The organism is Shewanella oneidensis MR-1, from assembly GCF_000146165.2.
In the GTDB taxonomy this organism is placed as follows: Bacteria; Pseudomonadota; Gammaproteobacteria; order Enterobacterales; family Shewanellaceae; genus Shewanella; species Shewanella oneidensis.
In genome coordinates this window covers 3,114,264-3,229,606 of sequence record NC_004347.2, presented here as the reverse complement: position 1 = coordinate 3,229,606, position 115,343 = coordinate 3,114,264, and the positions used below count along the sequence as shown (strand labels likewise).

Sequence of the window (115,343 nt, the reverse complement as noted above, 5' to 3'; positions counted from 1 at the left end):
TTCGCGCGTACCTGGGATACGTTTTATCTCTGTTTCTAAACCGAGAGCCACATGGGTGAGCTGCTCAGCAGATACCTGCTGGTCCTTTGACCCCCGATCTTTAGACCAGAGTGTCAGGCTAACAATGGGCACATCATCAATGCCCCGAGGTTTAATTAATGGCTCACCCACACCCGCGCCCTGCGGCAGTTTATCCATATTGGAATAAATCTGGTTGTAGAGACTCACAATGGCATCGTTGCGGCTCACGCCGACCTCAAAAATCACGATGATCATCGCGCCATCGGGTTGAGAGAAAGAGTAAAGCGTATCTATCCCTTTGATTTCGGATATAACTTGTTCAGCGGGTAGGGTGACTAAGTTTTCCACTTCTGTCGGTGTCGCGCCAGGAAAGGGAATAAAAACGTCGGCAAAGGTGACGTCAATCTGGGGTTCTTCTTCTTTTGGGGTGACTAAAATAGCAAACAAGCCAAGCAAGAGCCCCAAAAGTGCCAGTAGCGGTGTGATGGCACTATTTTGAAATGCGGCCGCAATTCGGCCTGAAATGCCCAGTGTCATCGGAGATTCAGTAGCGTGTTTCATTCAACAACCTCATCAAACAGGATATCGCGAGGGAAATTATTGCTTTTGCTCAAGCAATACTTGGTAAGCGTCCATGGCGACAATATCACCGGATTTCAGGCCCGCGAGCACTTCTACTTCGCCATCTAAAGGTTCAGTGACGCGAACTTGTGTGAGTACAAACTGGTCACCTTTTTTAAGGTACACACTGCTGAGTTCATTCATGGTGATTAGCGCTGAGGTCGGTAGTTGGATTTTTTCCCGCTCGCCATTCTTAAATAAGGCTTTTACCCATGTTCCGGGTTGCAGATTGGCTTCATCCTTTGGCAGATTTATCCGCACTTGATAACTATGGGTGACAGGATCGGCAAAGCTAAAAATGGTCAGATCCTGTGAGGTAAGTTCCCGGCCATCATTTAAGCGAACGATAAATTCGGGGGCGTTTTTTAACTGCGGAATGTAGCGCTGTGGTACTTGAGTAATCGCCCGCATTTGGCTCGGTGAAAACCCTGACAGTAGCGGTTGACCGACACTGACGGTTTCACCTAATTCAACTAAACGCTCGGTGACTATGCCGCTAAAAGGGGCTGATACGACAGTATATTTTAAGGATTCAGTGGCTTTAATGACCCGCGCTTTAGCCGCACTGACGGCTTGCTCAGCAGCTTTGGCATTGGCGGTGGCCTCATCCATTGCGCCCTTAGAAATAGCGCCTTGGGGAAAGAGTTCGGTATAGCGTTTAAATTGGGCCTGCGCCTCTACATTTAGCGCTGTCGCTTTGGCAAGATCCGCTTCATAGCTTGCTAGCTCAGCACCTTGTTCCTTGCTGGTGATTTCGAGTAATGCCGCCCCCTCGGGCACGACATCATTAACATCATAATTGAGTTTGACGATACGCCCAGAGGTTTGCGCCGACACAGTCGCGGCTTTTACCGCCTCAATACTGGCGTCCAAGGTGAGCCAATTGGCGTGCGGTTTGCTCATCACTTCAAGGGTTTCCAAAGACGCAGCCTGGGTAGTCAAGGTAGAAAATGCTAATAATGTGAATAGAGTACGTGAGATTGCAGTCATACCAAATCATCCCAAAAATAATTCATGAGTAAATTCTAATGGAGTTGGTTTCAATAGGCAATCAATATTTATTAGAAAAATATAATGCAATCGATTTAACTAATTTAGGGAAAAGGCGAGTGAATCTTCCCTTACATCAATCGCCAATGAACATAAAATTTCAGTAATAATCTTAATCAGTTAAAATTTTAGTCGTTTAAATAATAGGTCAGCGTCGACACAATGCGAATTTGTTTGATATATGGCGTGCTGCTATCGCGGTCTGAAATCGTGAACTGGCCTTGGCTGGCACTCTTAATTTTCCCTAGACGGGATTCTGAGTCTTTGGCGAACTTTTCCGCCACTTCACGCGCATTTTGAGTGGCTTCTTGCACCATAGTCGGTTTGACGTCATTGAGCTGAGTAAATAAAAACTCAGTGCGGTTTTCATAGTCTTGGCTGGCGATAGCAATGCCTTCTTTAACCAAATTAATCATTTGCTTACGTGAACTTAGCATTAAGTCAATCTGTGAGGTATAGACAGAGAGATTCACCTTTGCCGAATATCGATATTTTACATTGGGGTCGACATAACCTTGAGCCTGCCGGTCTTCAATTGATGGTAGCGAAATGGTAATTTCACTGTCGCTAAAGCCGCGCTCTTTAAGGAAAGCGACTACTTTGTCGGTTTTTAGTTGTACGGTTTCATAAAGCTTGGGTAGGTTGTTGTCGACTTCGGTAAAGTTAATCGGCCAGATGGCGATATTGGCTTTGACTTCTTTTTCCGCAAGGCCTTTCACTGTGACGGTGCGCTCAAGCGCTTTCATTTCCAATAACGCTGAGTTGGCGCTCTGTCCAACATAAACCATGCCTGCACATAAAAAACCACCGAGCACGATGGCGGAAAGTAGATAATTGCGTTGCATAACAGACTCTCTTGATAGAATTCCTTAAGCTACCTTACTTCAATTAGATGGCTTTGTGCATAGGTGAATGCGTAACACATTCAACTTTATACTTTATGCTCAGGTGCTATTCAGGATCCGCGTCGTGTTGTTGCAAAAGCAACTTACCATTTAACCACTTAGTTTGCGGGCGGAGTTGTGCTTGGTTGCCATAATTCGACTTTATTACCATCGGGGTCGATAAACCAGCCAAAACGGCCAAATTCAGAGTCTTCAATATCGCCGATTTGCTTACCGCCACCCTGCGTAACTTGAAGCAAGGCCTGCGCAAGGTTGTCCACGATAAAGTTCACCATAAAGCTTTTATCCGTCGGGGCAAAATAGGTGGTGTTGTGGTCAAACGGTGTCCATATATGGTAACCGGGAACGGGTTTATCGCGGTGATAAAACGCCGCGCCCCCCCAGTTTTCGATGGGGATTTCAAGGTGAGTTTTGTACCAAGTTGCTAAGGCTACAGGATCAGTACTTTTGAAAAAAATACCACCAAGTCCAATGACTTTTGCCATAAGAATTATAGTGTGAGTGAAAGATGGATTAACTTTAGGCAATAAATGCTTAAGACACAAAAAAGCCGCAAAAAATGCGGCTTTTTTGTGTTAAGCGTGTCGCTTAGAACTGGTAGCTGTACTGTACAGAGTAGTACATACCGCTTGATTCAGTTATCGCGTTTACAGGACCTGTAATGGCACTGTTTTCGATCAAGTGCACTTCTTCACCTTTGATAAAGGCGATACCAAAGTCAACGGTGTTTTGTGGGTTGATATGATAGCTCATACCTGCTGTGTACCAGTTGCGATCTGAGTCAGGGAATGAAATTGAGCTAATTTCGTCCACAACGCCTTGGTCATGCATATAACCTGCACGAACAGTAAATTGTTCGTTAATGGTGTAAGTGCCACCTAGGCTGAATAACCATGAATCTTTCCATTGGTATTCTTTAAGGGCGATATCACCTGCTGGAAGCTTGATACCAGCACCCGCTTGACCTGGGATAATCGTCGCTACGCCATCTTTAGCCGTGATTTGGTCGAATTTGCTCCACTGGGTGTATTGCGCAGTATAGTGCAGCGCAAACTTAGGCGTGATTTGATGGAAGCCTGCAACTTGGAAAATATCTGCAAGTGGTACATCTAAGCTGTCAAAGTTTGTTGCTAGGGCTGTTTTTGAACCTAAGCCAGCAGCAGATAAGTCTTTAGTGCTGATGGTGTTAATATCCCCTTCAACATTCACTGTCGGGCTGAAACGGTAGCTGATACCGAAGCGGTTATCTTTATCTAACTCAACTGTGGCACCCAAGATACCACCGAAGGCCCAGCCGTCAGCATCCACATCAACGAGAGGTGTAGTGCTTGCGTTACGGGTTAAACGACCTTCACCGTAGATGGCATCTACACCTGCACCGATGCTGAATATATCATTGATGCGATAAGACACGCTGGCGTTAAAGTTAACCGTGGTTACTTCTGTTTCGCCAAGCAGATCATAAGGTGCTGGTGAGCCTTTTGGTAAATTCTTAGACAGTGAGCTGGCATCGGTACCAGTTCCAAAGTTAGAGAAGGCTGCAAAACCGACGGCGAATTTATCGTCGATTGGGTGAATATAAAAAATATTAGGGATAACTTTAGAGCTACCCGCATCGTCGATGCTGCCTAAGTCAACGGCACCATTAGGTAAGTTAAAGTTAACGTCTTTAACATCAACGGTAATATCGGCATAGGTTAAGCCGAAAGAAATCGCATCTTTATCGAATAATGCCATTGCAGCAGGGTTACGTGACAAAACAGTGGCGTTATCGGCAATAACCGCATCCCCTGCAAAAGCACGACCCATACCCGTGGCGGATTGGCTGTTTAATTGGAAACCTGAAGCGAAAGTTTGTGAGCTAGCCAGTGCGATGGCAACAGTAAGCAGCGTCTTGTTGAATGATTTCATTATTATTCTCTCATTATTTTGATATTGGATTTTGTTCGGTCCTAGTTACCAGAACAACGCGCAAATCCTTTTATAGTCTGCGGCATGTTAGGGATTGTGTGTAACCTCAACAAGTCCGACCAGATTTTAAATTTGTTAAAATTCAGTTAATTAAAACATTATTGTACTTTAGCATGAACGAATGGTCTGGCCAGATGCTTGGTATCTTTGGCTTTTATTTAAAGGCAAGGTTTTAATTAAGGTTAATACTTTGTGATGACGCGAGGGTTAATTAAATTATACAAATTGTAAAAAGCGTACACCTGTACGCCTTTTACAATAGGAAGGGGTATTTGGGCTGTTACAATGAGAACTTAAATTGCTCAAATTCAGCAGTGATGTCTTCGTCGGGTTGAGAGTCTTTACTCACAATCACACCGGCGATAACGGCAAACACAAATCCGGGTAATATTTCGTACAACTCAAAAATACCGCCGGAGAGATGCTTCCAAAACACCACGGTTAAGGCACCAACAATAATGCTTGCGATAGCACCATTGCGGCTATATTGCTTCCAAAACAGCGATAAAAGTACGACTGGCCCGAAAGCGGCGCCAAATCCTGCCATGCATAACTCACTAGGTTTAATACACTGTTTTCTGGATTTAGGGCGATAATCCCAGCTATTACGGCAATAGCAAGCACACCCATACGGCCAACCATCATGAGTTCACGGTCGTCTGTAGGGCGTAACCATTTGCGGTAAAAGTCTTCGGTAATGACGCTTGAGCATACCAATAACTGTGAATCAATGGTGCTCATAATGGCCGATAAAATCGCAGCAATCAGTAAGCCTCCAATCCAAGGATTAAATGCCGCCTGTGCTAAGTGAAAAAAGACAGTTTCTGCATTTGCTAGTGGTTCATTGGCAAAATACACAGAACCCGCCAAGCCTGTTGCTAAAGCGCCAAGCAGGGATAAAATCATCCAGCTCATTGCAATACGGCGTGATGTGGGCAAGGCATCGACAGTGCCGATAGCCATAAAGCGCGACAAAATATGCGGTTGACCAAAATAACCCAGTCCCCAAGCTAAGAGTGATAACAACCCAATCATTGTGGTTTTATCGCTGATTAATGCCAGCATCGCAGGATCAATAGATTCAATTCCAGCATGACTTTCAGGGCGGGAGAATACCGCAAACGGGATGATCAGCAGGGCAATTAACATCAAACTGGCTTGGAAGAAATCGGTCCAACTCACGGCAAAAAACCGCCAATAAAGGTATAACCGACAATAATGGCTGAGCCTATCACCAAGGCTACGTTGTAATCTAAGCCAAAGACCTTTTCGAACAGTATGGCACCACCCACCATGCCAGAAGATGCATAAAAGGTAAAAAACACCAGAATAGTGACCGCTGAAACCAGCTTGAGATAGCCCTGTTTATCGTGAAACCGTTTCTCGAAAAAGTCGGGCAGGGTGAGTGCGTTATCTGCTAATTGGGTATAAATACGCAAGCGTTTTGCGACAAATAACCGATTCAGCCACGCACCTATCACTAAGCCAATACCAATCCAAGCTTCCTCTAAACCGCCCAAATACACGGCGCCGGGTAAGCCTAGCAGTACCAGCCTGACATATCAGAAGCGCCTACGCTGAGAGCGGTGACAGCGGGGCCCATCTTACGGCCACCCCAAATATAATTATCCACAGTATCGGTGGCACGGTAAGCCCAAAACCCTATGCCCATCATCAATACTAAATAGCCAACAAAAGTGATTAAAATCGGAGTTTCAATCGTAATATTGTCTTTATCCCATCTTGTTATTAAAAGTGGCAAGCATGCTACTAGATGTTTGAGCAAGAACCCGTTAGTAGATGGATATGTAATCGAAATCCGACCTCCGAGCGTGAGAAAATATCGGAGGCATATTTAAGAAAGAAAGGAATATTAGAGAGTTAAATAAAGGTATTCTTGATTTCGTCTTTTACAAAGCGAAGGTCCGCTTGATCCTCACCGATAAGCAAAATATAGGCATCGCGGGTCTCAAACCCCATTCCTTTATACTTGCCATCGGCAAAGGTATTATCGAGCACCATGCGTTTTTCGATAGGCACAATAAACAGCGTGACTTTGCCTTTTTCAGCTTGTAAAACTAAATGCAGACTCTTAACACCTTGAAAATCACAGTAAGAGGTGTAGTAAACCTTGCCGGGCTGCTCGATAAATTTTGCGTGTTCGAGGTTTTTCATCGCGGCGAGCTGCGCATTCACTTGGCTGAAATTAACATTCTGATCAACCTGTAATGCCACACCTTCATGGTAAACATGGGCTAACGCATGCTCGGCCAAATCCACTGGACCTAAACGTAACAGACTAAAACTGATGCCCACAATAAAGGCGACGGAAGCGGCCATTGCTACTAAAAAGCCTGTTTGACGGCGCTGTTTATGGTGTTGTTGCAGTTGTTGACGCAGGATCAGTTTATCAGCCAAGTCTTCCGGCACTGCTACTTTTAAGGCATGGCTGAGTTTAGCGTCTAAGCGTTTTAGCTCGGACACCAAAGCTTGATGCTCAGGTGTAGCCTGCATTTGCTCAAGAAATTCTGGGTCTTGATTACGAGGATCTTCATAAGCTTGACGTCTAAATTTAAGCTCATCCATTGGATTGACCTCTTACCGCTGTTTTCTCAAGTAGTTCTTTCAATTGGTTCCTCGCCCGAAATAATCGTGTCATTACGGTATTACGATTCAGCTCCAACAGCTCGGCGATTTCATCACCACTAAATCCACCAATTAACTGCAGTAGTAATGGCTCCCGATATTCGATATCTAGCTTGGCAATTTGCCTTCTCAGCCAATACTGCTCAGTTTGTTCTTCAGTGCCGGAGGCAAGGTGATCTTCTAAGCTCTCTTGCTCGACATCGGCGTAATCAAATTGTTTGCGCTCGAATCGACGGGCATTTTCACGTCTTAAAATCGTGATAAGCCAAGCCTTCGCCGCTTTATCATCCTGCAGGGAATCTAAAGCGCGCCACGCCCGCAAGAAGGTTTCTTGGGTGATGTCTTCTGCCACCTGCTTTTCGCCGCACAACCAAAAGGCATAGCGGAAAATGTCGGCGTGCAGCGCCTTGACGAGGCTGTTGTATCGTCGTTGTTTACTCAGCATGTCAGAAGAGACCGCAGGCTCAACGGATTTATTTCGCCAGTTAGCAAACATTTTTTTGATTTTTTCTTTTTATTTTATAATTCAAATCATTACTCCTTGCTCGCACGCTTGAACTACCTACTCACTAGGGTTAAGCGGACGTAATGGGGATGGTTGATGCGCCATCGCATTGAGATTGAGGTTCTTGACTGCGATTAATAGGGCTTTAACGGCCGTAGCTTGCAGTGGATCCGTGCTGGCATTTGATTTACCGCCATAAGCCAATGTTTGCAATTGGCTGATAGCTGCAGCTAATTCATCAGACTTAGCGGCAATTTTATCTAAGGTCATTGGACGAGCGTCCTGCTCACTCACATAGCGTTGTAACTGCTTTAATATCTTACTGGTATTGCCTTCGGCACAGGCTTGCTCTAATGCCTTCAATCCATTGCCAAGCAATTGAGGTTGAGGCGGTAGTGGAGCCATAGTCTGTACTTGGCGATTCACTGCGCGGCGCCAAGCAACAAAGGTCACTCCCCATGCAACCAGTGTGACTAGCCAAAGCAGGGCAAAGAGATTAGCGCTCCAACTGTCTTGGTTGCTGCTCACTGTACTACTTTGCGATGCGACTTGCGTTGGTGCATCAACTTCAGCGCCACCTTTAACGTTAATCGTGCGCGCGGGTAGGGTCGCGATTTCTTGGCGTTTGAGATGTGGATTCCACCAAGGGAGTTTTACCTCGGGTAAGGTAAACGTCCCGGCTTTACTGGGCACAATCGCCGAGGTAATGCTGTATTGGGACACAATCTGCGCATCGCGCACAAAGCTCTGGCGCTGAGGTTTTTCGGGATAGGATTTAAGCTCAGCGGGTAGATTTTGCGAAATATCCGGCAGACTATTTTCATCGGCATTGGATGCCAATACTATGATAGTACGGGTAATAGGGCTACCGACAGTAAATTCTTTTACATCTTCAGGAAAACTTTCTTTTAAGACCACTAAATCCGCTACAAGCCATTGGCCTTGGAAGCTGCTTGGCGCAGGTTCAACTTGAATGCTTAATGAGGGCGCGCCTGCTTGCATTGGGCGGCTCTCATTAAAACCAAACATGCCACCGCGGCGTTGGGATTCCACTAATACATCGCCAGAAAAGGTGGCACCCTTAATATTCACTTGGCCGGGTAAATCGGGAATGATGCCATAGGTGCGCTCAATGACGCGGTAACGGCGGCCATCGATGATCTCTGAGCCGTCTTTATCCTCACCAACTTGTTTAATTTGCGCGCCTTCAATGACTGGCGCGTTAAGCACGCCCCGTTGCAATTCTACGGCGAGGTAGAGCTTCACTTTATAAGTAATAAGCTGGCCGACATAGGCCTCATCGCTCGATACCTTTGCATCGATAAACAGATTTTTCGCTTGCTCAGGTTGCGCGCCAGCCTCGACCACATTTAGTGGGATTTCGGCAGAGCTCACACCATCGATACTAAAGGACGGAATGGTTAGCTGTCCCTTCTGCTTTGGCGCTAGCAGCACTTGCCAGCGAGTTTCTTTGACCGCATCGAAGTTCATGATCTGGGTACTACGGCTTACGCTGGTGCGGCCTACGATAAAATCCTGAAGTAGGATTGAGGTATCGAGTTTGCCGGTGTCAACCTCATCGTCGGCACTGACATTCAGTACAAAGTACTCTCCCTCCATCACCGGATTGCGATCGACCGAGGCCTCGAGTTTGCTCAGGGCAAAGGCGGGCTCAATGACCGCGATGCAAAGAATGAGGAGGATAAAAAATTGTCTGATCACCACTGTTCGTTATCCCTTGATATTTGGCCATTTTGACGGCGTTTTTGATATTCGAGTTGCATCTTGTTACGCAGCAATACTTGTGGATCCTCACTCACGCCGCGCAGTGCCCGTTGCATGTCAGCGGGTAACGGGTCGCTGTTGCTAGGCGGCGGTTCGAGAGATTCAACGGCGGCTTGCGGATCTTTCTCTGTCGGTGACTGTTTCTCTTTATCCGCATGTTGCGCTACGGCTTGTTGCTGTTCTTGTTTAGCTTTTGACTTATCATCTTCGACCTTTGCCTGCATTTTGGACTCATTACTAGCGGGTTCAGAGGACTCTGCAGTCGGGTTATTTTGTGCGTTTTGCTCCGATGCTTCTTGCTGTTGAGACTGCTGTTGTTGATTTCCGGCATTGGCATCTTGTTTTGCTGCATCATCACTGGCTTGCTGTTGGTCCTGCGCTTCCTGCTCAGGGTTATCTTGCTTATCTTTAGCGGAAGAGGTGTTGTCCTGCGTCTGCTTTTCGCCAGCTTGTTGCTCTTGAGATGGGTCGTTTGGCGAGGATTGCTGCTCTTTTTGCTGACCTTGCTGCTGGTTTTGACCCTGCTGTTGATCGTTTTGATCCTGTCCCTGTTGGTTTTGATCGCCCTGAGACGGCTTGTCTTGGTTGTTAGCATTTTGCTGCGATTGTTGTTGCTCCAGCAGTTTTTCCGCTAACTCAAGGTTAGCCTTTGCCTGCGGGAAATCGGGCTGCTTATCGAGCGCCGCCTGATAGCGTTCTTTAGCTTTATCGGGTTTGCCCATTTGCATCAGCGCGTTGCCTTGGTTGTAAAGCCCGTTAGCTGAATTATCTTGCTCAAAGCTTTTTAGCGCTTGTTCGAAATTGCCAGCCTTATATTGTGCAGCGCCTTGCCATTGGGGAGTTTCAAACTTTTGGGCGGCACTTGCATAGTCCTCGGCTTGGTAAGCCTGCATCGCTTGCTGCTCTTGAGTGTGCCAGAGTGAGTTCCAAGCATTAGCATGGGCATTTTGTGGCAGTGCGCCGAGTAGTAGGCTGGCAAATCCCATCAGCATCCAACTGGCGAGCATACCTTGCCTAAAGCTCAGCAGGGCAGGAATGAGTAAGAATAAGGCGAGGTAAGGGCCGAGATCTTGCCAGGTTTCGCCATCAAGATCCGTGGCTTTGGCATCGCCACTATCGCTTAACCAATGTTGAAGTTGGACAAGATCCTCACCATCGGCGCGATTGGGGATCATAATGCCATTATGGTTATCGGCTAATTTTTGCAGCAAGCCAAAGTCAGTTTTGGCGACTGCGACCTCATTGCTGCTATCCCTTTGCAATTGGCCATCGGGTAAGCGAATTGGTGCGCCTTGATTGCTGCCAAATCCCATTATTGCGAGGCGATATTGGCTGCCCGTCAATACCGAATTGGCTTCATCAAATTGTCTTGGGGTGATGCCATCGGTCATTACGATAATATCGCCGCGAAGATGTCCGCCCTGTGCCAGCAGGTTTTTGGCTTGGGTTAATGCGGCGGCTAAGTTTGACCCTAGCACGGGCATAATCTCAGGGCTTAAGGTCGGCAATAAATTGAGTAAAGTGCCAGTATCTCGGGTTAAGGGGCTGATCGTAAAGGCATCGCCCGCGAAGGCGATAAGTCCGGTTTCTCCTTCTTTTAAGCTGCGGAGTAAATCTGTCGCCCTAAATTTGGCTTGGGTTAAACGGTTAGGTGCCAAATCGGTGGCAAACATGGAGACGGACATATCCATCACCAGCACTCGGCCTTGCTCTGCGGCGAAAACGGGCAAAGATTGCTTATTGAGGGCCGGTCCAGCTAACGCTAAGGTGGCGATAAACCAAGAAAAGGCCAATATATGCAGCGGCCTGCGGGACTTTTGCGAACCTTCTGTGACTAATACTTTTGCCAAATGTGGCGCAATATAACGGTTCCAAGCACTGTTAGTTGCATGCTGGCGCCAAAGCATCCATAAAATAATCACCAATGGCAGTAGGGCGAGTAACCATTCTGGACGAATAAAATGCAGGCTCATTAACGGACATTCCCCCGCGGTGTGGCTGATAAAACAAGGTTTTTAGCGCGAGTAAAAAACGGTAACTGGCTTAGTGCAATCCAGAGACTGGTGAGCAGTGCCAACGCGAGCGGCCAGTAAAATAGTTCCGCTTGAGGGCGATAACTGAGTTGATCGCGGCTAACGGGTTCAAGTTTATCGATTTCTTGATAAATCTGTTCTAGCTCCTCACTATTACGGGCGCGGAAATAGCGGCCGTGGGTGGCATCGGCAATCTGCTGTAGTTGGTTTTCATCCAGATCCATTGACGGATTAACCCGTTCACGACCAAAGAGGGTGCGTCTTTCCATCACATCGGCGCCGACACCTACGGTATAAATGGTTACTTTGCGGTTTGCTGCGATTTGGGCCGCTTGCTGTGGCTCGATATTACCGGCGTTATTTGAACCATCGGTCAATAGAACTAAAACCCTGTTACTTTCATCCATTTTATCGAAGCGTTTTACCGCCAGTGCAATCGACTCGCCGATAGCCGTCTGTTTGCCGACGAGACCGATTTGGGCCTCCTTTAAAAACTGGGCCACGGAACGTCTATCTTGGGTGAGTGGTGCCTGTAAATAGGCATGATCGGCGAATAAAATCAAACCGATGCGGTCGCCTTTACGGCGTTCAATAAACTCACTGACCACGTGTTGGATGAGGGTAAAGCGGTCGACCACTTTGCCGTCGATCACCATATCTTCAATTTGCATACTGCCGGATAAATCCACCGCCAGCATGAGATCGCGCCCTTGGCTAGGGAGCTCAATTGGATCGCCAAGCCATTGCGGACGGGCGATAGCAAGTACTAACAAGCACCACATTAACCAATAGCGTTTACGGGTTTGACGAGTTTGGGTGGCTAAGGTTGCCTTGCTCGTTTGACTGATACCGGGCAGTTGCAGGCGCCCACCTTCGGCGTGCAGCGTTTGACGCCGCCAAAAAATTAAAGGTAAAGGCAGTAAAATCAATGCCAAGGGCCATACGACAGTTAACATTGTTCCTCCGCAGTCTTGGTGCTCGCTTGGGATAATGGCGCTGTCGCAAAGGATGTTTGGCTCGATGAGCTATTTACTTGCGGTGAGCTAAATTTGGCTTTTGAGGCAAACCAACGTTGGGCAAGATTGTGTAACTCTCGGGCTTCATCGGTGCTAAGCGGTGAAGCTTGGTGGCGTTTATCCAATAAGGGGCCAATGCGGCCACGATTTTGTTTGGGTAAATGGGTATCCAGCCAACTTGCCCAGGCATCACCATCAAGTTTTGCGATCACCTCCCTTGGCAAGTAACTCAGCGCGGTACGCTTTAATAGCTGATTGACCTCGGAAGGGTAATGGCTGGAATTTGGGTCTAAAGTTGCCAATAAACCTTGGGCGGTTTTTTTCGGCGCTAAGTAAGCGGCACGTTTTTTAAGCCAAAGAATTGCGCCGATGATAAGCACCAGCAGGATAGCAAGTACCAACCAATAGCCAACTGCCCATGGCCAAGCGCCAATGGGGTCGGGCAGAATAATATCCTGTAAATCCGCCAACGCGGGATTTGGCGTTACAGCCTTATCCGAGGCTGGCGGTAAAGTTTGTGGGTTCACGCTTTGGACTCACTTATTCTTTATGTTGCATTTTTTATGTTCAATAGTTTATTGAATCGTCTTTTAGCCATGTGGCTATTGCAGTAATGCTAATTGCTCTGCAAGGGGGCGGCCTGCATCGATAAATTGGGTGTGTACTCTTAGCTTTTGCATCATGGCGATAAAGTCATTCTGCTGCTGGTGTTGCAGCGCGAGCCATGCCTGATAGCTGTGGTGAGTCAACACTAAGTCTTGCTCTGCATCTCGGACAGGTAAACTGAACTGTTTAGGTAAGTTCAGGCTACCTTGCCTTAAAGGGTCAGTTATCAAATACGCGCCAATATCGCAATGGCGCTTGAGCTCTGTCAGCGGCGCGATACATTGCGGTGTAAAATGGCTGCCATCGGTGATAATCCAAATCAATGAGCCGGGCTTAGCGATACGTTGCAAACGCTGGCAGGCACGCAATATATGGTCTGGATCGCGCGGATGACTGCCAAGTTGATTGAGTTGCTGCTCGTGCACTCGGCATAGTCCTGAGATCAGCTGCAAAATACCTTGCCTTCGACTGCGGGGCTTTAATTCAAGATGCTCCGACTCACAGGCGATTAAGGCCCCGAGCCTATCGCCGTGATTGATAGCATTCCAACCAAGCGTGGTGGCGAGATGCCCAGCTTGAACTGACTGTAACAGCAAACTCGAGCCAAAATACAGACTCTGGCTTAAATCGAGCAGCAGCAGAATAGGGCGCTCGCGCTCTTCGATAAAGAGTTTGGTGTGGGTTTGCCCTGTGCGTGCGGTAACACGCCAATCAATTGTGCGGACATCGTCACCTTGCTGGTAATGGCGCACTTCGGCAAACTCCATGCCACGGCCCTTGATTAGACTGCTGCGATGACCCGCCAGATTGGCGCGTGCTCGGCTGTGACGCTCAGGAATGGCCCGCGCAATCGTCTGGCAGGCGAGCAGTTCCTTCTCGGTTAAATGCAACCCATCGGCAAACAAGGGCAAACCATTAAGAGGTAAGCCATGTTGTACAACATCATTATTTAGGGATGCGTTTAGCGCACTGTCATTCATTCAAAGTCACTCATTTAAAGCCATTTATTTAACTTAACGCCATTTATTTAACTTAACGTTAGTTTGTTCGCTACCGAAGCACATAGACTATGGGACTGATTTTTGGCTCTACTCTAAGGCACGGCCACTTGAGTCAAAATATGGTTGATCACTTGGTCGCGGCTGACACCTTCAGCTTGTGCCTGATAACTCAGCAGCAGTCTGTGCCTTAGTACATTGGGCGCAACGGCTTGAATGTCTTCCGGTGACACAAAATCTCGCTGGTGTAACCAGGCTCTGGCACGGGCGCAGCGTTCAAGCGAAATCGTCGCGCGGGGGCTAACACCATACTCTAACCATTTGGCTAAGTCGTCGCTGTAACGTATTGGCTGGCGGGTTGCCATAATGATTTCGACTATGTATTTCTCTAGCGGCTCAGCCAGATAGATTTCCATTGCTTCATCACGGGCGGCAAAAATATCCGCCTGAGCAATCGGCTCAGTGGTTGGCAACTCGTGAGTGAGTGCCTCCTTACGGGATTGACGCAGAATTTCGATTTCAGTGTCGCCACTGGGATAATCCAAATTCAGGTGCATTAAAAAACGGTCGAGCTGTGCTTCAGGCAGCGGATAAGTGCCTTCGTTTTCTAAGGGGTTTTGTGTTGCCATCACCAGGAATAGCGGCGGTAATTTATAACTGTTTTTGCCAACAGTCACTTGACCTTCAGCCATAGCTTCTAATAACGCCGACTGCACCTTAGCTGGCGCGCGGTTGATTTCGTCGGCGAGGATCAGGTTATGGAAAATAGGACCTGCCTCAAATTCAAAGGTACCGGTTTGGGAGCGATAGATATCCGTGCCCGTTAAATCGGCAGGCAACAGGTCGGGGGTAAATTGGATCCGGTGAAAATCGCCTTCAACTCCGTCGCAAAGGGCTTTAACTGCGCGGGTTTTGGCAAGTCCTGGTGGACCTTCTACTAATAAATGGCCATTGGCGATGAGGGCAATGAGCAGATTTTCGGTCAGTACTGGCTGCCCTAAAACAACCTTATTTAGGTAAGTGCGTAATGCATGGAAGCGACTCAAAGGCATGATGCTACTCGTTTTTAGGTTGAAAATATTAATTGAAAATACGTGTGTGGGCTTAAGACAACGAATATGGTAAAGAATTCCCTAAGGGTTTGGCTAGTGTTAAAAAAACAAACAGGTGTTTAAAACTTGCTGACAAGAAGTTAGAATCAGATCACACTTTAATGGTCAGACCTGTTATAAGCCATTTTAAGGCCACAACAGGGATACATGGAAATCGATAGCGCCGCCTGAAATCTCTCAGCGATAGCGCACATAAAGAGGGTGACAAATGAGTGATAGACAACAGGTAACTAACGCAAGGGGTGAGCGTATCGCCATTGTGGCAGGCTTAAGAACGCCATTTGCGAAACAGGCGACCGCATTCCACGGTATTTCGGCCCTTGATATGGGCAAAATGGTGGTTAACGAACTGCTTGTTCGTAGCGAACTGGATCCGAAATTGATTGAGCAACTGGTATATGGTCAAGTAGTGCAAATGCCTGCTGCGCCTAACATTGCCCGTGAAATCGTATTAGGAACGGGTATGGATGTATCAACCGATGCCTATAGCGTGACCCGCGCCTGTGCGACCAGTTTTCAATCTGCGGTGAATGTGGCTGAGTCAATCATGACGGGGAATATTGAGATCGGTATTGCCGGCGGCGCTGACTCCTCTTCTGTATTACCTATTGGTGTGTCTAAAAAACTTGCTCATGCTTTAGTCGATCTGAACAAAGCCCGTACTTTTGGTCAAAAATTACAGATTTTTCGCCGTTTAGGCATTAAAGATTTATTGCCTGTGCCGCCTGCCGTGGCCGAGTATTCAACGGGGTTGTCAATGGGACAAACCGCTGAACAAATGGCGAAGACTTACAACATCAGCCGCGCCGACCAAGATGCGCTGGCGCATCGCTCTCATACCTTAGCGAATGAAACCTGGGCTTCGGGCCATCTACGTGATGAAGTGATGGTGGCCCATGTCCCACCCTACAAACAGTTTATCGAGCGCGATAACAATATTCGTGAAAACTCCGATTTAGCCTCTTACGCCAAACTGCGTCCGGCTTTCGATAAAAAGCATGGTAGCGTGACTGCCGCGAACAGTACGCCGCTGACCGATGGCGCCTCGGCGATCATTCTGATGAGTGAAGGCCGCGCTAAAGCTCTTGGTTATCAACCAATTGGTTACATTAAGAGCTACGCATTTACCGCCATTGATGTTTGGCAAGATATGCTAATGGGCCCATCTTATGCGACGCCATTGGCATTAAAACGTGCTGGCATGGAATTAGAGGATTTAACCCTAATCGAAATGCACGAAGCTTTTGCAGCGCAAACCCTAGCCAATATGCAGATGTTTGCATCCAAAAAATTTGCCGAAGAAAAACTTGGCCGCAACCGCGCCATTGGCGACATCGATATGAGCAAATTCAACGTACTCGGCGGCTCTTTAGCCTATGGCCATCCTTTTGCAGCCACAGGTACGCGTTTAATCACTCAGGTTTGTCGTGAGCTTAAACGTCGTGGCGGCGGAACGGGTCTAGCAACGGCCTGTGCTGCGGGTGGTTTAGGGGCTGCAATGATTGTGGAAGTGGAGTAATGGCGGTGGGAAAAACATTTAATTTAACTCGCCGTGAAGACGGTATCGCCATTTTAACCATGGACGTACCTGGCGAAACCATGAATACCCTCAAGGCGGAGTTTGGCCCTGAGATCAGTGAGATCCTGTCTGAGATTAAACGCGATTCGAGTATCCGTGGCCTAGTGCTGATTTCGGGCAAAAAAGATTCATTTGTTGCCGGTGCCGATATCTCTATGCTCGATGCTTGCCAAACGGCGGGCGATGCCAAAGCGTTATCCCAGCAAGGGCATGTGGTGTTTAACGAGTTGGAAGCATTAAACATCCCTGTGGTCGCTGCAATTCATGGTGCTTGCTTGGGCGGCGGTTTAGAGCTAGCGCTTGCCTGCCATCAACGTGTGTGCAGTGATGATGGCAAGACCATGCTGGGCGTACCTGAAGTGCAGCTCGGTTTATTACCCGGTGGCGGTGGTACCCAGCGTTTGCCACGCTTGGTGGGGATTACCACTGCGCTGGATATGATGTTGACGGGTAAACAAATTCGCCCGAAACAAGCGTTAAAGATGGGCTTAGTTAACGATGTGGTGCCACAAACGATTTTGCTGCAAACCGCAGTGGAGATGGCGCTCGCGGGTAAACAAATAGCTAAGCCAGTTAAAAAATCGCTAGTAAACCAATTGCTTGAAGGTACTGGCTTTGGTCGCAACATTATTTTCGATCAAGCGGCTAAGCAAGTTGCTAAGAAAACCCAAGGTAACTACCCAGCGCCAGCAAAGATTATTGATTGTGTGCGCCAAGGTATTGCCAAAGGTATGCAGAAGGGACTGGAAGTCGAAGCCAGCCATTTTGCTGAGCTGGTGGTGTCGAAAGAATCTGAAGCGCTGCGCAGTATTTTCTTTGCAACTACAGAGATGAAGAAAGAAACCGGCGCCGAAGGTGCAACGCCACGTAAAGTCAAAAAAGCCGTGATCTTAGGTGGCGGTTTGATGGGAGGTGGTATTGCCTCTGTCACTACGACTAAGGCTAAAATTCCTGCGCGAGTAAAAGACATTAACGAAAAGGGCTTAAGCAACGCGCTTTCTTACGCCTATAAGTTATTGGATAAAGGCGTGAAACGTCGTCATATGACGCCAGCCGCTCGCGACAATTTAATGGCGCTGATGACAACGACGACCGAATATAAAGGTGTTAAGGATGCCGATATTGTTGTTGAAGCGGTATTTGAGGATTTAGCGCTTAAACATCAAATGGTTAAAGATATTGAGCGTGAATGCGGTGAGCACACGATTTTTGCGTCTAACACCTCATCGTTACCCATTGGTCAAATTGCACAAGCGGCAAGCCGTCCTGAAAATGTGATTGGCTTACATTACTTCTCACCGGTAGAAAAAATGCCGCTGGTGGAAGTGATTGCCCACGCTAAAACCTCACCAGAAACCATTGCCACCACAGTCGCCTTTGCCCGTAAACAGGGTAAAACGCCAATTGTGGTACAAGACGGTGCGGGGTTTTATGTTAACCGCATCCTCGCGCTTTATATGAACGAAGCCGCACAATTGCTGCTAGAAGGGCAAAGTGTTGAACATCTCGATAAAGCGTTAGTGAAGTTTGGTTTCCCCGTTGGCCCAATTACCTTACTCGATGAAGTCGGTATTGATGTGGGCGCTAAGATCTCTCCAATTCTTGAAAAAGAGCTTGGTGAACGCTTTAAAGCACCAGCAGCCTTCGACAAGCTATTAAGCGACGATAGAAAAGGTCGTAAAAATGGCAAAGGTTTCTATCAGTATGGCGCTGCCAGCAAGAAAAAAGCTGTGGATGAAACCGTGTATGGCGTATTAGGTATCAAGCCTGGTGTCGATAAAGAAATGAGCGCGGTAGCGGAACGCTGTGTAGTGCAAATGCTGAATGAAGCAGTGCGCTGCTTAGATGCAGGCATTATTGCCTCGCCGCGCGATGGTGATATTGGCGCTATCTTTGGCATCGGCTTCCCACCATTCTTGGGTGGACCATTCCATTATATCGATACTTTAGGCGCGGATAACTTAGTCAAAATACTTGAACGTTATCAAACACAATATGGCGATCGATTTGAGCCTTGCCAACGGCTTAAGGCTATGGCGGCAGAAAAAGCTCGCTTCTTCTAACACTTAGATATCCTTGGTCAAAAAAGCGGCAATTCAATGCCGCTTTTTTATTGCCCTCAGGCTAATTTTTGCCTAAAAAACACTCATATCTAGTCTAGATATCTTGTATTATTCGATCTCTTTTATGAAAGATTACCGCCTTGAGGCATTCGGACTGCACAAAAAAGCAGATAGGCTTAGCTGTTTTGTATTTATATTTGGCGAATAAAGAGGTTTGCGGTGGGATTGGTTGCTTATATGTTGGTTGCGCTATCGTTTTTCTGTGCATGGTGTTTTGGATATGCGGCTTTTAGGGCAGGGCTTTCAGTAAAATACTGGACGGTGCTTGGTTTTATCCTTGGCCCCATGGCTTTTCCCTTGTTTTCCACCCACAAACGTATTGCCTTAAGAAGGAGCCTCCATAGCCATGACTGCTACATTGCAGCTTGATTTTGATTGTTAGTCATAGGAGCTGTAAAAAACCAAAGGGAGCAGTAGCTCCCTTTGGTTTAGTCTGCGATATCGCTGCGCTAGTAAGATTATTTTAGGCGATACGAGCTTTTACCAATGGCTTATAAATTAATTCCACCACCCCTTGGCAGGGATTACTTCAAGATGGTTTAAGCCTTCTGGTAATTTTACTTTTTTACGAACAGGTTTTGCGAAACCAAGTGCTTTTTTGAGTGAGTTCATCATGATGCATTACCTCAATTTAAAGTTTAATTACGCTATTTCTGTATTAGCAAATTTCACATATGGGTGACCCGCGACTTCAAATGGCTTGAACTTCACATATGGGTGACCAGCTACTTCAAAAGGCTTGAACTTCACATATGGGTGACCAGCTACTTCAAAAGGCTTGAACTTCACATATGGGTGACCCGCGACTTCAAATGGCTTGAACTTCACATATGGGTGACCCGCGACTTCAAATGGCTTGAACTTCACATATGGGTGACCCGCGACTTCAAATGGCTTGAACTTCACATATGGGTGACCCGCGACTTCAAATGGCTTGAACTTCACATATGGGTGACCCGCGACTTCAAATGGCTTGAACTTCACATATGGGTGACCAGCTACTTCAAAAGGCTTGAACTTCACATACGGGTGACCGGCGACTTCAAACGGCTTGAACTTCACATATGGGTGACCTGCAATTTCTTGCTCGCTTACAGTGTTTTGTTCAGACGTCACAACTTGATTGGATGTTGTAATTTTTTGAGTTGTTTCAACTGCATTAGTATTTACAACAAAACCAATTGATGACACTAGTGCAACAGCAGTTAGGATTCCTTTCATTATGTTTCTCTCTCAGGGTAGTTGATAATATTTATTATTGACACTGATACAGTTGATGCAGATGTTGTGCCAATGTTTCAAGTTGCCCTGATGAGTAATATAATGATTACAATGTGTTGTTTATCGCGATGGATTTAGCCTGGTCCTCCTGTAGTAAAAGGGTAAACTCTGCTTCATTAATGGCCTTACTGAAGATGTAACCTTGTATTTCTTCACAATTTAGGGCTCGAAGGATATTTAGCTGTGCAGCTTGCTCAACTCCCTCACCAACGACGGATAGACCCATATTGTGGGCGATGGTAATAATGGAATCGACCATTTTTAAATCGCGGTCGGATTTATCAATATCGTCAACAAATGCTTTATCGATTTTCAGCGTATGAATCGGGAATCTTTTTAAGTAAGAAAGCGATGAATAACCCGTTCCAAAGTCATCTAAAGCAAGGCTCACACCCATTTTGGCTAATTGCTGCATAACAGTAATAGCCATTTCTGGTTGCTTAATAACAGTACCTTCAGTTATTTCTAGCTCTAAATGAGAGGCAGGTAATTGGGTGAGTCGTAAAATTGACTCTATCCGCTGTTGTAGATCGGGTAGGGCAAATTGTCGTGACGATAAATTGACGGCGACTCGGCCCTTAAATAGACCTTGCTCACGCCACTTCTGCGCGGCAAAACAGGCCTTTCTGAGTACAATTTCACCTATTTCAACAATCAGACCATTCTCTTCTGCAAGAGGGATAAAATCATTCGGTGGAATAAGTCCTAAGGTTGGATGATTTAATCTGACTAAAGCTTCCATTCCAGCAACATGACCATGTTTCAGATCGACTTTGGGTTGATAATAAACTTCAAATAAATCTTCTTTTAAGCCTTCACGGATAAGATTTTCGGTCTCAAGCTGTTTAATTGCATGTTCATTGAGTGATTCAGAGTAAAATTGGTAACAGTTACCGCCTGCAGATTTTGCATGGTACATGGCAATATCAGCTTTTCTGAGTAAGGCTTGCTCATTCTGCTCATCATCTGGATACAGTACAATTCCAACACTCACACCTAAGACAAGTTGTTCATTGTCTATTTCATATACAGTGTTAAAAGCATCAACAATTCGTCCCGCAATAGCGGCGGAGGCTAAAATATCCGACGTTTTATCGAGAACAATGGCAAACTCATCTCCTCCTAAACGATAGATGTTGGTGTTTTTAGGTACAGAAGATTTAATTCTGACTGATACAAGTTTTAGTAATTTATCACCAACTTGGTGACCTAATGAGTCATTGATACGCTTAAAATTATCTAAATCGAGTACCATTAATGCATGATTAATTTCTTTATTGACTAAGTTTCCTAATGTGACTTGTAGGTTTGACCGGTTGGGTAGGCCAGTCAATAAATCATTGTTGGTGAGTTTACGAAGTTCTTCTTCCTGCTGTTTACGTCTTGATATATCAGAGAAAACACCCACATAATGCGACAATTCACCTAATTCATCGTAGATAGCGTCAATCGTGAGCTCCATATGAAAATGGCTGTTATCGCCTCGATTTGCTTCGACTTCACTTGCCCATCGACCTTGCTGTTTCAGCATAGTACGAATCTGATTTGAGAAGGATTCAGGATATAATTCAAAGGTAAGTAAATTGCCAATAAAATCAGACCTATTTCGTTGTGATATTCTACAGCAAGCCTCGTTCACTTCTACGAAACGGTATTCACTGTCAAGAATAAACATACCTTCAGAAATATTTTCAATCGCTTTTTCGAAGAGTCTTAATTGTTCTTCTTTTTGTTTAAATTGACTGATATTTTTAATAGTGCCAGTCATTCGTAGAGCGTTGTCTTTATCATCTCGTTCTACAATTTTAGCCCTATCTAAAATCCATATCCAACTATCATCTTTGCCTTTAACTCTATATGCCGCTTCGAAATGATCTGTCTCACCATAGAAGTGTTTATTTAGTGCTTCTCTAACGCGTTCTTGATCCATGGGATGTATATTACTTTCTTCATCTCGATTACCCGAGCGATGTCCATCTCGTGGGAACTCTAATGCACCCCAAATATTCGAGCGGAAAATATTACCCGTTTCTATATCCCAGTCCCACATTTCATCACCGCTGCCCCATAGAGATAGCTTTAGTCGTTCTTCACTCAAAGCAATTTGACGCTGAATTTCTCTTTTACGAAGAATTGCTTTGAATATAAATAGGGACAAAAACATTGTTATTAAAAAATAAAATATTTTGGCTTGAGTAGATGACCACCAAGGAGGCGTAATTATTACGTTAACTTCTCTCTCAGATGATTTTTCGCCTGAAAGATTATTTATGGTGTAAACCTGAAATACGTATTCGCCAGGAGATAGGTTGGTATAGGTTGCGGAGTTTGTTCCATTAGAGTAAATCCAAGTATCAGACAACCCTAGCATTCTGTAGTAGTAGTTAGTAGATGATTCATCAGACATAGGAGATATGAAATCAAAAGAAAATGGATAGTCTGAATATTTAAGTGTTATTTCTTTTGTTACATCGATTGGTTTTTTTAAATACTTTCCATTTTTTTCTTGACTCATGTTGAAAACGGAAAATTTAGATATTTCTGTTTTGTTTGCTTTTTGACTTTTTATATAATCAGAAATTTCTTGTGGAGATACTAAGCTTACCCCGTTAATTCCTGCCAACAATATAAAATCATTAATTTTTATTGCGCTAGGTGAGTTGTATTCATATTGACTCCCATTTGATGTTCCCAGCGCATAAGAAGTTTTACTATTCTTATCAAAAATAATTACCTCTCCTAATGATGAAACAGTAATAAAGTTGGTATCACTTGCAATTGAGTAGATTTCTTTATTTTTTGAGAATAAGGTGTCTATTTTTTCATTAGTTATATCATAACGCATTAAGGCTTTTGATGTGCCGAATAATAAATAATTTCTATCTTTTTGAATACTATATGTCAGTTGCTCGCTTATAAGTGTTTCCTGACCGTTGTCATACTTTCTAAGTCCTCCCTGACTGGCTATATAAAACAAGTTTTCTGATATGGTTTCAATATCAAAAATAGGTTCCTTCCTTTCTGTGTTAAAAGTTTTTATTATTTCTGAGTTTTTTATTATTAAGATTTTACCATCGGGGGTTCCAGCTGATAAAATAGAATCATCTTCATTACTTGACAATGCTGATATGGTTTCATTGCTAAGTTTTTTTACAGAATTACTATTATCCAAAAACAATCCATTACTTGTTCCATATAAAAGCTGGTTTTTATGGAGTAATGCATATTTATATCCTGTGGTATATGTGTTGTAATCTCTAATTTTTTTGAATTCATTGTTGAATAAGGTTATTTTTTCAGCTTCTGATGAAACTAGAAAACCTTGAGAGTTTTTACTTAAATGCCAAGTGCTATTAGTTGTTAGAGAGGTTTTTTTGACTAAGTTATTTTGTTTTTTTATGATAAAAAAACCTTGATCTACACTTCCTAGTGTAAAAAAGTTATTGTTGGCATAAAAAACGGTGGTTTTATCTGGGTTGAATGCTGAAATTAGTCCTATCGTTTTTTTATTGTTGATGTCAATAATGTAGTTTTCAGAGATGCCATAGATGGTGTTATTGTTCTTTGCAAGCTGTGAAAAAGAACGGTTGTCAATTCTATTTATCAAAACGCCATCATATTCAAAAAGTCCATCTTTTGTGGATATAATTAGAGATTTATTGTTTTTTTGTTCAATGTCGATAATGTTTTCTTTTATTAAGATTGAACTTTCTTGATTTATTTTAAATAATTTTCCGGAGTAATCCTTTAAAAAATAATCATCACCAATTTTGATAGATTTTTTTATTTCACCAATCCCTTTAGACGATAGGTCTAGATGGTTCTCTTTTCCATGGATGTCAATGATTGCGTTGTTGGTGCCAACAATTAAGGTTTCAATAGTGGTATTTATACTCCAGATTGGAGTGTTGTCTAGTGGTGCTCCGTATTTAATGAAGGAATCGTTGTTCTTATCATATACAGCTAGGCCATTGTCAGTTCCTACATATAGAATGCCATTCTTATCAATTTGTAAACTTCGAATAAAAGAGCTAGGGAGTCCTGAATTTGTTCCATCAGCGAAAAAATATTTGAAGTTGCTTCCATCAAAGCGATTAAGACCATTAAATGTACCTATCCATAGGTATCCATCATTATCTTGAACAATCGAGGTTACTGTTCCTTGTGAAAGACCTTGCGGAACTCCAAATAGGTTTGAATTCAAAACTATGGATGAGTCGAGCTCCTTAGAATATATTGCAATAGAATCTGATGGATACAAGGTGCTTAGGCATAGGCAACTGTAGATGAAAATTTTTAAGAGTACTTTCGGCATAGTGTTGTTCTTAGTATTGTCCGAGGATGCCATGAAACAATTGTGTTACATCACTTTTCCAGAAATACCCGCTTTTGTCAAAAGTGAGAATGTAAAAATTCCTTTTAATTGCAGATAGATGGAGTCAGATCGTGCGTGGTTTTCCATCAGATAGGTGGGGTAGGCGTGTTTTACATTAATTTTCCATGCTTAGGCCATAGATAACACTACATAAATGCATTAAAGCAGCGGTTATGTTTGTTTACAACAAATGCTGGATTACTGAGCTTGCATCACGATTTTGATTAAAAATTAAACTTCTCAGTGTTTTGTTTAAACACTTTAAGGTCGGTAATCATATTATCGGATGTGAGTGCTGACTGAGCTGTATGAGCTGAACCTGTACTAAAAAGCACTAAGCGATCACTATGCTTAGTACGCATTTTTTGCATCATAAATTTGAGTAAATCAGGGCGAGTGAGTTTGCTGATTTCGGCGACTACCAATTCCCTTTGATTGAACTGGTAATCTCGATTACCTACACTAACCCAATAACGCTGGCCTCGGGTTTTAAGGTTGGCATCGTGTTCCATCACTTGATTGATGAGACCTTGTTTTGTACTTTCCCATTCTTCATTGGTGATTTGCATGACGGCATAGTTAAAATCAGCAATAAACTCATCTATTGCTTCCAGTAAAGACAGTGGTCCTGTGGTGGGAGATTGAATATAAAAAATGAGTCCAGGATGTCGATTTAGCGGCAAATATCCAGTGCCAACCATATAGCCTAACTGTTTTTCCGTGCGCAGTTCATGGAAGAAGGTTGAAGACATTGTGTGATTAAGTAAGCTAAAAAGCGCCATTTTTTCTGGCGTTGCAGTTGCTGATTGGTAATACACAATAATGGCGCTATCTTGATGATCTATTGCCAGTTCTCTTAAAAGTGTGCCTTGTCCGGTTAAATTAATTAATTCTCGGGTCGATTCGGCGCTTGGACTAGAGACAAGCGATAAAATATGTTCCAGACGTTTGCCAAGTGCCTGTGCCTCTGAGACTAACCAATCCCCGTATATTAACCCTTCAAGATAAATTTTCTCGTAAAATGCCCTTACATGGTTGTGTAGGTCATTTAAGGTTATATCTTCGAGTACTTGCGCCATTCTGGCTGGTTCGTAACTGCGCTTTTGTAATGTTGCCGTCAGGCTGGTAAACAGCTGAGAAATTGGCTTAGCTTGAGCCAAATTTTGCCAACTACGTAGCAACTGAGACTTGATTAAGGCAAACCGTTCTTCGGTAAAATTACGTTCTCTTGCTTTATGGATAAGCAAAGCTAATAGCGTTTCTTGATTACCAGTAAAACCGGATAAATGCAGTGTTATGCCCCCTTGATGTGGATAGATGTTATAACTCAATCCTGCGACTTCCGCTTGATAAGTAGGCTCGGTCAGATAATCGAGCAACATCTCGACATACAAGCGGGTGAGGGCGGCATGTTTTGGTGTTTTACTTGCTTGCTCTGAGTCGAGTGATAAATACATATGCCCTTTAGGAACATTAAATTCATCGTCTTTTTTATGCCAAATACGATATCCCGCTGATTCAGCAACGATGACTGGGACGGCAACTTCGCTTTTATCGGGGCGAGCAATAGAATCAGCCACAATGAAGGGATTCGCTGCAGGTAACTGGAGTTCAGGGCGAATATCTGTGACTTGCCAGCGGGCGAGGGACTCAGGCTTTATCGGCAAAACTTGGTAGGGTGTGTGATACCAGCTGGCTTTACGTTCAGTTGCCACTGATTGGGCGATAAGCTGCAACCGCATGTTTTGTGGTGTCATTAGTGCCAATAATTCGAGGGTTTCGGCTACGTCTAAGCCATCCATGCGATAATCACCAAACAACAGATCTTCCACTTCATAGTGGTGCATATTGATGCTTAAGTGGCTGGCCAAATCGAGAGATTTGACTTGTTCTTGATAGCGAAATGCCATTTTCAGCAGATTTGCTCGCTCCAAATAGCGCCAGTCTTCAAGTCCTTGAGTTTTAATCAGTTCAATGTACTCAAAACAGCTACAAACAATGTCGTCAATATTGCTCATGCCTTTGTCGGTGAGCTGCAGGCCAATACTATAGTCTTTGAAGTTATAACCATTGACTCCACCACCTGCCGATAAATTATTCACTAAACCTTGTTCTTTAAGGTACGACAGCAGGCTGCCTTTACTCTCATTGCCGAGAATATGGCTAATATAGGTGAGCGGTTTGCGTTTGTAATAGTGGTCAATGCCAGGAAAATTAAAACTGATGCTTAAGCGCTTTTGTTCCTTTAGAGGGACTATATTGATTTGCTTTAGTAGTTCATTTTCAGAAAACAGCGGCACCTGCGGGTACTGTTTTACGATGTTTAAATTACGGATCTCGCTGAAATATTGCATTGCAAGTGCTTGCAAAGCATCTAACGACATCGGAGCGACTAAACACAGAGTCATTAAATTAGCACTGTAGTGAGTCTGATAAAACGTCAATAATTCACTTCTAACCTGTGCCTGCTCACCACCTAAAGTGACTAAGTTACCCACGGAGAATTTTGAGAATGGATGCTGTTGGTTGACAGTTTCTTTAAGTACTTGATAGGTGCGGCGAATATCGTCTTTCAGCTTTAAACTAAATTCAGATTCAATGGCTTGGCGTTCTCTATCTACTAGTTCTAAGTCAAATTTGGGCGCGATAAAGAATTGGCTAAACCTATCTAAGGAGTCGGCAAATACATCGGCGTTGATGGTAAAAAAGAAGTTGGTATGCTCAGTGCCTGTCCAAGCATTATTGCTGCCACCATGCTGATTGATAAAGGCGTGATACTCGCCTGAATCGGGGAATTTTTCGGTGCCTAAAAAGAGCATATGCTCTAAAAAATGGGCCATACCCGGTCTATCCGCAGGATCATCAAAATGCCCCACTGCAACCGCCATGGAAGCGGCGGCTTGACTGGCATCCAAATCTTCCACCAATAATACCCGCAGCGCATTATCTAACTGGAGATAACGGTATTGGCGGTGATCGTTTGGACTTTTGTAAATAGACTGAGAGGCTTGCAAAGAGACACTCCGGTAACGATGGCTTGTTATATATTGATAGTCTTAATGGTTTTTGGCAAATATCTCTTGTGCTTATCGACTAAAGATTAACGCTTGCAAGGTTTGTCGAAATCCATTTTAGGGCTACAATTGGGATAAAACAAAAACAAGTGTGGGTAGCGAGAGACGTATGCAGCTATTTTTGATGCGACATGGTGAGGCTGGATTTAACGCTCAGTCGGATAGGGATAGAACACTAACCGATGTTGGAAGACTCCATACTGTCTTGATGAGCAACTGGTTAGCCCGAAGCGTCAGCGATTTTGATCTTGTTTTGGTCAGTCCTTACTTACGTGCTCAGCAAACTTGGCAAGAATTGAGTCAACATTTTTCTGAGCCGCGCAAATGGCTGGTTGCCGATGATCTCGTGCCTTCCGGTGATCCTGCTAATGTGGCCGCATTGATTTTAGCCTATGCCGAATTGTATAAGGCCGATAAAGTGTTGGTGATTTCCCATATGCCACTGTTAGGTTATTTGGTGAGTGAGCTGGTAGCGGGTGTTGAACCGCCCTTGTTTGCCACCTCTGGGATCACATTAATCGATAAACATGCCGAGCAAGCCTCTCTTATGTGGCAGCATGCTCCTCATAGTATAAGTTAATAAATTCAATATAAAACAAAGGGCCCACCAATGTGGGCCCTTTGTTTTAGTATGCTTTTTTAATAAAGTTGAATAACTTAACGTCTATGGGGCTGGTCGCCAATATCAATCAGTACCAGCAACGCGGCATCGCCACCCCATTCTTTAGGCGCTTGGTGAAAGGCCTTAACCATCGGATGTTGCACCAGCCACATAGGCACCTGCTGTTTAAGTATGCCGGTGCCATAACCGTGCATCACGCAGCAGCATTGGCTTTGCTGTTTTACACAGGCTTGAATGAGCGCAGCTAATTCGAGCTTGGCCTCTGATTGGCGGTAACCGTGTAAATCCAGCAATAAATCCGGCTGATAATCGCCACGTCTTAAGCGTTTAAGCTCTAAACTATCAACCCCTTCATCGAGCCAACGCATCGGCCCTTGAACGGGGAGTAGCGGTTGATAAGTATCTGAGAAATAACTGTTAGCATGCAATTGCTGCTCTTTTAGTTCAATTTCCTGTTTGGTTTTTAGGGGCGTGCGAAAATGCCGCTTATCTTGGGTGATAGGTTTTATCCCCTCGATTAGCGCCGAAAACATCGCCATGCCTTCTTTGTCATCGTCTTTATTCATGGCGGGTATTCTATTGAATCCTATGGTTTCTGAATAGAGTTCAGTTACAATGTTTGTGAACATACAAGCGGGAGAGCGTTTTGGATAAGATCTTTGTAGATGAAGCTGTGACAGAGTTACGCACCATTGGTGACATGTTGCGTTGGGCGGTGAGCCGCTTTAATGATGCCAATGTGTACTATGGCCATGGTACAGATAATGCGTGGGATGAGGCGATAGCCTTAGTGTTCCATGCGCTGCACTTGCCCGAAGAAATCGGCCAACAAGTGATTTTAAGTAACTTAACCAGCAGCGAAAAACACAAAATTGTCGAGCTTATCATTCGCCGCGTTCGTGAACGTTTGCCTGTGCCTTATTTAACCAATAAAGCGCGCTTTGCAGGGCTTGAGTTTTATGTCGATGAACGTGTACTTGTGCCTCGTTCACCTATTGCGGAGATGATCGCCAATCGCTTTGGCCCTTGGTTATACGGCAAACCCGTTAACCGTATTTTAGATTTATGCACTGGCAGTGGTTGTATCGCGATTGCCTGCGCCTACGAATTTGATGAAGCTGAAGTCGATGCGCTCGATATCAGTGAAGATGCCCTTGATGTGGCGCAGGTCAACGTCGAAACCTTAGGGGTGATGGACAGAGTTTTCCCGATGCAATCGGATCTGTTTTCAGCCATTCCTGAAGGTCCACAATACGATTTGATTGTTTCTAATCCACCCTATGTGGATGAAGAAGACATCGGCGATATGCCAGATGAATACCACCATGAGCCTGCCATTGGGTTAGCCTCGGGTCGTGATGGCCTTGACTTAACCAAACGTATTTTAGCGAATGCGGCTCAATACCTGACACCAACGGGTATTTTAGTGGTTGAAGTGGGTAACTCTATGGTGCATCTGATGGAGCAATTCCCTGAAGTGCCATTTACCTGGGTTAACTTTGAAAACGGCGGCGACGGTGTGTTTGTCCTGACTCGTGATCAATTGATCGAACATCAATCGCTTTTTGCTATTTATCGCGATGCGCAATAATCACAATAAGCACATAAATTAGGTTGAGTCTTTTCCCGCTGCCAGTTAGGCTTGCAGCGGGAAAAAGAATTGTCCAGCCATTGCTGGGCGCGGAGCGAGAAGCAAATCATTTAAGGTGTAAAAAGCGGATGTCTGGAAACAGTATTGGTCAAAATTTTGTGGTGACTACCTTTGGTGAAAGTCACGGTGTGGCACTCGGTTGTATTATTGATGGTTGCCCCCCAGGGCTCGAACTCACCGAAGCCGATATGCAACATGATTTAGACCGTCGTCGTCCTGGTACATCCCGTTATACCACCGCCCGCCGTGAGCCTGATGAAGTACGGATCTTATCCGGTGTGTTTGAAGGCAAAACTACGGGAACCTCCATTGGTTTGTTGATTGAAAATACCGATCAGCGCAGCCAAGATTATTCTAATATCAAAGATTTATTCCGCCCAGGCCACGCAGATTACACTTATCAGCAAAAGTATGGCTTGCGTGATTACCGTGGTGGCGGCCGCTCATCCGCCCGTGAAACCGCGATGCGCGTTGCTGCGGGTGCCGTGGCGAAAAAATATTTAAAACAAGTGCATGGCATTAGTATCCAAGGTTATATGTCGCAACTTGGGCCGATTTGCGCCGAGACCCTCGATTTTAGTCAAATCGAGCAGAACGCCTTTTTCTTCCCCGATGCGAGTAAGCTCGAGGCGCTGGATGAATATATGCGCGAGCTGAAAAAATCCGGTGATTCCATTGGCGCCAAAATTTCGGTGGTGGCGACTAATGTGCCAGTTGGACTGGGTGAACCCGTGTTCGATAGGCTCGATGCCGACATCGCCCATGCTTTAATGGGCATTAACGCCGTAAAAGGCGTGGAAATCGGTGATGGTTTTGGGGTTGTGACGCAAAAGGGCTCAGAAGGGCGCGATTTAATGTCGCCGCAGGGTTTTGAATCTAATCATGCGGGCGGCATCCTCGGCGGCATCTCATCGGGTCAACCGATTATTGCTCATATCGCATTAAAACCGACCTCGAGTATCAGTGTGCCGGGCCAAAGCATGACGGCCCAAGGAGAAATGGCGGAAGTGGTGACTAAAGGTCGTCACGATCCCTGTGTCGGGATCCGCGCCGTACCAATCGCCGAAGCGATGCTGGCGATTGTGTTGATGGATCATCTGTTAAGACATAGAGCGCAAAATCAGCATGTCCGTAGTCATACACCGATTCTTGGTATGAGATAGGCCGTATGAAACAGCCGGCATAAGACAACAGTAATACATAGCGGCTGTGATAACTGTGCAATAAATGGAATGCGTTAATGCTTACAATCTCTAGCACAAGCCAGCAATTACGCTGGCTATGTGCTTGTTATTTTTTCTTCTTTTCAATTCTCGGTACTATGATCCCCTACCTTGGGGTCTTCTTTGAAAACCGAGGATTTAATCCTCAAGAAATCGGTTTTTTACTCGCGATTTTAATGGCGACGCGTATCGTGGCACCCAATGTGTGGGCGAAGGTGGCCGATCGCACTGGCATGCGTTCCGAATTAATTAAGATGGGCGCGGGCGCCGCGATGCTCGCGTATTTAAGCTTTTTCTATCACGGTGGTTTTGTGTATATGGCGCTGAGCCTTGCGCTTTATACCTTTTTCTGGAACGCGATTTTGGCACAACTTGAGGTGATTACCCTCGAAACCCTAGGTGAAAATGCCAGTCGTTATGGGCAGATCCGCAGCTTTGGCAGCATCGGCTATATCTGCTTAGTCGTCGGTGCGGGTTTTGCCATTGGTCAATGGGGCACCGAGGTGTTGCCCTATATTGGTTTAGTTTTGTTTACGGGGATGCTGGTGTGTGCCTTGCCTCTGCCAGCCAATCGGGCTGTGCGCCCACAAGGACAAGAGCGCCAGCCTCTTAAATGGACTAAGCCGATTATCTGGTTCATGATCTCGGCAATGTTATTACAGATGAGTGCTGGGCCTTTTTACGGTTTCTTTGTGCTTTATCTAAAGCAGGCGGGTTACACCGAAGCGGCCGCGGGGATCTTTGTCGCCTTAGGGGCGATGGCCGAAATCGTGATGTTTATGTTTGCGCCTCGTTTGCTTGGGCGTTATGGCGTGAATACCTTGCTTGTCGTCAGTATTGCTATGACCGCCGTGCGTTGGTTATTGGTCGCGTTTGGCGTAGAGAGCATGTTATTGCTGGGTTTAAGCCAAGTGCTGCATGCATTCACCTTTGGTCTAACCCATGCGGCTTCGATTCAATTTGTGCACCGACATTTTGATGCAAGTCATCGCAGCCAAGGGCAAGCCCTGTATGCCAGCTTAAGCTTTGGCGTTGGTGGTGCACTCGGAACGTGGATTTGTGGGTATATCTGGGGCGATGGCAGCGGGGCGGTGTGGTCTTGGGTATTTGCGGCTACGTGCGCTTTTGCTGCCATGTTAGCAGTGTTTTTTATCCCAAAGGATAGGGCGCAAGCGGTTGCGCCATAAGCTGACATTGATTGTGAACAATAACTCATTGTAAAAAAGAATAATCAACAAGAGAGGTTAAGGTGATCCGGTTTCGTTTAGGCTTAGTCATCAATCCACTGGCGGGTTTAGGTGGAAGTGTGGGTCTTAAGGGCAGCGATGGTGTGGCAGAAGAAGCCCTTGCATTAGGCGCCGAGCCCAAGGCGATAAAGCGTATGATGCAAGCCTTAGAAGTCATTGCACCCTATGCCAATGATATCGAAATCATTACCGCCTCAGGCGTGATGGGGGAAGATGCCGCCAACGCCTTAGGTTTTAACACTCGCGTGGTGTATCAAACCCCAGATAAAACTCAGGCCATCGATACGCAAGCCGTTGTGCGTACCTTGCTGAACGAACCCCTCGATTTATTACTGTTTGCGGGGGGCGATGGCACGGCTCGCGATGTGTATAGCGTGTTTGAACAAGCGGTTATCGACGATAAATTACCCGTACTTGGTGTACCGGCTGGGGTGAAAATCCATTCCGGCGTTTACGGTATCACACCCCATGCTGCGGGCATGGTGGTGAAAATGCTGCTCGAGGGTGAGTTGGTTAGCCTAATGAGCGCCGATGTGATGGATATTGATGAAGTCGCGTTTCGCCAAGGTACGGTGCGCGCCAAACGTTTTGGTGAGCTATTAGTGCCCGCCGAACCCCGTTATGTGCAAGCGGTCAAGATGGGGGGCAAAGAGGTTGACGAGTTCGTGCTCGCCGATATTGCCGCCGATGTTATCCAGCAGATGGAAGATGAGCTGTACATTATGGGCTCGGGCAGTACAGTCGCCTTTGTGATGGAAGAACTTGGCCTTGATAATACCCTGCTGGGGGTTGACCTTATCCAAGATAAAGCCTTGGTGGCAAGTGATTTAACCGCCAAGCAGTTACTCGAACTTACCCAAGATAAGCCGACAAAACTGATTATTACCTTGATTGGCGGGCAGGGGCATATTCTCGGTCGTGGCAATCAACAGTTGTCGCCAGAGCTTATCCGCCGCCTCGGTAAGGACAATATTATTATCCTCGCCACAAAAACTAAGCTAAAAGCACTTGAAGGACGCCCCTTAATTGTGGATAGTGGCGACCCTCAATTAGATCGTGAGCTTTGTGGCTATTACAAAGTGACGACGGGTTACCATGATTATGTGATGTATCAGGTGGCCAACCCCGACTAATCAGATTTATTCTCCTCGGAGATTGCAAGCACCGAGGGGCCAGCGGCCATTTGGGCGAAATACGTTATTGGAGAGTTTGACCCGATGTTAGAGCAGTATGAAGAAGCACTAGAACAGTGGATTGAGTCCGTTGTGAGCCATGGTGATGACGATGCCTTATTTGCCTGTGGTTATCTGCAGGGCCATGTGGCGGTGGTGTTGTCGCAACTTGAAGACCAAGGCGAGAGCACGCTAGAAGCCTTACTTGAAAAAATGACTGAATGTTTAGCCCTTGCCCGCCAAGAATTAAATGATGCCGATTACGCGCTGGTAGAAGCTTCGTGGCCAGAGTTGCATGGCAAGATTGTTAGTCATTTAGCGGCCTGATTGATGAGTTCATCCACGACGACTTTGGTTGACGCAGTGGCATCACCACAAGCTCAGCAAGCGGTTTATATCGGTTTAGTGAATCCCAAAACGCCCACCAATGTGGGCGGCATTATGCGCGCTTCGGGCTGTTATGGTGTCGATGCCGTGTTCTACACGGGCAAACGCTATGAATATGCCGCCCGTGGGCCGCAGCAATATAATGCTGATACGCAGAGCGCCGCTGAGCGCATTCCGTTAACTGGAGTCACCTCGTTACTTGATGCGATTCCTGCTGGTACTCAACTGGTTTGCGTGGATTTAGTCTTGGGGGCGACGCCTTTGCCGGAGTTTGTCCATCCCGAAAGAGCCTTTTATGTGTTTGGGCCTGAGGATGGCACTATTGGCCAAGAGATTATCGATAGGGCTGATGCCGTTGTGTATGTGCCAACTGTTGGTTGCATGAATCTGGCTGCGTCGGTCAATGTACTGCTGTACGATAGATTAGCGAAAACCTATCGCAAACAGGCGACCAATGAAGCTGAGTTTGATGGAGATGCCTTGATCCGCACAAGTCGAGACAACAATAATCGTACCCGCGTTAAAACCACTAAGCGTGAGTCTTCGAAGTAGTCTTAAGGAGCAGCGTCTTATCCAAAAAGGATTAAGCAATGACTTAATCCTTTTTTGTTTTTGCACTTTTATCTTGAGAAAATCCCCGCATTGGAGTGCTTAGTTTTCTCTGAGCGATAACGCTTATTTGCTGCAATTAAGCTCATTAATACGGTCACCAATAAGAACCACTAAAATCACGACGCTCACTTCCACTAAAGTGCTTTGCCTTTGAGTAGTTTGCGTAACCACATTCGATTCGGGCTGAGTTTATTGAGTGTGGGCCAATCAAGCGGCAGCGGCTCGTCGGTTAATTGAGCGGCTAGGCATTCTGCCGCCAATGGCCCCGAACTTAACCCCCGCGAACCTAAGCCACCAAGGATATAAAGGCCATCGTGGATAGGGGCTGGCGTGGTTTGCCAATAATGGCGGATTTGTTCGGCTTGCTGCTGATTAATTTGGTGCTGCTCATATCGAGCCCAAATCTCATTTACATCGGGAGCACAGCCCATCATCGGGAAATGATCGCGCGTTACCATGCGCACGCCAACGCGGGCGCTATTGGCGCTAATATCAATATCTTCGACCCAATCTTGATTAGGATAGCTTTGTTGCATTTTACCAAGATTTTCCAACTGCTCCAGCGGGCAAAAATCGAGGTGCTCAGCCGCTTTTACATAGCTGGCGCCGAGGCAATGTAGCCCTTGATGGCTTGGCGTGAGGTAACCGTTTGCGCATAACACTGTGGCCAATTGGCTTAGCTGAAATTGTGACGGAATATGACTCACTTGGCCGCGAAACGGACTTATCTGCAAACGTTCACTGGCCGAAAACTGTGTCAGCTGTGCGCCATTGGCGAGCACGAGTTGACGGAACGGTCCAAAACGCTGGTCTTGGCTGAGAAGATACCAGCCCTTAGCATCGCGCTCAATTTCAGTGATTTCGGTATTGAAATGGCACTGCACATTGGCAAGCTGCGAGGCTTTATCCACCGCCGCCTTAGCGTATTCAAAAGGGCACACCCAGCCGCCGAGGGGATAATAAAATCCAGCCTTATCAATACCTATTTTTGCAATCTTGTTGGCTTCGCTCGCATCAACGGCATAGGCAATTTCCGCCGGCCAGTCTTGGCTTTGGATAATTTTATCGAGCCGTTGTTGACTGCGTTCATCATGGCCTGTTTGCAGCACACCACAAAAATCATGGGAAATTGGCATCACACCAGATGCGACGTCCGACCCCTTCATCGACGCAAGACTCAGCGCGGCGATGCGGCGGCGACTAAATAAAAACGCCTGTTGGAAAAAACGGCTGAGCTCATCATTCTCTGGCGTAAGTAGGGGATAAATCGCCCCTTGGCGATTACCGGACGCACCTTGTCCTAAGTCATTATCTTTGCAAAACAGTATGCTACTCTGCTCGCGTTCGGCTAAGGACAACATCAGATGCGCTGACGCCAGTCCGCCACCTATAATGGCTATCGGCTGCTTGGTTGAGGCTACTTGGGATGGCCTTGGTGTAAACGCTTGATGGTTATTGGCTTGCTGGCGCAGGAGCTTGCGTTCATGTAGCAGAATATCGTCTGTGACAATCTGGCTTGCAATTGAGTCAATCTGTTCGCCACAGAGCATGTCGGCAGTGATGGTAAGAGGGCTAAAGCCGCAGGTTTTGGCGAGATTCTGCGTTGTTTCAGCAAGTTCTACGCCGATAAAATGGGCATCATCGGCACTTAAGCGCGCCATTTGCCAGAGTATTTTACGACTCAGTTGCGGTGCTAAATGCGGCAAAATCAGCCATTGCTGAATGGGATAAGTGCCGCAGTGTGGCTGATTGACCAGCATGGTTTGCAGATCGCCAAAATCTAAATCGAGGCTGATGCGACCGTCATCAAAAATTAATCTCTGACACCCTATAATGCGCGCTGGCTTTGCCTCAATGATGGCGTTGGCAATGGGCTGTAAATGCGGATGTAAAATTAAGCTTTGCGATTGATCCCAAAGTAATTTAAGTTCGTAATAGTTAATCGGATTTGGTTCAAACACCTTCAGCAGTAAGCGCGGTAGATTTTGGGTTTTAGCCAGTGTTTGCCAGTAATGAATAAAAGAGAGCAGTTCGATTCCGTCGCCTAATCCCCATTGCCCCATCACACATAAGTGGGGGGATGGTTGCGTCAATAGCGCCGTTAAGCACTGATGTCGAAGACGGTTGAGATTGTCCAGAGAGTGTTGAGTCGCTATCGTGCATGTGGGATAAAGGTTGATCAATTGCGGGTAATCACGCTTAAATTGACAAGATATGTGGGGCTTTGCAGTCAAAGAAATATACTCTCGGTCTCATAATGGGCATTATTTTACTCGCCTTTATGGAAAGCTGACCACTTAATTGAAGCAAAACAGATACTATTGGCTCAGCAAAAAGTAGGTACTGACATGTACACAATGGATAGCAAAAAAATGAAAAGAGTCGTGATCACCGGAATGGGTGTTGTTTCAAGTATCGGTAATAACAAGCAAGAAGTGACAGAGTCACTTAAAGCGGGCCGTAGTGGTATTACACATTCCGCTCAGTTTGAAGAAATGCAACTACGTAGTCATGTATGGGGCAATATCAAATTAGATCCTTCCGAGCTGATTGACCGTAAAGCACTGCGTTTTATGGGTGATGCTGCGGCATATGCTTACATTGCTATGCAAGAAGCCATTAAGGATGCTCAGTTAACTGAAGAACAATATTCAAATCCTCGCGTAGGGTTGATTGTCGGCACAGGCGGCGCTTCGTCTTCTAACCAAGTGCAAGCGGCAGATATTTTGCGCGAAAAGGGTGTAAAACGTGTTGGTCCTTATATTGTGCCTCGTATTATGGCAAGTACCGCAAGCGCCTGTTTAGCCACTCCATTCAAAATTAAAGGCATGAACTACTCAATCAGTTCAGCCTGTGCGACCAGTGCTCACTGTATTGGCCATGCTGTAGAACTTATCCAAATGGGTAAGCAAGATATGGTATTTGCTGGTGGTGCAGAAGAGCTCGATTGGACCCTGACCATGGGCTTCGATGCGATGGGCGCCCTATCGACTAAATACAATGCCACTCCAGACAAAGCCTCTCGTACCTATGATGCCGACCGTGATGGTTTTGTGATCTCTGGCGGTGGCGGTATCTTAATCGTTGAAGAGTTAGAGCATGCGCTGGCTCGCGGCGCGAAGATTTACGCCGAAGTGATTGGTTATGGCGCATCGTCAGATGGTTATGACATGGTCGCTCCCTCTGGCGAAGGCGCTGTGCGTTGTATGCGACTTGCATTGGCCGATGTGGATACCCCCATTGACTACATTAATACCCACGGTACTTCGACGCCAGTCGGTGACGTGCGTGAGTTAGAAGCGCTGCGTGAAGTCTTTAAAGACAAATGCCCACCAGTTGCATCGACCAAATCGATGACAGGTCATGCCTTAGGCGCTGCTGGCGTACATGAAGCCATTTATAGCTTAATCATGATGGAAAACAGCTTCATCGCTCCAAGCATTAACATCGATAACCTAGATGAAGCCGCGAAAGACATGCCAATCGTGCGTGAATACCGTGATGCCGAACTAAATACTGTTATGAGCAACAGCTTTGGTTTTGGTGGTACTAACGCAACACTCGTCATGCGTAAATATAAGTAAGCCATTATTTTCGTTAAAAAAGGAAGCTTCGGCTTCCTTTTTTATTGGCTGAAATTGAGTAATGCGACTTAAGGGTTGGGATTTATCTCTAGAGTCTTGTTAGAATCCTGAATATCTTGATATTGCTGTTTATCAGAAAGGTCTCCATGAAGATTGTTGTCGATGAAAATATGCCCTATGTCGAACCCTTATTCGGGGATCTCGGCGAGATAATTCCAGTCAATGGCCGCACATTAACGCCTGAGCAGGTGCAAGATGCCGATGTGCTGCTGGTTCGTTCCGTTACCCGAGTCAATGCTGCACTGTTAGAGGCAAATCAAAAGCTTAAGTTTGTGGGTAGCGCGACCATTGGCACAGATCATGTGGATTTAGCTTACCTTGCCACTCGAGGCATTGTGTTTTCAAATGCGCCAGGTTGTAACGCAACAGCGGTGGGTGAATTTGCCTTTATTGCCATGCTAGAACTGGCGGCGCGGTTTAATTCGCCGCTCAGGGGTAAGGTCGTGGGGATTGTTGGTGCGGGCAATACTGGCAGTGCGACAGCCAAATGCCTTGAAGCCTTCGGTATTAAAGTATTGCTCAATGATCCCATCAAAGAGGCCGAGGGCGATCCGCGCGATTTTGTGAGCCTTGAAACCTTATTACAAGAGGCAGATATCATCAGCTTACATGTGCCAATCACCCGCACTGGCGAGCATAAAACGCTGCATTTATTTGATGAGGCGCGCCTAATGAGCCTCAAAGCGAATATCTGGCTAATTAATTGTTGTCGTGGTGACGTCATTGATAATCAAGCATTAATCAAAGTTAAGCAGCAAAGGGATGACCTTAAATTAGTGCTCGACGTATGGGAAGGGGAGCCGAATCCCATGCCGGAGTTAGTGCCTTTTGCTGAGTTTGCGACCCCGCATATCGCCGGTTACAGCTTAGAAGGTAAGGCCCGTGGCACTTTTATGCTGTACCAAAAGTTATGTGAATTGTTAGCTATTCCTGCCACTAAAGGCTTATCAGACTTATTGCCCCGTTTCAATATCAAAGCCGTTGAACTCGAACAGCTTCCCGATGAAAAAGCCTTATTACAGCTCGCAAGATTCGTCTACGACCTACGAGATGACGATGCTGTTTTCCGAAATTGCTTTGCAAAAGAAAATGGCTTCGACATTATGAGAAAAAATCATAAACATCGACGTGAATTTAGTGCATTGGCGCTGGCTTATCGCGGTCAATCTGAGGTAGATTGGTTGTCCAATTTAGGTTTTTCAGGAGTCGGTCGGTAATTATGTCGCAGGAATTTAATGTTGTCGTTTTAGGTGCATCGGGCGCAGTGGGTCAAACTATGATTGAGATCCTTGAAGAGCGTAATTTCCCGGTTGCGAACTTATACCCTTTAGCCAGTAGTCGTAGCGCCGGTGAAACGGTCAGCTTCCATGGCAAACAAATTACCATTTTGGACGTAGAAACCTTCGATTGGAGCCAAGCACAATTAGGTTTCTTCTCCGCCGGTGGCGATGTGTCAGCCAAGTGGGCACCGATTGCCGCTGAAGCCGGTTGTGTGGTTATCGACAATACCTCTCACTTCCGCTACGACATTGATATTCCATTGGTTGTGCCAGAGGTTAACCCGCATGCAATTGCTGATTTTCGCAACCGTAATATTATTGCCAACCCGAATTGCTCAACCATCCAAATGCTGGTGGCCTTAAAACCGATTTACGATACTTATGGTATTAGTCGTATTAATGTGGCGACCTATCAATCTGTCTCTGGTACGGGTAAAAAAGCAATTGAAGAACTGGCAAGACAATGCACTAAGTTGCTGCAAGGTTTACCCGCAGAGGCTGAAGTGTATCCTAAGCAAATTGCCTTTAACGTATTGCCGCAAATTGATAAGTTTATGGATAACGGCTATACCAAAGAGGAAATGAAAATGGTCTGGGAAACCCAGAAGATTTTCGGTGACGATGACATCCTCGTTAACGCGACTGCTGTACGTGTTCCAGTATTCTATGGCCATTCTGAAGCGGTCCACATCGAAACTCGACAACCTGCCGATGCAGAAGATATTAAAGCTTTACTGCGTAATGCCGAAGGAGTGGTATTGTTTGAGTCCGATGACGAATACCCTACCGCGGTAACCCATGCAGCGGGTACCGATCCTGTGTATGTTGGTCGTGTTCGTAAGGATATTTCCCATGCCCACGGTATTAACCTGTGGGTGGTGTCGGACAATATTCGTAAAGGCGCAGCCTTAAACAGTGTGCAAATTGCCGAGATCCTAGTGAGAGATTATTACTAGGCACTAAGTGTCAATGAATGCCCAATGAAAAAGCCTGCTGCCAGCAGGCTTTTTTTGTTTTACAATTGTGAACAGTAGCAGGGCTGGGATTTCTAGTTTATAGTAATCTCAATAAATACAATTGCCTAAAGCCTGTTATCAGCGAGATAACTTACATAGCGCTTCAAAGGGAAGGATTGATGAAATTTCGCACTTCGTATCTTCTTGGCCTAATGGCCACCATTTTGGCTGTTTCTTCCACGACCTCTTTTATTGATCCTGCGATTGCTGCCGATACTCCCAAAATAAAACCTTTAAAAATCATGGGCCCAGACGGACAAATCCGTCAAGTGAATCACCAATATGGCCCTACGACTTCAAAAGACACGTTTTGGAGTATTGCGCAAAAAGTGCGCCCTGATGCCAGCGTCAGTGTTTATCAAGTGATGGCTGCAGTATTTGATGCTAACCCCCATGCCTTTAACTCCGATAGTTATAACAGCCTAGAACGTGGGATGATTTTGCTGATCCCTTCGAAAGAAGTGATGCTATCCATTCCTAATAGTGTGGCCATTGCCCGCGCTGAACGCAGTGATAAGCAAGTCCGCAATACCGCTAAAGTAGCGACTAAGCCGGTAACTAAGCCGGTAACGAAGCCCGTCGTTGTCACTCCGGTGGTTGAAAATAAACCTAAGGTTGAAGTTAAACCTGAAGCGACTAAGACCGAAGTCGCTAAAACGGAGGTCGTGGCAACGCCACCCGCAACTCCCGTCGCGCCGAATATGGCGAGTTCCGATGTGAATACTCGCCTTGAGGCCGCGGAGAGCAAAAATTTATCTTTAACTGATGAGTTAGCCAGAGCACAAGATCAGCTCGCCGTGAGAAATGCCGATGTTGAAGCCCTTAAAGCCAAAATTGAGGATTTAAATCAACAAATTGCAGTATTAGAAGAAACTTTACAGGCGAGTAAAAAGCAAAATCTAGCACTGAAGGCCGAAGTAGAAGCCGCTCAAGCTCCATCAGAAACCGATGCGCAACCACAAATACCTGCTGAGCCTGAAGATGTGTGGCGTAACTTGATGAATAATCCGCTGCTTCTTGTTGCTGCGGCTGTGATCCCGGCATTATTGCTACTGCTGCTTGTGTTCTGGATGCTTCGTCGTAAGCGTAATAAAGAGCGCCGCGAGCTCGCAGCGCAGCAGGTTGCTATGACCGCAGGCGCTGCAGGCATGGCAACAGGCGCATCTGTGCTGGCTATGGATGACGATGACATTAACGACATGGCAGTGCATTTAGATGGCGACCATGCCGATTCCATCGATAGCCTATTAGATGTCGGTAGCGTGAGTCTGCAACCCGAGCAGGAAATGACTGATGGGCATGAGCAGATGGATATTGCCTCTGAAATGTTTATCGACTCTGGTGCTAGTACCGAGGCTGCGCCGCAATTTGCAGAGGACGAAGGCCAATCCTTGGATGATCTTTGGGCTGAGGCCATGGGCGATCAAGAGGAAACCTTTGCTGAAGAAAAAACTAAATCAGGAAACATTCTTGAAGAAGAGGATCTTGATGCTTTATTGGCAGGACTTGGCTCAGATGTTAGCAATGAGCCATCAACGAATGCGGCTTCTGACACTGAAAACTTTGATGAATTGGCGGATTTTGATATTCCATCAGAACCAGCTGCTGCAATTGACTCCACCGATGCCGATCTGGCAGCAGCGATTGCCGCAGAATTAGAGAGTGAACTTGAAAATAAACCGTCAGCTGAAACGGCTGACGATGATATTGATGCTTTGCTTGCAGGCTTTAACACCTCAGAAGCGACTGACTCAGTAACTGATTCTGAGGCAGACGACCTCGATGCTTTATTAGCGGATTTTGACAAGACGCCTGCTGAAGCGACGCCTGATCTTAGCGATGAAATTGCCGCAGAATTGGATGATGACTTAGCTGAATTAGGGGTTGAGCAAACCGATGATATCGATGCCTTACTGGCGGACTTTGATAAGCCAGTGGCACCGGAACCGGATCTGAGCGATGAAATTGCCGCAGAGCTAGATGTCGATTTAACTGACATTGGTGTTAGTGAATCCGATGATATTGATTCGCTGCTCGCAAGTTTGGATGCTCCAATACAGCATGATCCTGTGGTTGCTGCTGCCATTGCTGCCGAATTGGAAGAAGAATTAAACACCGAGCTGCCCGTTAGTGATGATGACCTTGACCAGTTGTTGGCGGGTTTCAATGCCCAAGATACTGCAGAAGTTCAAACACCAAGTGATATAAACAACGGCCATAGCGATGAGATTGCCGCTGAGCTAGAAGCGACATTACCCGAAGAGTTGACTGCTGCAGATGATGATCTTGACTCCCTTCTCGCCGAGTTTGATGTGCCAGAGCAGGCTGAAGCCGACGCTGATGAGTTTAATTTCGACCTTGAAACCACACACTTAGATACAGAGGATAAGGCTGAGGAGGAAGAAGACTTACTCAAAGGCATTGGTGCAGCCCATGCGATTGATGGTACGGATGATACCTTTGAGCTAAGCGACACGATTGCAGATCGTCGCGATGATGCTAACGAAGCGACAGATGAGCCAACCTTTACGGGTTTTGTTGATAATGAAGCGAATAACGTCGAGCTCGCGACTGCAACCTTAACGGCAGCGACTGCTGCCGCCGCTGCGGCTAAAGTCAAAGAAAAAGAGGCTTCATTCTTTAACGATTTAAAGGCGAACAAGAGCAAAGATCCCCATGTACTCGATTGGGATACTGAACTTAACTTTGCGCCGACGTCTAGTGCAAAAACCGAGATCCCTAAGCCTGAACCTGTGGCACCCGTGGAACCTGCGCCCGTCGATCCGCAAGCGGTTTCTGCGCGTCAACCTTTGGAGTTTGTATTAGACGAGCCTATTAAGAAGGTAGAACCTACATTTACGGTTAACACTGATAAAGATGATGACATCGTTGATGTGGATTTAGGCCATGAGTTTGATTTAAAAGCTGACCTAGATACTGATGATATTGATTTAACAGATGATAGTGTACTTGCCGCTTTCAGTGCTAATGTCGATATTGAGGATGAAGAGGTATTAACGCCTGAGGACAGCTTTGCCCTTGATGATGAGCACACTCTTACCGTTGATGAAGCATTAGCGGCACTTGATGCACAGGAATCTCGCAAGTCGAAGAAATTTGTGCCAGAGCACGATTTAACGCATTTCCAAAATGAGCATGGCTATATCGACATTGAAAAACTGCTCAATGATGCTGAGCAGGACAGCGTTGAGACAGATCTCTATCCTGAAATGGATGTTGAGATGAGTGATGTGGGTGCCCTGATTGGTGATGCCGCGATGATCGATGTGGACGATGAAGAAAACTCCGTCAATGCCAAGCTTGATTTAGCCCGCGCCTATATCGAAATCGATGACAGTGACAGTGCTAAAGCGTTGTTACGAGAAGTCCAAATCGACGGTAACGATCGTCAGCAAGAAGAAGCGGCCCGCTTACTCAAAGAAATGAGTTAGTTTTTAGGGGATCGATTTAAGACAAACGGCGCGCAGAGCGCCGTTTTTTTTATGGGCTGCTGTGATAAAATGCGCTGCTAAATTAATTGTGAGGATGTGTGGATGCGGATTGCATTAGGTATTGAATATGACGGGAGTGGTTATTTCGGTTGGCAGCGTCAGGCCGAAGTCGATTCAGTACAAGGGCAATTAGAACAAGCCTTATCTAAGGTGGCGAATGAACCCATTAGTTTGTTTTGTGCCGGAAGAACCGATGCTGGCGTCCATGCGACTGGGCAGGTGGTGCATTTCGATACCAACGCAGTGCGTAACGAAGGTGCTTGGACTTTAGGCGTGAATGCCAATTTGCCCGATAATATTGCAGTGCGCTGGGCAAAAGAGGTGGATGAGAGCTTTCATGCGCGCTTTTCGGCCACAGCCAGACGTTACCGTTATGTGATTTACAATCACAATCTTCGCCCGGGGATCCTGCGTCAAGGTGTCAGCCATTATCATGGCGATATCGATGCCGATAAAATGCATATCGCGGCACAGGCACTGCTCGGTGAGCAGGACTTTACCAGTTTTCGAGCCATTCAATGCCAGTCTAAAACGCCTTTTCGCAATGTGCACAGCGTTAAAGTGACTCGCCAAGGGATGTATGTCATTGTCGATATTTCGGCCAATGCTTTCCTACATCATATGGTGCGTAATATTGTCGGCTCACTGCTGGAGATTGGGCTTGGCAACCAGCCACTCACTTGGATGGCAGAGCTATTAGCATTAAAGGATAGAAACCAAGCCGCGGCAACGGCTAAACCGAACGGACTCTATCTTGTGGATGTGACTTATCCTGAGCCATATCAATTGCCCAAGTTAGCGTTAGGACCACTATTTATGCTGGATTAATCGTGCTAAGCCGTGTGAGCAAGACCGTGCGAGCAAGTAAGCGCGTTTCGAAGGAAGGAATGAACAGATGACCGTAGCCCCGAGTGAACAGGCTTCAAGTGTAACCGTACCCAGTGCAAATGCGCCCCTTGAACAGTGGCTAGCGTATTTATTATCTATTCACCCGACGGAAATCGACATGGGATTAACTCGGGTTTCTAAGGTGGCACAGCGCCTTAATGTATTGGATTTAGGGCCAAGTAAAGTTGTCACTGTGGGTGGCACCAATGGTAAAGGCACGACCTGCGCCATGCTGGAAAACATCCTGCGTTTATCCGGGCTGACAGTGGGCGTTTACAGCTCGCCCCATATGCTCAAATATAACGAAAGGGTACGTATTAACGGTCAAGACCAGAGTGACGAGGCCTTTGTCGCCGCCTTTGAACAGATAGAAGCGGCGCGCGGTAATATTTCGCTCACCTTCTTCGAATATGCCACCTTGGCGGGATTAATCCTGTTTAAAGCGGCTAAGCTGGATGTGGTGATCTTAGAAGTCGGTCTTGGTGGCCGTTTAGATGCCACTAACATGATTGATGCCGATATTAGTGCGGTGACGTCCGTCGATTTAGACCATGAGGCGTATTTGGGCAATACCCGCGAATTGGTTGGCCGCGAAAAGGCGGGGATTTTTCGCCAAGGTAAACCTGCGATTGTGGGCGAGCCAAACTTGCCCCATACCGTCAATGATGTCGCCCAGCAACTGGGGGCCAAGCTATATCGGGTAGGGACAGAATTCACCTATCAGCAAAATGGCCACACTTGGGATTACCAAGGGCAAGTGCTCAAACTTAAACAACTTAGCTTACCGACACTGCCCAATGCTGCGACAGTCATTGCCATTGTCGAGCATGGCTGGCCAGAAATTGCCGCCGATATCATTGCCAAAGGTATTAGCAGCGCGCGCTTAACCGGACGCTTGGAGCAAGTCAGTGAGCAGCCGCTCATTCTGCTCGATGTGGCACATAATCCCCATGCCGCAAGGTTTTTAGTCAAGCAACTCACGCCCATCGTCGCGGGTAAGCGAGTGTTTGCCCTGTGCGGCATGCTAAAGGATAAGGATATTGGTGGTGTGTTGCCAGTGGTCTCGCCCTTAATTGATACTTGGTACTTAGTGAGTTTACAGGGAGAGCGCGGCGCGCATGCTAGCCTGTTACGCCAAACCTTAACTCAAGAGACTAAGGCATGTGAGTTTGAGGATATCGCCACCGCCTGGACGGCATTAAAAGCGCAAATTCAGCCCGATGATGTGGTAATTGTGTTTGGCTCCTTTTACACTGTGGCAGGTTTTAAGTCTCTCTTTAAGCAGGATAACCGTTTTGTCTAGCCAGTTTCATAATCGATTAGTCGGCACTGTGGTGCTGGTCGCCCTCGGGGTGATTTTTCTGCCGGATATTTTAGATGGTAAGAAAGAGCGTCAAGAGGAGCAATTTGCTGAAATTCCCTTACGTCCTACGGCGGTAATGCAGAAAAACACCGATGAAATGTTTGAAGTGTTATCTGCGCAGGAAGTGGATGGTGAAGGGGCAGAACCTGATGAGGCATCCAGCAATGATGATACTGCGTTAGCGCAGGCGGTTGGTGCTGATCCTAAATCAGAATTGACGCCTGAATCTAAGCCTAAGCCTGAATCTAAAACTGAATTAGCGCAGGTTGTGGCCAAAGAGCAAGCTAAACCGCAGGTTGCAAAAGCTGAACCCAAGGCTGAGGTGAAAGAGGCGAAAACCGATACGGCAAAGGCTGAACCTAAAAAAGACAAGCCAAAGCCTGTGGTTGCGAAAACGGAACCGAAAAAGCCTGAGTCCAAGCCGACAACCGTCGCCAAAACCGAAAAGCCTAAAACCGAAACCGCGAAAACAGAATCTGCAAAACCAGCCAAGGATGATGGCATAAAAGTGGTCAGCCGTGATTCATTAAAGCCTGGACTCACCCTGCAATTGGGCGCCTTTAGTAATGCGGCGAACGTGAAGTCGTTGGTAGCACAACTGCGTAAAAGCGGGTATAAGGCCTACACCATTCCGGAGACACCAAAGGATGGCGTGTTGACGAAAGTGTTCGTTGGGCCGGATGTGTCTGAAGCTAAGTTGAAGAAAGTACAACAAGAGGTTGAAAATCTGACACGCTTAAAAGGCCGTATTGTGCCTTTTAATCCATTGGAATCTTAATCGCGAGTACTGAGACTGAAATAATTTATTTACCTCTCGAGGGGTGAGAATCGTTTCAGTCTCTGGTAGAATCGCGCCGTCTTAAAGCCTATGCTGGAAAGCCATCTCAATGGTTTGGATTGATTACGCTATTATTTTCGTTATCGGGTTATCGACTCTTATCAGTCTGATCCGTGGATTCGCCAAAGAAGCCATGTCGTTAGTGGTATGGTTCGCGGCTTTCTTTGTTGCCAGCCAATTTTACCAAGACCTCGCCATCCATCTGACACAAATGAACGATGAGATGCTGCGCAACGGCGTTTCTATTGCCATTCTTTTTATCACCACCTTAATTCTCGGCGCCCTTATTAATTACATCATTGGGCAATTAGTGGTTAAAACCGGATTATCAGGCACTGACAGACTGTTAGGTCTGTGTTTCGGTGCCATAAGGGGCGCGCTGATTGTCAGCGCGCTACTGTTTTTTATGGATGCTTTTACAGGCTCACCCAACGCCCAATGGTGGAAGGATTCTGTATTAGTGCCCGAATTTGGCGTTGTCATCCAATGGTTTTTTAACTATTTGGAAAACACCTCCAGCTTTGTACCCAAACTATAAAAAAGACAATAAATTTATCCTAAGTGATGGAAGATAAGTCAGTTTTGAACTCTGTAGCACCCTTGCGACAGACTCAAACCGAGGCGAAGGACACTAGCCGAATGGCTGGGGTTTTACTTCGTCTTTTACTTATATTTCAACATGAAAGGGCATAGAACATCTTACAATGAGGAAGCTTACCCATGTGTGGTATCGTCGGAATAGTTGGCCAATCATCGGTTAATCAGACCATTTATGATGCACTGACTGTGCTTCAACACAGAGGTCAGGATGCGGCAGGTATTGTCACCGTTGATCGTGGTGCTTTCAGACTACGTAAAGCCAATGGTCTAGTCAAAGACGTATTTGAAGTCAAACACATGCAGCGCCTACAGGGCAATGCGGGTATTGGCCATGTACGTTATCCTACTGCTGGCAGTTCCAGTGCGTCAGAAGCGCAGCCTTTCTATGTTAACTCGCCATTTGGGATTTCATTGGCCCATAACGGTAACTTAACCAACACACTTGAATTGGCCGAAGGCCTGATCAAAAAACGTCGCCATGTGAACACCACATCTGACTCAGAGGTGTTGTTAAACCTGCTTGCCGATGAACTGCAAAAAACCACGAGCCTCGATCTGACCGCTGACGAAGTGTTTGACACTATCGCTAAGGTTCATGAGCAGGCCCGTGGCGCCTATGCCGTAGTGGCCATGATCATTGGTCAAGGTTTAGTCGCATTTCGCGATCCTTTCGGCATTCGCCCTTTGGTACTAGGTAAACATGAAACGCCAACTGGCACTGAATACATGGTCGCCTCTGAGAGCGTGGCCCTCGATGCCGTAGGCTTTGAAGTCATGCGCGATGTGGCACCAGGTGAGGCGATTTATATTTCCCTTGATGGCAATCTTTACACCCGCCAATGTGCAAAAGAGCCAAGCTATTCACCTTGTATCTTCGAATTTGTATATTTCGCTCGCCCTGATTCCACCATCGATAATGTCTCTGTTTACGCTAGCCGCGTGAATATGGGGGCTAAGCTTGGTGAGAAGATTAAGAAAGAATGGTACGACCATGATATCGATGTGGTGATCCCTATTCCGGAAACCTCATGCGATATCGCGCTGGAAATCGCACGCTGCATGGATTTGCCTTATCGCCAAGGTTTTGTGAAGAACCGTTATATCGGCCGTACCTTTATTATGCCTGGCCAACAGGAACGTAAGAAATCAGTACGCCGTAAACTCAATGCCATCAATACCGAGTTTAAAGGTAAAAATGTCCTGTTAGTCGATGACTCTATCGTGCGCGGCACCACCTCTGAGCAAATTATTGAGATGGCCCGTGAAGCAGGGGCGAAGAAAGTATACTTTGCCTCCGCGGCGCCGGAAATCCGCTTCCCGAACGTGTATGGTATCGATATGCCAACGTCGAACGAGCTTATCGCCCACGGTCGTGATGCCGATGAAATTGCTAAACTGATTGGTGCCGATGGCATTATCTTCCAAAATCTGCCGGATCTGATTGAAGCGGTAAGAATGGAAAATCCTGAGATCAAACGTTTTGAAACCTCAGTGTTTGACGGACATTACATCACCAACGATGTTGATCAATCCTATCTTGATCATTTAACGCAGCTTCGTAACGATGATGCCAAAGCTGACCGTAATAAGGATATTGGTACTAACCTTGAGTTGCACAACGTCTGCCATCCCTAGGTTGAGATGAATGCACTCATATTAACTGAGAGCATGTTTTAACTGATAAAAAAGCCAGTGACTAATCACTGGCTTTTTGTTTATATATCTGTAAGTTAGACTCGTTTTTTACTTTCGATTGAGTGGCGGATAGACATAGGTTCATCCTGCGCATTTTTACGCTCAACCCAATAGTCAGCATGGGGGATCCCGAGTTTTTCAGGATCAAATTGCGGCTCAATTCCTTGTTTTTGTTGAGACTCATAATCTTTCAAACAAGTAAAGGCGACTTTTTGCAGCAGAATAATGGCAATAATGTTTAGCCAAGCCATAATTCCCACACCAATATCACCCATGCCCCAAGCTAAGTCAGCGGTTTTTACGGTGCCATAGACGGTCGATGCCATGATGATGACTTTAAGCATGACAGTCAGCCAAGGGCGATTCACCTTGCGATTGATATAGGCAATGTTGGTTTCGGCAATATAGTAATAGGCAACAATGGTGGTGAAGGCAAAGAAGAACAGGGCAATGGCGACAAACATATTACCAAAGCCTGGCATCATACTTTCCATCGCGGTTTGTACATAACCTGAGCCAGCAGCAACCCCTGCAATACCGGTATAGAGCGCGGCGCCATCTGGCCCCTGCACGTTATAAAGGCCGGTGATAAGTAACATAAAACCGGTGGCAGAACACACAAATAGGGTATCAATGTAAACGGAGAAAGCTTGCACTAAGCCTTGCTTGGCTGGATGGGTCACCGCCGCCGCCGAGGAGGCATGTGGGCCGGTACCTTGTCCTGCCTCGTTAGAATACACCCCGCGTTTAACCCCCCACATAATGGCGAGGCCTAAAATCGCGCCAAAACCGGCATCAAAGCCAAAGGCGCTTTTGATAATTAACCATAAAATCCCGGGTAACTGATCAATATTAAGGGCGATAATCACGCAGGCGACGATGATATAACCGAGCGCCATAAAGGGCACCACCAAAGTGGCAAAATTGGCGATGCGTTTTACTCCGCCGAAAATAATAAACCCGAGTAACATGGCTAACACGGCCGCGGTAACATTAGGGTCGATATCAAAGGCGGTTTTTAAGCTGGCGCCAATGGAGTTGGCTTGCACCCCGGGCAGTAACACCCCACAGGCAAAAATGGTTGCAATGGCAAACGTCCATGCGTACCACTTCATGCCTAAACCTTTTTCAATATAGAAGGCTGGGCCGCCGCGGTATTCACCATTGATTTTTTCTTTATAGACTTGGCCTAAGGTTGATTCCACAAATGCGGAGCTCGCGCCTAGAAACGCCACCATCCACATCCAAAATAGGGCGCCGGGGCCACCAAAGGTAATCGCAGTTGCAACGCCGGCAATATTCCCTGTACCCACCCGACCGGCTAAGGTCATGGCTAATGCCTGAAAGGAAGATACACCTGCATCGGTGCTCTTACCATCAAACATTAAACGGATCATCTCGGGTAAATGGCGTAACTGTAAAAAACGTGAGCGCAGGGAGAAAAAGAGTCCCACACCAAGGCAAAGATATACAAGCGCGGGGCTCCAAACGATATTGTTGACCGCATTAACAATCTCATTCATATAGTTCAACTCCAATATTCTGTTGTTTTTGCAGAGTTTTTTAGATATTTGTTTGTAAGTTTTGGTATTCGCAGACCAAATTGGCCTAAGGTTAAGACTTGTGTGAACGTCTAAGAGCTTCAACATAGCGACTTTTTCAGTTGCTTCATAGTTAAAGTTGTTAAATGTATGATAGTTTGATGTTCTTTTTTAACGTAAGGTGTTTTGGGCGGTAAAGCTGACAGTTGCAAGTCTTCTAGATGGGGTGAACTTAGGGAAAGTTTATCGTGGCTTGATATCCCGTGAAAATAGCGTTAGATAACGAGCCACAACAACATCCACAGTGCAAATAGCCAAGTTAAACTGCGGCGGCTCACCCTATGATTAAGCAGAAGTGATAGGCCCACGGCGGCAGGCATAAACTGAATAATACTCCAAGGGATCACTGGGGTATCAAGATTGAGTTTCTTCAACCCAAGCTCACAGAGTAGGCTTAACCCTAATAGCATTAGGCTGTGAAATATGACCAATTGATTGAATTTTAATACGAATGTGGGTTTGAACGCTGACTTTATAGGCAAGGTAGCTATGAGGGCTTGCATGGCATTCTCCTGATTTATCTCCAACAACTGACGTCATTTTAAATTTAGATGAGAATTGTTCTCAACAAAATTTACACGGCTTTAGTTTTATCAGCGCATTGACCGAGATGAGGTTGCGTTAAAGTTGATACTGCGATTTGCACTCTCTCCTGCTTTGGGCTAAATTATACTGTAATTATATCCAGTATTTAGTGTAGATATGATCCTCTATATTGCCGAAAAACCAAGTCTTGGGCGTGCTATTGCCGATGTGTTGCCAAAACCCCATAAAAAGGGTGAAGGTTTTATTGAAGACGCAAACGGTAACTGTGTGTCTTGGTGTGTAGGACATTTACTCGAACAGGCCGAGCCTGATGCCTATAATCCCGACTTTAAGTCGTGGAAATTTGAGCATTTACCCATAGTGCCTGAAAAGTGGCAGCTCAAACCTAAGGCTGCGACCCGCAGCCAACTTACTGTACTGAAAAAATTAATCAAGCAGGCTGATACCTTAGTTAATGCGGGTGATCCTGATCGAGAAGGCCAGTTATTGGTTGATGAAGTGATTGCCTATTTGGGGGTCACCGGTGATAAGTTGCAGCAAACGCAGCGACTCCTTATCAGCGACTTAAACCCTCAGGCGGTTAAGCGTGCCTTGTCGCAACTGCGCAGTAACCGTGAGTTTATTCCTTTGTCGACTTCGGCATTAGCGCGCAGCCGCGCCGACTGGCTCTATGGCATGAATATGACGCGAGCCTACACCATCCAAGGGAAAAAGGTGGGTTATCAGGGCGTGCTATCTGTAGGACGTGTGCAAACCCCGCTCCTAGGGCTTATTGTTCGCCGTGATGAGGAAATCGCCCATTTTCAATCTAAACCCTTCTATGAAGTTTTGGCTCACTTAGTCACGGATAAACAGCAATTTTTTAGTGCTAAATGGCAACCTAGCGAAGCCTGTCAACCCTATATGGACGATGAAGGTCGTGTTCTTTCGAAGGGATTGGCACAAAATGTGGTTCGAAGAATTACCGATAAACCGGCCAAAGTGACCCAGTTAAGCACTAAGGATAAGCAGCAAAGTGCTCCCTTACCTTACAGTTTATCGGCACTGCAAATTGATGCGGCCAAGCGGTTTGGGATGAGCGCCAAGGAGGTTCTTGATACCTGCCAGAGTTTATATGAGCGCCATAAACTGATTACCTATCCACGCTCCGATAGTCGTTATCTGCCTACCGAGCAACATGGGCTGGCAAGTTCAGTGTTAAACGCTATTACATCGGGTGCGCCCGAGTTAGTTGCCCACTCTGAGGCACCGAATCCTCGGCTTAAATCTAAGGCGTGGGATGATAAAAAAGTCGATGCCCACCATGCCATTATCCCAACGGAAAAACAGCCTAATTTAGGCAGTTTAAGTCAGCGGGAAAGACAGCTTTATCTGCATATTGCCCGACAGTATTTGGCGCAGTTTTACCCTGCCTATTGCTACAGTGAAACGGCGGTTGAAGTGACGATTGAAGGTGGCCTCTTTAAAACGAAGGCAAGACAGGATAAGTCCCTTGGGTGGAAACAGTTGTTTGCTAGAGAAGAGGGCGAGCGAAAAGACACTTCGAACACAGAGACCTTTGCACAAGACGACAAGGATAAAGATGAAGGGGAATATGCTGGCCAGTTACCGCCTCTCATCTTAGGGCAAGTTCTTCATTGTAACCAAGGAGAATTGGTCGAGAAGCAAACCCAGCCGCCTAAAGCTTTTACCGATGCCACCTTACTGGGCGCCATGACGGGGATTAATCGCTATGTAACTGATCCTGAGATCCGTAAAATTTTAAAAGAAACCGATGGACTAGGAACTGAAGCGACTCGAGCAGGGATTATCGAGTTGCTGTTTAAACGGGGCTTTATTCAGCGTCAGGGTAAGTCGATTGTTGCAACTGAGGTGGGAAAAGGCTTAATTAATAGCCTGCCACTTAGCGCCACTACACCTGATATGACGGCATTATGGGAGGCAAGCCTTAATGGTATTTGCCACAAAGACATCTCCTATCAAGGATTTATGCAGCCACTGCTAGGGACGCTTCATTCGTTGATCCAAAATGCTGGCGCCCAATTACCCTCAGCCCTCAATGGCCTAAAAGGACAGGGTTTTAAGCGTGCCGCTACTAAAAAGTCCGGTTATCGAAAAGCGGGAGTCAGAGGCGCTGCTGGCGGGAAAAAAGCTGGAACGGGCGCTAAAAATGCTAGAAATTCAGCCGCAGCATCTTCCACATCCACAACAGCTAAACCGACCGTCCCTAGACGGCGAACGAGCAAAGCGACCGCCCAAGCCTGATGACACAAATGTAATCAAACTGTCGCTAATGTTCGCGATTTGGTGACGATATTTAATTTATTCCGCGATATTTAATCATCGGCAATCATGGTATTTCGTGATTGCCGGATCCACTTCTAAAAAACACCTTGAAACTCAGCTTTTCCGCGCCGTGGCATACTAACTGCTTTGTCTTGGCTGGAGAATATAATAAGCCAATTAAATCATAAGATTATTTATGATTTAGCTGAATGAATAGGTGTAGATGATATGAAAAAGAAATTGCTTGCAGTGATGATCCCCGCGGTGTTGCTCACTGGTACAACTCAAGCGGTCGAGCTGTATAACGATCAAACCAATAGCGTCAATATGATGGGGTGGTTAGGCTTTGCGGCGTTAAATGATGGTCATGAAACTTCGGTTATCGATAACTTTTCTCGGGTGGGCTTCCGTTTCGATCGTCAAGAGAAAAACGGTTGGCGTTCGTTTGCCCACACGGAATGGGGCATTAACATGGTCACCAGCGACGATGGCCTGATTTATACCCAAGGCCAAGGTGGCGGTCAATTATCGGCATCAAAAACCTCAGATTTCCTGTTCAACCGTTTAGGTTATGTCGGCATGGCACACGAAAAGTGGGGTACCCTCAGCTTTGGTAAGCAATGGGGTGCTTACTATGACGTGGCTTATACTACTGACGTGCTCAATGCGTTTACTGGCTGGTCTGTCGGAGCTTACACCTTCGGTGATGGTGGTTTGACGGGGGCGGGTCGTGCTGACGCGGCGCTGCAATACCGTAATACCTTTGGCAATCTACATATCGCTGTGCAATACGCTTCTAAGCAAAATAGCGATGTAGCGCTTTATGATAACCAAGGCCATGCCTTAAATGATGGTTCAGAGCTGAGCTTCGACCCTAGCTATGGTGCGAGTGCCACTTACTACATTACTGATAAATTTAAGGTGTTAGCGGGTTTTAACCGTGGCGACTTTACTGGAAACCTCGCGGGTAAAGACGTAGATAATACCAATCAAATCATGGGTATTGGTGCGCAGTATGGTAGTTTCTATCAGTATGCGCCAGGTCGTGATGCCGATGGATTATATGTTGGTTTTAACGCCCATAAGAGTGAGCAAAACGAGTTAGTGGGTGGTGAGCTCTACGATTCTACAGGTGCTGAATTTATTGTGGCTTATCAATATGACAATGGCTTTGTGCCGAGTGTATTGCTGACCTATCAAGATCTTGATACTGATGAAAACACGGCAATTCAAGGTAAATGGACCCGCCAGTTTGCCGTACTTGGTCTGCATTATCGTTATAGCCGCGACACCATTATGTACGCCGAAGCCAAGATTGACTTCAGCAACATGGACGATAAGGCCTATGAAGATCTGCAAGACAATAACTACGCCGTTGGTATTCGTTATTTCTTCTAAGCTCAATGGCTTGGCTGACTAATTCGGTTGCATAAATCAAAGGCCACATTTTGTGGCCTTTTTCTTTACGATCCATTTTTGAGTGTTACACAATCCCTAACTTCTTCATTTTACTGCGCAGCGTATTGGCATTAATGTCCAATAACTCCGCCGCACCACCTGGGCCATACAGTTTGCCCCCTGTGATCCTTAAGGCATGGCTGATGTATTTTTTGGTCATCACATCCAGCGGCACCAATTTATCGGTGGCATGGCTTGGGTCGATAATCACGGTTTGATTGGATGGGGTTTTCACTTCTTCACAGCTTTGTGGTGCCAGAAAACGAAAGTCGAGTGGCCCAGCAGGATGCTGGATCATGGCGCGCTCAAGTACGTTGATAAGTTCTCGCACATTGCCCGGCCAGCCATATTGATTGAGGATATTCAGTTGGTCTGGTGCAATTCTTGGCAACTGCGGCAAATTAAACTTGGCACTCAGCTGCTCAATAAAATGTTGCACAAGTAGGGGAATGTCTGTACGTCTTTGTCTTAATGACGGGATTTCGATCGGGAAAATCGCCAGTCGATACCAGAGATCTTCACGAAACACCTCCCTGTGCACCATAGCTTGAAGGTTTCTGTGGGTCGCCGCGATAATGCGAATATCGAGTTGCACCGCATCGTGGCCGCCAACGCGGGTGATACAGCTATTTTGTAATACTCGCAAAAGCCGAACTTGCGCTGAAAGCGGCAGCTCACCTATCTCATCTAAAAAAATCGTGCCGCCATTGGCTTGTTCAAAGTAGCCAATCTTGCGGGATTCTGCACCCGTAAAGGCGCCTTTTTCATAACCAAACAGCTCGGAGTCAATCAAAGTATCAGGAATGGCGCCACAGTTTACTTTGATAAATGGTTTACCTGCACGTTCCGACAATTCGTGGATGGCATTGGCGATCACTTCCTTGCCGCAACCAGTTTCGCCCAGCATCAAGACTGTCGTATTGATTTTGGCGATGGATTGCACCTGTTGCATCACCTGTTTGAGTCCCGAGTTGGCACCCACAACGCCATTTTGAACATCTAAGGTGCGACGCAGACTGACATTTTGTTTCGAGAGCGCTTCGTTTTCCTTGAGTAAATTACGGCCCCTTAGATTTAATGCCGTGATCAGCGCTAAGGTTTGCATATGCGGCGCAATGAGGTCGGCATGGCGTGGTCTAAATACGCCTGTGGTTTTGGCATAAAAGCCGACTATCCCAAGGTGAGTATTTTCTATCGACATTCGCAGAATAATCAGTGAGCGAATATGGTTTATCACTTTAGGCGCGACTAATGAAGTAACAGGATCATGCTCAATATCATTAACAATTCTGACCCTTGGGCGCTCAGGATCTTCTAGGAATTGTGCCATTTGTTCAGGGATGGGAATGCACTTGTCTAAGGTGCAGCAATGGGTCTCATCAACATGGGCGATAAACTGTATATCATTAAATTGTTTGCGAAAAATATTCACATATAGCCCATCAATGGGCAGTTCATCCCGAATAAACTCAAAGTAGCTCTGTAGGGATTTCTCCAGTTGCAGACTACTACAGAGCCTTAAGGTTGATTCGTAATAAAAGTGTTTTTCCATTGATATTTCAAGTTGATCACTAAGTATCGTGATTGTAGATCTTTATATTTCGTGATTTTGTGCCTGCAATCAAAGTTCGCCACTTAAATACCTCCTTTTAGGTGCTTGGCACAGCACCTGCACTTTAAAGCTGACAAGTTCCAGTGATTATTGAAGGAAATCAGCATGAGTAAAACCCAAGATATTAATGCCGGGCGTCGCCAGTTATTAAAGGGAGGCATGGTCATGGCCGCAGGACTGGGGGCGAGTATGGCGCTGCCCGCCACGGCAAGTTGTGATTCAGCCCCTGTCAGCTTTGATGAAATAGTGGATGTGCTCGTTGTTGGCAGCGGTTTTGCTGGCATGTCCGCAGCACTGCAAGCCAGAGAATCCGGCGTGAAGGTGATGGTTATTGATAAGATGCCGGTGTTTGGCGGCAACTCTACTATCAACGGTGGTGCCATGGCCGTGGCGGGTTCTCCCTTACAAAAACAAGCAGGGATCGAAGATTCGGTCGATGCCATGGTTGCGGACATGCTGCGCGCAGGTCGCGGCATGAACGATGTGGAAATGCTCAAACTGGTGTGTAACGGTACTGCCGAGTCTTGCCAGTGGTTGATTGATTATGGTGTTCATTGGAAACCCTTCGTGCAGCACTTTGGCGGGCACTCGGTACAAAGGGTACTCCAAACCGTTGAAAGTTCGGGTGCTGGTATTATTCGTCCCTTGATCAAGGCTGCGCGAGACAAGGGCGTCATCATGAAAAATCAGACCAAGCTCGAAGGCTTTGTAAAAGATGATGCCGGACGGGTGATCGGTGTCGAAGTTCGTGAAGGTTTTTATTTTCCCAATGAGCGCACGGGTAAAATACGCCGCATCGGTGCGCGTCACGGCGTGATTATGGCAACAGGCGGTTTTGGCCGTGATATCGAATACCGCATGATGCAATTACCTGAGTTGAATAGTGATTTAGATTCGACTAACCATGCTGGCGCAACCTCAGAGGCGCTCAAGCAGATGATGCTGATTGGGGCCAATCCCATTCATTTAGACCAAATTCAACTTGGCCCTTGGGCGTCTCCCGATGAGAAGGGATTTGGTACGGCATCCCAGTTCAATACGATTGCAACCTATCCCCACGGCATTGTCGTGGACGTGCGCACTGGTGAGCGTTTTTTCAATGAATTAGCAGATCGTAAGGCGCGGGCCGACGCCATTATGACCAGACGGGATGAAAAAGGTCAGCCTGTTTATCCCATCGGTTTTACCAATGCAGCCGGAGCCAGTAAGGCGCAAACCTTAGATTGGGGCTTGAAATATAAGGTTATCAGCAAGGCCGAAACCTTAGATGAATTAGCCAAGATTTACGGCATGCCTGCTAAGGCGTTAAAGGCGCAAGTCGAACGCTGGAACGAGGCGGTGAAGACTGGCGTCGATAAAGAATTCGAGCGCCCGATGCAAGAGGCCATCGTGCTAGACAAAGGCCCTTGGTACGCGGTGCGTATGTGGCCGAAGGTGCATTACTGCATGGGCGGGGTGAAGGTAAACACCCAATCTGAAGTGTTGCATTTAGTTAGCAATAAAGCGATCCCTGGATTATATGCCGCAGGCGAGGCCACGGGCGGTATCCACGGGGCGAGTCGATTAGGAGCCTGTGCCGTTGCCGAAGGGGTCGTAACGGGGCGCAATGCAGGCCGAAACTGCGCCGCAGCGAGCGCGGTGGCACTCAAGCAAGCCTAGATTTTATTAAATATAACAAAATGTTGGAGATAATAATGAATAAATCAGTGTTGATGGCATCTCTCACCTTGAGTTTACTCTCAGGCAGTGCGTTAGCGATGGAACAAGTGGTGCTTGACGGTAAACATTTAACCCAAGATCAAGCGTGGGCAATTGCCGATGGCGCTAAAGTAAAAATTGCCCCACAAGCTAAAACCCAATTAGTGAAAGCACACGAACTATTGATGGAAGCGGCGCGTCTTGGTAAACCCGTTTATGGTCTAACCGTCGGTGTTGGGCTTAACAAAGATCACAAACTGTTTGATGCTAATGGCAAACTGAGTGATGCGGTGCTCGATGCTTCTAGAAGCTTTAACTTTAGCACCTTACGTGCCCACAGTGCGGGCGTGGGTGAGGCGGCACCCATTCGACTCACTCGCGTAGCTTTAGCGGTGCGGTTAAATACCATGCTGGCCGGACAAACCGGTGTGCAACCCGAAGTGGCCGAGCTTTATGAGGCTTATCTCAATAAGGGGCTCACACCCGTAATCCCTAGCAAAGGCACAGTGGGCGAAGCGGATATTCTGCTTTCATCTCATGTGGGTTTAGCCATGATTGGCGAATGGGAAGTATTCTATAAAGGTCAGCGTGTTAGCAGCAAAGAGGCTATGGCCGATGCGGGCATTACGCCATTAGTCCCAATGGGTAAAGATGCGTTGTCGATTTTATCTAACAACGCCTTTGCTGTGGCGTATGCGATGCAAGGTTACCGTGAGGCGAAACAATTATTGTCCGTGTCGCCAACGGTCTTTGGCTTAAGCTTGGAAGGCTTAAATGGTAACGTGGCGCCATTCTTGCCACAAACCAATGATATCCGCCCGTTCCCTTATATTAAAACTGCCACGAGTGACATCTTAAAACAACTCGATGGCAGCTATTTATGGCAGCTAAATGATGAGCGCCCATTGCAGGATCCGCTGAGCTTTAGAACCACGGCTTACACCTTTGCGGGCGCCGAGCAGGCGTTAGCCTCATTGGATGAAGTCATTAATATCCAAATTAACCACTCCGATGATAACCCTGCGGTGATTGTGGGCGCGTCAAATCAATATGCCCAGTTCCCGCAAGTGGCTAAGTATGTGGTTGAAGGACAGGGCGGCGTATTCCCAACCACTAACTTCGAACCTTTACCTGTAGCATTAGCGGTGCAAAACTTGAGTGTGGCGCTGACCCATGTTTCCCATAACAGTGTGATGCGCACGATTCATTTGTCCGATGAGCACTTTACTAAGCTAACGCGCTTCTTAAGTGCGCCAGAAAACCAAGGCCATGCCTTTGGTGCTATTCAAAAAGCCTTTGTGGATATGCAAGTGCGTAACAAACAGTTAGCGACGCCAGTCTCCTTTGATGGCATTTCTATCGCAGGTGGCATTGAAGATACCTTCACTAACCTTAAGTTAGCATCAGATAACCTGATCCAAATCGTCGATAACACCCGAGTCATCTATGGTTTAGAGTTATTACACTCTACTCAAGCGATTGATTTACGTAAGCAAGCTAACCCAGAGCTGCAACTAGGTAAAGCGACTCAAGCCATGTACAAGGCTTACCGTGCAAAAGTGCCTTTTGTCGCAAAAGATCGCCCATTCACACCGGATATCCAAGCGTCTACTGACTTTATTACACATTATTAATCTGCGATGCGGGGCATCATGCCCCGCCTAGGAAGGCTCTGATGTTAAAACCCGTATTTATTCTATTACTCGGTTTCATGCTGGCAACACCGATGGCTGCTAATGCAATGAATATCAAGGATTACCATAAAAAGGTGATGACAGATACCAATGGTAAAGTCGATTGTGCGGCTTGTCATGGCGATGAAAAACGTAAAACGGTTCCCGATGCGACCAGATGCAGTAGTTGTCATGGAGCACCGCAGGATGTGGCTAAACAGACTCAGCGCCCTGCGGATGCGGGTCACTCGGTTGAGCCTAATCCCCACGATAGTCTGCATTATGGTACTGACTTACCTTGTACTTACTGCCACCAAGAGCATAAAGAAAGTAAAGTCTATTGTAATCAATGTCATGAATTTACATATCCCCAGATGAAACGTTAATTTCATCCTTTTTAAACTCGCTCCCCTGCATTTTTTGACAACGGCAGTCATGCACCCAACCTTGTTGGGTGCTTTTTTTCCAAAAAAAAGAGTAATCCAACTCGGATTACTCTTACGGAAAATAGGTCGTTGAACGTTGTAGCCAAAATCACTCATTTGGATGAGGAGCCTGCACACAATGACAGCTTTTACTTAATTAACCCTTAAAAAAATTAACATTTATCTTAAGATGTCACCGCGGTTGAGGCTGATGAGCTTATCCAAGATCCGCTCACCATCCATTCTAATACCATTGTGTTCATATTCTGAGGTTAGCCAATACCTTAGGTTTGCAACTCGTTTAACGGTTTCAAGGCTGTAGTTCATTTCGACATACATATCTTCACTGTAAATCGCCGCAGCAACGGGCACACGGTTGTTGCTAAGCTGTTCAAGGTCATAAAGCGCAGGCCAATCGGCTTTATCTGCAAGGAGTTCCGCTGCGGCTTTGAGTGGAACTAAATGGCTAAATTGCTCAAACATCCACGGGTAAATCATCTCACCAGTAAAGAGAAAAGGCTTGCCAATCTTATAGTTAAAGGCTGGATATTGCTCCCGAACCCTGTGCGCCGACCACTGTGATGCATTGTGTTGGCAATAAATGGCCTCGTGTAACAGGGCAAAAATAGGGTTAGTGTTGTAGTCGAGCAACTGGCAGAAATGATTTAAAAATAGGGGATTAACATATTCACCTTGTGGCGTGCGCACCAGTGCTTGTTCAAGCAAATAGTAAACCGACTCGGGGCCTTGCTCCATGCCTAAATTAATGCCGAGCAGTTGCAGCATTTCGACAGTCAGATGCTCACCTGTGGCTAAATATACCGAGTTCTCCAGTAAATGTTTGGCAAGGCGGGTGACAAGATGCTGTGCATCGTGGAAGCGGTGAAAAAAGTCTTTGTTTTTAGCCAATACGCGCTGATAAGTCGCTTGATACACCTCATCACTGCTGCGTGTTAAGGAGGGAATGCCGCCAGTGATATAGGCTTCACTCACGCCTTGCGGCGCTGCGCTTAAATAATGCAGTACACAGAAGCCACCAAAGCTTTGACCGAGGATTGCCCATTTATCCGCAGGACACAGCTGGGTGCGAATCGCTTCGGCATCACGGACAATATTATCAGCCCTAAAATGGCTTAAATACGCTGCCTGTTGTGCTGGCGTTAGGTGGGCTAGACTTTGATAATTGATGGGGCTTGAGAGTCCTGTGCCCCGTTGATCGAGCAATAATACTCTAAATTCTTTAAGTGCCCGCCGGATCCAGCCGCTATTGCCCGCTGGACGCATAGCGGCAAAGCCTGGACCTCCTTGGAAAAAGACGATATAGGGTAGTTTTTTATCTTTATTTTCAATGGCGCAAAGTTCTCGAGCGAACACGGTAATTTGCTCACCAATCGGTTGTTGGTAGTTGAGCGGCAGCGTAAAAGAGTGTTTTTTGGCGAAAACACCAGCGAGCATCATATCGGGTTTCATCAATTAACCTTAAGGGCTTGTTGTTTATGGCAGATTGTATACAAAAGCACTGTTGTCGCAAGTTAGGATTATTTGATTAGCCTTTGGTTGAGATCAATTTTTATTGTAAAAAATTGAGTCATGATAAGCCTCTTAGCGTAATCTATCGGCTATGGATAACACGAGATTGAAGCTATGAAGTACCAAATTATTCCTGTGACACCTTTCCAGCAGAATTGCAGCTTGATCTGGTGTGAAAAAACCAAGCGTGCCGCGGTTGTCGATCCGGGAGGGAATGTCGACCGTATTTTAAGGGAAATTGCCAAATTGGGACTTACCCTTGATAAAGTCCTGTTGACCCACGGTCATATCGATCATGTTGGCGGCGCTAAGCTATTAGCACAACAAGCGAATGTGCCGATAATTGGTCCGCATGAGGCGGATAAGTTTTGGATTGAAAATCTGCCTAAACAGAGCCAAAACTTTGGTTTTCCCCACTGTGATGCCTTTGAGCCTGATCAATATCTGCATGATGGCAATACAGTTACTGTGGGGGAGCAAAGCTTAACTGTACTGCATTGCCCCGGCCATACACCTGGACACGTGGCATTTTACTCGGCCTCATCCAAGCTTGCTTGGGTCGGGGATATTCTGTTTAGAAGTTCGATAGGACGCACTGATTTTCCACAGTCTAATCATCAGAGCTTGATCCATTCCATCACCTCTAAACTCTGGCCTTTAGGTGCTGATGTGGAATTTATTCCCGGTCATGGCCCTATATCCACCTTTGGTGAAGAGCGTGAGCACAATCCCTTTGTGGCGGATCAACTATTGCTATAAGTGTACGGTTTGAAGGCCCATATTCGTGCATTGAAATTGTCCTCCCACATATTGCACGCCGGTAAGTCAGGCACACATTTGATATTTGGTGTGCTTGGCTAAATTAGCAATACAAATTCCTTCATATAAAGTTGATTCCCTCATAATCGTTGGCTAAATACCATCGATAGCCGAGCTATTTTGTTGCATATTACTACATAAGCCGTTGGTTCTGACCTGCTGAATCAGAGGCGATTTATGTAAGTATAATGGTTTGTGAGTCAGCACATTATTTCTTTTGAGTCCTCGGGTTTTACTATTTTTGTTACCTATTTCCGACTAGACTTATCGCAGTGGTTGGATTTGTCTATCGGGGGAGCTATGAATACAAAAACGATGATGAGTGTTGTTTTTTCCACCATAGTCGCCAGTGCGGTGATTACGGCGGTACTCAGCTTTAACGTCAAAAATAAGGTTGAACTCTTCAATGATGCGGCCAACATTCGCTACCATTCTTATCAAATAGCCGATGAATTGCGGCAAAGCTCCGATGATTTGACCAGACTCGCCCGCACCTATGCGGTGACTGGCGATGAAAAGTACGAAAAAATGTATATGGATATTCTGGCGATTCGTAACGGCGAAAAGCCAAGGCCGGAAAAGTACCATCAGATTTACTGGGATCTCGTACTGAATTACGGCGATAAGCCACAACCAGACGGTGCCAGTGTCGCCATTAAAAGCCAAATGCAAGCCTTAGGGTTTTCCGATGAAGAATTCCGTTACCTTGAACAGGCACAGCAAAATTCTGATGCCTTAGTCGCCCTAGAAGTTAAAGCAATGAATGCGGTAAAAGGGATTTTTATCGATCCTAATACGCAGACTTACAGTATTAAAGGTGAGCCTAATCTGACGATGGCGAGGGAATTACTGCATAGTGATGAATACCATAGGGAAAAGGCAAAGATCATGCAGCCGATCGATCAGTTTTTTACCGCCTTGGATAAACGCACCGATGCGCAGATGGATAATCGATTGGATTCTTTACACATGGCGCTAAATAGCTCGCAGTTTGTACTGTTTTTAGTGATTTTAGTTGCTGTTGGCGGTTTTATGATTGTGAAGAGCAGGATTGTGACTCCGCTGGTGCAGACCTGCAGCGAGCTACTCGATATTCAGAAATCAAAAAACCTTGCCCGCCGAATCTCAGTTTCCACCCAAGGGGAAATTGGTGAAATCGTCAATCAAATCAACTTATTTATTTCCTCATTAGCCAGTTCTTTAGCGACAACAGACGGTATTGCTAAGGAGGTTGCTGATCTCGCCAAACAAACCAAGGCCTCGATTCAAGTCTCCCGAGAAAGCTCTAATCGAGTTGCCAAAGAGCTTGATGCCAGTGCGAGCGCGATGGAGGAAATGACTACAACCTTAGTGCATGTAAGTGAAAGCACCTCTAATGCTGAAACCCGTGCGGCTGAAAATGAAAACCATGTGGGCGTTGGTCAGAATACGGTTTCTGAGGCACTTAATGCGATGGCAGTACTTGAAAGTGAATTTACAACCACCCAAGATTCAATGCAGCATTTAGTGAATGAGAGCACTCAAGTCAGTAATGTATTAAGTGTGATTAAAGCGATTGCCGAGCAAACTAACTTACTCGCGCTCAATGCGGCGATTGAAGCGGCAAGGGCGGGTGAGCAAGGGCGTGGTTTTGCGGTGGTCGCGGATGAAGTCCGTTCACTCGCGCAGCGCACTCAAGATTCCACCAAGGAAATCGACGATATTGTTGCCAGCTTACAAAATCGCACCAATCAGGTGGGCAGTTCAGTCACTCAAGCGGCCAACTTGATGCAAAAAGCCTCGGTTGAATTACAGCGGATAGTGACGGTATTTGATGATATTCGCCAAAGTACGGCTGCTATCCATGGGATCAATACCCAAGTGGCCGCATCAACGGAAGAGCAGTCGCTGGTGTCTAAGGAAATTGCGACCAGTCTTATGGTGATCCGTGATAATTCCCGCGAAGTCTCACAAATTATTGAGCAAATCGAATCGACGTCCATCAGCTTAGATAATCAATCTCAAGTACTGCGGACTAAAGCTGGGGAGTATCAGTTTTAATATTTAATTCATGGTTTGCCCCATGGACTCGGCATTGTTGACAAGGATGTCTGCTTTATCATTTACCTATTTGCTGTTATTCCCGCCTTCCCCTTTTAAATTCAATTTTCCTTTGTTAGCTTGTTCTACATAAAGATAATATTTTCAAACGATGATTTACGATAATCGTGGCATTTAACGCATCAATTGGGTTAGCGAAATAGATGGGAGTTGTTGATGGATCACCAAATGGAAGACTTATTAGAGCATTGGCTACCACTCGCAGACGATGCTTGGGTGCTTGCGGTGATCACCCATATTCAAGGTTCATCCTACCGTAAACCTGGTGCCATGATGTTATTCCACGAATTTGGTCAAGGCGCAGGCATATTAAGTGGCGGTTGTTTAGAAGCGGACCTGCGCCGTCATGCACAAAATGCCATGCTGTCGCATCAGATTGGCTGTGTCAGCTATGATGCAACGGACGAATCTGATGCCAGCTACCGCTTAGGCTGTGGTGGTAAAGTCGATATCATGTTGATACCACTACTTAAAGAGAATCACGATCTTGGCCTAGTCGATATAGTGCAGGCGTTTCGCAAGGGGCAATCAGGGTTTTACCAATTGCCCTTAGTGCCCGCGGGAAGTGATGCTCGCAGTTACTCCGCGCAGTTTTATTCTTCTGAAAATGTGCCATTTGCTACGGCAGATTTTGCTAAAGCTGGCGTATTAAGTCAGCCATCAGGAGATACATTGATCATCCCCATAAGACCGCGGTTTCATTTAGGGATTTTTGGTGGTGGAATAGATGCTAAACCTGTAGCCGCGATTGCCCACAGTTTAGGGTGGCAGGTGAGTGTGTTTGATAGTCGTACCGCTTACGCGAGAACGGCGGATTTCCCCCATGCCCATATCGTCAAACAAAGCCCAGATGATGCCGCAGCCCTTATCGCAAACTTAGATTGCGCTGTGGTGATGCATCATAACCTGACCTTAGATGCGGCGGCATTAAAGGTGATTCAACCTTTTGCTCTAAAGTATGTTGCACTTTTAGGGCCAGCCCATCGGCGGGATAAAGTGCTCAGCATCGCTGCACTTAATGTTGATTCATTTAGCGGATTTTTCTCTGCGCCCGCGGGTCTTGCCCTTGGTGGTGAATTACCGAGCGCGATTGCCTTAAGTATATTAGCGCAATGCCATGGGGTACTTCATGGCGCGGCGTTTTCCACGCTCGATGGCATGATGCCTTAATGCAAAGCAGGCAAAGATTGCTCATTTCCGTGCTCGCGGCGGGCGAAAGTCGGCGTTTTCAGGGGGCAAAGCTGGCGCAAAGTTTAGCTACGTCCACCAGTGAAGATCGCGGGCAAAGCCTATTGCAGCGCCATATTGCGTGTTTGGCTAATTTCATCGTATCACCAAACGACAGACGAGAATCCTTAGGTGCATTAGATGCCGAACTGCTGGTGGTGATCGGTGCCCATCAAACATTATTACGCCCACAACTTGAAGCCCTCGGGGCGGTAAAGCTGACGTTGCTTGATAATCCTCACTGGCGAACGGGTTTGGCGTCGTCACTCGGGGTCGCGGCGGCTTATGCAAAAGTACATCAGTTTGATGGCATGTTACTCACCTTAGCAGATCAAGTGGCGCTGACATTGAATGACTATCGGCAATTGATTGAGACTTGGCAAAACTGCCGCAAGTCTGTTGCCGCCCACTATTCGAGTCAAATCGGAGAGTTGGATGAATTAGGCGCGCCTGCTATTTTTAATGCCTCAATACTCGATTCATTAACGGATTTGACTGGTGATCGCGGTGCTAAATCCATCTTAAAACAACTGGCATATGTGGGTGAGCTAGAGGCCGTTGCGCTACCTAATGCTGCGATTGATATTGATACTAAAGCCGATCTTGCGTTGTGGTTGGCACTTAAGGAGTGAGTTATGGCAATACCATCCTCGGCGGCGAAGGACAAAAGTCTGACAACGCCATCCCTAAACCTGACCATTAACGGCAGATCGTTTACCTTAAATGCGGATCCCAATATGCCCATCCTCTGGGCGTTACGGGATATTTTAGGCTTAACTGGCACTAAGTATGGCTGCGGCGCTGGGCTCTGTGGTGCTTGTACTGTGCATGTAGATGGCCAGCCAGTGCGGGCTTGTTTAACCAGCGTGTCGCAGGCGCAAGGTAAGCAGTTAACCACGATTGAAGGGCTGGATAATCAAAAGCTTAAAAATGCTTGGGCTGAGCACAATGTGCCCCAGTGTGGTTATTGTCAGGCGGGGCAACTAATGTCGGCAGCGGCCTTAGTCACTCAGCATCCAAAACCGTCGGCTGAACAAATAGATGCTGCTATGTCGGGCAATTTGTGTCGCTGCGGTACCTATCCTCGCATCAAAGCAGCGCTGCAAAGCTATGCCAAGCAGGAGGGCTAAGATGAGTACATTCACCGCAGTTGAAAATATCAGTCGCCGCGATGTGCTAAAACTCTTCGGCGCAGTTGGAGGCGGCCTCGCACTTGGGGCGAGTGGCTTAAGTTGGAGCCCAATGGCATTGGCACAGGACCAACAGGCGCGGCTCAATCTATTTATTGCCATCGGTGAGGATGACAAGGTCTATTTGACCTGCCACCGCTCTGAGATGGGGCAGGGGATCCGCACCGGCATTTTGCAAATCTTGGCCGAGGAGCTTGAGGCCGATTGGGATAAAATCGTGCCGATACAAGGACTCGCTGACAAACGCTACGCCAGTCAAAATACCGATGGCAGCCGTAGTATCCGCGAAAACTATGACCGCATGCGTGAGATGGGGGCGATGGCCCGTACTATGCTTGAGCAAGCCGCAGCTGCCCGTTGGAAAGTCCCCGTGACTGAAGTGCAGGCCAAAGATCATAAAGTCATGCATGCCAAATCTGGCCGCTCTGCCCGTTTTGGCGAGTTGGCCCTCGATGCGGCTGCGTTACCATTGCCTGCAGCCGATTCGCTGCGATTAAAAGCCGTTAAGGATTTCAAGCAAATCGGAGCGTCGCGTCAAATCGTCGATATGCAGGCCATGCTCACGGGGAAAGCTGTCTATGGCTATGATATTCAAGTGGATAACATGCTTTATGCCAGCATTGTTCGCCCACCCGTGTTGGGGAGTGATGTGGCAAGTCTTGATGATACCGCGGCGCGTAAGGTGCAAGGTGTGGTTGATGTGTACCGTTTGCCTACGCCCAAGGGCGCTCCCGCCTTTCAGGCCTTAGGTGGCGTTGCTGTGGTAGCCACTAACACTTGGAGTGCGCTACAGGGGCGAAAAGCGCTAAAAGTCACTTGGACTCAGTCTGCCAACAGCAGCCACGATTCTAAAACCTATCTGCAAGAGCTGGTGGACAAGGTACAAGCCCCTGGAAAAGTAGTTCGTCAAGTTGGCGATGAGGTCAAAGCGTGGCCAGAGGCAAATACCCTTAAAGCAATTTATACCGTACCTTACCTTATCCATTCCTCCATTGAGCCGCCTGTGGCGACGGCCAATGTGACCGAGAAGGGCTGCGAAATTTGGGCGTCAACCCAGACTCCACAAAGCACCCAGCAAAATGTGGCCGCGGCCTTAGGTATCGCCGAAGATGCGGTCAAAGTGAATGTGACCCTGCTGGGCGGCGGCTTTGGGCGTAAGTCCAAACCGGATTTCAGTGTCGAGGCAGCATTACTCTCCAAGCAGCTCAAGCGGCCGGTGAAGGTCAGTTGGAGCCGTGAGGATGAAATCCAAAACGGTTATTACCATGCCATTAGTGCCCAATGTTATCAGGCCTTGTTCGATACCAATAACCAGCCTACGGCGCTACTGGCGCGTACGGGATTCCCGTCGATCAGCTCCACTTTTGCTGAAGGGGTGGAATATCCGTCCGATGGGGAGTTGGATTTAGGTTTTGTGGACGTGCCCTTTGCTTTACCGCATTTGCGCTACGAGGCCGTTAAGGCCACCGCCCACAGCCGTATCGGTTGGATGCGATCGGTATGTAATATTCAGCATGGGTTTGGCGTGGGCAGTTTTGTTGATGAAATGGCCCATAAAGCGCAGTTGTCCTGCCCCGATATGTGGCGCAGCTTACTGGGGCAACCAAGGCGAGAGACCTTTGATAATCAAGGCTTTAAATATGGCAACTATGGTGAAGAGTTAACTCGCCATCCCGTCGATATAGGCCGCTACCTCAAGGTGATTGAGGCGGTTGAACAAGCACAGGCCAAGGCACCTAAAGCGGGTAAAAATCAAGGTTGGGGCTTTGCGGTGCACCGCAGTTTTGTGAGTGTGGTTGCGGTGGCGATGCGGGTTGAGGTAAGCGAGGACAAACAGCTTAAAGTGCTCAATGCCATTGCTGCGATTGATGCCGGCACTGTGGTTAACCCTGACAGGGTGAAAGCGCAAACCGAAGGTGCGATTGTGTTTGGTCTAAGCTTAGCCTTGATGGGGGAAATCAGTTACCAAGAGGGTAAAGTGGTACAGTCTAACTTCCATGATTATCCGTTGCTGCGTTTACCCCAAGTGCCTGAGATAGAGATTATTATCATCGACTCGGACGCACCGCCCGCAGGCGTAGGAGAGCCAGGCGTGCCGCCTGTGGCACCTAGCCTAACCAATGCCATATTTGCCGCCACGGGAGTGCGGATCCGAGATCTGCCGGTAAATAAACAGTTAAAGGTGTAATCCGTTTACTGAGCTTTAATGAGCAAAAAAGCGCCTTTTTCGTTTTTTTACCACAAATACATTGCTTGTTTGTAAATTTACGGGCATTAATGCCGAAAATTAGTAATAGATCAGGTTTTTGTTACCAAAAAAGAGGTAATTTAACCAATATGTTTACTCAAGTGATTTAAAGGTATGCGGACTCGCGTACTCATTCATTTGAATCAGTTCCTAGTCGGCCTGTGAGTCAATTATCGATTGCAGATCCCTACTAAAAATTGAATGACACGGAAGTGAAGGGCGCTATAACACCATAATACAGCTGCACCTTGAGAGCATTTGAGTAGTTAACTTCCGTGAAAACAATACAAAGGGGTCATCATGGAAAATCGTTGGCAAGTCGCTATTTCGGCTGGGCTATTAGCCGCAATATGGTGTGGTATCGCAGACACCTTTCATCTGGTTACTTGGATTGGCTTTTTAGGCTGCAGCACGTTTTTTGCTCAGCCCAAGGCGGGCTTTCAGGGCGTGATGATGGCTTGGTGCACCAATCTTTCCGGTGTGTTTTGGGCTTGGCTCATTATCAGCGGCAGTAGTTTCTTCGTTTCCCCTGTGATGGGCTATCTGTTTACCGGTATTGCCACCTCGGCAATGTGCCTGCAAGCCAGTTATCAAAAACTCAGCTTTATTCCTGGCGCGTTTATTGGCTGCTGTATTACCTTTGCCATGGCAGGGGATGTGGTCAATATTGTGCCGCCTTTAGTGTTGGGCGCATTGTTAGGTTTTTGCATGAGCTTATTGACGGCGCAGTTAATCAGCCTTCGCCAAAAATGGTCTGCTGCAACTCGTTCTGAAATCGCCAGCGCAGATTAATCTTCTATCACTTTTGTGCTCGCATGATAGTTGTGCGCTAAAAGAGTGATCGAATAGATGAGCTATAATGCTGATTTAGTACCCGATAGCCTTTAGGTTCTAGGAAATATCAAGATGAAACAAATCCAGTTTCGCACCATTGATGCCATATTGATCAAGTTCAGTCTCAACGGAAAATTTTGGATTGTCTGCTCTATGGTGGCGTTGATCACCGCGACCATTGCACTCGTCAATTACCAGCATGCCCATCGCAACCTTGAGGCCGCTTCTCTTGCTCGGGTGCAGGCGACGGTTGATGCCTTTGCGCAAGTTGCGACTGCACAACAATTAGCGGGTGATAGCCTGTCGCAATTTGCCCGAGAGAATGGGCTGAGCATTGTCCCTCGCCAAACTGAGGCGCAGCGCCAAAGGGATAATGTGACCGCCAGCGCCAGTGTAGCATCTGGCAGTGCGCTCGAGCTGTCGCAAAATGTGTCTCAATGGGAAAGCGATGGTCGCAGCGATGCCAACCTGATGTTTTGGGTGGCGCTCATCGGTTTATTGCCCTTATTCCAGTTAAGCTATTGGATTTAAACCTCCCTCGGCGGTGGTTTATGGGATATGTACATGGTAATCAAACGCTTAGCTGATGGTGATTTGAGTTTTAGATTAAACTTTTTCGGCAGTGATGACTTTAGCTTAATTGCCCGCGAGATTGACCGCTGCGCCGACAATATGAGCGAAATGGTCAGCGCGATCCGCAATAATGCCCAAACACTTTCCCTTGCCGCCGATGAGTTTAATCAGCAGGCTAAAATTAGTGGCGAGTTAATTAGTGCCCAGCATCAATTTTTAGATTCAGTGGCAGTGGCCATGGCACAAATGACTTCGGCCATTGAAGAAGTATCGGTCAATGCCAGTAACACTTCGCAACAGACTAAGGACAACGCCACTCAAATGAACGCCAGCCAAGGACGTATTAGCCATACAGTGGAGAGTATTGGTTTGCTTTCCACAAAAATTGGTGCGGCGTTTTCATCGGTGGAACAGTTATCTAAGGATGCAGCGGCTATCGATGCTGTGGTTACCACCATTAATAGTATTTCAGGGCAGACTAACTTACTGGCACTGAATGCGGCTATTGAAGCGGCGCGCGCAGGTGAGCAAGGCCGAGGCTTTGCGGTGGTTGCCGACGAGGTTCGTACTTTGGCAGGGCGAACCCAGCAGGCAACAGTAGAGATCCAAGCGATGATCGAAGGCTTACAGTCTGGTACTCGTCAGTTATCCAATATCACCACTGAGATTGTGGATCGCGCCGATGAAAGCCGTAGCGCCATTGTTGCCGTGGGCAGCGATGTGGAAGGCATGGCGCAATCAGTGAATGCTGTATTTGATATGAGTAGCCAAATTGCCGCATCGGCGGAAGAACAAAGTGTTGCCGCCCGTGATATCGCCGCTCAACTTAATGAGATACGCCATCAATCCAATACCATTAAACAAACGGCGCAGCGCAGTGTCACCCTAGCACATGATTTACAACATGCTTCGGTTCAGCTTGAAGGCATTTTAAAGCAGTATCGCACCAGCTAAGTGGTTGCTTTTATGTGGATTAGCTCTGTGAATCCTAATTAGTTTTGAATCTCAACGCTCGCTCCCTTGGCAAAGCTTAATAGCCAAACAAAAATGGCGGTTACATCTGATGTACCGCCATTTTTACATCCACAATCGTTAACTTCACTTGGTTTTTAGCATTGCTTGATATGGCTAAACCAGCCATTCTTTATCTCTATACTAGGTTGCGTTAACTATTACTGAATCACATTTTTGCAGGTATTAATCGAAAACCTTCTGCTTACTAAGGTTTAATCTTGAGTTAACGTATTGTAATTTAATGTTAACCTCTACAATGGAGCAAAGTATGACTTTGGTATTAACAAAAAATTCGGTTGGAGAATAGCTGAAGCTAAGGTAGGTTATCAGCCATAAAATAAAGCCCTATCACTGGGGAGACAATTTTGAGCAAGATGCTAAAAGTAAATATGGGAAGAATTGATATATCTGCGAGCTTAGTTAAAGAAACGCTCGATAGCTACCGAGAAGATTTTGTTCGCCTTGTCAGGGATTATGCTCATTTCTCCTATACCCAAGGTGACGCTTATTGTGATTTTTTTGTTGATGTTACTTCGATGATGAATGGTGTTTGGCTATTAACGGCAGATCTAAAGTCTGACTCTATTGAGCCTTTTCAAGAGTTCAATTGGTCCAGTATGTTAAATATTTATGAAGAGTATACGGCAGAGGATGAATTAATCGCACTCTTACAGACGACCTATAAAATCGGCTATCTGTGGTTAATAGAGCAATTGTCATTACTGAAACAGCAAATAGATTTTATTGAACTCAGACTATATCACAATGGCAGTCTTGATTATCAAGCATTGAGCTAATGAAACGTTCATAGTGAACAGTGAAATATTAGTAATTTCTGGAGTGTAACCATGCAACTAATTGAATGTCTTTCTTTGTTTAATCGTAAAGAAAGATTCCACTTAATTTGTCTGTTATTATCTGAACTCTGGGCTTTCAATCTATTTTTTCGGAGCGTATAGATAACAATATCGATCTGCGAAATTAGTCTGACATAGAATTATGAACAATCTTAACGAGTTGGACAATGAATGGTTTATGTGGTGATAATATGAAAAAATTTATATCTCTAATTAGAGGGGAGGGCGTTCAAAATTCTGTGTCAGGCTAATTTTTAAATTTCTAGCACGCTATCTAAACGTCCTTCAAAATAAATCGCTAACTGAGATAAACAAAGGCTCCAATTGTGGATTGGCATAGTCCATTTATCTGAGGCGTTTAATATGCCTGCGTAAAGTAGCTTCAACAAGCTATTTTCATTAGGAAATGCACCTTTGGTTTTGGTGAGCTTTCTAAATTGGCGATGTACAGCCTCAACCGCATTGGTCGTGTAAATCACTTTCCTGATATGTTCTGGGTACTTAAAATAATGGGACAAATTATGCCATTTGCGACGCCAAGAGTTGATTACCAACGGATAAGCATCACCCCATTTGGCCTCCAGTTCGTCCAATGCCATCTCTGCGGCTTCTTTACTCACGGCTCGATACACAGGCTTTAAATCAGCCATAAACGCTTTCTGATTTTTTGAGGCGACATACTTCATTGAGTTGCGGATCTGGTGGATAACGCATAGCTGTGTTTCCGTATGAGGGAAGATACTGGCTATGGCCTCAGGGAAACCGGTCAAGCCGTCAACACAGGCGATAAGAATATCTTTTACACCACGATTATTAAGATCGGTCAGTACGGATAGCCAGTAATTAGCGCCTTCATTTTCGGACAAGTGAAGCCCCAAAATTTCCTTTTTTCCTTTCATATTAAGCGCTAACAATGTGTAAACGGCTTTACTGACGTAACGCCCATCCTCTTTGACTTTATAATGTATCGCATCAAGCCAAACGATAGGATAATGGCTATCTAATGGGCGCTGCTGCCACGCTTTAAGTTCGGGGATGAGTTTATCAGTGATAGCACTGACTGTTGCGTTAGACACATTGAGCCCATACATATCTTCAACATGTTGATTAATATCGCGATAGCTCATACCTATACTGAACATCGATAACACTTTACGTTCGATTTCATCGGTTAGTGTAGTTTGATTTTTCTTAATCAACTGAGGCTCAAAGGTGCCATTGCGGTCTCTAGGCGCGTCTAACTCAAAGTTACCGGACGGATGCTTAATGGTCTTAGGGGTTTTGCCATTTTTACGATTAGGCTGAGGATCATGCGCTAAATGCTGCTCAAGCTCAGCTTGGAGAGCCGCTTCAGTGAGTTGCTTGATCAGTGGGCCAAGAATGCTGTCTTTACCTGTGAGGCTTTTACCTGATTGCAGATCTTTAAGGGCTTGTTCGAAGTTAAAAGGTTGGGTCATATGTCATTCCTGTTTTTGAATATTTTACTGAAATGACACAGAATTATGAACACTACCTCAGCTCGCCCACGATATGTACTTTTTATTATCTCCCTCAACCCAGATATCAGTCTTTATCGGTAAAATCTCGTTTTTAATACAAAAGCTTTGAATCTCATTAAGTAAAAATGGTAGTTTACTTAGTTATTTTAATGATTAATCGACTGCATTGAACCTACCCCGTACCTACGTTATGGGAACGGGTTCGGATGATACAGTGCAGTTTAAAGGAATAAACATGAACTTTCTTGAAGCGTCTTGGGAAGAAAGAGAAGTCACAGCATATAAAGCAATATTGGGTGACACTGGGCTGGGGATTTTTCCGCTATCCCATGAGCTATTTAAGCGCATGAGTGCAAGCGGTATCAATCCTCGCTGGCTAACCCATGGTGTTTTTAAATCTCCCCCCAATGGCAACAGAAGTACATGGGCATATATCACCTCGGGGATGTCTAATCCTTGGGAAACCAACGAACCCGAGGAGCACTCTGGTCTTGGTGTCGAATTCATTATAGAAACAGAGAAAGAGGAAACGTGGGCAGTTGAAGTTCTACAAATGCTCATGGCCTATAACTTATTACTCGCAGCAGGACAGATGGGAGATTTCCCCTTGCTGGGTGATGGCGATCGAGTACCGCTCGCCTTGTCTGACGCCATTCGCACTATGATGTTTACCCAGCCAGTTTCATTTCCGCACTGTTTTAGCCTCAAATCGGGCCGCGTCGATTTATTGCAAGTGGTCGGCATCACGCCTGCTGAATTACAAGTCGCAAAACAAACCTCATCGGATAAAATTCGCACTCAACTCATCAGCAAGTTAGGCAGTCTAGTGACCAGCAAAGAACGAGAAAGTGTTGTGTAAAAAGCACACGTTATCGACATTTAATGGCCACGTGAGCCCCAGCAAGAACCGACCGATTAGAGTGAACCCCTAGAAGGTGTACTGGTCAACCCAAACTGGACACTTTTACTTGAGAATTCTCAAACTCTACAGGTGACAGATCGTCATTAGCAGAATGAAGCCGCTCCAAGTTGTAATATTTCATGTAAGCCGTCACATCTTGCTTCATAAACTCCCTTGTTGGTTGAGCAACTTTAAAAATCCAATTGTGTTTCAAGCTACCAAAGAAACGCTCAACAACGGCATTATCCCAACACGCACCCACATCACCCATGCTAGCTCGTAAAACATGGACACCCATCCTTAATGGCGCGGTAGTTAACCTCCAACTATGCTTTGGTTAAGCATTAAACATGGAGGTTTTTATGCCCCGTCCTCGCCGAACTCAAATAAGTCTTGAAGACACGCCTTATTACCATTGCTATAGTCGCGTGGTGCGGCGTGCATTTTTATGTGGCGATGATACCTATTCGGGTAAAAACTATGACCATCGCCGCACTTGGGTTGAGTCATTATTATTTGAACTTGAAGCCATTTTTGCTATTGATGTGGCAGCGTTTGCGGTTATGTCGAATCATCTGCATCTGGTGCTTAGGGTCGATATAGACAGTGCCAATCGTTGGACTGACCGCGAAGTACTTGAGCAATGGCATAAGTTGTTTAAAGGCGATGAATTAACGCAAAAATTCGCCAAAGGTGAGTTAGTTGAAGCCTATGAGGTCAGCAGATTAAAGCATTCAATTGCCATTTATCGCAGTCGTTTGTGTGATATTTCATGGTTTATGCGCTGCTTAAATGAACCTATCGCAAGGCAAGCAAATCAAGAAGATAACTGTACAGGTCGCTTCTGGGAAGGACGGTTTAAATCCCAGGCCTTGCTGGATGAAGCCGCCGAGTTAGCCTGCGCGAAAATTGGACACCCAGCCTTAATGGCGCTGCCGTTAGCCTCCTACTATGCTTAGGTTAAGCATTGAACAAGGAGGTTTGTATGCCGCGCCCTCGCAGAACCCAGATAAGTCTTGAAGACACTCCCTTTTACCATTGCTGTAGCCGCGTGGTTCGGCGGGCTTTTTTATGTGGCGATGATAGTTACTCGGGTAAAAACTATGACCATCGCCGCGCTTGGGTGGAGTCATTATTGTTTGAACTTGAAGCAGTTTTTGCCATCGATATCGCAGCATTTGCGGTGATGTCGAATCATCTGCATGTGGTGTTGCGGGTGGATATCGAGACTGTCAATTGTTGGACTGACCGCGAAGTCCTTGAGCAGTGGCATAAGTTGTTTAAGGGCGATGAATTAACGCAAAAATTCGTAAGAGGTGAGTTAGTTGAAGCCCATGAGGTCAACAGATTAAAGCATTCAATTGCCCTTTATCGCAGTCGTTTGTGTGATATTTCATGGTTTATGCGTTGCCTCAATGAACCTATCGCAAGACAAGCAAATCAAGAGGATAACTGCACTGGGCGTTTTTGGGAAGGTCGCTTTAAGTCACAAGCCCTACTCGATGACGCCGCTGTATTAGCTTGTATGACTTACGTCGATTTGAATCCCATTAGAGCGCAACTGGCTGATACACCAGAACAATCCGACCATACCAGTATTCAACTGCGTATTCGGGCCGCATTAAAAGGTGAGCAGCCGAGCAATCTACTGCCTTTTATTGGGAACGAGTGCGACAACCAACCCAATGGCATTGGGTTTTCCTTAACGGATTACCTTCAATTGGTAGATGATACTGGCCGAATTATTCGCAACGATAAACGTGGATACATCAGTGAAAATAGCGCCAAGATACTGACAAGATTAAATATCCCCCATGACAATTGGCTCAAGCTAACCACCGAGTTTGGCAAACTATTTCACGGTCCAGTAGGCACATTACAAGAACTGAGCGATTACTGCGAACATCTTGAAAAGCGACGACGGCACTTTGCGTCAAGCTGCCAGCACTTTAACAGTAACTGACAGCGACTTATATCACTTCGAAAGCAATCCTTGCCGAGCACCTCCCAAGCACTATGGGATGACTTACCTTGCCTGAAATACACTATTTTTGAAGGAATTAGCTCAATCTATTACCTCAGATGCAGTCTCAACGACTTTTGATGACTCTCATTCAAATCATTTGAGCTAAATAGCTGTTCCAAATAGTAGATCAAAGGAAGGGAACTCAGTCCTGTTTGAGCGATCTGATCTATCGCCAAACAAACCCACCACTCGCCGAGGACTGAGAATGGCCATCTTACCACCACTTTGTCGCGCAGAGCGCAAACAACTACAGAAATTGCTCCATAAAACCAAGGATAAGCATTTCGCCCGACGTCTTATCGCTATGCTGATGCTGCATCAAGGGCAGTCGATTACCGACGTTCATCATGCTACTGGTGCTGCACGCTCCAGTATTGGTCGTTGGTTAGCTTGGTACACCGAAAGCGGCGTTGATGGGCTTAAATCCCTGACGCTGGGACGGCCAGCAATCTTACCCATAGACCCCATATTGCTCTGTCTATCTTTGCTTATTCAGCTATGCCCACAGGACTTTGGCTATCAACGTAGCCGCTGGAGCAGCGAACTGCTTGCCATGGTGATTAATGCACAGCTTAAACTCAGCATCGCTGCATCAACCGTCCGTCGATTACTACCCAAGGCGGGAATTGTCTGGCGCCGCTCAGCTCCGACATTGCGTATCAAAGACCCACACCAAGATGAGAAAATGGCCGAGATAAATCAGGCTCTTGAGCAGTGTTGCGTCGAACATCCGGTTTTCTATGAAGATGAAGTGGACATCGACTTGAACCCAAAAATCGGGGCAGATTGGATGCCAAAAGGTCAGCAAAAACGCGTTGTCACCCCAGGCAACAACCGTAAGCATTACATAGCAGGAGCCCTGCATGCCAGCACCGGAAAAGTGCTTTATGTGAGCAGCGATAGCAAAGCGTCAGAGCTGTTTATTGCCATGTTGGAGAAGCTTAAGCGTCATTACCGCAAAGCCAAAACCATCACGCTCATCCTAGACAATTACATTATTCATAAGAGCCGTAAGACCGTTGCTTGGCTCAAGCACAACCCCAAATTCAGATTATTGTTTCAACCGGTATACTCGCCGTGGGTCAACAAGATAGAGCGCTTGTGGCTCGCACTGCATGAAACGGTAACCCGCAATCACGCTTGCAGGAACATGCGGGAACTGCTTGGCATGGTATGGCATTTTATGGGAACCGTTTCCCCATTTCCTGGCTCCGGACACGGCACCGCGAAAATGTAGCAGTATTCGGATCAGCTATTTAGAGCTGGTTGCAGGCAAACCGAAAGTGCATTATGTTGTTGATTTAAAATTGGTGGCTGGATTTATTGTTATATGGGATAACTTACCTCATCTGAAATACACCATTTTTTAATGAATTAGTGCTATTTTTTGCCTCAGAAGCTGCCCCTACAGCTTTTGATGACTCTCATTTAAGCCGTATTAGCCAGAGCAGGTTGTAGGCAAACTGAAAGTGCATTATGTTGTTGATTTAAAATGGATGGCCGGATTTATTGTTGCTAGATGCTGTCCTAGCGATTGTTGATTACTTTCATTCAAACCATTTGAGCCCGAGCAGTTTTATGCAAACTGAAAGTACATTATGTTGTTGATTTAAATTGGGTGGCCGGATTTATTATGTTTGATGACTCTCATTTAAGCCATATTAGCCAGAGCAGGTTGTATGCAAATCGAAAGTGCATTATGTTGTTGATTTAAAATGGGTGGCTGGATTTATTGTGTTATGAAGGAGATTAGATGATGCGTTACTCAAATAGTCAAATAGGGTATCCTTTTTTTATAATTTGTTTCTTTACTTTGATATTTGTTTTTGCAGTTAATAAATTCGGCTTGCAAGAGTTCAAAGGTGAAAACGATTTTATAATATTAATATTAAGTGTTGCACTTTTAATGACCTTTAGGTTAAGAGTGAGTATCGAAGATAAACAACTTACTCTAAGTTACGGAATTGGTTTATTTAAAAAGAGATTTGATCTTTCAGATGTTAACAATGTGTCTATAGTAAGAAATAAGTGGTACTGTGGTTGGGGAGTGCGAATTTCATCTGAAGGAACTATATATAATATATCAGGTTTCGAAGGTGTTAAAATTGACTTCCGCTCAGGTGTTTCAATCGTAGTTGGAACTAATAAGCCACTCGAACTATATCAAGCACTTAAAAATTTTACCTCCTAATGTATCGCTGCTAGTGAAAAGCACTATTGTTAAAGTGCTTTTCACTGTTTAGTTCCCGCATATGCATGCAACTAGCACGGTAGTGTTCAAATTTCTGTGTCATTTCTTTAAGCTATACCCAAAAGAGATGATTTATGACCATACCTACTTTTGATATCAATGCTGCAATTCAAGTACTACGTGAAGGTAAATATCTCACCGGCAAAGATGGCATCTTAACCCCTTTGATTAAGCCACTCACTGAATCGACGTTGGCGGCAGAGCTGGATAACCACTTAGCTGGCACTGAAGGCGCCAATCGTAAAAACGGTAAAACCACTAAAACGGAGGCTGTTCATAATTCTGTGTCAGGTAATATTCATCGTGTCGTCGAGCGAATACCATAGCTTGCCTATGGAGCTTGTACTTAACGTACTCACTCCCAAGCAAAAACATCGGCCTAGGCCGATGTTTTTCTATCGATTAAAGAAGTTGCTCGAGCGAGTTAGGCTTCTTTAAAGGTGCTCCAAATTGGCGCGTGATCTGAGGGTTTATCGATACCGCGCAGCTCGTAATCGACGTCGGATTCGACTAAACGTGCGGCCAGTGACGGCGTGGCTAAGATCACATCGATGCGTAGGCCGCGGTTATCATCGAAGCCTTTGCTGCGGTAATCAAACCATGAATAACGCTCGCTACGGTCGGGGTGCAGTTGACGGAAGGTATCCACCAATCCCCAATCCTGCAAGGTTTTGAGCCATTCACGTTCTTCGGGTTGGAAGCTGCATTTACCGGTTTTTAGCCAACGTTTGCGGTTGACTTCACCGATGCCGATATCCAAATCGATGGGCGAAATATTGATGTCCCCAATGATGGCGATGTCTTCGTCATTGCTATGATTAGCGTGCAAATGCGCCATTAAGTCCTGATAAAACTTACGCTTAGCAGGGTACTTAGTGGGATGGTCAATACTTTCGCCCTGAGGGAAATAACCATTCAACACAGTTAACGGACGGCCGTTGGCCTGAGCAAAGGTGCCGATAATCATGCGGCGCTGCGCATCTTCTTCATCGGTTGCAAAACCCTTTTGCACCTTAAGTGGGGCGACTTTGGAGAGCATGGCTACGCCATAGTGCGCCTTGCCACCGTGGTAATGTACGTGATAGCCCATGGCCTCGACTTCGGCGAGCGGGAAGGCTTCATCGTGCACTTTGGTTTCTTGCAGACCGATAATATCGGGCTGATGGCTGTCGATTAACGCCTGCAATTGATGCAGGCGAGAACGCAATCCATTGATATTGAAAGAAACGATTTTCATTAGGGTAGAACTCGTTTAAAGGGTTTTACCACAACGCTTTGATATACACCTGCGGCGAAGTAAGGGTCAGCATCCGCCCAGGCTTGAGCTGTGGCTAACGAATCGAAATCCGCGACGACTAATGAGCCGCTAAAACCCGCATCACCTGGGTTTTCACTATCGATAGCGGGGTGTGGACCTGCAACCAGCAAGCGACCTTCATCGGCCAGTTCCTGTAAGCGTGCTAAATGCGCAGGACGCGCTGCTAAACGTTTTTCTAAGCTGTTTTCAACATCTTGAGCTGAAATCATATACCACATTATTTGAGTTCCTTGCGTTGATCTTCGGGAAGATGTTTATAAAGGTAAAAGACGGTGATAACGGTATTAATCAGGGTTAAGGCGGTGAGGCCAAATACTTTAAAGTTCACCCAGGTTTCTAACGGCAGACTAAAGGCGACATAGATATTGACTAGGCCACAGATGGCAAAAAAGCTCACCCAATACCAAGTTACATGCGCCCAAATATTATCGGCAACCTTCATCTCTTTACCCAACATCGACTTTAAAATTGACTTGTTGAGTAACTGACTCACGCCGAGCGCTAACGCAAATAACGCATAAATAATGGTGACTTTCCACTTAATAAAGGCATCGTCATGGAACACTAAGGTGAGCGTGCCAAACACTGTCACCATAGCGAAGGTAATCAGGTGCATTTTCTCGAGTTTTTTGTATAGCGCGTAGGTCACGACCAATTGCAGTGCCGTAGCAGCGATTAAAGCACCACTGGCGATATAAATATCGAAAAACTTATAGACGGCAAAAAAGATAACGAGGGGTAGAAAATCAAGCAGTTGTTTCATAAATAATCGGGTTTAGAAGACTTGAGCCTGAGTGTAGCATGGGGGGCGAGAGGGAAAAAGCCGTGAGAGGGCTCCGATTGCGATCTGTGGCATGAAACCCGCGCAATCTTATGTGAACTCGCACGTTTGTTGCGCATCTGCTGTGTCGATATCGCTTAACCTTGTGCGGCCCGACGTGCTTGGGCGCGAGCAACTAATGGGCAATCACCGCATTGATGGCTGTTGGCTAGTTGATTTCGCAAGCAGCAAACCCGGCGAATACACCCTGAGCTTGGCTCGCAAGCGGGAGTAAGATTAATGCTGTTATAAAGTGGATTTACAGTGCCATCGGCAAAGGTACTTGTTTGAAACAGTCGTTGCGTTAACTGATTAAACTGCTGCATAGGCAGTGCCATTTCACCCAAATACCAGTGAATAAGATAACCTAAATGGCTCCAATAAAGCTTTGGCGGCGCAGGGCTTAAACAGGTTAATCGCTCAACACTTGGCGCTAGATTAGTTTGAATAAATTGGATAATTCGCCGCTCTACCAGCCGTTCATCCTGTAATGGTGATTGGTTATTGCAGGTTAATAATAAGCCGCGAGTTTGATTAGGCTGCAGTAACTTGTACTCAGATTTATTGGGTGTTGGGATTGGTCGATTCGTCCGATTAAGGAAAAACTCAACGTTTGCAACTCGACCTGAATCGTGGGGATGAATAAAAAATTGCCGGGGGAATAAATCCATTTCTTCAATAGATTTAGCCATCTGCATTGAGGTTGTCACCTGAAAAATCCATTCAAGCATCGGCGGCACTAACCGTCCAAAATACCATTGTCCCCAAAGTGAGTGCAGGGCTTTGGAGCTGCGACTATGGCAAAGCAAGGTTTTAGCATTTGCTGTTTGCTGCGTGGCGGATGTTTTCGCCGCGGTCAATGGTGGATAAGCCTTGGCAAAATTCAGTAATAGCTGCTGATACACGGCTGGCTGACTCCAAGAGTCAAAACTGAGTCCTTGGGGTTTGGTCGTGGCTACAAAATGCTGGGCATAAAAGGGAGCCCGCTGCGATAGTCGCTGATTAAATTGCTGTGCGACGTGGTTTAAATCCATTTGGTTCAAAGCTGATTGAGTCAAATGCGTTGTCGTTAAATGCGGTGTCGTTAAATGGATTGGTGCTGATTTTACCGAGGCAATATTCGCCGAGTGGATGATTTCAGCGGATTGGATGAGGGTTGGAATCGCTTCTCCTTGGCGCGCCATGATGACTCCTTGTTGGCTGAGGGATGATAAATTGCGGTGAGCTTAGGGGGCTCACCGAACTATTTGGCTGACTTATTCTTTATGAGCAATGGTTTGTTCAAAAAGGTTGGTTAAAAGCACTGAGTTAAAAACGGTAGTCCAAATTCACACTCACGCTTCGTGGCGTACCATATTGAAACTGACTATATTGTCCCACTTGGCTGTAGTAGGTTTTATCCAAGGCGTTGTGGACATTGGCGCTCAGTTTTAGCTGCTCGGTAAAGGCATAACTTGTCATTAGGCTGGCTAACGCGTAGGAGTCTTGCTCAACTTCGACTCTACCTAAGGGCGAGTTAACGGTTTGATAGACTCGGCTTTGCCAATTTACCCCAGCGCCAAGCTGCAACTTATTCCAATCGCCGCTAAAGGTGTAAGTGGTAAAGAGTTTTAGCTGCTGGCGGGGAGAGGTTGTGTTGATGCGATTACCCTTAGGATCATCGGTGCTGAATTGGGTGTAGCCGAAGTAGATATTCCAGTCATCGGTGATTTTGCCTGTGGATTCAAACTCAAAACCTTGGGTTTGGGTGCCGTTAACCTCTCGATACACTGGGATAGTGGTGCCTGGCAACACATCGCCAGTGCGTTCGCCAACATTGTCTTGGCGAATTTCAAATACCGACAATGACATATCTAAGCTTTCATCCATCAAGCTTGCCTTAATGCCCGCCTCGTAGTTTTTGCCTTTGACGGGATCGATGTAACTGGCATCGATGCGCTGCAAGGTTTGCGGCGCAAAAATATCGGTATAGCTGGCGTAAAGGGAGTATTGCTCGGTCAGCGCGTAGGTCAGGCCAAGATAGGTGGTAAGTTCATTGTCGACGTTGAAATCATACAAACTGCCAAAGTTATTTTGGTCGGTTTGCCACTGATTAAGGCGTAGCCCCGCGAGCAATGCCAAGGCATCGGTCAGATTAAGTTGCGTTGCCACATAGGCGGCGCTTTGCTCGGTTTCACCGAAGGAGCCCGTGGTGTGAGTCTCCTTCCACTGCGGTTTTGGATACTGGAAGTTGGGATCGCGAAAATCCCCCAAGGGCGGTACGGCGGCCGTGGGATAATAGTACGGGTTGGCAAACTCTTGGCGCTGACCCGTCCAGCCAAAAGTGAGCTGATGTTCTTGGCCAAATAGGGCAAACATTCCCTGCGCCCGTAGGTCGAGGTTATGTTGGGTTCGGCTACCGTCAATATAGGCGATGGAACCTGCGGTTGCGCCAAGATTGGTCACAGGATCTGGATAACCCGTAGCCCACAGCACATTATATTCCAGTGAGTTATCGCCATAACTGTAGGTGCCTTTTAGCTCCCAACCATTATCAAAACGATGCTCAAGGCTGGCGAAGCTATTGAGCCCTTGGGTATGCGCCGAGGCCCAATCGGGGGCGGTAGAAGTGGCGCGATCGTAATTTGTACGGCTGCCGTCACTGTGGAACAGCGGCAAACCGCCCGACATAGTGGCTTCGGGCGTGGTGTCTTGATAATCCGCCCCTAAGGTCAGCAGTGTGCTGTCGCTAATATCGGTTTCGACAATTCCATACAGAGTGGTGCGTTGCTGCTGGTATCTGTCTTGGAAGGATTCTTTATCCTGGTAGGCCGCAACCACGCGGCCGCGAATGTTACCACTGTCAGTTAAGCCGCTTGATAAGTCGACCATGCCGCGCAGATTGTTCCATGAGCCGACACTCACTGAGGTGCTGCCCATAAATTCTTGCGTTGGGCGTTTACGCACAAGGTTAATCGCAGCCGAAGGGTTACCTGCGCCAGTCATTAATCCTGTGGCGCCACGGACAATTTCCACCCGCTCGTAGATGGCGGTATCAATAAGGTTATCGCCGTAGTTAAAACGGGTGTCATAGGTGGTGGGCACGCCATCGTAAAGAATACTAGTGACCGCAATCCCCCGCGAGCTGATGCTGTATCTGTCGTTGTCCATTGGCCGGGCATTGATGCCGGCAACGCTGGTCATGGCTTCAATCACACTGTTTAACTGCTGATCTTGCATCATTTGGCGAGTGACCGAGGTGACGGATTGCGGCGTCTCTAAATAAGACAAATCTAGGCCCGTAGCCGTGTTCATCGCTGGGGTTTTGTAGCGCTTATCGTGGAGATCCTTAGCACCAACGACATTAATGATTTCAATGTCTTTGGTGGATTTTTTCTGGTTATCGCTAGTATCTGCATAAGCATAGGGCATGCTGAGTATGGCTGAGCAGAGGATAAACTCAGGGCGTGTGATGGCAAGTGGGTAGTGAGCAGCGAGTCGGTTGAGGGGAAAGGTTTTCATAATAATGATCTTAAATTCCATTTTGGCTGTTTGATTGACTAGGTTGTTTTTGGGCACAGATGAGTGCCCAAAGTGGGCGCAGGCCCACTTAAGGTTAAAAATGCTTTAGGGTTTTAGCTTCATATTTGCTGAGCCAAAGGCATGGCTTTGCCTAAAGGCGGCTAGCGGATTATCAAGTCCGCCCGCAAACCGCAGATTTTTTTCTCGGTCGGCAAGGTCAATCATCTGCTGGTTGTTATTGAGCTGAATGCGATTCAGGCAAGTGCGCACGAAGCTGTCTTTAAAGAGATCGTATTGTGCAAATTTGTCCGCCAAGTGCGGATGCTGCGTTTGATAGTCGCGCACATTGTCTGCCACCAACTCCCAAAATTGCGTTTCGCTCACCTCGGTTTGCTTATCTAAAATGGGGGCTAAATAACGGAAAATACAGTCGAAAATATCGAGAAGGATATAGTTGAGCTTCATCTCCTCCTCAAGTTCGACCGCAAGACGTTGCACCTCTTTGGGTAGTGGCTCGCTACCGTTCAATACCGCGACTTCTTCGCCGATATCCTTCATCAATATTTTGACTGGGATATTGGCATCAAGCACTAAAATCAGGTTCTCGCCATGGGGCATAAACACCAGATCATAGGCGAAAAAGGCGTGCAGTAGCGGCGATAAGTAGAGCTTGAGATAACGCGTAACCCACTCCTTGGCGTTTAAGCCTGAGTGCTCAATTAGCTCAGCAATAAGTGCCTGTTCTTGATGATCTATGTGTAATAGCGCGGCCATAGTCATAAGGGTTTGCTGCGGCTCAATATGCGGCAGTGGGCTTTCGCGCCACAGCGCTGACAGCATTTTTTTATAGGCGCTATCTTGGGTGAGAGCCTCTTCGTAATACCTGTGGTGATAACCAATCGCGGCGATTTCTTTGAGGATCACAAAACCTTGCTCGGCAAAGTAATCATCACTTTCGATAAGGTTGGCTACCCAAGCGTTGATCTGCGGAGTGCAGCTCATATACAGCGGGGAAAGCCCGCGCATAAAACCCATGTTTAAGATAGAAAGCGCGGTTTTTACGTAGCACTTTTGCGGCGCGCTTAAATTAAAGAAGGTGCGGATCGATTGCTGAACTTGGTAGCAATCTTGGCTCTCGCCAAGGTAAATAATGTCGCCACGGGCGATTTCGCCAGCAAAAGTGCGGGCAATTTTTTCGCGCCACTGCCACGGATGAACGGGCATAAAATAAAAGGCATCGCTTGTTTGCCCCTGTGCGATTAGTTGTTGCTGAAACTCGGTGAACTGTTCACCAAGCTCTTGTTTTAGCAAGGTATCATGGTCTACCCCTTCGAGGGCAGAGAAGGTAGTTTTGTCCTTACGCACTGCAATCCACACGAGTTTTAGCGCAGTGGCACTCTCGGGGGCAAATTGATAATAGTCCTGCATATCAAAACCAATGCGGCCATTGTTGGCAATAAACACCGGATGCCCTTCAGTCATGCCAGCCTCTATCGTTTGATAATCCGCATTCGCAAGTTTGGCGGCAGGAATAGCCTGATGGGCCAACTTGTAGGACTTGCTGTAGAGAGTGCTGGTGATTTCCTCAAGATAAGTGGGCAAGAGGGTTTCACTTATGCCAAGCACATTTTTTAAGCTGATTATCAGCCTCATGGCATCGAGGGGTCTTTCAGTGCCCGCACTGGTGACTCGGATAGAATCTGTCGCGATATCAAGGTGGTCGAGCTGATAATGGCACGCGCTAAAGTAATACGTGCAGTCATTTAACCTGAGCTCATAGTGATTTACCTTTGCGCCTTGGGCGTAAATCTGTGGTGTGATGAGCTTCTCATGGGTAAACTCACAGAGGATTTTTTTCACCAAATGGCGATTGGCAGCCTGCCAATGCTGGGGCGTTAAATGAGCGGGCACATGGGCGTAAGAGGGTAAGGCCTCGATATTCGGCAACTCGGTTTGGGCGAATCGTTTGAGTAATAAGGCGTTAGTGGCTAAGTTCATCGGCTCACCTACAAAGTGATTAGGTTAAAAGTGACTGGGTAACAGGGCGATTTTTACTCGGCAATTGGGGGCCGCTTGAGTTGCCGTCTGGCGGTTTTGGGCACTGCAAAAACCTAAAAACGCAGCTTTGGTACTGAGTTGGATGGCTTTTTGATAACGGATCCCAATCTGGCAATTTAAGCGGTGAATTTTGTGATTTTGCTGATCCGGTTCGACCACCAGTCGCGTAAACGCGAGGGTTTCAAGGATAAGTTGGGCTATAGCCGCCATCACTTTGCGGGATAAGCCATGAACGGGTTTGCCTTCAATCGGCGCAAGGATTAAATGCATACCGCAATCGAGCGGCTTAACCTGATAATGCTGGCCAATTTCGTCATGGGCTGGATCGTAGAGTTCCACCATAAACAATGGTTTTGCCTGCCATTCCCCAATCAGCGCCAGTTTGTGTTCAGAGGGCGCCATAGCGGCTGTGATGGTTGCTTGCGTCATCCCCTGCATGCCCCAAAACTTGGCATAGTTTTGGTTTAACCATGACTGCAGCATAGGAATGTCTTGCTCAAGGTTTAGGGGTTTAAATACAAACTCATTGATTACAATGTGTTTTGAGAGTGAATCTGCACAACGTCTGCTCCATTGGCTAGCCATTATTGAGCCTCCTTATTTGGGGCCATTAAGGCCGATACATTGCCGCCAGTGGGAGCTATCCGTAGTGCTGTTTGTGGCTCAATACTGGGTTGTTGCACGGACTTTGCTGATGGATTTAACCCCTGACGAGTCTTAGAAGGCGTAACCGCTGAGTGAGTGTTGCTCTCAAGCGGTTGCCTTTTCGCGTCGGCGATATTGCAGGGGGCGAAGGTTTGGAAGGCGATTCGTGTTTCAATCGGATAGGGCGCGTAACCCAAAACCGCTTGCAGAATCGTCGCGTTGCGATAGCAGCCCATTCCTAGATCTGGCGAGCTAATGCCGTGGGTATGCAGCCCTGCATTTTGAATAAAAATATCGCCTCTGACATCGATACCATAGTCACGCTGAATGGCGAGTTGGCCATGATCGTCGAATTCGATTTGTGACTTAATTCCTTGAATAAAATCGGGTAAATGGTACTGATAACCAGTGCCTAGGACCACTGCACTCGTGAGTTGATCTAGGGCATAGTCCTGCTCAAGGTGCTTAAATTGCAGCTTGAGTTTGTCGCCCGAGGTGTCGATTGCGGTCAGAGCGACATTGGTCAGTAGTTGGCATTGGATGTTACTGATTAGGCGCTTTTGGTACAGAAGATCATAAATATCGTTGATTAATTCGGCATTGATCCCCTTGTAGAGGGACTTTTGCTCCGTGATTAAGCGATGGCGTTTTTCCGACGACAATTCGTGGAAATAATCCACATAATCTGGCGAGGTCATCTCTAGGGTCAGTTTAGTGTATTCCAGTGGATAAAAGCGCGGCGAACGGGTCATCCAATTTAGTTGATAACCATAAATATCAATATCCTGTAGAAGGTCGTAAAAGATTTCCGCTGCACTTTGACCACTGCCGATCACTGTGATGGCACTTTGGCTCTGCAGGTAAGTTTTTTGCTGCATATAGCTGGCGCTATGCATGACCCGAGGGTCTTGAATGGGGCAATTATCGGGTAGATAGGGCGTTGTGCCTGTTCCTAATACCAATTTGCGGCATAGATAGGTCAGGGGTTTACCACTGCGTCTATCAATAGCGGTGACAGCGTAAATCCCTTCGCCGGCGTTGTAATTCACCTGAGTGACTTTAACACCAAAGTTAAGATTGCTGAGCTGCTTACTAACCCATTGACAATATTGGTTATATTCATGCCTTGGGAGAAAAAAGTTTTCACGGATATAAAAGGAATAGAGTCTGCTTGTTTGTTTGGCAAAGTTAAGATAACTAAAACGACTTGTCGGATCGGCCATAGTGACCAAATCGGACATAAAAGGTGTTTGTAATCGAGAGGAGTTGATCAGCATACCAGGGTGCCAATCAAACTCGGTTTTTGCATCTAAAAACAAACAGCTTAAGTCATTAATAGGTTCACACAGTGCCGCCAGTCCTAGATTGAATGGACCTATGCCAATGCCGAGTAGATCGTAAATCGTACGATCGATTTCCTTTTTTGGGGTAGTCACTTACGCCTCCTTAAATTCCTGCTAAAACGGTTGCTGCCACCATCGACTGATGGATGAGTAGAAGAGTTGATCGCTCTGCAGCTGCCGTGTAAGTCATTCCATTGTGTTGCTAAATAGAAATTTTTCCGTCTGATTTGCTGTTACAGGTTCACTACAACGACGAATAAATTAGCATCTTAAAAATTATAAATGCAAATCGTTCTCATCTGCAGGTTGTCGGATGAGTCGTACTTTTGACTGGTAAATAAGGAGCTGAAATACGGTTTGTCGGTGAGTTGATAAATTGGGAATAAGGAAGGTTTAATAGGTGTTTAAAAGTATTTATATAAATATTATCTATTTAAAACATGTTGTTAAGTTATTATGCGGTTGGTGATTTTTTGCCTTAATCGCTTTTGCTGGCTTTGATGTGAGCAACGAAAGTGTGAATAACTGCCGAGTGTAAATCGACTGTAAATCCGAATTAGTTAGTCAAAGAACACTGCGAGTCAGCGATAAAAGAGTGGCTTAGCAAACGCAAAAGCCATATTAAAAATGGCTTTTTGTGGAGTCAAAAGAAGGGAAGATTGTTTGAGTTTAAGGTAATTGTACAAAAGCCGCGGTTAGTTTACGCACTAGGGGCAATACCATCAGCAGAGTCGGGAATGCCACCACCCAAGAGATAAACCATGCGCTCAACCAGAGCTCAACAAATTGTGCTGATGTACCGACACCGTTAAAAGTACTGATCCCAGAAACGATACAACTCATTAAAATAGAAAGAAAAAATGGCATCACAATTGTGGCGTATTTTGCGGGTAACTTTGGCGTACCAAAAATTGTGCGGCTGTTATTATTGGATGCAGAGTGTGAGCTGGACATGGAAACCTCAACAGGGTGTGACTTAGGCGAAAGAGCTTGCTGATTAGTACTTAAGATTTACATGTATTTATGTAAACCCAAAGCGCAATCCGTTCGCCATTTTAGGGGCAAAGCACGGCAAAAGCTATGCAGATACCGGTCGTTTTGCGTTGGGCAATTAAGGAGTTCGAATGGTGTTATAACCTAGGTTTGCCAATTGGTTGCCCATAACTCCCCGGTAACGTTCACCCAATGACCGCGAGAAATCGGTGAAGTACCGAGCTCATTATCAAAGGGCAAGGTAAAACTTGAGCGCAGTAAGTAAACCGTATCATCGGGTGTTTGGGTGATTTCGACAATTTGTCCTGATGCTTCAAAGTGACAATTATGTTTGGGAAATTGCAGACTTTGGCGATGTTCAATAATATCAGTTTGCAAATTCGCCTTGGCTAAACGACCAAATAGTTCAACCGTTACCCATTGATTAATGGGGAAACGTTGCTTAGCTTGTTGATCATTGCCCTGATAGTAAAACCAAACTGGGGCGCCATTGTCACATTGTGCGGCGACTTCACCTTGAAAACCGCAGCCCCAAGGGCTGACGTCGAGAATATAGATTCGATACTGCATAAAAAGTCCATTTTCCATAACAAAACGTAATATTTGCAGTGTTAGAGTAACACTTTCGGCCTTAGATATGACACTTGCTCATGATTATAAGCTACCGCTTTGACAGTTTTACTAAGGTCAAGGTTTCAAACTGCAATGGTTTTATGCCGCATTGTGAGGCTAAGCAGAAAGGTGAGTTGCCTTCATTGTTAATGTTGTGCTCGAGTTTGCCAGAGTGAACAACATTCAATCTTCAAACGTCAATGCGTACTTCTTTGTGGCACAAGAACATGGGTAAATTTTGTAAATCGACTGTTCACACTGGGCGGCAAAACATCAAAATCCGATATTTGGTAAATGACAATAGTTGTCATTTGAGAGCGCATAAAAGCCATATAGTGAAAATCCCTGAGCAGAATGAAGTAGAGATGCGACTCGCAATCCTAACAGTAACATACTGATTTAACATTATCTGTGCACAACATGCGCCGTTATTAAGAACTCGATATTTGTCTAATAGGAAGCCATATCCAGTGCAGCACTTTTTATCCTTATTTGTTTTATTTTTGGCAAGTATGACATCGACTTCAATCACGGCAGTGGAATATCAAAGCAAGCGATTGGAGTCTAGGCTGCTTAAGGAGACTCGGGAGTATGTGATTGCGCTTCCTGAGGGATATGCACAATCGCTTGAGGCGTATCCTGTTGTGTATCTCCTTGATGGTGAAGATCAATTTGACCATATGGCTAGCTTGCTACAGTTTTTAAGCCAAGGCACCATGCCACAAATTCCCAAGGTGATTATCGTTGGGATCCATAATACCAATCGGATGCGGGATTACACGCCGACCCATACTCTGGTGCTACCGAGCGGCAACAAAGGCAATCCTCAATATCAGCATACGGGTGGCGCGGGGCGTTTTTTAGACTTTATTGAGAAGGAATTAGCGCCTAGTATTGAGAGTCAGCTGCGCACGAATGGGATCAATGTGTTAGTTGGTCACTCCTTTGGTGGTTTAGTGGCGATGGAAGCCCTACGTACCGACAGGCCGCTTTTTTCAGCCTATCTCGCCCTCGATACTAGCCTGTGGTTCGATAGTCCCCATTATTTGACGTTATTGGAAGAGCGGGTTGTAAAAGGGGATTTTAAGCAGAAGCAACTCTTTATGGCGATAGCGAATAATCCCTTGTCACCGGGATTTGGCGTGTCTTCTTACCATAAGGATTTAAATTTGGCATTCGCCGATAAGCTAACAAAGCTTGCCCCAAAAGGACTGGGTTTTATGGCCAAGTATTATCCCGAGGAGACGCATCAGAGCGTGAGTCACATTGGCTTGTACGATGGGATCCGTCATCTGTTCAAAGACTTTGCCATTGATATTTATTCTGACAGCTTCAGTAAACAGCAAGTTATCGACCAATATGGAGTATTGTCAGAACGTTTTGGGCATAAAGTCACCCCGTCTCAGCAATATCTCGAGCAACTGATCCAATATAGCGATAGACAACAGCTAACCGAGCGCAAGCAAATGCTTGAGGGGTTACGCCAACACTTTGCCAAGGATTAAGCTGTTTTATAAACATGAGCACTGGCGCTTAAGAGGCCAGTGCTCATGGGGTAAACAAGTTGTTGTTATCGACTAAGTTGTTGTTATCGATTAGGTTGCCGCTTTCATTGTGCGGGTAAATTCGCCTAATGCTGCGAGCAGTTTCACTTCATCCTGTTGATGAGTTTCGATAATTTTCACCACCGCAGAGCCAGAGATTGCGCCTGCAGCGCCCGCTTTGATGGCGGCGCTCACCTGGGCAGGCTCTGCAATCCCAAAGCCTAACAGCGGCGGCGGGGCATTAAACTCTTGTAATTTGGCTAATATCTCTTCGACAGGCGTACCTGCTTTAGTGTCGGCACCCGTTACGCCAGCGCGCGACAGCAAATAAGTATAACCTTCACCACTTTGGCTGACCTTCGCAAGGGTGTCGCTGTCGGCATTGGGCGGCGCAATAAAAATTGGCGCAATGCCATGGGCTTTGGCAGCTTGAATAAAAGGCGCGGCTTCTTCAACTGGCACATCGGCAATTAACACTGAATCCACGCCCGCTTGCTGCGCTTTAGCATAAAAAGCATCGATCCCATTGGCGAATACGAGGTTCGCATACAGTAATAAACCTATGGGAAGTTCAGGGTATTTAGCGCGGATCTTGGCCAGCAATTCAAAGCAGGCTGTTGGCGTTGTGCCAGCGGCTAAGGCTCTGAGGTTTGCGCCTTGGATCACGGGGCCATCGGCGAGCGGATCAGAGAAAGGAAAGCCTAACTCCAGCGCATCGGCACCGTTTTGCACTAGGGTGTCGATAATCTTAAGTGACAGCTCAGGGCTTGGATCGCCTAAGGTGACAAAGGGCACAAAGGCGCCACGGCCTTCGGCTTTTAAACGGCTAAACGCTGCTTGATAACGGCTGGCTTGATGAGGGATAGTTTGGTTTGAAATGCTGTTCATCTTAGTTATTCCTCTTTACCATTTAAAATGTCTGACACAGTGAAAATATCCTTATCGCCTCGGCCTGAGAGGTTGACAACCAAAATGGTTTCTTTGGTGCACTCTTTCGCCAGACGCAGTGCATAGGCGAGGGCGTGGGCCGATTCGAGTGCCGGAATAATCCCTTCACAGCGAGCCAGTAATTGGAAGGCTTCGAGGGCTTCATCGTCGGTGGCCGATTCATAACGGGCGCGGCCGATGGCGTTCAAATGGGCATGCTGTGGGCCGACCGAGGGGAAGTCTAATCCTGCTGAAATCGAGTAAGATTCTTCGATTTGGCCCTCGCTGTCCTGCATGAGTGGGGCTTTCATGCCAAAGAAAATCCCCGTTTTACCGTGCTTTAACGGCGCGCCATGCATATGGGTATCAATACCTTTACCCGCAGGCTCGACCCCAATCAGCTCGACATTGGTTTCATCTATAAAGTCGGCAAACATACCGATAGCATTGGAACCGCCGCCGACACAGGCGATGACTGCATCGGGCAGGCGACCTTCGCGCTCAAGTATTTGTTTTTTGGTTTCTTCACCAATAATACGTTGGAATTCACGCACTATGGTCGGAAACGGATGTGGCCCAGCAGCTGTGCCGAGCAGATAGTGGGCTTTTTCGTAACTGCCAGACCAGTCGCGCATCGCCTCGTTACAGGCATCTTTCAAGGTGGCAGAACCAGAGGTCACAGGGATAACCTCGGCGCCCATCAGCCGCATTCTAAATACGTTGGGTGATTGGCGGGCAACGTCTTTCGCGCCCATATACACTTTGCATTTTAATCCCAGCAGTGCACAGGCAAGTGCGGTGGCAACACCGTGTTGGCCTGCGCCGGTTTCGGCAATAATTTCCTTTTTACCCATACGTTTAGCCAGTAACGCTTGGCCTAGCACTTGGTTGGTTTTATGTGCGCCGCCGTGGAGTAAATCTTCCCGCTTGAGGTAGATTTTTACCATGGGATTGGGGCTTAAATTGCGGGTTAAGGTGAGCGCAGTAGGGCGGCCCGCGTAGTTTTTCAGTAAGTCGGTAAACTCGGCTTGGAAGGACTCATCGGTTTGCGCTTCAACAAAGGCACTTTCGAGTTGCTTGAGGGCTGGGACTAAAATCTGTGGTACATACATACCACCGTATTCGCCGAAATAAGGGTTAAGCTTTAACTGTGACATACCTTGTTCCTTATCCTATTCATTTATTTCGATTAGCGTTGGTTATTAACAGCTATCGATGTATCAATCTTTTCTGCTTAATGGGTGCCAAACATCGCTTAAATGCGCTTTTAGTCGGATCAGAGCCTTAATTGGGCAAAGGCTGTTTGGATCTGTTCTGCAGATTTAATGCCGGGGGCGGTTTCGAGGCCGGAATTAAAATCTAAACCGTAAAATCCTTGGGCATTCGCGTTGGCGGCATTAGCTGCATTAAGACCGCCCGCCAGTAAGGCTTTTGCTTTATGGGCAAGAGGTAAGTGCCAATTAAAGGGCTGCCCCGTGCCACCAAACCCTGCATTATTTTTACTATCAAACAGATAACGCTGTACTCCTTTTGGCATGGCACCGAGTTCGCCGCTGGTGGCGTCAACACTGACCGCTTTCCAAATGTGAGTCTTAAGTCCTGCTTGTTGTAACAATTGGCTCAGCTCAGTAATTTCTAACTCGGTTTCACTGCCGTGCAGTTGCACTGCGGCCAAATCACATGCTTTGGCAATACTTGCGATTAGCTTAGGCGTGTTGTTAACAAATACCCCAACAAATTCAATGGCGGGCAATTTGGCTGCGCGGTATTGCTCGACTAACTGTTTGGCGGCATCTTTTGTGAGTGCGCGTGGTGATTTTTCAGCAAAAATGAGTCCTGCATAAACGGCGCCCGCATTGGCCGCCGCTTCAATATCCTCAAGGCGAGTGAGGCCGCAGACTTTATTGTGACCGAAGATCAATTTACGACAGGCTAAATCAATATCTTCTTCGGCCATAATTGAGCTACCTACCAAGAAGCCATCGACCAGTGGGCTTAAGCGACGCACTTGATCGTTAGTGTAAATACCCGATTCGCTGATAACCACGCGATCACTGCCAATATGGGGCGCTAAGGCCTCAGTGGTGGCAAGATCGGTACTTAAATCTCGTAAGTTACGGTTATTAATGCCAATAATCGGTGCATTCAAGGCGATGGCGCGCTTAAGTTCTTCTTCATTGCTGATCTCTGTCAGTACATCGAGTTGATACTTGGCCGCTTCGCTGGCAAGTTGCTGGTATCGCTCATCATCGAGCACAGAGAGCATTAACAGAATCGCATCGGCGCCTTGATGGGCAGCCAATTTGACTTGGTACTCATCAACAAAAAAGTCTTTACACAGAATCGGTTGGCTCACTTTTGCTCGCACTTTAGGGATATAGTCCATATCACCTTGGAAAAATTGCTCATCGGTTAATACCGAGATCCCCGCGGCATATTTTGTATAAATCGATGCGATGGCTTCGACATCAAAGTCTTTACGGATTAACCCTTTGGAGGGGCTGGCTTTTTTGCATTCTAAAATATAACCCGCCTTCGGCGCTTTGAGGGCGGCAAATAGGCTTCGGTCAGAGACTTTGGGGACTAAGCTTGCCTCAGGAAAACGCAGTTTAAGGGCTGCAATATGGGCGGCTTTAGTGTCGACAATACGGGTTAAGACATTCGCCTGGGTGGTACTGGTTTGCATCGTGCCCCTCACATCTTGAGATGCTTGGTTATCTTGTTGTTTGTCTTGTGATTTACCTAAGGCGGTGGCTGATTGAGTTTGTGTCATCGCGCTTATTCCTGTGATTGGCTACTGACTGTAGCGAGCTTATGCAGTAATTCATAGGCTTTACCGGTTTTTATGGTGCTGAGCGCAAGGGCGGTCCCCATTTTTACGGACTCCGACAAGCCACATAGATATAAGGCACAACCCGCATTGATGGCAACCGCGTGGGTGTGGGCATCGCAGCCGTGTCCTTGTAAAATCTGTTGGGTGATCAGGGCGTTGTGGGCAGGCTCTCCGCCTTCAAGCTCACTAATGTGGGCTTGAGGGACACCAAAATCGGCAGGCGTTAATTGATATTCAATAATCTCACCGTCTTTAAGTTCGGCGACCTGTGTGCTGCCATGGAGCGCCACTTCATCTAAACCGCTACCATGTACCACCATGGCTCTTTGAGTGCCAAGGGCTTGCAGTACGCGGGCGATAGGAGTGACAAGTTCTGCACTGTATACGCCAAGTAACATAAACTCTGGGCGTGCGGGGTTAATCAATGGTCCTAACACATTGAATAATGTGCGGGTTTTGAGTGTTTGTCTGACGGGAACTGCATGCTTTACACCGCCATGGTAGTGGGGTGCGAACAGAAAACAGAGATTGAGCGCCTCAAGGCAGTGGCTCGCAAGTTCAGGTGACATGGTTAAATCGATGCCAAATTGGGCGAGTAAATCTGACGAGCCCGACTTGCTCGATACCGAGCGATTACCGTGTTTCGCCACTTTTGCGCCAGCGGCTGCGGCGACGAAGGCGGCAGTGGTAGAAATATTAATGGTATTAAACCCATCGCCACCGGTACCGACAATATCGATAACCCCTTGGGAGCGGCTTGATTCGGGATAAGGGAAAGGTTTAGCGGCTGCACGCATGGCGTCGGCGGCACCGCTGATTTCTTCTATGGTTTCGCCACGAATTTTAAGCGCCATTAACATGCCCGCCATCACTGTCTCATTCATTTCTCCTTGGATCAGCACGCTAAAGAGGCTGGCGGTTTGCTCACGGGTCAATGCTTTACCTTGGAATAAAATATCGAGCAGGGGCTGGATTGATGTCTCACTCATTATTTGGCTCCTGCGTGGCGACTTGTCATTGCTTGGGTCAAATAGACTAAAGTTTGGGTTAACAATGTGCTGCCTAAGGTGGTGAGGATGGATTCGGGATGAAACTGAAAACCTACCGCCCTGTGTTTGGCATGCAAAATTGCCATAGGCATATCATCGGTGGTGGCGATAACGTCAAGGCAATTTGGCACCTTTGTTGCCACCAAGCTGTGGTAACGGGCTACGGGCAGCGGTGACGGCAAGTTGGCAAACACGCCTGTGCCATTATGAAAGGTGGGGCTTGCTTTACCATGCACGACAAAAGGCGCGCGCTCCACTTTGCCACCGTAATATTCCACCATGGCTTGATGACCTAGGCAGATCCCCAGCATCGGCACTTTACCAGCGACTTTATCAATAAGCTCCATCATTGAGCCCGCCTCGTGGGGTGCACCTGGACCTGGTGATAACACTAAGGCCGTTGGCGCGGTTTCCGCTAACAGCTTGTCGGCAATGTAGTCGGCGGCGACATCGTTACGGTAAATCACCACTTCACAGCCAAGGCTTCTAAATTGATCGACTAAGTTGTAGGTGAAGGAGTCAAAGTTATCGAGTAAATAGAGTTTCATGTTTGGCTCCTTATCCTTGCTGCGCTGCTGTTGAGACTTTTGTGGAAGTGTGCTCGTTGCAGTTATTTATGCCTGCTAAACCTGCGCCCATTTTGATGGCCGAAATCACCGCTTGCGCCTTTTGGCGGGTTTCATCGGCTTCACTTTGTGGATCGGAGTCAAACACCACTCCTGCACCGGCTTGGATATGGGCTACACCGTCTTTAACAAAAGCGGAGCGGATCACAATGCAGGTATCCATATCGCCAAGGGCATTGAGGTAGCCCACGGCGCCGCCATAGCTGCCTCGGCGGGTCTTTTCTGCCTGACGCACTAATTGCGAAGCACGAACTTTGGGCGCGCCAACTAAAGTGCCCATGTTCATACAGGCTTGGTAGGCGTGGAGCGCATCTAAGTCTTGGCGTAATTGGCCGGTGACGCGGCTCACAAGGTGCATGACGTGGGAGTAGCGGTCGACTTTAAGTAACTCAGCCACTTTACGACTGCCGCTTTGGCTGATTCGGGCGATATCGTTGCGAGCCAAATCGACCAGCATTAAATGTTCAGATAACTCTTTTTTATCTAAACGCAGTTCGAGTTCGATGCGGCTATCGAGGTCGAAATCAATCTCGCCACTGGCGGTTTTGCCGCGTTTACGGGTACCTGCGATTGGATAGACTTCGACCTGATTGTTGCTGGAATCAAATTTCAGCGCGCTTTCTGGCGAGGCGCCAAACAGGGTGAAATCATTTCCCCTGAAATAAAACATATAGGGGCTAGGATTGGTTAGACGCAGCGCGCGGTAAGCACCTAAGGTATTCGGGCAGGGCAGGCTAAAACTGCGAGAAGGCACCACTTGGAAGATATCGCCCGCAATAATGTGTTCTTTTAAATCGATAACAGTTTGTTTAAAGGCCTCATCACTGACATTCACTTGCTCTGTGGCTGTTATGCCAACGAGGGCAGGCGCAGGCGTTGCACTCTTGGCTAAGGCTTCACATTGGGCGCGGATGTTTTCAACTCGCTCGGCTAAGGCTTGGGTCACCTCTGAATGTTGTTCTGCGCTTTCACTGAAGTTGTGGGTGATAATCTCGGCTTGTTTTTGTTTGTGATCGATAAGAATTAAGGTTTCGGCGAGATAAAATAAATAATCAGGACAATCATTTGCACCATTCGGGGCTTCTGGCAGCGGCTCGACGGTATCAATCAAATCGTAGGAAAGCACGCCACCTAAAAATAAGTCTTCGAACGCTGGCTTGGATTGGCTGTCAGTATGAGCGCCGCAGTCGATATGTTTAACAAACAAGCGCAAACCATCGAGGGGCGAGGTGGATTTTAAGCGCGCATCTTCATCCTTAAGCTCAGTGTCTTTTTGCAGCGTCACCACTAAGTGTTGGCCATTGCGTTGGCATTGTGTATGGCATGAACGCGCCATAAAAAATTGCTCAATGGGCGTGAGCAAACTGGCACCATTGTCGGTCAGTGCGCTAAAGCGTAAACGATAACCGTCGCAGCGGATCATCAGTGCCGCATGGGTCATCACCATGCTTTTAAGATTTTCCTTACTGTTGATTTCCGCTGATTCTAACAACATGGTATGGGGCGCATCTTCAGTGATGTGCTGGTACAGACGCAGTGGATCGCTATGGTATACCAGGGTGGCTTTGAGCGTATGTGAACGTGCGAATGTCTGTTGAGACGAGGCTAAATTCGCTCTATCGGCTTGGGTAACCTGATTAAATGTCTTTAGGGTCATGCTGTTATCTCGCTTTTTATCCGTTTACCGCGTTGCAGACATTTTTCGCACCAACAAAAAAGCCCGCATTTCTGCGGGCTTTTCTGTTGATTCTGTTACTTTCAAATGAGCACAGAGCTTCACACTACCCGCTAAGTTGGGAAGTGCCACCACCAAATGATGTTGAAAGAAGCGTTAATCTGAGTCATTCAAAAGGGTCTCAATAATTCGTTAGTTGAGCTATAGAAAACATGAGCCTGAACCGAAAGTCAATTGAATATTTTTCAAAATGATGGATTAATGTCGCTAAATCACTGTACCGAATGCCATTCCTACTCGATAAAGTGTGAGATAAATGCACATTTCATCTTAAATTCACGTACAATAACGGCATGAATACTCAAAGCATATTGGCTGACTTGCACAGCCACACGACCGCGTCCGACGGTCATCTCACGCCGTCCGAGTTGGTCGCCAGAGCCCTTGAAAAGGGCGTGCAGTTATTTGCGATTACCGATCACGATACGGTGGCAGGCTTAAGTGAAGCCCGCGCCTTTAATCAAGCGCAGGCCGAACCGTTAAAACTCATTTCTGGGGTTGAGATCTCAACTCGTTGGAATAGTTACGATATTCATATTGTGGCGCTCAATTTTGATGAGACCCATGCCGAGTTATTACGCTTTTTAGCACATCAGCGTGAGTTGCGTGAGCAGCGCGCCGAAGAAATCGGCCATCGCTTGGCTAAGGCGGGGATTGAAGGCGCCTATGAGGGCGCTAAAAAACTTGCCGCAGGAGCCGCTTTAAGCCGTGGTCACTATGCGCGTTGGCTTGCCGATAATGGCCACGCGGTGGATATGCCAAGTGTGTTCAAACGTTATTTAGCTCGCGGTAAAACTGGCTATGTGCCCAATAATTGGGGCGATATGGCAAGCGCGATTAAGGTGATCCACAATGCGGGCGGGCTAGCGGTATTGGCCCATCCGAGCGGTTATAAGTTGTCGGCTAAATGGTTAAAGCGTTTAGTGCGGGAATTTAAAGAAGCAGGCGGGGACGCCATGGAAGTGGTGCTCGGCCAACAAACGGTGGATGATAGGGCCAATTTAGTGGCGCTGAGTGTCCAAAATCAGTTGCTTGCATCGATAGGAAGTGATTTTCACTTTCCAAGTAATTGGATTGAATTAGGTAAAAATCTCTACCAGCCTCAAGGTATTGATTGGGTCTGGCAGTCGGGATCTTGGGTGGAACGACCATGAGTCAGTTTTTTTATGTACACGAAGTAAATCCACAGGCGCGTTTGATTAGTCAAGCCGTGGCTGTGCTTAAGTCCGGCGGCGTCATTGTGTATCCAACCGATTCGGGTTATGCCCTCGGTTGCATGATCGGTGAGAAAGACGCGATGACGCGTATTACCCGCATTCGTCAAATCGAACACGATCATAATTTCTCCTTAATGTGCCGTGACTTATCTGAGCTTGCGACCTATGCCAAGGTGGATAATCAGGCCTATCGCATCTTAAAAAGTTGCACGCCAGGGCCGTACACTTTTATTTTTAAGGCGAGCAAAGAAGTTCCCCGCCGTCTGCAAAATGACAAGAAGAAAACCATTGGTATCCGCGTGCCAGACAACGTCATCGCCTTAGCTTTGCTCGAAGCCTTAGACGCGCCGTTGATGTCGACCAGTTTAGTGATGCCAGATGCAGAATTTGCTGAGTCTGATCCTGAACAGATCCGCGATTTGTTAGAGCATCAAGTGGATGTGATTATTCACGGCGGTTATTTAGGTGAAAAGCCAACCACAGTGATTGATATGTCGGAAGATGGTTTCGAAGTGCTGCGCGAAGGGGCAGGAGATGTCACTCCGTTTCTGTAAAGCCTGATTTGTCTCTAGGTGAGTGTTTGGTTGAGCACGTTAGCCCGATAAAAGCGTTATTGGCAGTTTTATCGCCGCTAAATTACGGGTATAATCGCGCGTTTGCTAAGGGGCGAGTCTACTTGGCATGATGAAGCCGATACCGCTTGCTAGCGGCTTTAGGGTGATTGTTTTACATGGGGATAACGGATGCAGGGCACGCAACAAAGTTTACCCTTAGCCGTTGTTCGTGGTCAGGCGATGACCGAAATGCCGCAGGATTTGTTTATTCCACCTGAGGCGCTAGAAGTGTTTTTAGAGTCCTTTGAAGGGCCGCTAGATTTACTTTTATACCTGATCCGTAAGCAAAAATTAGATGTCGTCGATTTACCCATTTCGCAGATCACCGCGCAATATTTAGAATATATCGCGATGCTAACCCAAGCGCGAATCGAACTGGCCTCGGATTATTTAGTCATGGCGGCAACACTTGCCGAGATTAAATCCCGTCTGCTGCTGCCGCGTATGGTGGCGGAAGATGAAGTGGAGGAAGATCCGCGTGCGCAGTTGATCCGTCAATTGAAAGCCTATGAGGTTATAAAAGAAGCATCACAAAAAATTGATGATTTACCAAGGCTTGAGCGCGATGTGTTTCAAGCAACCGCGGCCCCATCACCGAATATTAAACCCTTGGTGATCCCGCCAGATGTATCGTTATTCGAAATTGCCCGTGCCTTTGGTGATGTGCTTAAGCGTATCGATGCCTATGAAGATCATCATGTTAAGCGTGAACAGTTATCGACCCGTGAGCGCATGAGTCAAATTTTAGCCATGCTCAATAGCGAGGATTTTACCCCATTTGAGCGTTTATTCAGTGTCGAAGAAGGTCGCGCCGGGGTGGTGGTGACCTTTTTAGCGCTGATGGAACTGGTCAAAGAATTATTAGTGGAATTGTACCAAACAGAGCCGTTTTCAACTATCTACGTAAAGGCCTATTAATTGATGCAGATAAATTCAATTCAATTAAAACAGCTTATTGAAGCGAGTCTGTTTGTATTGGGGAAACCCTTGTCGGTGAAAATGTTGAAAGAAACCGTATTGGCGGATTTCAGTGTTTCCAGAGACAAAATCAAAGCCGCATTGGAAGAGCTACAACAGGACTATCAGGAACGGGGTGTTCAACTTGTGAAAGTGGCTGGGGGTTATCGCTTCCAGACCTTGGAAGTCCTGAGTCCATTTTTGCAGCCCCTGTGGCAGGAAAAAGCACCTAAGTATTCGCGGGCAACATTAGAGACGCTGGCGGTGATCGCCTATCGTCAACCTGTGACTCGTGGTGATATTGAACAGGTGCGTGGTGTGGCCATTAGTAGCCACATCATCAAAAGTTTGTCAGATAGACATTGGATTAAAGTCGTTGGCCATAAAGAAGTTCCGGGGCGACCCGCACTCTACGCCACGACCTTAGAATTTTTAGCCTATTTTGGCTTAGATACCCTAGCGGATTTACCCGCGCTTACGGATACTGAGTCATTGCAGGCGGTATTTTCGGGTTTGAAAGTAACGCCTGAACAGTCAGAAGAGCAAGATACTAATGAGTGATTTAAACACTATTGTTTCAGTATCATTCATTGTCTTACGTTTTTACGCTAATTCTCTTTGAAACTATTAAGAAAAATGGATTTTTCATTGAAAAGTTTTTCACTTTCCTTCGATTCTATTCTTGATATTTGTGTACATATTTGCGTACATGAAAGACTCATGTACAAGATGGAGAAAGGTTATGGCGCTTTCTGACTCATGGTTAAAAGCAAACCTGAATAAAGTCGCTGATAAGCCTTATGAGAAAGCAGATCGTGACGGCCTGAGCGTGAGGGTTTCAGCTAAGGGCGCTATTACTTTTCAAATGCGCTACCGCTGGGCAAGCAATGCAGCTCGGGTTGATATTGGGCCTTATCCTTTGCTCTCGCTTAAAGAAGCCAGAGAACAGTGTGAAGCCTACCGCAAGTTGCTACTGGATAATCAAGATCCGCGGGAATATAAACGCGATAAAGCGGCAAAGGCCGTATCAAACGAAGGCTCAGTCGAGCAGGTTTTTAGGGCATGGCATAAGTCACAGTTTAGTGATGGCCGTGCCAGTGTAAAGGACAGCACCGCGCATGAGTATTTGCGCGCACTGGAAATTAACGTTTTCCCTGTACTTGGTAAAAAGCAGGTTGACCAAGTAACCTTGCACCAATGGCTAGATTTGTTTGAGTCTATCGCAGCCAAGAAGCCAACCATTACGAATCTAACGTTAACAGTGAGTCGCAGGGCGCTTAAATGGGCTGTTCGTCGGCGAATTATTAGCACAAATGAGTTGATGGGTATTGAGTCGAAAGAGGACTTAAATATCTCGCGCAAAAGCCGCAAACGCACGCTTAGCGATGATGAACTCAAGATTATTTTGCAAGCCATTGATAACGCAAAACGGCAGCGCCTTGGTAACCGGATTATGGTTTTCATGGCCTTATTCTTTGGCTGTAGGATTGGTGAATTACGATTGGCGCAGAAAGCGCATTTTGATTTTACTAAGATGATCTGGACCGTGCCGGTTGAAAACCACAAAACAGGGTACAAGATGCAGCGGCCGCTACTGCGGCCGATCATCGACGAGATAGTACCATTGCTTGAGCTAGCATTTTCACTTAGCCCTAACGAGCTAGTGTTTCCGACAGAGAAAGGCGGGATATATTCGCAGGCGGCGACAACACGCATGTCTAACCCAATTAATACGTGGGCTAAGCTGAATGGTACGCCGTTAAATGAGTGGTATTTGCACGATTTGCGCAGAACGCAGCGCACTAACATGAGTAAAATTACTACTACAGAAGTGGCAGAAACCATGCTGGGGCATAAGCTGAGCGGGATTCAGTCGATTTATGATCACTACGACTATTTAGAAGAACAAGCTAAGGCATATCGAATTTGGTGGCAGAAGCTGCAGCGCCTCAAAGATCCCGCAGCCTACCACAACGTAGTTGAACTTAAAGCCGCGCAGTAACGGCCTCATTGTTCGTTCTCGTAAATCCACGCTTTAACTTCTTGAAAGTTGTACTTGTTTTTAAAGTGTGGGTTAGTTGTTGGCTTTGGGAAGTCTTCCAACTTAAACAGTTGGTATAGCTTTGTTGTGCCAATCCCCAACGCCTTTGCAAGTTGAGCTGGCGAGAAAAACTGCTGCACCACTTTACCCTGCATAGCTTCTATTTCTTGCTGAAACATTATGCACCGTCCTTATTTTTACCAACAGGTTTTACTTTGGCATCAGGTTTAACATCGATGTACCACGCTTCACCTTCTGCGTTAATCACGATAAACCGCCACCCAAAAAGCCATTTCATCGCTATTTTTTTGCCAATCCATGTGAATAAAATCCAAATTAGCGGAAGCAGAAAAAGACAGATGAAAAACGTGTTCATGATGCACCTGCCTTATTACTTACCAACCCTTGTATTTTAAGTCTTTCAATCACAGCTTTTTCACGGCCTTGAATGGTCGATAAATCGTATTTAGGTCGCTGGCTTAGGATGGAAACTTGATCCTTAAGTTCTGCCACTTCGGCTTTAAGCTGCTCGTTCTCTGCGATAAGCAAATTCATGCGGTCATTTAGAGTCATCATGCACCTGCCTTGGCTTATGCCATACTTCCCATGTTTTAGCCTGAAACATACCAGCCAAAAGTTTAAATGTTCCTAATAAAATAAGTTTCCAAAACGCCATAATTACGTAGACTAAAAACATAAAAAAATTCAAACAAATCACCGCTAAGATAGTGGGCAAAGTCATTAACACCATTAAAGTTCTTCTAATGCCGTTATGTTTGATTGTGCCAATATACTTAGGTCTTAAACCTTTTTTATCTTCAGTAAACTCAAACATCACTCACCACCCTTAGCTGTTTGCTCATTTAGCAAATCAGCCATTTGATCAGCAATATCTCGAATATCCTTTGCTAAAGCCAAGTGGTTTCTTCCACCCATAACATCAAAGAACTCTGCTATTTCTTCTGAATCTTCGATAAATCTGCTTGCAAGTTCATCTAACTTTGTTAACTTGGCTGCCAACTTTTCGCGGTCGGCGGTGATAGATTTAAGCTGCTCGCTCAAACTCGCTGCAGTTTCTAGATATACTTTGTAAGCATTACTCTCGTCTTTGAGATTTTGAATCTCTGCCATCAGCTTTTGCTTAAGATGGTCGTGCTCAATGGCAGGGACGTAAACCCCAAGGCCTTCGACGTTGATTTGGCCTGAGCCGTTGCCGTCTAATAACACTCTGCGTTTAGTTGTAATCACTTACCTTCCTTTGCCAATTCTTCGGCGAGTTGTTTCATAAATTGTCGGCAGCTGCATGCTTGTTTGCGTGGCATGGCGTACCATTGCTTAAGCGCTGCGCGGATTGCGGTTGATTGCTTCATGCTTCCTCCTTTTGGTATTCAGTTTTTTTGAAAACTTCGCGGCGTCTTGTTCTGTCACGCTACCTAGTTGAAATGGGCCAGCCTTGCAGCTATCGCAATACCAACCGTTCTTTTTGAACGCCGCCCAGCTTGGTACGTGTGAAAAACAAATGTGCCGCATTTCATCTGCTTTGCACTGTGGGCAACATGGCGGAGTCCAGTCGTTTAGGTTCATGCTGCCTCCTATGCTGCTTCGGCGGTTTGTGTGCAAAGCTCGGGGAGATTTGCTCGGGTGAGTGCTTCGGCAAATTGCGGCGGTACTGAGTTACCAACACGGGCGACTTGCTGCTTTTTGCTCGATTTGCCGTTGTAGTTGTTGATGATGTATTCAGGGTTGAAGCCTTGGCAGGCGAATAGCTCATGGGGTTCGAGCATGCGCATACCGATATCGATGATTTGATAGGGTTCGCCCTTGATCATCACTAGGCCAAAGCGGTCATTGGTGGTGATAGTGTGCAGTGGTTCGTTACAGGCCACGCCGTCTTGCTCGTTGCCGTAGTATTTGATGAAGAACGCCCGAACTTCGCCGAGGTGTAATCCGCCTGCGGTGATGGTGTGTGCGGGTTCGTCCATCGGGAAGCCGATGTTAGTACCGCGCAGCTTGATCATGTGGCTGGTGATCAGCGCGTTATGATCAACTGTTGTCACTGTTGGCAATGGGTTGTTTAGGTCATCACCTGGTCCTGTGTAATTGCCACCGTAATGCTTGCAGATATTGGCGGCAGTGAGCACAGGATCTGTTAATTGATCATCTCCGTAAAGCGAAACATATTCCTCGTAGCTACCACCAAAATTCTTTGTTTTGGCAAACCATTCTGTGAAAGTTGGGATGTTGTCGTTAACCTTCTCAAGCACAGGTTGCACCACGGCAAAGTGACCGCCTTTGACTTGGGCGCAGATAGTTCGTAATGGCTCGTTAACGGGCATATTGCGTTGGCTGCTGGCGTTAGCGTGTTCGGTGATGAAAGGCGCTAACTGCACATCATTTGGTACTATAAACGGCTCTTTAGCATCAATCACAAAGCGCTGAATACCTTTGGCAATGCGGCGCAGGGTGTTTTCAGCCAGCGGCTTTTTACGGCCAAAGATGGATTTGCAGGGGAGTGACCAGTCGATGCACTCAGCGGCGGTGCGCCATGGTAATAGCTTGCCTGATTTAACCGCTTCGCTATCTGGTGCGCCGTGGGTTGGCTGTGGCCACACAATGGGTTGACCATCGCAACGGGCAATCATAAATAGGCGCTTGCGAATAGTTGGGGCGCCGTAGTCACAGGCTCGTAGTTCGCGAAACTCCACTTTATAGCCGAGACCTTTGATTAACTTGGCGCTATCCAGCAAGCCTAAGGTTTCAACGCATTCGGTTAGTGCAGGGTGATCGGCATCAACGCCCGTGCTTAACATGCTAACAAAAGCGTTAAAGGTTTCGCCTTTGCGCTCTGGGCATGGGTGCATTGCATCCGTTACCGGGCATTGAATTAACGGCCCCCACGTTTTAAATTCTTCGACGTTCTCAAGCATGATCACTCGAGGGCGTACCTTCATTGCCCAGCGAATGGTTACCCACGCGAGGCCGCGAATTTCTTTATTTACTGGCTTAGTGCCTTTGGCCTTGCTGAAATGTTTGCAGTCGGGCGAGAACCACGCCAGCGCAACCGGCTTACCTGCGGTGGCTTGCACTGGATCCACATCAAATACCGACTCGCAATAGTGCAGCGTTTCGGGATGGTTGGCCGAGTGCATGGCGATAGCATCTTGATCATGATTGATTGCGATATCCACGCTGCGACCTAGAGCCCAAGCCATACCAGTGGAAGCACCGCCACCGCCCGCAAAGTTATCTACGATTAAGCCTCTCATACCCTTGCTCCAAGTTCTTTATAACGGGCCTCAAACTTTAAAACGCGACAAACATGGCTTAGTTCTATCTCCATTTTTTCAGCGATTTGATACGGTCTAAGACCCGCTTCACCCAGTTGGCGACATAGTTCAATGTCGTGATTTGAGTGCTTGGCCAACGGGTTATTCTCGCCAACTTTCATAAAGTGGATACCAAGTGAATAGGCTTTACCCTTAACGGAAAGCTCCGTCCTTCCGAGTTGTTGTGCGATGGCTGCTGATGTGTGCGTGACTGATAGCACTTTAAGCTGCCGCAGGTCTGCATCAGTCCAAGGCTTTTTAAGCGTTGCAGGCTTGCCATATGCCAGTGAAATACCGCGGTATCTTGCTGCTGCTCGTAGTTGCTTTTCGCTAATACCATATTTTGTGCAAATGGCTTTTACTGGCATGTCACCAGCATGTTGAAGTGCTAGTTCATTTATAGGATTTGGCTTGAATGTAGTGGTTGATTTCATGCTGCATCCTCCACTCGTTCGCAGCGATCGAGCATATTGTTTACCTCTGCGATAATGTCTTTTTTAAGGACGTTATCGAGTAAGCGTTGGTTTACTCGCTCGCACAGCATTTGCTGGCGAACATCGGTTTTAGTGTTTGGGTTGTCGTTGAATGCTTGCTCGACTAACTCCAAAACCTCTTTAGGCCATACGCTGTTTGCAACCGTGCTGTCCCGTGCGATTTGATCTTCGATATCGAGCTGATCATTTACTTGGTGCTCAATGATTGGCTCGACTGGTTCGGCAATATCTGGGCGCGTTTCAATGGTCTCAGTGATGTAGGTTGCGGATTTTTTATTAGCCGCTGCAGCAACCATATTGAGCATCACTTGACCGTCGCGCAGTAAATCGTCGCGGTTAACATAGCTCATGCGCTCGCCGCGCCATGTCTTATCGAATACCGCAATCGCACAGGCAAACCCAGCGCTTGATGCTTCTTGCTTTTTGTCTGCAGGCACAAACCAATCAGGTAAGTCAAAGCTGATACGTCCACGGATGAAGCAAACGTGATCCGCATCTTCTGGCCACCAGACTTCTGAGGTCGCAGACTTAATCAAGTAAACAAACTTAGCGCCTTTGTCGCGTTCATCTATGGACTTGGCGATAATGTTGCGCATACCTGTAATGGCTTGATTATCTTCGTAACTACTGCGGGAATATGGAGGATTTGCAAACGCTTTGCCGCCTGCTAAGTCCTTGGTCCAGTCTTGGATTAGGGCGTTATCTTCAACCGTGTAATAGCGTGGGCATTTGGCGTTATCGCCATCGCTGAATAGGTCGAGGATAAAGGGCCCAAACTTCGCGAATATGCCCCAGTAAAGCGCGTCTGGCGTGCGCCATTGGTCGCCGACTTCTTTTAGCAAGTGGGATTGTTTGGTTTTGAGTTCGCGCAGGGCGCTGGCATATTGGCTGTTGACGCTCATGCAACTTGCTCCTTTGAATCAGTTAACTGATAACTGGCTAATTGTTTTTCTAGCTGTGCTATCCGCGCGTTGGCTGCGGCCAGCTTGGCAAGATGCTTTTCCCAGTCGATTTCTTTGATTGCCTCGACAATTGCGGCCACTTCTTCGAGGCGTTCTTGTCCGCGTACAAAGTTAGGCAGTTGCACATCGTGCCGGATCGCTGCTCGCCATGGGGCGCTTTCCAGATAGGTAACGGTGTAATGCAGCATCAGGGCTTTGATTAGATTTTCTGAGCTGATTTTGGTCAGTGACAGCATTAGCTCTATGCGCTTTGGCGATTCAAAGCCTGCAATTAAAAGATTCATGCTGCACCGCCTTTGGTGCTGATCACTTTGAACTCAATCACCCAAACCCAATGGTTGGCATCCCAATTTTTATAGATTGAGTTCCACAGGGATTTAAACGCATGTTGTGGATTTTTATACCAACGCCAATGAGGCGAATGTGGCTTATGGCTTAAATGCTTTTCAACTCCGCCCCATTGCTGGTAAATGGAGCTATATTGCAAACCTTCGGCTTTAGCATCTTGTTCGCTGATATCGTTTAATCGCTCTACACGAATATCGGTTACTTCAAGGATGATGCGAGCAGCAGAGCGCGGCATGTGGATAGATGGTTTCCATTTGATAACTTCATTCCAGCCCTCTTCTAAATCAGAAGGGTTATGGGTTGCTTTATAAGCAAAACCAGATTTTGTGCATAAACCATATTGAAATGTCTCGCGCACCCAAAGCTGATCGCCGACTGAGCAAATTTGGCAGGCATCACTCGCCATACCCAGCCATAATGGATCTTGAAGATCCTCTACATGCACCATCGATTGAAATGCATGGCAAGGAAACCAATAACCGCCCTTGGATGTTTCAGTGTCAGGCTCTGGTTGTGGATTGATTGGTCTGCGCGTTTGGGTTTTACGGCCATCAAGAATGGCGCGCACCATTTCGGTGTTGAAGATAATGGGGCGCTGTTTCATGCTTTCACCTCTTCACATGGGTGTTGCTCTCTTACCGTGATAATGGCTTCTTCAATGGTCGGATGACGTTCACAGTAATCGCCTTCTCGGGTGTGGCGCTTATGAGCGATAAACTTCAACATACGTGGTCCTGAGGGTTCGATTTGAAAGCGGATCATGCGGTCATGGGCAAGTACTACTGCTTTTGTAAGATTGCTATAGTCAAACGTTGACATGTAATGCGATGCTTTACTGTTGATGACTAAGCCATGCTCGCCACAGGCTTGGATTTTGCCAAACATGTGATTACCGCCATTGTGAATGTCACAAAGAAAATCAAAGCACTCACGTTGATCTGCGTTAAGCCAAGGGTAGTTTTTGGCGTAGAAGTCGTGTCTTGGATTCATGCTTTCACCTCTGGCTTGGTGAGTGACATGATCCAATGGCGTAATTGGATCATCTGGGGGCAAAACACCATTGATTCGACATAGGTGTAAAGCTTTGGATAGTCGTGCTGTTTACGGGCGATAAATGCCCGTGCATCGGCTTCGGTAAAACAGGTTTTGATCACTTCTTCCGTTTCTTGAAGGTGGAACTTTTTAAGCGGATCAGGTAGCTGGTCGTGATCTGATTCAACATTAAATTTATCGATAAAGGCGTTGATAAAAACTTCATCAAATGCATGAGTAACATCGTGACAGACTTCATCAATGTCGTTATCAAACAACCAATTGCTACACCATTGATGGTCATTTTCAGCTAACCATTCGGCCAGTGCTTGCTTATCGCATTTATCAGAGCGATACAGCGCGGTGGCATCGCCATCGGTATCAACAATCTCCCAGTGATGTTCGTCATAGCCTTCTTCTGTTGGCAAATAGCGCTTGCAGCGAACTTGCCAGATGGGTTCGGCGGTGCAGCGGTTATTCTGCTGGTGCATTTGCTGTGACATTTCAAGCAAAAATGCAGGGATTTCGATTTGTTGGCTCATGTGACGTCCTTATCTTTTAACCAAGAAACGGTGCAGGCCTTTGGCGGCACGGATGGCAACGGCGCGGTTAGCGGTGAACTTTCCACCTGGCAACATCCAACCGTGTTTATCTGCCACAATATGGCCTAGGCCGATTTTGATATCGCGGTGTTGAGGTTTGTCGTGGGTTAGCATGCTCTATTCCTTCTTTCGTGAATGGCGGCAACAATCAAGCGGCGCTTGCTTGTGCTTGGGTGGGGGTTGATTCAGTGGCGGCTTCAGCTGTTGGTTTTGCTGGCGAGTTGTGCATATTGATCGTCAAGCAGATCTTGTGCGCTGCTGTAGCCGTGTTTTTGCTTTATCTGCTGCCAGCTATCGATATGGCGCAGCCATGCGCTTTTTGACTCTGGATAGTCGATGATCAGCTGGTTTAATTCGGCTATTGAGCGATCACAATAAGCTGCAATCCCGTTGCCTTTAGCTTGTCGTTCTTGTTCAAGCTCGCTTGATAGCATGGCGACTAGGGCGTCGCTGGTGGCGTGTGCTTGAGCATCAAACATGGCTATCTGCCTTATTAATCATTAGCTGGCTTGCGTGGTGAAAACTGCGGTTGAGCCAGCTGATGGTTCTATCGCTAACCGTGATATTGATTGCTGGTGGCTCGGCGATGCGGGTGAGTTTTACGCGGCCGCTGCGGCTGACTTGGATATTGGCCACTTCGTTTAATGCGGTGGTTTTTAGTGGGCCTTCGTCCAGTTTGGTGACGTGGAAGCGCTCACGGAAGGCATAGCTGCAAACATGGCTTTGCAAATAAGCCTCAAGCTCGTTTTTACGCTGGATCACCGTTGGGCAATGCATCAGCTCGGGTAATTGGGCGAGGCGACAGGCAATGCTGAGGTGTAACAGCAGTTGCGATTCTACGGGTAGCAGTTGGGCGCAGTTATGCGCTGCGATTGGGTGGGGCATAGGTCACCTCGCATGGGTTGTATTGGGTTAAGGGTTGCTTGGTTGGGTAAAGCGGGTTGGTTAGAACAAGTCGAAGGGGATTAACTTAGCTAATAGCATTAGCACTAGGTCGATAAAATCAGGTTGTTGGGCTTTCATAGTATTGCTCCCTGCGGTGTAAACGGTGCCGGTTACGTCATCCGGCGGCCTGAACACGTCATCTGCAGCAATCTTGCCGCTAATAACTGGTGCGCGACTTTCAGGCGTTCGCGCTGCTTTACCAGTGGGCCCTTGTTTATTAACCCTAACCAGATCCAAAGCTGGCTATCGACATGGATACTCGGGGCGCAGTCATAACCTGCGCGTGTAAGTGGCCGCTTCTAACGGCTAGTTAGTCACATGGGCTTGTCCTCTGTTACTTGCCTGCTGGTGCCGCAGGCTGGTGTTATTACTTATTTTGTATTGTCACAATTACCGACCTAACCATCGTTCCTGACTCTTTAAATGCACCGTTATGAAGTGGCTCTATATTCCCTCCTCGGTGAAATATTAAATCGCGGAAGTCCTGTGTTAATTTGTTATCTCTGAATGTGACGCTCGCCGCCATCACAGAAACGAGCAAGCCTCCAGGCTTGAGAAAGTTCACTGCATGAAGTACATGCCGGATATCTGCTTGCTTGAGAAATGGAGGGTTCATCACAACACGCTCATAAAGTTTCTCTGGCGTTTGCGTTAGAAAATCCATGTGACGAACCACTCCTAGGCGAGAATCTCCGTATAGGGTTAAGAAGTTGGATTCCATTAGTTCGTAGCAATCGACAGTTGCCCCAGCGTTAGCGCAAGCGTAGGCAATTGCGCCTTTTCCAGCGCTAGGTTCTAGCACCTTCATACCATGCTGCACATCTGCCAATTCCATTAACCGCGCCACAACAGAAGGAGGTGACGGGAAAAAATTAAATTCGTCTTTAGGGATTTCGACTTCACCTGTCAGAATAATTTGGTCCACTCGCGTAGCGGCTTCATCGTCGAATATGTGTGATTTAGTTTTTCGGTTCCACTTTCCGCCAGCCGCTTCAATTACTTTGTTTGTGCGCTCGTACATCTTTCGGTCAAGTTGACCAGTAAGCACCAGTGCATTACCGCTCACCTCTGCGCGACTCAGTACAGCAAGTACATCGTTTTCAACTCTCATTGTTTATCCTTATCTATTAGTTGGTTTTATCGCTAGCTCTCGCAAGAGCCAGCTGTAAAACCTATTTGCGACGGTTTGCACGAGACTTAAGCGAGGCATGACGCTTCCCTTTTGTAGCTGGCTTTCCGCTAATTTTGCGTTTTGTACTTCTGTAGGCCAAAGTTTGGCGAACTTCATTTTGCATATAGAATGATGGAGCTTGCCCAGCCATAATCATTGATGCAGCAATAGCTAAAATATTTTTTTTCATTTCATATCCTCAAGTTTTTGCCTGTCGATGCCGCAGGCTGGCTTATAAGTCGCATTGGTGAAGGTGGCTGACTGGCGCTCATTTCCAGTTACCGAAAGGGTGGAGCCTATAGCACCACGGTTGGCTCAATCGGTAGTCGAGTCTTACTATTCAGCCACTTTCCCAATGCAACCTGATTAAACAGGTGCATGGTGTTCTTACCTCACCGCCAGAACGGGCGGGGCTATACACATATTTGGGTCATGCTCGCAGTGAAACCATTTAGTACCTGTTCTTATGGGCTCTTCCCACTCAAACAGTCCGGTCGCCAATAGCGGTGTATAGGTCTGTTTACGCGGATTACTATCCTCCGCCGCGTGTTCCTCGGAGTAACCTAGCTTGGTAGCCTCACATACGAGGGGACCAAGGTTAGTTGTTCATGGGCCAGTCTGTTAAAGAGCGTGATTAGTTTTCGCTAACCGATGGCTGGATAATCACGCTTTGTGTTTCTTTTGTCAACACGAAATGTGTTTATTTTTTATTTTAGTGTGTTCAAAACGATTCGATTCTTTTCGCTTCGTGATTTTTTGGTTTGTGCAGATACAAAAAAGCCACCTAGGAGGTGGCTATAAAGACGGGATAGGTGCTGTGGTTAATCGATTAGTTCGACCTTTTCCAACTTGAATGATTTGCTGGAGTCAGACTCTATGCAGAAAGCCGTAAATGCACCGTCTGGCTTTATGTTTTGCAAAATCAACTTCCGCGGTTTGCCTGCATTAGATCCACCGTTATAAATGACCTCGGTAGTTTCATTGCTGAGGAACTTATTTAAAAATGGCGCCATCGCTGGATTAGTTTGCTTTAAACTGTCAACTGTGGCGCATAGGGTAACAACGTCGGCCAGTTTCTTTTTCGATAACGCCTCAAATTGTTTTTCAGTCAGCTCAATTTTGATCATAACGACTCCTTGTTATTTAAGCTTAATTTGGCGCAATACCGCCAGAGATGATTTGCTGATTGCCGTTTTGGTCTGTCATCACGCGATATAGTTTGTGCTGGCCTTGGCTAATGCTGGTTTCAAAATGGCGAATGCTGGCGCCACTGCATAGTGCGCTACCTGATGGCTGAGAACCTAAGATCAACTCACCTGATCTGACGTTGAAGGTAACTTTTTCCGCGGTATCTAACTTTGCCGCGAGCGCATCGTTTACGTACACATCAACATAACAACCGCCACCCATAAAGCCGCTATCTCTGATTATGGTGATTTTTGCGTCTGCACTGTCGGTGTTGCCGATGAGCACTCTTTCTGCAGGCGCTGGTTTGGCTTTGTCTATTGTTACTGCCGATGTAGCGCAGCCAGTAAGTAACGCTAGTAATAGTGATGCTGTAATCAGTTTCATAAAAATCCTTTTAATTATTTTCAATTATTCCAAACGTTTAGAACTGACCACCAAAACACCCAACCGATAATTTTAATATCGGATGCTTTTTCTGGTGGGATAAATTCATCGGGGAATTCATCATTGTTATAGCTCTTAATGCGAATGCCACCGCCTGGGGTGCGATAGAGCATTTTTACTCGCAACATGCCATCGTGATCAATGGCATACATCTCACCATCGATAATCGATTTTTTACT

At 46.5% G+C, this 115,343-nt stretch carries 105 protein-coding genes, 5 pseudogenes and 1 other annotated feature (2 of these 111 cut by a window edge); of the genes and pseudogenes, 45 read left to right on the top strand and 65 right to left on the bottom strand.

Translation table 11 applies throughout. The features are described from left to right. The 16 genes and pseudogenes from SO_RS14395 to SO_RS14330 all read right to left on the bottom strand — a co-directional run. Nucleotides 1–582, bottom strand: the 5' end (the start) of a protein-coding gene (locus SO_RS14395; protein WP_011072999.1) for an efflux RND transporter permease subunit. The gene continues 2,682 nt to the left of window position 1, outside the view; only the first 582 of its 3,264 coding nucleotides appear in the window; it begins with the start codon at nt 580–582; the stop codon falls past the left edge of the window. Nucleotides 583–618: 36 nt separating this feature from the next. After that, nucleotides 619–1,632, bottom strand: coding sequence for an efflux RND transporter periplasmic adaptor subunit (locus SO_RS14390; protein ID WP_011072998.1), 1,014 nt, complete (start codon nt 1,630–1,632; stop codon nt 619–621). A gap of 188 nt (nt 1,633–1,820) precedes the next feature. Beyond that, the gene (locus tag SO_RS14385) at nt 1,821–2,537 is read right to left on the bottom strand and encodes an SIMPL domain-containing protein (protein WP_011072997.1); all 717 of its coding nucleotides are present in this window, start codon (nt 2,535–2,537) and stop codon (nt 1,821–1,823) included. Between the two features lie 158 nt (nt 2,538–2,695). Then, the gene (locus SO_RS14380) at nt 2,696–3,082 is read right to left on the bottom strand and encodes a VOC family protein (RefSeq protein WP_011072996.1); all 387 of its coding nucleotides are present in this window, start codon (nt 3,080–3,082) and stop codon (nt 2,696–2,698) included. A gap of 103 nt (nt 3,083–3,185) precedes the next feature. Continuing rightward, nucleotides 3,186–4,508: an OmpP1/FadL family transporter gene (locus SO_RS14375; protein ID WP_011072995.1), complete on the bottom strand. Its 1,323-nt coding sequence runs from the start codon at nt 4,506–4,508 to the stop codon at nt 3,186–3,188. Nucleotides 4,509–4,848: 340 nt separating this feature from the next. Beyond that, a complete protein-coding gene (locus SO_RS23540) occupies nt 4,849–5,007 on the bottom strand; it encodes a hypothetical protein (RefSeq protein WP_367303102.1) in 159 nt (52 codons plus the stop codon). A gap of 69 nt (nt 5,008–5,076) precedes the next feature. Then, nucleotides 5,077–6,094, bottom strand: a pseudogene (locus SO_RS14370) (sodium:solute symporter family transporter); the annotation flags it as partial. Between the two features lie 14 nt (nt 6,095–6,108). Continuing rightward, a complete protein-coding gene (locus SO_RS23535) occupies nt 6,109–6,330 on the bottom strand; it encodes a hypothetical protein (RefSeq protein WP_367303090.1) in 222 nt (73 codons plus the stop codon). 119 nt (nt 6,331–6,449) lie between these two features. Next, nucleotides 6,450–7,154: a DUF3379 domain-containing protein gene (locus SO_RS14365; protein WP_011072994.1), complete on the bottom strand. Its 705-nt coding sequence runs from the start codon at nt 7,152–7,154 to the stop codon at nt 6,450–6,452. After that, entirely contained in the window at nt 7,147–7,710 is a 564-nt protein-coding gene (locus tag SO_RS14360; RefSeq protein WP_011072993.1) for a sigma-70 family RNA polymerase sigma factor, read from the bottom strand. The genes SO_RS14365 and SO_RS14360 overlap by 8 nt, the downstream gene beginning before the upstream one ends. Before the next feature lie 66 nt (nt 7,711–7,776). Continuing rightward, the gene (locus SO_RS14355) at nt 7,777–9,444 is read right to left on the bottom strand and encodes a BatD family protein (RefSeq protein WP_011072992.1); all 1,668 of its coding nucleotides are present in this window, start codon (nt 9,442–9,444) and stop codon (nt 7,777–7,779) included. Beyond that, the gene (locus tag SO_RS14350) at nt 9,438–11,477 is read right to left on the bottom strand and encodes a VWA domain-containing protein (RefSeq protein ID WP_011072991.1); all 2,040 of its coding nucleotides are present in this window, start codon (nt 11,475–11,477) and stop codon (nt 9,438–9,440) included. Before SO_RS14350 ends, SO_RS14355 begins: the two co-directional genes overlap by 7 nt. Then, a complete protein-coding gene (locus SO_RS14345; protein ID WP_011072990.1) occupies nt 11,477–12,493 on the bottom strand; it encodes a vWA domain-containing protein in 1,017 nt (338 codons plus the stop codon). Before SO_RS14345 ends, SO_RS14350 begins: the two co-directional genes overlap by 1 nt. After that, on the bottom strand, nt 12,487–13,080 hold the full coding sequence (locus tag SO_RS14340) for a DUF4381 domain-containing protein (RefSeq protein ID WP_011072989.1): 594 nt from the start codon (nt 13,078–13,080) through the stop codon (nt 12,487–12,489). Before SO_RS14340 ends, SO_RS14345 begins: the two co-directional genes overlap by 7 nt. A gap of 75 nt (nt 13,081–13,155) precedes the next feature. Next, the gene (locus SO_RS14335) at nt 13,156–14,139 is read right to left on the bottom strand and encodes a DUF58 domain-containing protein (protein ID WP_011072988.1); all 984 of its coding nucleotides are present in this window, start codon (nt 14,137–14,139) and stop codon (nt 13,156–13,158) included. A 113-nt stretch (nt 14,140–14,252) separates the two neighbouring features. Continuing rightward, entirely contained in the window at nt 14,253–15,209 is a 957-nt protein-coding gene (locus SO_RS14330) for an AAA family ATPase (RefSeq protein WP_011072987.1), read from the bottom strand. Between the two features lie 268 nt (nt 15,210–15,477). On the opposite strand from SO_RS14330, the gene fadI reads away from it, so the two are divergent. The 3 genes from fadI to SO_RS23530 all read left to right on the top strand — a co-directional run bounded on the left by fadI (nt 15,478) and on the right by SO_RS23530 (nt 19,340). Further along, nucleotides 15,478–16,788, top strand: a complete 1,311-nt coding sequence (fadI, locus tag SO_RS14325) for an acetyl-CoA C-acyltransferase FadI (RefSeq protein WP_011072986.1) — start codon at nt 15,478–15,480, stop codon at nt 16,786–16,788. A gap of 5 nt (nt 16,789–16,793) precedes the next feature. Beyond that, on the top strand, nt 16,794–18,911 hold the full coding sequence (gene fadJ / locus SO_RS14320) for a fatty acid oxidation complex subunit alpha FadJ (protein ID WP_011072985.1): 2,118 nt from the start codon (nt 16,794–16,796) through the stop codon (nt 18,909–18,911). Nucleotides 18,912–19,148: 237 nt separating this feature from the next. Beyond that, a complete protein-coding gene (locus SO_RS23530) occupies nt 19,149–19,340 on the top strand; it encodes a hypothetical protein (protein ID WP_405130465.1) in 192 nt (63 codons plus the stop codon). Nucleotides 19,341–19,613: 273 nt separating this feature from the next. Here SO_RS23530 and SO_RS14315 read toward each other — a convergent pair whose 3' ends face one another. The 3 genes from SO_RS14315 to SO_RS14305 form a co-directional block, all read right to left on the bottom strand. Further along, on the bottom strand, nt 19,614–20,192 hold the full coding sequence (locus tag SO_RS14315) for a hypothetical protein (RefSeq protein WP_011072982.1): 579 nt from the start codon (nt 20,190–20,192) through the stop codon (nt 19,614–19,616). 106 nt (nt 20,193–20,298) lie between these two features. Further along, the gene (locus SO_RS14310; protein WP_011072981.1) at nt 20,299–24,567 is read right to left on the bottom strand and encodes an EAL domain-containing protein; all 4,269 of its coding nucleotides are present in this window, start codon (nt 24,565–24,567) and stop codon (nt 20,299–20,301) included. Between the two features lie 284 nt (nt 24,568–24,851). Next, complete coding sequence (locus SO_RS14305; RefSeq protein ID WP_011072980.1) at nt 24,852–27,641, bottom strand: insulinase family protein; 2,790 nt, start codon at nt 27,639–27,641, stop codon at nt 24,852–24,854. Nucleotides 27,642–27,810: 169 nt separating this feature from the next. Between SO_RS14305 and sixA the strand changes: the two genes are divergently transcribed. Further along, the gene (gene sixA / locus SO_RS14300) at nt 27,811–28,281 is read left to right on the top strand and encodes a phosphohistidine phosphatase SixA (RefSeq protein WP_011072979.1); all 471 of its coding nucleotides are present in this window, start codon (nt 27,811–27,813) and stop codon (nt 28,279–28,281) included. A gap of 77 nt (nt 28,282–28,358) precedes the next feature. Here the strand turns inward: sixA and smrB are convergent, their stop codons facing one another. Beyond that, entirely contained in the window at nt 28,359–28,889 is a 531-nt protein-coding gene (gene smrB / locus SO_RS14295) for an endonuclease SmrB (protein ID WP_011072978.1), read from the bottom strand. A gap of 80 nt (nt 28,890–28,969) precedes the next feature. Between smrB and prmB the strand changes: the two genes are divergently transcribed. From prmB to SO_RS14265, 6 genes are all read left to right on the top strand, one after another. Next, nucleotides 28,970–29,914: a 50S ribosomal protein L3 N(5)-glutamine methyltransferase gene (gene prmB / locus SO_RS14290; RefSeq protein ID WP_011072977.1), complete on the top strand. Its 945-nt coding sequence runs from the start codon at nt 28,970–28,972 to the stop codon at nt 29,912–29,914. A 128-nt stretch (nt 29,915–30,042) separates the two neighbouring features. Then, nucleotides 30,043–31,137, top strand: coding sequence for a chorismate synthase (aroC, locus tag SO_RS14285; RefSeq protein ID WP_011072976.1), 1,095 nt, complete (start codon nt 30,043–30,045; stop codon nt 31,135–31,137). Between the two features lie 77 nt (nt 31,138–31,214). Next, on the top strand, nt 31,215–32,384 hold the full coding sequence (locus SO_RS14280) for an MFS transporter (protein WP_011072975.1): 1,170 nt from the start codon (nt 31,215–31,217) through the stop codon (nt 32,382–32,384). Between the two features lie 62 nt (nt 32,385–32,446). Beyond that, complete coding sequence (locus SO_RS14275; protein ID WP_011072974.1) at nt 32,447–33,577, top strand: ATP-NAD kinase family protein; 1,131 nt, start codon at nt 32,447–32,449, stop codon at nt 33,575–33,577. 84 nt (nt 33,578–33,661) lie between these two features. Beyond that, on the top strand, nt 33,662–33,943 hold the full coding sequence (locus SO_RS14270) for a YfcL family protein (protein WP_011072973.1): 282 nt from the start codon (nt 33,662–33,664) through the stop codon (nt 33,941–33,943). A 3-nt stretch (nt 33,944–33,946) separates the two neighbouring features. Further along, nucleotides 33,947–34,555 carry an RNA methyltransferase gene (locus SO_RS14265; RefSeq protein ID WP_011072972.1) on the top strand — a complete coding sequence of 203 codons (609 nt, stop codon included), beginning with the start codon at nt 33,947–33,949 and terminating at the stop codon, nt 34,553–34,555. A 194-nt stretch (nt 34,556–34,749) separates the two neighbouring features. Here SO_RS14265 and mnmC1 read toward each other — a convergent pair whose 3' ends face one another. Continuing rightward, nucleotides 34,750–36,849, bottom strand: coding sequence for an FAD-dependent 5-carboxymethylaminomethyl-2-thiouridine(34) oxidoreductase MnmC1 (gene mnmC1, locus SO_RS14260; protein ID WP_011072971.1), 2,100 nt, complete (start codon nt 36,847–36,849; stop codon nt 34,750–34,752). Nucleotides 36,850–36,987: 138 nt separating this feature from the next. Here mnmC1 and fabB point away from each other — a divergent pair, with 138 nt between their 5' ends. The 9 genes from fabB (at nt 36,988) to purF (ending at nt 49,391) form a co-directional block, all read left to right on the top strand. Beyond that, nucleotides 36,988–38,199, top strand: coding sequence for a beta-ketoacyl-ACP synthase I (gene fabB / locus SO_RS14255; RefSeq protein WP_164925736.1), 1,212 nt, complete (start codon nt 36,988–36,990; stop codon nt 38,197–38,199). A gap of 146 nt (nt 38,200–38,345) precedes the next feature. Next, nucleotides 38,346–39,476: a 4-phosphoerythronate dehydrogenase gene (locus tag SO_RS14250; protein ID WP_011072969.1), complete on the top strand. Its 1,131-nt coding sequence runs from the start codon at nt 38,346–38,348 to the stop codon at nt 39,474–39,476. 2 nt (nt 39,477–39,478) lie between these two features. Then, complete coding sequence (locus tag SO_RS14245; protein ID WP_011072968.1) at nt 39,479–40,495, top strand: aspartate-semialdehyde dehydrogenase; 1,017 nt, start codon at nt 39,479–39,481, stop codon at nt 40,493–40,495. A 179-nt stretch (nt 40,496–40,674) separates the two neighbouring features. Then, nucleotides 40,675–44,007, top strand: a complete 3,333-nt coding sequence (locus SO_RS14240) for a FimV/HubP family polar landmark protein (protein ID WP_011072967.1) — start codon at nt 40,675–40,677, stop codon at nt 44,005–44,007. A gap of 102 nt (nt 44,008–44,109) precedes the next feature. Then, nucleotides 44,110–44,895, top strand: coding sequence for a tRNA pseudouridine(38-40) synthase TruA (gene truA / locus SO_RS14235; RefSeq protein WP_011072966.1), 786 nt, complete (start codon nt 44,110–44,112; stop codon nt 44,893–44,895). A gap of 67 nt (nt 44,896–44,962) precedes the next feature. Next, nucleotides 44,963–46,258 (top strand): bifunctional tetrahydrofolate synthase/dihydrofolate synthase, encoded by a 1,296-nt coding sequence (gene folC, locus SO_RS14230; protein ID WP_011072965.1) that lies wholly within the window; start codon nt 44,963–44,965, stop codon nt 46,256–46,258. After that, the gene (locus SO_RS14225; RefSeq protein WP_011072964.1) at nt 46,251–47,096 is read left to right on the top strand and encodes an SPOR domain-containing protein; all 846 of its coding nucleotides are present in this window, start codon (nt 46,251–46,253) and stop codon (nt 47,094–47,096) included. The genes folC and SO_RS14225 overlap by 8 nt, the downstream gene beginning before the upstream one ends. A 109-nt stretch (nt 47,097–47,205) precedes the next feature. Beyond that, a complete protein-coding gene (locus SO_RS14220; RefSeq protein WP_011072963.1) occupies nt 47,206–47,694 on the top strand; it encodes a CvpA family protein in 489 nt (162 codons plus the stop codon). Between the two features lie 182 nt (nt 47,695–47,876). Then, nucleotides 47,877–49,391, top strand: a complete 1,515-nt coding sequence (gene purF, locus SO_RS14215) for an amidophosphoribosyltransferase (RefSeq protein WP_011072962.1) — start codon at nt 47,877–47,879, stop codon at nt 49,389–49,391. A gap of 95 nt (nt 49,392–49,486) precedes the next feature. On the opposite strand, the gene SO_RS14210 is transcribed toward purF, so the two are convergent. Together SO_RS14210 and SO_RS14205 are read right to left on the bottom strand one after the other, a co-directional pair. Next, nucleotides 49,487–50,974 (bottom strand): alanine/glycine:cation symporter family protein, encoded by a 1,488-nt coding sequence (locus SO_RS14210; protein ID WP_011072961.1) that lies wholly within the window; start codon nt 50,972–50,974, stop codon nt 49,487–49,489. Nucleotides 50,975–51,267: 293 nt separating this feature from the next. Next, nucleotides 51,268–51,555 (bottom strand): hypothetical protein, encoded by a 288-nt coding sequence (locus tag SO_RS14205; protein ID WP_011072960.1) that lies wholly within the window; start codon nt 51,553–51,555, stop codon nt 51,268–51,270. Nucleotides 51,556–51,754: 199 nt separating this feature from the next. Here SO_RS14205 and SO_RS14200 point away from each other — a divergent pair, with 199 nt between their 5' ends. Next, nucleotides 51,755–53,863: a DNA topoisomerase III gene (locus SO_RS14200; protein WP_011072959.1), complete on the top strand. Its 2,109-nt coding sequence runs from the start codon at nt 51,755–51,757 to the stop codon at nt 53,861–53,863. Between the two features lie 249 nt (nt 53,864–54,112). Continuing rightward, nucleotides 54,113–55,282 (top strand): porin, encoded by a 1,170-nt coding sequence (locus SO_RS14195; RefSeq protein WP_011072958.1) that lies wholly within the window; start codon nt 54,113–54,115, stop codon nt 55,280–55,282. An 85-nt stretch (nt 55,283–55,367) separates the two neighbouring features. Here the strand turns inward: SO_RS14195 and SO_RS14190 are convergent, their stop codons facing one another. Next, nucleotides 55,368–56,894: a sigma-54 interaction domain-containing protein gene (locus tag SO_RS14190; RefSeq protein ID WP_011072957.1), complete on the bottom strand. Its 1,527-nt coding sequence runs from the start codon at nt 56,892–56,894 to the stop codon at nt 55,368–55,370. A gap of 165 nt (nt 56,895–57,059) precedes the next feature. On the opposite strand from SO_RS14190, the gene SO_RS14185 reads away from it, so the two are divergent. Genes SO_RS14185 through SO_RS14175 form a run of 3 tightly spaced genes read left to right on the top strand, consistent with a single transcriptional unit; the run spans nt 57,060 to nt 60,711 of the window. Beyond that, nucleotides 57,060–58,613, top strand: coding sequence for a flavocytochrome c (locus tag SO_RS14185; RefSeq protein ID WP_011072956.1), 1,554 nt, complete (start codon nt 57,060–57,062; stop codon nt 58,611–58,613). A 35-nt stretch (nt 58,614–58,648) separates the two neighbouring features. After that, nucleotides 58,649–60,286, top strand: coding sequence for an HAL/PAL/TAL family ammonia-lyase (locus SO_RS14180; RefSeq protein ID WP_011072955.1), 1,638 nt, complete (start codon nt 58,649–58,651; stop codon nt 60,284–60,286). 41 nt (nt 60,287–60,327) lie between these two features. Then, nucleotides 60,328–60,711 carry a cytochrome c3 family protein gene (locus tag SO_RS14175; protein WP_011072954.1) on the top strand — a complete coding sequence of 128 codons (384 nt, stop codon included), beginning with the start codon at nt 60,328–60,330 and terminating at the stop codon, nt 60,709–60,711. 219 nt (nt 60,712–60,930) lie between these two features. Here the strand turns inward: SO_RS14175 and SO_RS14170 are convergent, their stop codons facing one another. Continuing rightward, nucleotides 60,931–62,220, bottom strand: coding sequence for an alpha/beta fold hydrolase (locus tag SO_RS14170; RefSeq protein ID WP_011072953.1), 1,290 nt, complete (start codon nt 62,218–62,220; stop codon nt 60,931–60,933). A 174-nt stretch (nt 62,221–62,394) separates the two neighbouring features. On the opposite strand from SO_RS14170, the gene SO_RS14165 reads away from it, so the two are divergent. The 9 genes and pseudogenes from SO_RS14165 to SO_RS14125 all read left to right on the top strand — a co-directional run bounded on the left by SO_RS14165 (nt 62,395) and on the right by SO_RS14125 (nt 73,082). Then, on the top strand, nt 62,395–63,039 hold the full coding sequence (locus SO_RS14165) for an MBL fold metallo-hydrolase (protein ID WP_011072952.1): 645 nt from the start codon (nt 62,395–62,397) through the stop codon (nt 63,037–63,039). Between the two features lie 360 nt (nt 63,040–63,399). Further along, nucleotides 63,400–65,139, top strand: coding sequence for a methyl-accepting chemotaxis protein (locus SO_RS14160; protein WP_011072951.1), 1,740 nt, complete (start codon nt 63,400–63,402; stop codon nt 65,137–65,139). A gap of 216 nt (nt 65,140–65,355) precedes the next feature. Beyond that, nucleotides 65,356–66,369, top strand: a complete 1,014-nt coding sequence (locus tag SO_RS14155) for an XdhC family protein (RefSeq protein ID WP_011072950.1) — start codon at nt 65,356–65,358, stop codon at nt 66,367–66,369. After that, entirely contained in the window at nt 66,369–67,058 is a 690-nt protein-coding gene (locus SO_RS14150) for a nucleotidyltransferase family protein (RefSeq protein WP_011072949.1), read from the top strand. The genes SO_RS14155 and SO_RS14150 overlap by 1 nt, the downstream gene beginning before the upstream one ends. 3 nt (nt 67,059–67,061) lie before the next feature. Continuing rightward, nucleotides 67,062–67,556 (top strand): (2Fe-2S)-binding protein, encoded by a 495-nt coding sequence (locus tag SO_RS14145; RefSeq protein ID WP_011072948.1) that lies wholly within the window; start codon nt 67,062–67,064, stop codon nt 67,554–67,556. A 1-nt stretch (nt 67,557) separates the two neighbouring features. After that, nucleotides 67,558–69,804 carry a xanthine dehydrogenase family protein molybdopterin-binding subunit gene (locus SO_RS14140; RefSeq protein WP_011072947.1) on the top strand — a complete coding sequence of 749 codons (2,247 nt, stop codon included), beginning with the start codon at nt 67,558–67,560 and terminating at the stop codon, nt 69,802–69,804. 360 nt (nt 69,805–70,164) lie between these two features. Further along, complete coding sequence (locus SO_RS14135; protein WP_011072946.1) at nt 70,165–70,656, top strand: DUF1097 domain-containing protein; 492 nt, start codon at nt 70,165–70,167, stop codon at nt 70,654–70,656. 114 nt (nt 70,657–70,770) lie between these two features. Next, a pseudogene (locus SO_RS14130) lies at nt 70,771–72,225 on the top strand (methyl-accepting chemotaxis protein). 434 nt (nt 72,226–72,659) lie between these two features. After that, nucleotides 72,660–73,082, top strand: a complete 423-nt coding sequence (locus SO_RS14125) for a hypothetical protein (protein ID WP_011072945.1) — start codon at nt 72,660–72,662, stop codon at nt 73,080–73,082. 314 nt (nt 73,083–73,396) lie between these two features. Here SO_RS14125 and SO_RS14120 read toward each other — a convergent pair whose 3' ends face one another. Continuing rightward, nucleotides 73,397–74,599, bottom strand: a complete 1,203-nt coding sequence (locus SO_RS14120; RefSeq protein ID WP_005054087.1) for an IS256-like element ISSod4 family transposase — start codon at nt 74,597–74,599, stop codon at nt 73,397–73,399. A 277-nt stretch (nt 74,600–74,876) separates the two neighbouring features. Here SO_RS14120 and SO_RS14115 point away from each other — a divergent pair, with 277 nt between their 5' ends. Continuing rightward, nucleotides 74,877–75,500, top strand: a complete 624-nt coding sequence (locus SO_RS14115; RefSeq protein ID WP_011072944.1) for a suppressor of fused domain protein — start codon at nt 74,877–74,879, stop codon at nt 75,498–75,500. A gap of 85 nt (nt 75,501–75,585) precedes the next feature. Here the strand turns inward: SO_RS14115 and SO_RS14110 are convergent. Beyond that, nucleotides 75,586–75,825 (bottom strand): annotated as a pseudogene (locus SO_RS14110) (integrase core domain-containing protein); the annotation flags it as partial. Between the two features lie 79 nt (nt 75,826–75,904). Between SO_RS14110 and SO_RS14105 the strand changes: the two are divergent. From SO_RS14105 to SO_RS14085, 5 genes and pseudogenes are all read left to right on the top strand, one after another. After that, nucleotides 75,905–76,444 (top strand): annotated as a pseudogene (locus SO_RS14105) (transposase); the annotation flags it as partial. Nucleotides 76,445–76,527: 83 nt separating this feature from the next. After that, nucleotides 76,528–77,505: a transposase gene (locus SO_RS14100; protein ID WP_011072943.1), complete on the top strand. Its 978-nt coding sequence runs from the start codon at nt 76,528–76,530 to the stop codon at nt 77,503–77,505. Nucleotides 77,506–77,773: 268 nt separating this feature from the next. Beyond that, on the top strand, nt 77,774–78,805 hold the full coding sequence (locus SO_RS14095; RefSeq protein WP_011072942.1) for an IS630-like element ISSod16 family transposase: 1,032 nt from the start codon (nt 77,774–77,776) through the stop codon (nt 78,803–78,805). A 516-nt stretch (nt 78,806–79,321) separates the two neighbouring features. Then, on the top strand, nt 79,322–79,759 hold the full coding sequence (locus SO_RS14090; RefSeq protein ID WP_011072941.1) for a hypothetical protein: 438 nt from the start codon (nt 79,322–79,324) through the stop codon (nt 79,757–79,759). A 134-nt stretch (nt 79,760–79,893) separates the two neighbouring features. After that, nucleotides 79,894–80,085, top strand: a pseudogene (locus SO_RS14085) (IS256 family transposase); the annotation flags it as partial. 158 nt (nt 80,086–80,243) lie between these two features. On the opposite strand, the gene xthA reads toward SO_RS14085, so the two are convergent. The 10 genes from xthA to SO_RS14035 form a co-directional block, all read right to left on the bottom strand. Further along, the gene (gene xthA, locus SO_RS14080; protein ID WP_011072940.1) at nt 80,244–81,056 is read right to left on the bottom strand and encodes an exodeoxyribonuclease III; all 813 of its coding nucleotides are present in this window, start codon (nt 81,054–81,056) and stop codon (nt 80,244–80,246) included. After that, nucleotides 81,056–81,355, bottom strand: a complete 300-nt coding sequence (locus SO_RS14075) for a YciI family protein (RefSeq protein ID WP_011072939.1) — start codon at nt 81,353–81,355, stop codon at nt 81,056–81,058. The genes xthA and SO_RS14075 overlap by 1 nt, the downstream gene beginning before the upstream one ends. Beyond that, nucleotides 81,355–81,900, bottom strand: a complete 546-nt coding sequence (locus tag SO_RS14070) for a septation protein A (protein WP_011072938.1) — start codon at nt 81,898–81,900, stop codon at nt 81,355–81,357. Before SO_RS14070 ends, SO_RS14075 begins: the two co-directional genes overlap by 1 nt. Before the next feature lie 155 nt (nt 81,901–82,055). Then, the gene (gene fhuF, locus SO_RS14065; protein ID WP_011072937.1) at nt 82,056–83,141 is read right to left on the bottom strand and encodes a siderophore-iron reductase FhuF; all 1,086 of its coding nucleotides are present in this window, start codon (nt 83,139–83,141) and stop codon (nt 82,056–82,058) included. A gap of 124 nt (nt 83,142–83,265) precedes the next feature. Then, nucleotides 83,266–85,479: a TonB-dependent siderophore receptor gene (locus SO_RS14060; protein ID WP_164925735.1), complete on the bottom strand. Its 2,214-nt coding sequence runs from the start codon at nt 85,477–85,479 to the stop codon at nt 83,266–83,268. A gap of 84 nt (nt 85,480–85,563) precedes the next feature. Further along, nucleotides 85,564–87,456 (bottom strand): IucA/IucC family protein, encoded by a 1,893-nt coding sequence (locus tag SO_RS14055; protein WP_011072935.1) that lies wholly within the window; start codon nt 87,454–87,456, stop codon nt 85,564–85,566. 24 nt (nt 87,457–87,480) lie between these two features. Continuing rightward, nucleotides 87,481–88,101, bottom strand: a complete 621-nt coding sequence (locus SO_RS14050; RefSeq protein WP_011072934.1) for a GNAT family N-acetyltransferase — start codon at nt 88,099–88,101, stop codon at nt 87,481–87,483. Then, nucleotides 88,101–89,597 (bottom strand): putrescine N-hydroxylase, encoded by a 1,497-nt coding sequence (locus SO_RS14045; protein WP_011072933.1) that lies wholly within the window; start codon nt 89,595–89,597, stop codon nt 88,101–88,103. Before SO_RS14045 ends, SO_RS14050 begins: the two co-directional genes overlap by 1 nt. A gap of 576 nt (nt 89,598–90,173) precedes the next feature. Continuing rightward, nucleotides 90,174–90,458 (bottom strand): DUF2798 domain-containing protein, encoded by a 285-nt coding sequence (locus SO_RS14040; RefSeq protein ID WP_011072932.1) that lies wholly within the window; start codon nt 90,456–90,458, stop codon nt 90,174–90,176. A 183-nt stretch (nt 90,459–90,641) separates the two neighbouring features. Continuing rightward, a complete protein-coding gene (locus tag SO_RS14035) occupies nt 90,642–91,067 on the bottom strand; it encodes a hypothetical protein (protein ID WP_011072931.1) in 426 nt (141 codons plus the stop codon). A 554-nt stretch (nt 91,068–91,621) separates the two neighbouring features. Here SO_RS14035 and SO_RS14030 point away from each other — a divergent pair. Beyond that, complete coding sequence (locus SO_RS14030; RefSeq protein WP_238560488.1) at nt 91,622–92,614, top strand: alpha/beta hydrolase; 993 nt, start codon at nt 91,622–91,624, stop codon at nt 92,612–92,614. A 90-nt stretch (nt 92,615–92,704) separates the two neighbouring features. Here the strand turns inward: SO_RS14030 and trpA are convergent, their stop codons facing one another. The 6 genes from trpA to SO_RS14000 all read right to left on the bottom strand — a co-directional run bounded on the left by trpA (nt 92,705) and on the right by SO_RS14000 (nt 99,745). Further along, the gene (gene trpA / locus SO_RS14025) at nt 92,705–93,541 is read right to left on the bottom strand and encodes a tryptophan synthase subunit alpha (RefSeq protein ID WP_011072929.1); all 837 of its coding nucleotides are present in this window, start codon (nt 93,539–93,541) and stop codon (nt 92,705–92,707) included. 5 nt (nt 93,542–93,546) lie between these two features. Further along, nucleotides 93,547–94,737, bottom strand: coding sequence for a tryptophan synthase subunit beta (gene trpB, locus SO_RS14020; protein ID WP_011072928.1), 1,191 nt, complete (start codon nt 94,735–94,737; stop codon nt 93,547–93,549). Nucleotides 94,738–94,856: 119 nt separating this feature from the next. After that, complete coding sequence (gene trpCF, locus SO_RS14015; protein WP_238560600.1) at nt 94,857–96,266, bottom strand: bifunctional indole-3-glycerol-phosphate synthase TrpC/phosphoribosylanthranilate isomerase TrpF; 1,410 nt, start codon at nt 96,264–96,266, stop codon at nt 94,857–94,859. Nucleotides 96,267–96,358: 92 nt separating this feature from the next. Further along, entirely contained in the window at nt 96,359–97,402 is a 1,044-nt protein-coding gene (trpD, locus tag SO_RS14010; RefSeq protein ID WP_011072926.1) for an anthranilate phosphoribosyltransferase, read from the bottom strand. Then, complete coding sequence (locus tag SO_RS14005; RefSeq protein WP_011072925.1) at nt 97,402–98,010, bottom strand: aminodeoxychorismate/anthranilate synthase component II; 609 nt, start codon at nt 98,008–98,010, stop codon at nt 97,402–97,404. Before SO_RS14005 ends, trpD begins: the two co-directional genes overlap by 1 nt. A 10-nt stretch (nt 98,011–98,020) precedes the next feature. After that, the gene (locus SO_RS14000) at nt 98,021–99,745 is read right to left on the bottom strand and encodes an anthranilate synthase component 1 (protein ID WP_011072924.1); all 1,725 of its coding nucleotides are present in this window, start codon (nt 99,743–99,745) and stop codon (nt 98,021–98,023) included. A gap of 53 nt (nt 99,746–99,798) precedes the next feature. After that, nucleotides 99,799–99,906 (bottom strand) — a sequence feature (Trp leader region). 210 nt (nt 99,907–100,116) lie between these two features. On the opposite strand from SO_RS14000, the gene rnm reads away from it, so the two are divergent. From rnm to SO_RS13975, 5 genes are all read left to right on the top strand, one after another. Further along, nucleotides 100,117–100,977, top strand: a complete 861-nt coding sequence (gene rnm, locus SO_RS13995) for an RNase RNM (protein ID WP_011072922.1) — start codon at nt 100,117–100,119, stop codon at nt 100,975–100,977. Further along, nucleotides 100,974–101,594 (top strand): L-threonylcarbamoyladenylate synthase, encoded by a 621-nt coding sequence (locus SO_RS13990; RefSeq protein WP_011072921.1) that lies wholly within the window; start codon nt 100,974–100,976, stop codon nt 101,592–101,594. The genes rnm and SO_RS13990 overlap by 4 nt, the downstream gene beginning before the upstream one ends. A gap of 189 nt (nt 101,595–101,783) precedes the next feature. Then, on the top strand, nt 101,784–102,572 hold the full coding sequence (locus SO_RS13985; protein WP_011072920.1) for a segregation and condensation protein A: 789 nt from the start codon (nt 101,784–101,786) through the stop codon (nt 102,570–102,572). 3 nt (nt 102,573–102,575) lie between these two features. After that, on the top strand, nt 102,576–103,172 hold the full coding sequence (gene scpB, locus SO_RS13980) for an SMC-Scp complex subunit ScpB (protein WP_011072919.1): 597 nt from the start codon (nt 102,576–102,578) through the stop codon (nt 103,170–103,172). 181 nt (nt 103,173–103,353) lie between these two features. Continuing rightward, nucleotides 103,354–104,613 carry a tyrosine-type recombinase/integrase gene (locus SO_RS13975; RefSeq protein WP_011072918.1) on the top strand — a complete coding sequence of 420 codons (1,260 nt, stop codon included), beginning with the start codon at nt 103,354–103,356 and terminating at the stop codon, nt 104,611–104,613. A gap of 5 nt (nt 104,614–104,618) precedes the next feature. On the opposite strand, the gene SO_RS13970 is transcribed toward SO_RS13975, so the two are convergent. The 22 genes from SO_RS13970 to SO_RS13875 all read right to left on the bottom strand — a co-directional run. Further along, on the bottom strand, nt 104,619–104,831 hold the full coding sequence (locus SO_RS13970; RefSeq protein WP_011072917.1) for a Lambda phage DNA excisionase Xis: 213 nt from the start codon (nt 104,829–104,831) through the stop codon (nt 104,619–104,621). Further along, on the bottom strand, nt 104,831–105,028 hold the full coding sequence (locus SO_RS13965; protein WP_011072916.1) for a phage protein: 198 nt from the start codon (nt 105,026–105,028) through the stop codon (nt 104,831–104,833). Before SO_RS13965 ends, SO_RS13970 begins: the two co-directional genes overlap by 1 nt. Continuing rightward, nucleotides 105,025–105,228 carry a hypothetical protein gene (locus tag SO_RS13960; protein WP_164925733.1) on the bottom strand — a complete coding sequence of 68 codons (204 nt, stop codon included), beginning with the start codon at nt 105,226–105,228 and terminating at the stop codon, nt 105,025–105,027. Before SO_RS13960 ends, SO_RS13965 begins: the two co-directional genes overlap by 4 nt. Next, on the bottom strand, nt 105,212–105,487 hold the full coding sequence (locus SO_RS13955; protein ID WP_011072914.1) for a phage protein: 276 nt from the start codon (nt 105,485–105,487) through the stop codon (nt 105,212–105,214). Before SO_RS13955 ends, SO_RS13960 begins: the two co-directional genes overlap by 17 nt. Further along, nucleotides 105,487–105,900: a phage protein gene (locus SO_RS13950; RefSeq protein ID WP_011072913.1), complete on the bottom strand. Its 414-nt coding sequence runs from the start codon at nt 105,898–105,900 to the stop codon at nt 105,487–105,489. Before SO_RS13950 ends, SO_RS13955 begins: the two co-directional genes overlap by 1 nt. After that, entirely contained in the window at nt 105,897–106,022 is a 126-nt protein-coding gene (locus SO_RS23415; protein ID WP_011072912.1) for a hypothetical protein, read from the bottom strand. Before SO_RS23415 ends, SO_RS13950 begins: the two co-directional genes overlap by 4 nt. Before the next feature lie 222 nt (nt 106,023–106,244). Then, on the bottom strand, nt 106,245–107,918 hold the full coding sequence (locus SO_RS13945; protein ID WP_011072910.1) for a DNA cytosine methyltransferase: 1,674 nt from the start codon (nt 107,916–107,918) through the stop codon (nt 106,245–106,247). Then, nucleotides 107,915–108,412, bottom strand: coding sequence for a phage protein (locus SO_RS13940; RefSeq protein WP_011072909.1), 498 nt, complete (start codon nt 108,410–108,412; stop codon nt 107,915–107,917). The genes SO_RS13945 and SO_RS13940 overlap by 4 nt, the downstream gene beginning before the upstream one ends. Beyond that, on the bottom strand, nt 108,409–109,374 hold the full coding sequence (locus SO_RS13935) for a phage N-6-adenine-methyltransferase (protein WP_011072908.1): 966 nt from the start codon (nt 109,372–109,374) through the stop codon (nt 108,409–108,411). The genes SO_RS13940 and SO_RS13935 overlap by 4 nt, the downstream gene beginning before the upstream one ends. Then, nucleotides 109,371–109,718 (bottom strand): hypothetical protein, encoded by a 348-nt coding sequence (locus SO_RS13930; protein ID WP_011072907.1) that lies wholly within the window; start codon nt 109,716–109,718, stop codon nt 109,371–109,373. Before SO_RS13930 ends, SO_RS13935 begins: the two co-directional genes overlap by 4 nt. Further along, entirely contained in the window at nt 109,715–110,386 is a 672-nt protein-coding gene (locus SO_RS13925; RefSeq protein ID WP_011072906.1) for a hypothetical protein, read from the bottom strand. The genes SO_RS13930 and SO_RS13925 overlap by 4 nt, the downstream gene beginning before the upstream one ends. Further along, on the bottom strand, nt 110,383–110,772 hold the full coding sequence (locus tag SO_RS13920) for a hypothetical protein (protein ID WP_011072905.1): 390 nt from the start codon (nt 110,770–110,772) through the stop codon (nt 110,383–110,385). The genes SO_RS13925 and SO_RS13920 overlap by 4 nt, the downstream gene beginning before the upstream one ends. Then, the gene (locus tag SO_RS13915) at nt 110,769–111,356 is read right to left on the bottom strand and encodes an ead/Ea22-like family protein (protein ID WP_011072904.1); all 588 of its coding nucleotides are present in this window, start codon (nt 111,354–111,356) and stop codon (nt 110,769–110,771) included. Before SO_RS13915 ends, SO_RS13920 begins: the two co-directional genes overlap by 4 nt. A gap of 9 nt (nt 111,357–111,365) precedes the next feature. Then, a complete protein-coding gene (locus SO_RS23035; protein ID WP_011072903.1) occupies nt 111,366–111,530 on the bottom strand; it encodes a hypothetical protein in 165 nt (54 codons plus the stop codon). A gap of 83 nt (nt 111,531–111,613) precedes the next feature. Further along, on the bottom strand, nt 111,614–111,895 hold the full coding sequence (locus SO_RS13910) for a hypothetical protein (protein ID WP_011072902.1): 282 nt from the start codon (nt 111,893–111,895) through the stop codon (nt 111,614–111,616). Next, on the bottom strand, nt 111,888–112,301 hold the full coding sequence (locus SO_RS13905; protein WP_011072901.1) for a phage protein: 414 nt from the start codon (nt 112,299–112,301) through the stop codon (nt 111,888–111,890). The genes SO_RS13910 and SO_RS13905 overlap by 8 nt, the downstream gene beginning before the upstream one ends. A gap of 60 nt (nt 112,302–112,361) precedes the next feature. After that, entirely contained in the window at nt 112,362–112,598 is a 237-nt protein-coding gene (locus SO_RS13900; protein WP_164925582.1) for a hypothetical protein, read from the bottom strand. A 130-nt stretch (nt 112,599–112,728) separates the two neighbouring features. Further along, on the bottom strand, nt 112,729–113,472 hold the full coding sequence (locus SO_RS13895) for a methyltransferase (protein ID WP_011072899.1): 744 nt from the start codon (nt 113,470–113,472) through the stop codon (nt 112,729–112,731). 61 nt (nt 113,473–113,533) lie between these two features. Then, nucleotides 113,534–113,722 carry a phage protein gene (locus tag SO_RS13890; RefSeq protein ID WP_011072898.1) on the bottom strand — a complete coding sequence of 63 codons (189 nt, stop codon included), beginning with the start codon at nt 113,720–113,722 and terminating at the stop codon, nt 113,534–113,536. A 631-nt stretch (nt 113,723–114,353) separates the two neighbouring features. Further along, complete coding sequence (locus SO_RS13885; protein ID WP_011072897.1) at nt 114,354–114,659, bottom strand: hypothetical protein; 306 nt, start codon at nt 114,657–114,659, stop codon at nt 114,354–114,356. 22 nt (nt 114,660–114,681) lie between these two features. Then, the gene (locus tag SO_RS13880) at nt 114,682–115,104 is read right to left on the bottom strand and encodes a Lambda phage lipoprotein (RefSeq protein ID WP_011072896.1); all 423 of its coding nucleotides are present in this window, start codon (nt 115,102–115,104) and stop codon (nt 114,682–114,684) included. A 20-nt stretch (nt 115,105–115,124) separates the two neighbouring features. Next, nucleotides 115,125–115,343, bottom strand: partial view of an XRE family transcriptional regulator gene (locus tag SO_RS13875; RefSeq protein ID WP_011072895.1) — the final stretch only. Its footprint extends 600 nt past the window's final position; the window shows 219 of its 819 coding nt (coding positions 601–819); the start codon falls outside the window, past its right edge; it ends in the stop codon at nt 115,125–115,127.

Excerpts from the sequence above, each read along its gene's own strand:
- SO_RS14390 (WP_011072998.1), bottom strand. The coding sequence starts at position 1,632 with ATGACTGCAATCTCACGTACTCTATTCACATTATTAGCATTTTCTACC.
- SO_RS14385 (WP_011072997.1), bottom strand. The coding sequence starts at position 2,537 with ATGCAACGCAATTATCTACTTTCCGCCATCGTGCTCGGTGGTTTTTTA.
- SO_RS14380 (WP_011072996.1), bottom strand. The coding sequence starts at position 3,082 with ATGGCAAAAGTCATTGGACTTGGTGGTATTTTTTTCAAAAGTACTGAT.
- SO_RS14375 (WP_011072995.1), bottom strand. The coding sequence starts at position 4,508 with ATGAAATCATTCAACAAGACGCTGCTTACTGTTGCCATCGCACTGGCT.
- SO_RS14365 (WP_011072994.1), bottom strand. The coding sequence starts at position 7,154 with ATGGATGAGCTTAAATTTAGACGTCAAGCTTATGAAGATCCTCGTAAT.
- SO_RS14360 (WP_011072993.1), bottom strand. The coding sequence starts at position 7,710 with ATGTTTGCTAACTGGCGAAATAAATCCGTTGAGCCTGCGGTCTCTTCT.
- SO_RS14350 (WP_011072991.1), bottom strand. The coding sequence starts at position 11,477 with ATGAGCCTGCATTTTATTCGTCCAGAATGGTTACTCGCCCTACTGCCA.
- SO_RS14345 (WP_011072990.1), bottom strand. The coding sequence starts at position 12,493 with ATGTTAACTGTCGTATGGCCCTTGGCATTGATTTTACTGCCTTTACCT.
- SO_RS14335 (WP_011072988.1), bottom strand. The coding sequence starts at position 14,139 with ATGAATGACAGTGCGCTAAACGCATCCCTAAATAATGATGTTGTACAA.
- SO_RS14330 (WP_011072987.1), bottom strand. The coding sequence starts at position 15,209 with ATGCCTTTGAGTCGCTTCCATGCATTACGCACTTACCTAAATAAGGTT.
- fadI (WP_011072986.1), top strand. The coding sequence starts at position 15,478 with ATGAGTGATAGACAACAGGTAACTAACGCAAGGGGTGAGCGTATCGCC.
- SO_RS23530 (WP_405130465.1), top strand. The coding sequence starts at position 19,149 with ATGTTGGTTGCGCTATCGTTTTTCTGTGCATGGTGTTTTGGATATGCG.
- SO_RS14315 (WP_011072982.1), bottom strand. The coding sequence starts at position 20,192 with ATGAAAGGAATCCTAACTGCTGTTGCACTAGTGTCATCAATTGGTTTT.
- SO_RS14310 (WP_011072981.1), bottom strand. The coding sequence starts at position 24,567 with ATGCCGAAAGTACTCTTAAAAATTTTCATCTACAGTTGCCTATGCCTA.
- sixA (WP_011072979.1), top strand. The coding sequence starts at position 27,811 with ATGCAGCTATTTTTGATGCGACATGGTGAGGCTGGATTTAACGCTCAG.
- smrB (WP_011072978.1), bottom strand. The coding sequence starts at position 28,889 with ATGAATAAAGACGATGACAAAGAAGGCATGGCGATGTTTTCGGCGCTA.
- aroC (WP_011072976.1), top strand. The coding sequence starts at position 30,043 with ATGTCTGGAAACAGTATTGGTCAAAATTTTGTGGTGACTACCTTTGGT.
- SO_RS14280 (WP_011072975.1), top strand. The coding sequence starts at position 31,215 with ATGCTTACAATCTCTAGCACAAGCCAGCAATTACGCTGGCTATGTGCT.
- SO_RS14270 (WP_011072973.1), top strand. The coding sequence starts at position 33,662 with ATGTTAGAGCAGTATGAAGAAGCACTAGAACAGTGGATTGAGTCCGTT.
- SO_RS14265 (WP_011072972.1), top strand. The coding sequence starts at position 33,947 with ATGAGTTCATCCACGACGACTTTGGTTGACGCAGTGGCATCACCACAA.
- fabB (WP_164925736.1), top strand. The coding sequence starts at position 36,988 with ATGAAAAGAGTCGTGATCACCGGAATGGGTGTTGTTTCAAGTATCGGT.
- SO_RS14250 (WP_011072969.1), top strand. The coding sequence starts at position 38,346 with ATGAAGATTGTTGTCGATGAAAATATGCCCTATGTCGAACCCTTATTC.
- SO_RS14245 (WP_011072968.1), top strand. The coding sequence starts at position 39,479 with ATGTCGCAGGAATTTAATGTTGTCGTTTTAGGTGCATCGGGCGCAGTG.
- SO_RS14240 (WP_011072967.1), top strand. The coding sequence starts at position 40,675 with ATGAAATTTCGCACTTCGTATCTTCTTGGCCTAATGGCCACCATTTTG.
- truA (WP_011072966.1), top strand. The coding sequence starts at position 44,110 with ATGCGGATTGCATTAGGTATTGAATATGACGGGAGTGGTTATTTCGGT.
- folC (WP_011072965.1), top strand. The coding sequence starts at position 44,963 with ATGACCGTAGCCCCGAGTGAACAGGCTTCAAGTGTAACCGTACCCAGT.
- SO_RS14220 (WP_011072963.1), top strand. The coding sequence starts at position 47,206 with ATGGTTTGGATTGATTACGCTATTATTTTCGTTATCGGGTTATCGACT.
- purF (WP_011072962.1), top strand. The coding sequence starts at position 47,877 with ATGTGTGGTATCGTCGGAATAGTTGGCCAATCATCGGTTAATCAGACC.
- SO_RS14210 (WP_011072961.1), bottom strand. The coding sequence starts at position 50,974 with ATGAATGAGATTGTTAATGCGGTCAACAATATCGTTTGGAGCCCCGCG.
- SO_RS14205 (WP_011072960.1), bottom strand. The coding sequence starts at position 51,555 with ATGCAAGCCCTCATAGCTACCTTGCCTATAAAGTCAGCGTTCAAACCC.
- SO_RS14200 (WP_011072959.1), top strand. The coding sequence starts at position 51,755 with ATGATCCTCTATATTGCCGAAAAACCAAGTCTTGGGCGTGCTATTGCC.
- SO_RS14195 (WP_011072958.1), top strand. The coding sequence starts at position 54,113 with ATGAAAAAGAAATTGCTTGCAGTGATGATCCCCGCGGTGTTGCTCACT.
- SO_RS14190 (WP_011072957.1), bottom strand. The coding sequence starts at position 56,894 with ATGGAAAAACACTTTTATTACGAATCAACCTTAAGGCTCTGTAGTAGT.
- SO_RS14185 (WP_011072956.1), top strand. The coding sequence starts at position 57,060 with ATGAGTAAAACCCAAGATATTAATGCCGGGCGTCGCCAGTTATTAAAG.
- SO_RS14180 (WP_011072955.1), top strand. The coding sequence starts at position 58,649 with ATGAATAAATCAGTGTTGATGGCATCTCTCACCTTGAGTTTACTCTCA.
- SO_RS14175 (WP_011072954.1), top strand. The coding sequence starts at position 60,328 with ATGTTAAAACCCGTATTTATTCTATTACTCGGTTTCATGCTGGCAACA.
- SO_RS14170 (WP_011072953.1), bottom strand. The coding sequence starts at position 62,220 with ATGAAACCCGATATGATGCTCGCTGGTGTTTTCGCCAAAAAACACTCT.
- SO_RS14165 (WP_011072952.1), top strand. The coding sequence starts at position 62,395 with ATGAAGTACCAAATTATTCCTGTGACACCTTTCCAGCAGAATTGCAGC.
- SO_RS14160 (WP_011072951.1), top strand. The coding sequence starts at position 63,400 with ATGAATACAAAAACGATGATGAGTGTTGTTTTTTCCACCATAGTCGCC.
- SO_RS14155 (WP_011072950.1), top strand. The coding sequence starts at position 65,356 with ATGGATCACCAAATGGAAGACTTATTAGAGCATTGGCTACCACTCGCA.
- SO_RS14150 (WP_011072949.1), top strand. The coding sequence starts at position 66,369 with ATGCAAAGCAGGCAAAGATTGCTCATTTCCGTGCTCGCGGCGGGCGAA.
- SO_RS14145 (WP_011072948.1), top strand. The coding sequence starts at position 67,062 with ATGGCAATACCATCCTCGGCGGCGAAGGACAAAAGTCTGACAACGCCA.
- SO_RS14140 (WP_011072947.1), top strand. The coding sequence starts at position 67,558 with ATGAGTACATTCACCGCAGTTGAAAATATCAGTCGCCGCGATGTGCTA.
- SO_RS14135 (WP_011072946.1), top strand. The coding sequence starts at position 70,165 with ATGGAAAATCGTTGGCAAGTCGCTATTTCGGCTGGGCTATTAGCCGCA.
- SO_RS14125 (WP_011072945.1), top strand. The coding sequence starts at position 72,660 with ATGCTAAAAGTAAATATGGGAAGAATTGATATATCTGCGAGCTTAGTT.
- SO_RS14120 (WP_005054087.1), bottom strand. The coding sequence starts at position 74,599 with ATGACCCAACCTTTTAACTTCGAACAAGCCCTTAAAGATCTGCAATCA.
- SO_RS14115 (WP_011072944.1), top strand. The coding sequence starts at position 74,877 with ATGAACTTTCTTGAAGCGTCTTGGGAAGAAAGAGAAGTCACAGCATAT.
- SO_RS14100 (WP_011072943.1), top strand. The coding sequence starts at position 76,528 with ATGCCGCGCCCTCGCAGAACCCAGATAAGTCTTGAAGACACTCCCTTT.
- SO_RS14095 (WP_011072942.1), top strand. The coding sequence starts at position 77,774 with ATGGCCATCTTACCACCACTTTGTCGCGCAGAGCGCAAACAACTACAG.
- SO_RS14090 (WP_011072941.1), top strand. The coding sequence starts at position 79,322 with ATGATGCGTTACTCAAATAGTCAAATAGGGTATCCTTTTTTTATAATT.
- xthA (WP_011072940.1), bottom strand. The coding sequence starts at position 81,056 with ATGAAAATCGTTTCTTTCAATATCAATGGATTGCGTTCTCGCCTGCAT.
- SO_RS14075 (WP_011072939.1), bottom strand. The coding sequence starts at position 81,355 with ATGTGGTATATGATTTCAGCTCAAGATGTTGAAAACAGCTTAGAAAAA.
- SO_RS14070 (WP_011072938.1), bottom strand. The coding sequence starts at position 81,900 with ATGAAACAACTGCTTGATTTTCTACCCCTCGTTATCTTTTTTGCCGTC.
- fhuF (WP_011072937.1), bottom strand. The coding sequence starts at position 83,141 with ATGGCGCGCCAAGGAGAAGCGATTCCAACCCTCATCCAATCCGCTGAA.
- SO_RS14060 (WP_164925735.1), bottom strand. The coding sequence starts at position 85,479 with ATGGAATTTAAGATCATTATTATGAAAACCTTTCCCCTCAACCGACTC.
- SO_RS14055 (WP_011072935.1), bottom strand. The coding sequence starts at position 87,456 with ATGAACTTAGCCACTAACGCCTTATTACTCAAACGATTCGCCCAAACC.
- SO_RS14050 (WP_011072934.1), bottom strand. The coding sequence starts at position 88,101 with ATGGCTAGCCAATGGAGCAGACGTTGTGCAGATTCACTCTCAAAACAC.
- SO_RS14040 (WP_011072932.1), bottom strand. The coding sequence starts at position 90,458 with ATGTCCAGCTCACACTCTGCATCCAATAATAACAGCCGCACAATTTTT.
- SO_RS14035 (WP_011072931.1), bottom strand. The coding sequence starts at position 91,067 with ATGCAGTATCGAATCTATATTCTCGACGTCAGCCCTTGGGGCTGCGGT.
- SO_RS14030 (WP_238560488.1), top strand. The coding sequence starts at position 91,622 with ATGACATCGACTTCAATCACGGCAGTGGAATATCAAAGCAAGCGATTG.
- trpA (WP_011072929.1), bottom strand. The coding sequence starts at position 93,541 with ATGAACAGCATTTCAAACCAAACTATCCCTCATCAAGCCAGCCGTTAT.
- trpB (WP_011072928.1), bottom strand. The coding sequence starts at position 94,737 with ATGTCACAGTTAAAGCTTAACCCTTATTTCGGCGAATACGGTGGTATG.
- trpCF (WP_238560600.1), bottom strand. The coding sequence starts at position 96,266 with ATGCAAACCAGTACCACCCAGGCGAATGTCTTAACCCGTATTGTCGAC.
- trpD (WP_011072926.1), bottom strand. The coding sequence starts at position 97,402 with ATGAGTGAGACATCAATCCAGCCCCTGCTCGATATTTTATTCCAAGGT.
- SO_RS14005 (WP_011072925.1), bottom strand. The coding sequence starts at position 98,010 with ATGAAACTCTATTTACTCGATAACTTTGACTCCTTCACCTACAACTTA.
- SO_RS14000 (WP_011072924.1), bottom strand. The coding sequence starts at position 99,745 with ATGACCCTAAAGACATTTAATCAGGTTACCCAAGCCGATAGAGCGAAT.
- rnm (WP_011072922.1), top strand. The coding sequence starts at position 100,117 with ATGAATACTCAAAGCATATTGGCTGACTTGCACAGCCACACGACCGCG.
- SO_RS13990 (WP_011072921.1), top strand. The coding sequence starts at position 100,974 with ATGAGTCAGTTTTTTTATGTACACGAAGTAAATCCACAGGCGCGTTTG.
- SO_RS13985 (WP_011072920.1), top strand. The coding sequence starts at position 101,784 with ATGCAGGGCACGCAACAAAGTTTACCCTTAGCCGTTGTTCGTGGTCAG.
- scpB (WP_011072919.1), top strand. The coding sequence starts at position 102,576 with ATGCAGATAAATTCAATTCAATTAAAACAGCTTATTGAAGCGAGTCTG.
- SO_RS13975 (WP_011072918.1), top strand. The coding sequence starts at position 103,354 with ATGGCGCTTTCTGACTCATGGTTAAAAGCAAACCTGAATAAAGTCGCT.
- SO_RS13970 (WP_011072917.1), bottom strand. The coding sequence starts at position 104,831 with ATGTTTCAGCAAGAAATAGAAGCTATGCAGGGTAAAGTGGTGCAGCAG.
- SO_RS13965 (WP_011072916.1), bottom strand. The coding sequence starts at position 105,028 with ATGAACACGTTTTTCATCTGTCTTTTTCTGCTTCCGCTAATTTGGATT.
- SO_RS13960 (WP_164925733.1), bottom strand. The coding sequence starts at position 105,228 with ATGATGACTCTAAATGACCGCATGAATTTGCTTATCGCAGAGAACGAG.
- SO_RS13955 (WP_011072914.1), bottom strand. The coding sequence starts at position 105,487 with ATGTTTGAGTTTACTGAAGATAAAAAAGGTTTAAGACCTAAGTATATT.
- SO_RS23415 (WP_011072912.1), bottom strand. The coding sequence starts at position 106,022 with ATGAAGCAATCAACCGCAATCCGCGCAGCGCTTAAGCAATGGTACGCC.
- SO_RS13945 (WP_011072910.1), bottom strand. The coding sequence starts at position 107,918 with ATGAGAGGCTTAATCGTAGATAACTTTGCGGGCGGTGGCGGTGCTTCC.
- SO_RS13940 (WP_011072909.1), bottom strand. The coding sequence starts at position 108,412 with ATGAAATCAACCACTACATTCAAGCCAAATCCTATAAATGAACTAGCA.
- SO_RS13935 (WP_011072908.1), bottom strand. The coding sequence starts at position 109,374 with ATGAGCGTCAACAGCCAATATGCCAGCGCCCTGCGCGAACTCAAAACC.
- SO_RS13930 (WP_011072907.1), bottom strand. The coding sequence starts at position 109,718 with ATGAATCTTTTAATTGCAGGCTTTGAATCGCCAAAGCGCATAGAGCTA.
- SO_RS13925 (WP_011072906.1), bottom strand. The coding sequence starts at position 110,386 with ATGAAACAGCGCCCCATTATCTTCAACACCGAAATGGTGCGCGCCATT.
- SO_RS13920 (WP_011072905.1), bottom strand. The coding sequence starts at position 110,772 with ATGAATCCAAGACACGACTTCTACGCCAAAAACTACCCTTGGCTTAAC.
- SO_RS13915 (WP_011072904.1), bottom strand. The coding sequence starts at position 111,356 with ATGAGCCAACAAATCGAAATCCCTGCATTTTTGCTTGAAATGTCACAG.
- SO_RS23035 (WP_011072903.1), bottom strand. The coding sequence starts at position 111,530 with ATGCTAACCCACGACAAACCTCAACACCGCGATATCAAAATCGGCCTA.
- SO_RS13910 (WP_011072902.1), bottom strand. The coding sequence starts at position 111,895 with ATGTTTGATGCTCAAGCACACGCCACCAGCGACGCCCTAGTCGCCATG.
- SO_RS13905 (WP_011072901.1), bottom strand. The coding sequence starts at position 112,301 with ATGCCCCACCCAATCGCAGCGCATAACTGCGCCCAACTGCTACCCGTA.
- SO_RS13895 (WP_011072899.1), bottom strand. The coding sequence starts at position 113,472 with ATGAGAGTTGAAAACGATGTACTTGCTGTACTGAGTCGCGCAGAGGTG.
- SO_RS13890 (WP_011072898.1), bottom strand. The coding sequence starts at position 113,722 with ATGAAAAAAAATATTTTAGCTATTGCTGCATCAATGATTATGGCTGGG.
- SO_RS13885 (WP_011072897.1), bottom strand. The coding sequence starts at position 114,659 with ATGATCAAAATTGAGCTGACTGAAAAACAATTTGAGGCGTTATCGAAA.
- SO_RS13880 (WP_011072896.1), bottom strand. The coding sequence starts at position 115,104 with ATGAAACTGATTACAGCATCACTATTACTAGCGTTACTTACTGGCTGC.